Origin of the sequence: Streptomyces sp. NPDC005799, from assembly GCF_040630525.1 — a bacterium.
Lineage (GTDB): Bacteria > Actinomycetota > Actinomycetes > Streptomycetales > Streptomycetaceae > Streptomyces > Streptomyces griseorubiginosus_B.
Genome location: NZ_JBEXXQ010000006.1, coordinates 115343 through 230685, shown reverse-complemented (window position 1 = coordinate 230685; position 115343 = coordinate 115343). Strand labels below are relative to the sequence as shown.

At 70.3% G+C, this 115343-nt stretch carries 83 protein-coding genes, 1 tRNA gene and 4 pseudogenes (2 of these 88 running past the window's edge); 47 read left to right on the top strand and 41 right to left on the bottom strand.

Annotated elements, in window-relative coordinates:
- The 5 genes from ABZ453_RS08625 to ABZ453_RS08605 form a co-directional block, all read left to right on the top strand.
- On the top strand, positions 1-1229 hold the 3' portion of the coding sequence (locus ABZ453_RS08625) for an extracellular solute-binding protein (RefSeq protein ID WP_359012940.1). Its footprint begins 124 nt before the window's first position; only the last 1229 of its 1353 coding nucleotides appear in the window; its start codon lies off the left edge, out of view; its stop codon occupies positions 1227-1229.
- A gap of 5 nt (positions 1230-1234) precedes the next feature.
- Positions 1235-2191, top strand: a complete 957-nt coding sequence (locus tag ABZ453_RS08620) for a sugar ABC transporter permease (RefSeq protein WP_359012938.1) — start codon at positions 1235-1237, stop codon at positions 2189-2191.
- Positions 2188-3048, top strand: coding sequence for a carbohydrate ABC transporter permease (locus ABZ453_RS08615; RefSeq protein WP_359012936.1), 861 nt, complete (start codon positions 2188-2190; stop codon positions 3046-3048). The genes ABZ453_RS08620 and ABZ453_RS08615 overlap by 4 nt, the downstream gene beginning before the upstream one ends.
- A 30-nt stretch (positions 3049-3078) precedes the next feature.
- The gene (locus tag ABZ453_RS08610) at positions 3079-4674 is read left to right on the top strand and encodes a glycoside hydrolase family 13 protein (protein ID WP_359012934.1); all 1596 of its coding nucleotides are present in this window, start codon (positions 3079-3081) and stop codon (positions 4672-4674) included.
- Between the two features lie 74 nt (positions 4675-4748).
- Positions 4749-6893 (top strand): discoidin domain-containing protein, encoded by a 2145-nt coding sequence (locus ABZ453_RS08605; protein WP_359012932.1) that lies wholly within the window; start codon positions 4749-4751, stop codon positions 6891-6893.
- Between the two features lie 106 nt (positions 6894-6999).
- On the opposite strand, the gene ABZ453_RS08600 is transcribed toward ABZ453_RS08605, so the two are convergent.
- The 3 genes from ABZ453_RS08600 to ABZ453_RS08590 are packed head-to-tail and all read right to left on the bottom strand — an operon-like array spanning position 7000 to position 9178.
- Positions 7000-7935: a PDR/VanB family oxidoreductase gene (locus tag ABZ453_RS08600; RefSeq protein ID WP_359012930.1), complete on the bottom strand. Its 936-nt coding sequence runs from the start codon at positions 7933-7935 to the stop codon at positions 7000-7002.
- Positions 7932-8108, bottom strand: a complete 177-nt coding sequence (locus tag ABZ453_RS08595; protein ID WP_356760498.1) for a hypothetical protein — start codon at positions 8106-8108, stop codon at positions 7932-7934. The genes ABZ453_RS08600 and ABZ453_RS08595 overlap by 4 nt, the downstream gene beginning before the upstream one ends.
- The gene (locus ABZ453_RS08590; RefSeq protein WP_359012928.1) at positions 8105-9178 is read right to left on the bottom strand and encodes an aromatic ring-hydroxylating dioxygenase subunit alpha; all 1074 of its coding nucleotides are present in this window, start codon (positions 9176-9178) and stop codon (positions 8105-8107) included. Before ABZ453_RS08590 ends, ABZ453_RS08595 begins: the two co-directional genes overlap by 4 nt.
- 639 nt (positions 9179-9817) lie before the next feature.
- Between ABZ453_RS08590 and ABZ453_RS08585 the strand changes: the two genes are divergently transcribed.
- Positions 9818-9897 (top strand) — tRNA-Met (locus tag ABZ453_RS08585).
- Positions 9898-10513: 616 nt separating this feature from the next.
- On the opposite strand, the pseudogene ABZ453_RS08580 reads toward ABZ453_RS08585, so the two are convergent.
- A pseudogene (locus tag ABZ453_RS08580) lies at positions 10514-10663 on the bottom strand (IS256 family transposase); the annotation flags it as partial.
- Between the two features lie 281 nt (positions 10664-10944).
- Between ABZ453_RS08580 and ABZ453_RS08575 the strand changes: the two are divergent.
- From ABZ453_RS08575 to ABZ453_RS08535, 9 genes and pseudogenes are all read left to right on the top strand, one after another.
- Positions 10945-13716: a LuxR family transcriptional regulator gene (locus ABZ453_RS08575; RefSeq protein ID WP_359012926.1), complete on the top strand. Its 2772-nt coding sequence runs from the start codon at positions 10945-10947 to the stop codon at positions 13714-13716.
- 46 nt (positions 13717-13762) lie between these two features.
- Positions 13763-14056, top strand: coding sequence for a hypothetical protein (locus ABZ453_RS08570; RefSeq protein ID WP_359012924.1), 294 nt, complete (start codon positions 13763-13765; stop codon positions 14054-14056).
- Between the two features lie 342 nt (positions 14057-14398).
- Positions 14399-16393 (top strand): S8 family serine peptidase, encoded by a 1995-nt coding sequence (locus ABZ453_RS08565; protein WP_359012922.1) that lies wholly within the window; start codon positions 14399-14401, stop codon positions 16391-16393.
- A gap of 10 nt (positions 16394-16403) precedes the next feature.
- Positions 16404-16622 carry a hypothetical protein gene (locus ABZ453_RS08560; protein WP_359012920.1) on the top strand — a complete coding sequence of 73 codons (219 nt, stop codon included), beginning with the start codon at positions 16404-16406 and terminating at the stop codon, positions 16620-16622.
- A 21-nt stretch (positions 16623-16643) separates the two neighbouring features.
- Positions 16644-16931: a hypothetical protein gene (locus tag ABZ453_RS08555; RefSeq protein WP_359012918.1), complete on the top strand. Its 288-nt coding sequence runs from the start codon at positions 16644-16646 to the stop codon at positions 16929-16931.
- A 524-nt stretch (positions 16932-17455) separates the two neighbouring features.
- Positions 17456-18460, top strand: a complete 1005-nt coding sequence (locus tag ABZ453_RS08550; RefSeq protein ID WP_359012916.1) for a hypothetical protein — start codon at positions 17456-17458, stop codon at positions 18458-18460.
- A gap of 1253 nt (positions 18461-19713) precedes the next feature.
- Positions 19714-21221: pseudogene (locus ABZ453_RS08545) on the top strand (amidohydrolase).
- An 838-nt stretch (positions 21222-22059) separates the two neighbouring features.
- A pseudogene (locus ABZ453_RS08540) lies at positions 22060-22314 on the top strand (helix-turn-helix domain-containing protein); the annotation flags it as partial.
- Positions 22314-23018: a cation transporter gene (locus ABZ453_RS08535; protein WP_359012914.1), complete on the top strand. Its 705-nt coding sequence runs from the start codon at positions 22314-22316 to the stop codon at positions 23016-23018. The pseudogene ABZ453_RS08540 and the gene ABZ453_RS08535, both read left to right, overlap by 1 nt.
- Positions 23019-23167: 149 nt before the next feature.
- On the opposite strand, the gene ABZ453_RS08530 is transcribed toward ABZ453_RS08535, so the two are convergent.
- The 4 genes from ABZ453_RS08530 to ABZ453_RS08515 all read right to left on the bottom strand — a co-directional run bounded on the left by ABZ453_RS08530 (position 23168) and on the right by ABZ453_RS08515 (position 27201).
- The gene (locus ABZ453_RS08530; protein WP_359012912.1) at positions 23168-23650 is read right to left on the bottom strand and encodes a DUF5990 family protein; all 483 of its coding nucleotides are present in this window, start codon (positions 23648-23650) and stop codon (positions 23168-23170) included.
- A gap of 236 nt (positions 23651-23886) precedes the next feature.
- Positions 23887-24426 (bottom strand): DinB family protein, encoded by a 540-nt coding sequence (locus ABZ453_RS08525; protein WP_359012910.1) that lies wholly within the window; start codon positions 24424-24426, stop codon positions 23887-23889.
- A 115-nt stretch (positions 24427-24541) separates the two neighbouring features.
- On the bottom strand, positions 24542-25825 hold the full coding sequence (locus ABZ453_RS08520; RefSeq protein ID WP_359012908.1) for an MFS transporter: 1284 nt from the start codon (positions 25823-25825) through the stop codon (positions 24542-24544).
- The gene (locus tag ABZ453_RS08515; RefSeq protein WP_359012906.1) at positions 25822-27201 is read right to left on the bottom strand and encodes a rhodanese-like domain-containing protein; all 1380 of its coding nucleotides are present in this window, start codon (positions 27199-27201) and stop codon (positions 25822-25824) included. The genes ABZ453_RS08520 and ABZ453_RS08515 overlap by 4 nt, the downstream gene beginning before the upstream one ends.
- An 86-nt stretch (positions 27202-27287) precedes the next feature.
- On the opposite strand from ABZ453_RS08515, the gene ABZ453_RS08510 reads away from it, so the two are divergent.
- From ABZ453_RS08510 to ABZ453_RS08500, 3 genes are all read left to right on the top strand, one after another.
- The gene (locus ABZ453_RS08510; protein ID WP_359012904.1) at positions 27288-27965 is read left to right on the top strand and encodes a metalloregulator ArsR/SmtB family transcription factor; all 678 of its coding nucleotides are present in this window, start codon (positions 27288-27290) and stop codon (positions 27963-27965) included.
- Positions 27962-29065, top strand: a complete 1104-nt coding sequence (locus tag ABZ453_RS08505) for a cysteine desulfurase family protein (RefSeq protein WP_359012902.1) — start codon at positions 27962-27964, stop codon at positions 29063-29065. Before ABZ453_RS08510 ends, ABZ453_RS08505 begins: the two co-directional genes overlap by 4 nt.
- Before the next feature lie 509 nt (positions 29066-29574).
- Positions 29575-29943 carry a hypothetical protein gene (locus ABZ453_RS08500; protein WP_359012900.1) on the top strand — a complete coding sequence of 123 codons (369 nt, stop codon included), beginning with the start codon at positions 29575-29577 and terminating at the stop codon, positions 29941-29943.
- 462 nt (positions 29944-30405) lie between these two features.
- Here ABZ453_RS08500 and ABZ453_RS08495 read toward each other — a convergent pair whose 3' ends face one another.
- Positions 30406-31323: an alpha/beta hydrolase gene (locus tag ABZ453_RS08495; protein ID WP_359012899.1), complete on the bottom strand. Its 918-nt coding sequence runs from the start codon at positions 31321-31323 to the stop codon at positions 30406-30408.
- Between the two features lie 87 nt (positions 31324-31410).
- On the bottom strand, positions 31411-32418 hold the full coding sequence (locus ABZ453_RS08490; protein WP_359012898.1) for a sigma-70 family RNA polymerase sigma factor: 1008 nt from the start codon (positions 32416-32418) through the stop codon (positions 31411-31413).
- Positions 32419-33013: 595 nt separating this feature from the next.
- Here ABZ453_RS08490 and ABZ453_RS08485 point away from each other — a divergent pair.
- Positions 33014-33700 (top strand): hemerythrin domain-containing protein, encoded by a 687-nt coding sequence (locus tag ABZ453_RS08485; RefSeq protein WP_359012896.1) that lies wholly within the window; start codon positions 33014-33016, stop codon positions 33698-33700.
- A 43-nt stretch (positions 33701-33743) separates the two neighbouring features.
- On the opposite strand, the gene ABZ453_RS08480 is transcribed toward ABZ453_RS08485, so the two are convergent.
- From ABZ453_RS08480 to abc-f, 3 genes are all read right to left on the bottom strand, one after another.
- Positions 33744-34307 carry a CGNR zinc finger domain-containing protein gene (locus ABZ453_RS08480; protein ID WP_359012894.1) on the bottom strand — a complete coding sequence of 188 codons (564 nt, stop codon included), beginning with the start codon at positions 34305-34307 and terminating at the stop codon, positions 33744-33746.
- A gap of 111 nt (positions 34308-34418) precedes the next feature.
- Entirely contained in the window at positions 34419-36047 is a 1629-nt protein-coding gene (locus ABZ453_RS08475; protein ID WP_359012892.1) for an ABC-F family ATP-binding cassette domain-containing protein, read from the bottom strand.
- Between the two features lie 79 nt (positions 36048-36126).
- Positions 36127-37761, bottom strand: a complete 1635-nt coding sequence (gene abc-f / locus ABZ453_RS08470) for a ribosomal protection-like ABC-F family protein (RefSeq protein ID WP_359012890.1) — start codon at positions 37759-37761, stop codon at positions 36127-36129.
- 418 nt (positions 37762-38179) lie between these two features.
- Here abc-f and ABZ453_RS08465 point away from each other — a divergent pair, with 418 nt between their 5' ends.
- The 4 genes from ABZ453_RS08465 (at position 38180) to ABZ453_RS08450 (ending at position 42085) form a co-directional block, all read left to right on the top strand.
- Entirely contained in the window at positions 38180-38902 is a 723-nt protein-coding gene (locus ABZ453_RS08465) for a molybdopterin-dependent oxidoreductase (protein ID WP_359012888.1), read from the top strand.
- Entirely contained in the window at positions 38850-39518 is a 669-nt protein-coding gene (locus ABZ453_RS08460) for a cytochrome b/b6 domain-containing protein (RefSeq protein ID WP_359012886.1), read from the top strand. Before ABZ453_RS08465 ends, ABZ453_RS08460 begins: the two co-directional genes overlap by 53 nt.
- Positions 39519-39830: 312 nt before the next feature.
- Entirely contained in the window at positions 39831-41447 is a 1617-nt protein-coding gene (locus ABZ453_RS08455) for a tannase/feruloyl esterase family alpha/beta hydrolase (RefSeq protein WP_359012884.1), read from the top strand.
- A 44-nt stretch (positions 41448-41491) separates the two neighbouring features.
- Positions 41492-42085 (top strand): DUF308 domain-containing protein, encoded by a 594-nt coding sequence (locus ABZ453_RS08450; protein ID WP_359012882.1) that lies wholly within the window; start codon positions 41492-41494, stop codon positions 42083-42085.
- 80 nt (positions 42086-42165) lie between these two features.
- Here the strand turns inward: ABZ453_RS08450 and ABZ453_RS08445 are convergent, their stop codons facing one another.
- The 4 genes from ABZ453_RS08445 to ABZ453_RS08430 all read right to left on the bottom strand — a co-directional run bounded on the left by ABZ453_RS08445 (position 42166) and on the right by ABZ453_RS08430 (position 44932).
- Positions 42166-43011 carry a cytochrome P450 gene (locus ABZ453_RS08445; RefSeq protein ID WP_359012881.1) on the bottom strand — a complete coding sequence of 282 codons (846 nt, stop codon included), beginning with the start codon at positions 43009-43011 and terminating at the stop codon, positions 42166-42168.
- A gap of 143 nt (positions 43012-43154) precedes the next feature.
- Positions 43155-43292 carry a hypothetical protein gene (locus ABZ453_RS08440; protein WP_359012878.1) on the bottom strand — a complete coding sequence of 46 codons (138 nt, stop codon included), beginning with the start codon at positions 43290-43292 and terminating at the stop codon, positions 43155-43157.
- Between the two features lie 138 nt (positions 43293-43430).
- Positions 43431-44285, bottom strand: a complete 855-nt coding sequence (locus ABZ453_RS08435; RefSeq protein WP_359012876.1) for a Bax inhibitor-1/YccA family protein — start codon at positions 44283-44285, stop codon at positions 43431-43433.
- 179 nt (positions 44286-44464) lie between these two features.
- Positions 44465-44932: an SsgA family sporulation/cell division regulator gene (locus ABZ453_RS08430; RefSeq protein ID WP_359012874.1), complete on the bottom strand. Its 468-nt coding sequence runs from the start codon at positions 44930-44932 to the stop codon at positions 44465-44467.
- Positions 44933-45232: 300 nt separating this feature from the next.
- Between ABZ453_RS08430 and ABZ453_RS08425 the strand changes: the two genes are divergently transcribed.
- Positions 45233-46120 carry a hypothetical protein gene (locus ABZ453_RS08425; protein ID WP_359012872.1) on the top strand — a complete coding sequence of 296 codons (888 nt, stop codon included), beginning with the start codon at positions 45233-45235 and terminating at the stop codon, positions 46118-46120.
- 65 nt (positions 46121-46185) lie between these two features.
- Here the strand turns inward: ABZ453_RS08425 and ABZ453_RS08420 are convergent, their stop codons facing one another.
- Positions 46186-47883, bottom strand: coding sequence for an amidohydrolase (locus tag ABZ453_RS08420; protein WP_359012871.1), 1698 nt, complete (start codon positions 47881-47883; stop codon positions 46186-46188).
- 323 nt (positions 47884-48206) lie between these two features.
- On the opposite strand from ABZ453_RS08420, the gene ABZ453_RS08415 reads away from it, so the two are divergent.
- Positions 48207-49616: a DUF6461 domain-containing protein gene (locus ABZ453_RS08415; RefSeq protein ID WP_359012869.1), complete on the top strand. Its 1410-nt coding sequence runs from the start codon at positions 48207-48209 to the stop codon at positions 49614-49616.
- 103 nt (positions 49617-49719) lie between these two features.
- On the opposite strand, the gene ABZ453_RS08410 is transcribed toward ABZ453_RS08415, so the two are convergent.
- Together ABZ453_RS08410 and ABZ453_RS08405 are read right to left on the bottom strand one after the other, a co-directional pair.
- Positions 49720-50388: a type VII secretion system-associated protein gene (locus ABZ453_RS08410; protein WP_359012867.1), complete on the bottom strand. Its 669-nt coding sequence runs from the start codon at positions 50386-50388 to the stop codon at positions 49720-49722.
- A gap of 28 nt (positions 50389-50416) precedes the next feature.
- Entirely contained in the window at positions 50417-58111 is a 7695-nt protein-coding gene (locus tag ABZ453_RS08405) for a hypothetical protein (protein WP_359012865.1), read from the bottom strand.
- A 717-nt stretch (positions 58112-58828) separates the two neighbouring features.
- On the opposite strand from ABZ453_RS08405, the gene ABZ453_RS08400 reads away from it, so the two are divergent.
- Positions 58829-59647 carry an RICIN domain-containing protein gene (locus tag ABZ453_RS08400; RefSeq protein ID WP_359012863.1) on the top strand — a complete coding sequence of 273 codons (819 nt, stop codon included), beginning with the start codon at positions 58829-58831 and terminating at the stop codon, positions 59645-59647.
- A 95-nt stretch (positions 59648-59742) separates the two neighbouring features.
- Here the strand turns inward: ABZ453_RS08400 and ABZ453_RS08395 are convergent, their stop codons facing one another.
- From ABZ453_RS08395 to eccD, 8 genes are all read right to left on the bottom strand, one after another.
- On the bottom strand, positions 59743-60093 hold the full coding sequence (locus tag ABZ453_RS08395) for a hypothetical protein (RefSeq protein ID WP_359012861.1): 351 nt from the start codon (positions 60091-60093) through the stop codon (positions 59743-59745).
- Positions 60086-60508 (bottom strand): YbaB/EbfC family nucleoid-associated protein, encoded by a 423-nt coding sequence (locus ABZ453_RS08390; RefSeq protein WP_359012859.1) that lies wholly within the window; start codon positions 60506-60508, stop codon positions 60086-60088. Before ABZ453_RS08390 ends, ABZ453_RS08395 begins: the two co-directional genes overlap by 8 nt.
- A 64-nt stretch (positions 60509-60572) precedes the next feature.
- On the bottom strand, positions 60573-63479 hold the full coding sequence (locus ABZ453_RS08385) for an AAWKG family protein (RefSeq protein ID WP_359012857.1): 2907 nt from the start codon (positions 63477-63479) through the stop codon (positions 60573-60575).
- A gap of 30 nt (positions 63480-63509) precedes the next feature.
- Entirely contained in the window at positions 63510-63977 is a 468-nt protein-coding gene (locus ABZ453_RS08380) for a type VII secretion system-associated protein (protein ID WP_359012855.1), read from the bottom strand.
- A 38-nt stretch (positions 63978-64015) separates the two neighbouring features.
- Entirely contained in the window at positions 64016-64315 is a 300-nt protein-coding gene (locus ABZ453_RS08375) for a WXG100 family type VII secretion target (RefSeq protein ID WP_359012853.1), read from the bottom strand.
- A 66-nt stretch (positions 64316-64381) separates the two neighbouring features.
- Positions 64382-64747, bottom strand: coding sequence for a hypothetical protein (locus ABZ453_RS08370; protein WP_359012851.1), 366 nt, complete (start codon positions 64745-64747; stop codon positions 64382-64384).
- 154 nt (positions 64748-64901) lie between these two features.
- Complete coding sequence (gene eccB / locus ABZ453_RS08365; protein ID WP_359012849.1) at positions 64902-66407, bottom strand: type VII secretion protein EccB; 1506 nt, start codon at positions 66405-66407, stop codon at positions 64902-64904.
- 18 nt (positions 66408-66425) lie between these two features.
- Positions 66426-67826, bottom strand: a complete 1401-nt coding sequence (gene eccD / locus ABZ453_RS08360) for a type VII secretion integral membrane protein EccD (RefSeq protein WP_359012847.1) — start codon at positions 67824-67826, stop codon at positions 66426-66428.
- Between the two features lie 397 nt (positions 67827-68223).
- Between eccD and eccCa the strand changes: the two genes are divergently transcribed.
- On the top strand, positions 68224-72285 hold the full coding sequence (gene eccCa / locus ABZ453_RS08355; protein WP_359012999.1) for a type VII secretion protein EccCa: 4062 nt from the start codon (positions 68224-68226) through the stop codon (positions 72283-72285).
- 252 nt (positions 72286-72537) lie between these two features.
- Here eccCa and ABZ453_RS08350 read toward each other — a convergent pair whose 3' ends face one another.
- Positions 72538-73779 carry a S8 family serine peptidase gene (locus ABZ453_RS08350; protein ID WP_359012844.1) on the bottom strand — a complete coding sequence of 414 codons (1242 nt, stop codon included), beginning with the start codon at positions 73777-73779 and terminating at the stop codon, positions 72538-72540.
- A gap of 1595 nt (positions 73780-75374) precedes the next feature.
- Between ABZ453_RS08350 and ABZ453_RS08345 the strand changes: the two genes are divergently transcribed.
- From ABZ453_RS08345 to ABZ453_RS08330, 4 genes are all read left to right on the top strand, one after another.
- Positions 75375-77045 (top strand): hypothetical protein, encoded by a 1671-nt coding sequence (locus tag ABZ453_RS08345; protein ID WP_359012842.1) that lies wholly within the window; start codon positions 75375-75377, stop codon positions 77043-77045.
- A gap of 72 nt (positions 77046-77117) precedes the next feature.
- Positions 77118-78755: a hypothetical protein gene (locus ABZ453_RS08340; RefSeq protein WP_359012840.1), complete on the top strand. Its 1638-nt coding sequence runs from the start codon at positions 77118-77120 to the stop codon at positions 78753-78755.
- 36 nt (positions 78756-78791) lie between these two features.
- On the top strand, positions 78792-82133 hold the full coding sequence (locus tag ABZ453_RS08335) for a right-handed parallel beta-helix repeat-containing protein (RefSeq protein WP_359012838.1): 3342 nt from the start codon (positions 78792-78794) through the stop codon (positions 82131-82133).
- Positions 82134-82196: 63 nt separating this feature from the next.
- Complete coding sequence (locus ABZ453_RS08330) at positions 82197-83156, top strand: zinc-binding dehydrogenase (RefSeq protein ID WP_359012836.1); 960 nt, start codon at positions 82197-82199, stop codon at positions 83154-83156.
- A 32-nt stretch (positions 83157-83188) separates the two neighbouring features.
- Here ABZ453_RS08330 and ABZ453_RS08325 read toward each other — a convergent pair whose 3' ends face one another.
- From ABZ453_RS08325 to ABZ453_RS08315, 3 genes are all read right to left on the bottom strand, one after another.
- Positions 83189-85414: a tetratricopeptide repeat protein gene (locus ABZ453_RS08325; RefSeq protein WP_359012834.1), complete on the bottom strand. Its 2226-nt coding sequence runs from the start codon at positions 85412-85414 to the stop codon at positions 83189-83191.
- Between the two features lie 564 nt (positions 85415-85978).
- On the bottom strand, positions 85979-86287 hold the full coding sequence (locus ABZ453_RS08320; protein WP_359012832.1) for a DUF2255 family protein: 309 nt from the start codon (positions 86285-86287) through the stop codon (positions 85979-85981).
- Between the two features lie 69 nt (positions 86288-86356).
- Positions 86357-87232, bottom strand: a complete 876-nt coding sequence (locus ABZ453_RS08315) for a helix-turn-helix domain-containing protein (RefSeq protein ID WP_359012830.1) — start codon at positions 87230-87232, stop codon at positions 86357-86359.
- A gap of 202 nt (positions 87233-87434) precedes the next feature.
- On the opposite strand from ABZ453_RS08315, the gene ABZ453_RS08310 reads away from it, so the two are divergent.
- Positions 87435-88361, top strand: coding sequence for an alpha/beta hydrolase (locus ABZ453_RS08310; RefSeq protein WP_359012828.1), 927 nt, complete (start codon positions 87435-87437; stop codon positions 88359-88361).
- Positions 88362-88424: 63 nt separating this feature from the next.
- Here ABZ453_RS08310 and ABZ453_RS08305 read toward each other — a convergent pair whose 3' ends face one another.
- Positions 88425-88853, bottom strand: a complete 429-nt coding sequence (locus ABZ453_RS08305) for a hypothetical protein (RefSeq protein ID WP_359012826.1) — start codon at positions 88851-88853, stop codon at positions 88425-88427.
- A 480-nt stretch (positions 88854-89333) separates the two neighbouring features.
- Positions 89334-89909 (bottom strand): TetR/AcrR family transcriptional regulator, encoded by a 576-nt coding sequence (locus tag ABZ453_RS08300; RefSeq protein WP_359012824.1) that lies wholly within the window; start codon positions 89907-89909, stop codon positions 89334-89336.
- Between the two features lie 318 nt (positions 89910-90227).
- Here ABZ453_RS08300 and ABZ453_RS08295 point away from each other — a divergent pair, with 318 nt between their 5' ends.
- The gene (locus ABZ453_RS08295) at positions 90228-90659 is read left to right on the top strand and encodes a hypothetical protein (protein WP_359012822.1); all 432 of its coding nucleotides are present in this window, start codon (positions 90228-90230) and stop codon (positions 90657-90659) included.
- A gap of 131 nt (positions 90660-90790) precedes the next feature.
- Entirely contained in the window at positions 90791-93970 is a 3180-nt protein-coding gene (locus tag ABZ453_RS08290) for a LuxR family transcriptional regulator (protein WP_359012821.1), read from the top strand.
- 23 nt (positions 93971-93993) lie between these two features.
- Here ABZ453_RS08290 and ABZ453_RS08285 read toward each other — a convergent pair whose 3' ends face one another.
- Complete coding sequence (locus tag ABZ453_RS08285) at positions 93994-96780, bottom strand: AAA family ATPase (protein WP_359012819.1); 2787 nt, start codon at positions 96778-96780, stop codon at positions 93994-93996.
- A gap of 83 nt (positions 96781-96863) precedes the next feature.
- On the bottom strand, positions 96864-97076 hold the full coding sequence (locus ABZ453_RS08280) for a hypothetical protein (protein WP_359012817.1): 213 nt from the start codon (positions 97074-97076) through the stop codon (positions 96864-96866).
- Between the two features lie 377 nt (positions 97077-97453).
- On the opposite strand from ABZ453_RS08280, the gene ABZ453_RS08275 reads away from it, so the two are divergent.
- The 10 genes and pseudogenes from ABZ453_RS08275 (at position 97454) to ABZ453_RS08230 (ending at position 106312) form a co-directional block, all read left to right on the top strand.
- Positions 97454-98470 carry a hypothetical protein gene (locus ABZ453_RS08275; protein ID WP_359012815.1) on the top strand — a complete coding sequence of 339 codons (1017 nt, stop codon included), beginning with the start codon at positions 97454-97456 and terminating at the stop codon, positions 98468-98470.
- A 272-nt stretch (positions 98471-98742) separates the two neighbouring features.
- A complete protein-coding gene (locus tag ABZ453_RS08270; protein ID WP_359012813.1) occupies positions 98743-99492 on the top strand; it encodes a TetR/AcrR family transcriptional regulator in 750 nt (249 codons plus the stop codon).
- 638 nt (positions 99493-100130) lie between these two features.
- A complete protein-coding gene (locus ABZ453_RS08265; RefSeq protein WP_359012811.1) occupies positions 100131-100748 on the top strand; it encodes a helix-turn-helix domain-containing protein in 618 nt (205 codons plus the stop codon).
- 47 nt (positions 100749-100795) lie between these two features.
- Positions 100796-101929, top strand: a complete 1134-nt coding sequence (locus tag ABZ453_RS08260) for a glycosyltransferase (protein ID WP_359012809.1) — start codon at positions 100796-100798, stop codon at positions 101927-101929.
- Positions 101930-102098: 169 nt separating this feature from the next.
- Positions 102099-102566: a nuclear transport factor 2 family protein gene (locus tag ABZ453_RS08255; RefSeq protein WP_359012807.1), complete on the top strand. Its 468-nt coding sequence runs from the start codon at positions 102099-102101 to the stop codon at positions 102564-102566.
- Between the two features lie 318 nt (positions 102567-102884).
- Positions 102885-103856 (top strand): NAD(P)-dependent oxidoreductase, encoded by a 972-nt coding sequence (locus ABZ453_RS08250; RefSeq protein ID WP_359012805.1) that lies wholly within the window; start codon positions 102885-102887, stop codon positions 103854-103856.
- Between the two features lie 238 nt (positions 103857-104094).
- Positions 104095-104640, top strand: a pseudogene (locus ABZ453_RS08245) (prephenate dehydratase domain-containing protein); the annotation flags it as partial.
- Positions 104641-104805: 165 nt separating this feature from the next.
- A complete protein-coding gene (locus ABZ453_RS08240; protein ID WP_359012803.1) occupies positions 104806-105456 on the top strand; it encodes an HAD-IA family hydrolase in 651 nt (216 codons plus the stop codon).
- Positions 105457-105587: 131 nt separating this feature from the next.
- The gene (locus ABZ453_RS08235) at positions 105588-106031 is read left to right on the top strand and encodes an LLM class flavin-dependent oxidoreductase (protein WP_359012801.1); all 444 of its coding nucleotides are present in this window, start codon (positions 105588-105590) and stop codon (positions 106029-106031) included.
- A gap of 5 nt (positions 106032-106036) precedes the next feature.
- The gene (locus ABZ453_RS08230) at positions 106037-106312 is read left to right on the top strand and encodes a hypothetical protein (protein ID WP_359012799.1); all 276 of its coding nucleotides are present in this window, start codon (positions 106037-106039) and stop codon (positions 106310-106312) included.
- A gap of 87 nt (positions 106313-106399) precedes the next feature.
- On the opposite strand, the gene ABZ453_RS08225 is transcribed toward ABZ453_RS08230, so the two are convergent.
- From ABZ453_RS08225 to ABZ453_RS08215, 3 genes are all read right to left on the bottom strand, one after another.
- Positions 106400-106888, bottom strand: coding sequence for an SRPBCC family protein (locus ABZ453_RS08225; RefSeq protein WP_359012797.1), 489 nt, complete (start codon positions 106886-106888; stop codon positions 106400-106402).
- Positions 106889-107030: 142 nt separating this feature from the next.
- Positions 107031-109823: an AAA family ATPase gene (locus ABZ453_RS08220; RefSeq protein WP_359012795.1), complete on the bottom strand. Its 2793-nt coding sequence runs from the start codon at positions 109821-109823 to the stop codon at positions 107031-107033.
- Between the two features lie 271 nt (positions 109824-110094).
- Positions 110095-111609 (bottom strand): GMC family oxidoreductase N-terminal domain-containing protein, encoded by a 1515-nt coding sequence (locus tag ABZ453_RS08215; RefSeq protein WP_359012793.1) that lies wholly within the window; start codon positions 111607-111609, stop codon positions 110095-110097.
- A gap of 244 nt (positions 111610-111853) precedes the next feature.
- Between ABZ453_RS08215 and ABZ453_RS08210 the strand changes: the two genes are divergently transcribed.
- Both ABZ453_RS08210 and ABZ453_RS08205 read left to right on the top strand, forming a co-directional pair.
- A complete protein-coding gene (locus ABZ453_RS08210) occupies positions 111854-113248 on the top strand; it encodes an FAD-binding oxidoreductase (protein WP_359012791.1) in 1395 nt (464 codons plus the stop codon).
- 243 nt (positions 113249-113491) lie between these two features.
- Positions 113492-114385, top strand: coding sequence for a Bax inhibitor-1/YccA family protein (locus tag ABZ453_RS08205; protein ID WP_359012789.1), 894 nt, complete (start codon positions 113492-113494; stop codon positions 114383-114385).
- Between the two features lie 78 nt (positions 114386-114463).
- Here the strand turns inward: ABZ453_RS08205 and ABZ453_RS08200 are convergent, their stop codons facing one another.
- Positions 114464-114658 (bottom strand): hypothetical protein, encoded by a 195-nt coding sequence (locus ABZ453_RS08200; protein WP_359012787.1) that lies wholly within the window; start codon positions 114656-114658, stop codon positions 114464-114466.
- Positions 114659-114696: 38 nt separating this feature from the next.
- Here ABZ453_RS08200 and ABZ453_RS08195 point away from each other — a divergent pair, with 38 nt between their 5' ends.
- On the top strand, positions 114697-114837 hold the full coding sequence (locus tag ABZ453_RS08195) for a hypothetical protein (RefSeq protein WP_359012786.1): 141 nt from the start codon (positions 114697-114699) through the stop codon (positions 114835-114837).
- Positions 114838-114877: 40 nt separating this feature from the next.
- On the opposite strand, the gene ABZ453_RS08190 is transcribed toward ABZ453_RS08195, so the two are convergent.
- Positions 114878-115343, bottom strand: the 3' portion of a protein-coding gene (locus ABZ453_RS08190; protein ID WP_359012784.1) for a TetR/AcrR family transcriptional regulator. Its footprint extends 89 nt past the window's final position; 466 of the gene's 555 nt are visible here — the last part of the coding sequence; the start codon falls outside the window, past its right edge; it ends in the stop codon at positions 114878-114880.

Sequence of the window (115343 nt, the reverse complement as noted above, 5' to 3'; positions counted from 1 at the left end):
TCAACTGCGAGCCGCCCAGGAGCGCCAAGGTCGACCGTGGCTTCTTCGAGCAGGACGTCGCGTCCTTCGAGAAACAGCACCCGGACATCGACGTCGTCGCGCACGACGCGTTCCCCTGCCAGGATCCCAAGACCTTCGACGCCAAACTCGCCGGCGGGCAGATGGAGGACGTCTTCTACACCTACTTCACCGACGCCAGGCACGTCGTCGACATCCGTCAGGCGGCCGATCTCACGCCGTACATCAAGGAGTTGAAGAGCTACGACGCCATCCAGAAGCAGCTGCGCGACATCTACACCGTCGACGGCAAGATCTACGGCGTCCCCCGCACCGGCTACTCGATGGGCCTGATCTACAACCGGAAGCTCTTCCAGAAGGCCGGCCTGGACCCCGACCGGCCGCCCGCGACCTGGGACGAGGTCCGCGCCGACGCCAAGAAGATCGCGGCCCTCGGCGACGGCACCGTCGGATACGCCGACTACAGCGCCCAGAACCAGGGCGGCTGGCACTTCACCGCCGAGCTCTACTCCCAGGGCGGCGATGTCGTCAGCGCCGACGGCAAGAAGGCCACCATCGACACTCCCGAGGGACACGCCGTCCTGCAGAACCTGCACGACATGCGCTGGACCGACGACTCGATGGGCACCAAGCAGCTCCTGGTCATCAACGACGTGCAGCAGATGATGGGTTCGGGCAAGCTCGGCATGTACCTCTCCGCCCCGGACAACATCCCGATCCTCGTCAAGGAGAAGGGCGGCAACTACAAGGACCTCGCGCTCGGTCCGATGCCCGGCGGCAAGGGCACGCTCATCGGCGGCGACGGCTACATGTTCAACAAGCACGACACGCCCGCCCAGATCCGCGCAGGCCTGAAGTGGCTCGACCACATGTTCCTCACCCCGGGCACCGGCTTCCTCGGCGACTACGCCCGCGCCAAGAAGGCGAACGCCCCGGTCGGACTGCCCGAGCCGCGCCTGTTCACCGGCGCCGCCGACGCCAAGGACCAGCAGGTCAAGAAGGCCAACGCCAATGTCCCGGTGGCGAACTACCAGTCCTTCCTCGACGGCAACCACAGCCTTCAGCTGAAGATCGAGCCGCCGGACGCCCAGCAGATCTACTCCGTCCTCGACTCCGCCGTCTCCGCCGTCCTCACCAAGAAGGACGTGGACATCGACCAGCTCCTCAAGGACTCCTCCGGCAAGATCGACGGCATCCTGGCCCGGGGCTGACGGCCATGACGAAGACGGCCGAGCGGCAGCGGACCAGGACGGCCGCCGCCCCCACGGTCCCGGCGCCGTCCCCGGCAGGGGACCGGGGACGGCGCCGCCTCGCCGACCAGGCCCGCGCCTACGCCTTCCTCCTCGGCGGCTTGATCTGCTTCGCCCTGTTCTCCTGGTACCCGGCGATCCGTGCCGTCGTGATCGCCTTCCAGAAATACACGCCGGGCTCCTCGCCGCAGTGGGTCGGCACCGCCAACTTCACCCGCGTCTGGCACGACCCCGAGTTCTCCGCGGCCTGGCGCAACACCCTGACCTTCACGCTCCTCGCCCTGCTGATCGGCTTCGCGATCCCCTTCGTGATGGCACTCGTCCTCAACGAACTCCGGCACGCGAGGGCCTTCTTCAGGATCGTGGTCTATCTGCCGGTGATGATCCCGCCCGTGGTCAGCGCCCTGCTGTGGAAGTGGTTCTACGACCCCGGGGCGGGCCTCGCCAACGAGGCGCTGCGCTTGCTGCACCTGCCCACCTCGAACTGGTCCAACGGGGCCGACACCGCGCTGGTCTCCCTGGTCCTCGTCGCCACCTGGGCCAACATGGGCGGCACGGTCCTGATCTACCTCGCCGCCCTGCAGTCCATCCCCGGCGAGCTGTACGAGGCGGCCGAGCTGGACGGAGCCAACCTGCTGCAGCGCGTACGGCACGTGACGATCCCTCAGACACGCTTCGTGATCCTGATGCTGATGCTCCTTCAGATCATCGCCACCATGCAGGTCTTCACCGAGCCGTTCGTGATCACGGGTGGCGGCCCCGAGAACGCCACCGTCACCGTGCTCTACCTGATCTACAAGTACGCCTTCCTCTACAACGACTTCGGCGGTGCCTGCGCCCTCAGCGTCATGCTTGTGGCGCTGCTCGGCGCCTTCTCCGCCGTCTATCTGCGCCTGACCCGCTCCGGGGAGGAGGACGCGTGAGCACCCGGACCCTGATCTCCCCGGCGACCCTGGCCCGCCCCCGCGGCAAGGCCCTCTACTGGACGGTCTTCACCGCCGTCGTCCTGCTCTTCGCCCTCGCCTTCCTCTTCCCCGTCTACTGGATGGTGACGGGCGCGATGAAGTCGCCGGACGAGATCGCGCGGACCCCACCGACCCTGGTTCCCGACCACTGGCACCTCGGCGGCTACACCGACGCCTGGGACCTGATGCAGCTCCCGCGGCACCTGTGGAACACGGTCGTCCAGGCGGCGGGCGCCTGGGCCTGCCAGCTGGTGTTCTGCACCGCGGCCGCCTACGCCCTCTCCCGGCTCCGGCCCGCCTTCGGCAGGCTGATCCTCGGCGGCATCCTCGCCACCCTCATGGTCCCGGCGCAGGCCCTGGTCGTACCGAAGTACCTCACCGTGGCGGACCTGGGACTGCTCAACAAACCCCTCGCCATCTGGCTGCCGGCCGTCGCCAACGCCTTCAACCTCTATCTGCTCAAGCGGTTCTTCGACCAGCTTCCCCGCGATGTGCTGGAGGCCGCCGAGATGGACGGCGCCGGAAAACTGCGCACGCTCTGGTCGATCGTGCTGCCCATGTCGCGGCCGGTGCTGGGGGTGGTCTCGATCTTCGCCCTCGTCGCCGTCTGGCAGGACTTCCTCTGGCCGCTGATGGTCTTCTCCGACACCGACAAGCAGCCCATCAGTGTGGCCCTCGTCCAGCTGTCGCAGAACATCCAGCTCACCGTGCTCATCGCCGCGATGGTCATCGCCAGCATCCCGATGGTCGCGCTCTTCCTGGTCTTCCAGCGGCACATCATCGCCGGGATCAGCGCGGGCGGCACCAAGGGCTGACGCCCTCCCTCCGACAGAAAGGCACGCACAGTGGGACCGTCCCGCCATGCCCGCAAGGAGTGGTGGCGCTCCGCCGTCATCTACCAGGTCTACATCCGCAGCTTCGCCGACGGCGACGGCGACGGCACCGGCGACCTCGCGGGTGTCCGCGCCAGGCTGCCGTACCTCGCCGAACTCGGCGTGGACGCCCTGTGGTTCAACCCCTGGTATCTGTCGCCGATGAAGGACGGCGGCTACGACGTCGCCGACTACCGCGCCGTCGACCCGGCCTTCGGCACCCTCGCCGAGGCCGAGAAGCTGATAGCCGAGGCCCGGGAACTCGGCATCCGCACCATCGTCGACATCGTGCCCAACCACGTCTCCGACCAGCACCCGTGGTTCCGGGCCGCGCTCGCCGCCGGACCCGGCAGCCCCGAACGCGAGCTGTTCCACTTCCGACGCGGACGCGGCGAGCACGGCGAACTGCCGCCCAACGACTGGCCGTCGCAGTTCGTCGGCTCCACCGAGCCGGTGTGGAAGCGGCTGACCGACGGCGACTGGTACCTGCACCTGTTCACACCCGAGCAGCCCGACCTCAACTGGGCTCATCCGGCCGTCCGCCAGGAGCACGAGGACATCCTGCGCTTCTGGTTCGAGCGGGGTGTCGCGGGCGTCCGCATCGACTCGGCCGCCCTGCTCGCCAAGGACCCCGACCTCCCCGACCTCGCGGAGGCCCCCGACCCCCACCCTTTCGTCGACCGCGACGACCTCCATGACATCTACCGCTCCTGGCGGGCGGTCGCCGACGAGTACGACGGCATGTTCGTCGGCGAGGTGTGGCTCCCGGACGCCGAACGGTTCGCCCGCTACCTCCGCCCCGACGAACTGCACACGGCCTTCAACTTCTCCTTCCTGTCCTGCCCTTGGGACGCCGGGCGGCTGCGCACGGCCATCGACACGACCCTCGCCGAGCACGCCCCCGTCGGCGCCCCCGCCACCTGGGTGCTCTGCAACCACGACGTCACCCGCACGGTCACCCGCTACGGCCGTGCTGACACCGGCTTCGACTTCGCCACGAAGGCCTTCGGGACCCCCACCGACCTCGCCCTCGGCACCCGGCGCGCCCGCGCGGCGGCCCTGCTCTCGCTCGCCCTCCCCGGCTCCGTCTACCTCTACCAGGGCGAGGAACTGGGGCTGCCCGAGGCCGACATCCCCCGCGACCGCGTCGAGGACCCGATGTACTTCCGCTCCGGCGGCACGGACCCGGGGCGCGACGGGTGCCGGGTGCCGCTGCCGTGGGCGGCCGAAGCGCCGTACGCCGGATTCGGCGGGGAGCCCTGGCTGCCGCAACCTGCCGACTGGCCCGCCTACGCGGCCGACCGCCAGGCCGCCGACCCCGCCTCGATACTGAGCCTCTACCGGGCCGCGATCGGGCTCCGGCCGGCGTTCGGCGACGGTCCGCTCACCTGGCTGCCCGCGCCCGAGGACGTTCTCGCCTTCGCCCGCGCGGAGGGCGCCCTGTGCGTCGTGAACCTCGCCGGCGAAAGCGCCCGCCTCCCGCCCCACACCGAACTCCTGTTGAGCAGCGGTCCGTTGGACGCGGACGGCCGGCTGCCCACGGACACGGCGGTCTGGCTGCGCGGCTGAGACCGCACCCCGCTGTCCCCGCACCCCCACCCCGAAGGGATCGGCACATGTCCAGGTCCAGATCTGTCAGGCGCATGCCAGCGATCGGGGCGGTCGTCGCCCTCGCGGCCGGCACGCTCGTCACCCTCGCTCCGGCCGCCCACGCGGCCGCCGGCGCCACCCTGCCCTTCACCTCCGTCGAGGCCGAGTCCGCGACGACCACGGGTTCGAGGATCGGCCCCGACTACACCCAGGGCACCCTCGCCTCCGAGGCCTCGGGGCGCCAGGCCGTACGTCTCACCTCCGGCCAGCGCGTCGAGTTCACCGTGCCGCGCGCGGCCAACGCCGTGAACCTCGCCTACAGCGTCCCCGACGGCCAGTCCGGTTCGCTCGACGTGTACGTCAACGGCACCAAGCTCGCCAAGACGCTCCCCGTGACCGCCAAGTACTCGTACATCGACACGGGTTGGATCCCGGGCGCCAAGACGCACCACTTCTTCGACAACGCCCGACTGCTGCTCGGCCAGAACCTCCAGCCGGGTGACCGGGTCGCCTTCCAGTCGACCGGCACACAGGTCACCGTGGACGTGGCCGACTTCGAGCAGGTCGGTGCCGCCGCCACCCAGCCCGCGGGCTCGGTGTCGGTCACCTCCAAGGGTGCCGACCCCAGCGGCAACGGCGACTCCACCCAGGCATTCCGGGACGCGATCGCTGCCGCCCAGGGGGGAGTGGTCTGGATCCCGCCCGGCGACTACAGGCTGACGTCCTCGCTCGGCGGCGTCCAGAACGTCGCCCTGCAGGGCGCCGGCAGCTGGTACTCCGTGGTCCACACCTCGCGCTTCATCGACCAGTCCAGCTCCTCCGGCAACGTACGCATCAAGGACTTCGCCGTCATGGGCGAGGTGACCGAGCGGGTCGACTCCAACCCGGACAACTTCGTCAACGGCTCGCTGGGGCCTAACAGTTCGGTCTCCGGGATGTGGATCCAGCACATGAAGGTCGGCCTGTGGCTGACGGGGAACAACGACAACCTCGTCATCGACAACAGCCGCATCCTCGACACCACCGCCGACGGCATCAACCTCAACGGCACCGCGAAGGGCGTCCGCGTCCGGAACAACTTCCTGCGCAACCAGGGCGACGACGCGCTCGCCATGTGGTCGCTGTACTCGCCCGACACCGACTCCAGCTTCGAGAACAACACCGTCTCGCAGCCGAACCTCGCCAACGGCATCGCGATCTACGGCGGCACCGACATCGCCGTCAGGAACAACCTGGTCTCCGACACCAACGCGCTCGGCAGCGGCATCGCGATCTCCAACCAGAAGTTCCTCGACCCGTTCTCCCCGCTCGCCGGCACGATCACGGTCGAGGGCAACACCCTCGTCCGCACCGGCGCGATGAACCCCAACTGGAACCACCCCATGGGCGCGTTGCGCGTCGACTCCTACGACAGCGCCGTCAACGCCACGGTGAACATCACCAACACCACCGTCACCGACAGCCCGTACAGCGCCTTCGAGTTCGTGTCGGGCGGCGGACAGGGCTACCCGGTCAGGAACGTCACCGTGGACGGGGCGACCGTGCGGGGCACCGGTACGGTCGTCGTCCAGGCGGAGGCCCAGGGCGCGGCCACCTTCCGCAACGTCACGGCGTCGGGCGTCGGCGCCGCGGGAATCTACAACTGCCCCTACCCGGCCAACTCCGGCACCTTCGTCCTCACCGACGGCGGCGGCAACTCCGGCTGGAGCAGCACCTGGGCGGACTGCTCGACCTGGCCGCAGCCCGGTCAGGGCAACCCCGACCCCGACCCGAACCGCAACCTCGCCAAGGGCCGTCCGGCCACCGCGACCGGCTCACAGGACGTCTACACACCCGGCAAGGCGGTCGACGGTGACGCGAACAGCTACTGGGAGTCGACCAACAACGCCTTCCCGCAGTCCTGGACGGTCGACCTGGGCTCCTCCTACGCGGTCCGCCGACTGGTGCTGAAGCTGCCGCCCTCCTCGGCCTGGGGCGCGCGCACGCAGACCATCACCGTGCTCGGCAGCACCGACGGTTCGGCCTACTCGACCGTCCTCGGCGCCGCCGGCTACCGCTTCGACCCGGCGACCGGCAACACGGCGACCGTCGCCCTGCCGAGCGGTACGAATCTGCGCTATCTCAGGCTGTCGGTGAGCGCCAACACCGGCTGGCCCGCCGGGCAGTTCAGTGAGGTGGAGGCGTATCTGACCTCGTGAGCACGTCGTTCGCACCCCCGCGCTCCGCCGCGTGGACCCGCTCCTGCACATGGGTCCGCGGCTCGGCGAAGCGCGGGGCGGCGCCGCTTCCTTTCGGCGGTGGCGGTCAGAGGTCGAGCACCAGCCGCCTGCCCCGGCAGCGCGAGACGCAGATCATCATGGTCTCCCCGCTCTCCCGCTCCTCCTCCGTGAGCACGGAGTCCCGGTGGTCCGGGGTGCCCTCCAGCACGTCGGTCTCGCAGGTGCCGCACGTGCCCTCGGTACAGGAGAACAGCACCTCGACCCCGGCGGCCCGGACGGCGTCCAGCACGGAGACGTCCGGGGCGACGGTCACCGTACGCCCGCTCTGCGCCAGCTCCACCTCGAACTCGCTGTTCTCGCCGGCCGGTTGGTCCTTCGGCGAGAACCGCTCCACCCGCAGCCGATCGGCCGGGCAGCGCTCCTCGACCGCGTCCAGCAGCGGCCCGGGACCACAGCAGTACACGAGCGTGTCCTCGGGCAGGTCCGCCAGCACTGAGGCGAGATCCAGCAGCCCGGTCTCGTCCTGCGGGGCGACGGTCACCCGGTCGCCGTACCGCGCCAACTCCTCGGTGAACGCGATGGAGTCACGGGTCCGTCCGCCGTACAACAGGCTCCACTCGGCGCCCGCCGCCTCCGCCGCGGCCAGCATCGGCAGGATCGGGGTGATGCCGATCCCTCCCGCGACGAAGCGGTAGCGGGCTGCCGGCTCCAGCCAGAAGTGGTTGCGCGGGCCGCGCACCCGGACCTTGTCGCCCTGCCCCACCTGATCGTGCACATGGGCGGATCCGCCACGTCCGTCCGGCTCCCGGAGCACGGCGATCCGCCACGCCGAACGGTCCGCGGGATCCCCGCACAGCGAGTACTGCCGCTCCAGCCCGGGGCCGAGCACCACGTCGACATGGGCGCCCGCCTCCCAGGCCGGCAGATCCTCGCCGAGCGGGTGGCGCAGGGTGAGGGCGAGCACGCCGTCGGCCGCGAACTCCCTGCGGTCGACGACGAGTTCGGCTTCGTACACGGTCATGAGTCGCTGCTCTCCTGGGGCCGGTGACCTTCGGGATGGGCGAGCATCCACTCCCACATCTCGACCGGGTCCTGTGCGGTGTGCTCGGCGCCGCAGTGACAGGTGCCGTGCAGCACGTCGGTGCCCGGCATCCAGTCGATGCGGTAGATCTCCCCGGTGGCGCCGGTGCTCACAGGACCTTCTCCACGGGCTTGTCGCCCTCCTCGACCAGGCGGGCGAGGATGCGGCGGGCGGCGAGACCGCCGGTGTCGATGTTGATGCTCAGCTCCTGGTAGCCGGTGCGCTCGGTGCCGAGCGTCCTCTGCAGCAGGTTGAGCGCGTCGACGTCCTGCATCACCACGGTGTGGTTGTTGCCCCGCAGGAACTCGGTGACCTCGGCGTCCTCGGTCGCCCAGTCCCGCGAGACCATCCAGAAGTCGTACACGTGCCCGTCGGAGGACGGGGTGATGGCGTACGTGATCTCGGTGTGGAAGCCGTTCGGGTCACTGCCGTCGGCCTCGGGCAGCACGCCGACCGGGGCGATCCGGCTGTGCAGCAGGTACAGACAGGGCGCGTGGTACTCGATGTCCTGCCACCGCGTGATCCGCCCCTCGATACCCGTCGACTTCGCGTAGAACGGCGGGCACGCGGCGTCGTCCATGTGCCGGCTCACCCGCACGATGCCGGCGCCCTCGTCGACCTCGGTGGTGATCGGGGTCTCGGCGACCTCGGGGGTGCCGATGTAACCGCCGTGCAGATACGTCTCGTGGGAGAGGTCGAGGAGGTTGTCGACCAGCAGGCCGTAGTCGGCGTCGATGGGCTCCATACCGCGGACGGTGACCCAGCCGGGGGAGTCGAGGTGCCTGGCGCGCGGGATGGTCTGCGGGTCGGCGAGCTGCGGGTCGCCGATCCACACCCACACCAGCGAGTCCTGCTCGACGACCGGGTAGGAGGCGACGCGGGCGGTGCGCGGTATCCGCTTCTGCCCCGGCACGTACACACAGGTGCCGGTGGTGTCGTACGTGAACCCGTGGTACCCGCACACGATCCGGTCACCGTCCAGCCGGCTCGGCTTCTCGTGCAACGGGAACCGGCGGTGCACACAGCGGTCCGCGAGCGCGACGGGCGCCCCTTCCTCCTCGGTCCGGTAGAAGACGAGCGGCTCCCCGAGAACGGTCCGCCCGAGCAGCTCCTCCCGCCCGACCTCATGACTGTAGGCGGCGACGTACCACTGGTTCCTGGCGAAAGCGGTGATGTGCGGCATGGCGTTCGGCTCCCGTCGTTGGGTCGTGGCGACATCGTCGGGACGGGCCGCACGGGAACGCAATACGGCTTCCGTGTCACGGAAGGGTGCTGGGAAAGTCCCTGGTGAGAGCAGTGATGCGAGGCGTCGTCCCGCTGCCGCCGACAATGGGGACAGCAGTCATGGCCTGTGCCTGCTCTGTCGGGCAGTGTTGATCCTTGACCATTGAATTGCGGGATATGTCCTTATCGTTGCTTCTCTGGCGCTTCTCTGGCGGCATACTGGTGGTACATGAGCAGAATTTGCATCGTTGCAGATCAAGTCTGTTCGTCGGAGTGTGTGAGGGCTTCGGGGTCGAATCCGGGTCGAATCCGCCTGCATTTCGGCTCTTCAGCGTGTTGTCGCAGGTCAGGCAGGTAGCGCGCGGGATCTGGGCGAGCATCGCGAGGAAAATGCAAGCTGATGGATGCAGAGAGGCGGTCGTCGACTGGCCGTTCGTCTCCCGGCGGCACACGTGGGATGCCTGCTCCGGCTAGCGCAAATAGGGCTGTTGCCGGATAGTGGCTCAGCCCAGGGGCGGCCCGGTTGGTTTCGGGGCGCGTGGCCAGGAAGGTTCCGGGTCTGGCGGCTATCAGTCCTATGGCGGGAACGAGGAAGTCGGTGGCGGAGCGATTTTCGTCGTAGCGCAGAGCAGCGGACTCATAATCCGTCGGCCGTGGGTTCGAGTCCCACCCGCCCCACTTGTGCAGGGCTGTGACCTGCGGAAACGTTCATTTTTGGGTGTCAGATCGTCAACATCGCCTGAACGGAATGAATCCGCTGCTCGTGAGTTCAGCCTCGTTGCCGGTGTCGGTAGTGCGAATGCCCCTGACCTGCACGGATGTTCCAGTTCGCAGCGGTTGAACTTGCGGTACATGGCTCCTGTGGCTGGTTGGACGCTGGCTGGACGCGGGGAAACCGGAAGTGGTCGCTCCGGTGCCGAGTCATCCACTCTGCCAAGGGTGTAGCGGAGTAGGCGCGGTGTGGTGGCAACTAGGCTCGCTTGGATCGTGACATTGCCGACGTGGCGGGTCGGCGTGGGGGAGAAACGGCCCGTGCTGAAAACGGCCCCAGATCGCACCACGGAGTCGCCCCCCCCGTGCCTCACGGTTTCGGCGGGGCATGTAAGCCGAGGGTTGCCGACGTACCCCGTTCGGCTGCTCGGACTCCGGACTGCCGGTAGCTGACCTTGTTCCGACGCCCGTTCACCGCCCGCGGGAGGCGTGTTCGGTCATGTCCCGCTGGGTGGTGTAGGCACGGCAGCTGCCTAGATTCCGGTTGTGGCGTGATCTGTCTCGGCGACGCCTGAATTCTGGTTCAGCCGCCGCCGACAATCTGCGGTTCGGGCGGGGTTGGCTGGCTGGTGAAGAGCTCGGCCATGGAGGCTTCGGAGAGGGAGCGGCGGTCGAAGTCCTGCCATTCGTCGTGGAGTTCAGCCAGGACGGCGGTGAGCCGATCGAGAGCGGCATGGACCCGGCATGATGACGTCCCCCCCGGCCGTTGGTACTCGCAAGGTACGTCCGTTCCACAGCTCGACTTTCACCTCTGGGGTGTGCGGCGCTCGTCGGGTATTTCGCTTCGCGTTCGCTGCGCGTCGGATATTCCTCACGTCCCGGTGGGCGATGTCTGTCGACTTCCTCGGTCGCATCAGCCGTCGTGGCCACGGCCAAGCCGCAAATCGGCCATGCACGGTCTGTGCCTGTGGTTGTCCACTAGCCACAATCCGGTCAGGAGAGCAGAATCAGGGCGTGACGGGGGCGATTTTCGGTCGGGAGCGCGAGCTGGCGGCACTCGCCAAGCTGCTCGATGACGTGGTGGACGGTCCGGCGGTGCTGGCGTTGTGGGGCGAAGCCGGGATCGGGAAAACGACAGTGTGGGCGGCCGGTCTCGCGGATGCGGAGGCTCGGGGGTACGCCGTGCTGGCGTGCCGTGCGGCGGCTGCCGAGGTGCGTCTGAGCTATGCGGGGCTTGCTGACCTGTTCGCCGATGTCGGTGGGGATGACGTGGCGTTGTTGCCGTGGCCGCAGCGGCGGGCGTTGGACGCGGCGTTGTTGCGGGGGATCGATGATGACAGCCGTTCCCCTGAGGCCCGAGCGGTGGCGACCGGGTTCCTGTCGGCGCTCGACCGCCTGGCTGTCCGGATGCCGGTGTTGGTCGCGGTTGATGACGTCCAGTGGTTGGACGAGCCGACCCGCCGGGCGCTCGCGTTCGCGGTCCGGAGGTGTCGCGGACCGGTCGCAGTCCTCACAGCCGGTCGTGACGGCGGGCGGCCGGATCAGCGGGGTGAGATCCGTCCCCGTGATCGGGCGCGGCTGCGTCGTGTCTTTGTGGGTCCGCTCAGTCTGGGCGCCTTGCATCACGTCCTGATGGGAAATTTGGGGCGATCGTTCCCGCGGCCGGTGTTGCTACGGATCGCGCAAGCCTCGGGCGGCAACCCGTTCTACGCGTTGGAGATCGCCCGATCACTCGACATCCGGAAGACGGCCCGCACCACCTTCCCGGACAGCCTCCGGGCAGTGGTGCGGGACCACATCGGTGCCCTGGAACCCAAGGTGCAGGAGGCGCTGCTGGTAGCGAGCGCACTTGCCGCGCCAGCCCTCGACCTGATCGGACGGGCCTGCGGGGGCGTGGATGCCGCCGAGGTGCTCGGTGCTGCCGAGGATGCGGGCGTGGTCGAGTTGTCCGGTGGCTGCGCGCGGTTCACCCACCCGCTGCTGGCCAATGGTGTCTATACCGAAGCATCGCCAACGACGCGGCGTGCGCTGCACCGGCAGTTGAGTGGGCTGGTCGACGACGTCGAGGAGCGGGCGCGTCACCTGGCGCTCGCTGTGACCGGCCCGGAAACCGAGGCGCTGGCCGCGCTCGACGCGGCGGCCGCCCAGGCGCGGCGGCGCGGCGCAGCGGGGGCAGCAGCCGAGCTACTGGAGCTGGCCATCGGCCTGGGGGCCGACGACCCATTGCGGCGGGTCCAGGCCGCCCATGACCACTTCCACGCGGATGATCCGTTGCGAGCCCGGGACCTGCTGGAGCGGGCCATCACCGATCTCGGCCCGGGTCCGGGGCGGGCTGGGGCGCTCGCCCTGTTGGGCACAATCCTTTACGAGGTCGACGACTACGCCCAGGCCATCGACACCTTGGAGCGGGCGTTCGACGACGCGGGCGACGACCCCCGGCTTCGGGCCGAGATCGCCTTGGAGCTCAGCGTCGCGCTCAACAACGGCGGGCGCATGGGCGACGGGATCCCGTATGTGATGCTGGCGGTGCAGGAGTCTGAGCGGGTCGGGGACGACGGCCTGCTCGCCGAGGCGCTGGCCGCCTCGGCGATGAGCCGTTTTCTCGCGGGTCAAGGCGTCGACGAGGCGGCGTTGGGCAGGGCGTTGGCGCTGGAGGACCCGGATCGGCGCAGCCACGCGGTCCTCCGGCCGTCGCTGAACGCGGCCCTGATGCACCTGTGGACCCACCGGGTCGATGAGGCCCGGGCCGGACTGGCGGGCCTGCGCGAGTGGTGCCTGCAGCGGGGTGAGGAGAGCGACCTCTGGTTCATGTCGTATCACGCCATCACGGCCGCGCTGTGGTCCGGTGATGTCGAGACCGCGCAGGGGCTGGCCGCCGATATGACCGAGCGGGCGCTCATGGCGGGGACCGAGCGCCTGCGGGCGAACGCGCTGGGTGCGCAGGCGCTCGTCGCGGCCTGGGTGGGGCGGTTCGAGGAGGCGCGGGCCGTCGGCGAAGAGGCGGTGGCGATCCTTACCAAGGCTGGTATGGCCTCCGGCTTGCTGTTCATGGCGAGCACGTTGGGCATGCTTGCGCTGTCGATTGGCGACCCTGGCGGCGCGGCTCGGTGGCTGGCCCCCGCCGCGGCGGCGATGGTTGAGATGGGCCTCGGTGAGCCGGCATGTGTGCCATTTCTCCCGGACGCCGCCGAGGCACTCATCGCGCTTGGCCGCCTGGCTGAGGCCGAACTCCTGGTGGAGCGGCTCGAAACGAGCGGCCGCGGCCCCGACCGAGCCTGGGCCGAAGCGGTCGGGGCCCGGACCCGCGGCCTGCTGGCGGCAGCAGCGGCCGACCTTGACGCCGCACGGTCAGCGTACGAACGGGCGCTCGTCGCCCACGACCGTCTGCCCCTGCCCTATGAAAAGGCCCGGACCCTCCTGTTGCTGGGGCAGCTCCAGCGCCGCCGCAACGAGCGCCTGGCGGCCCGGGCGACGCTTGAGGAGGCGGCAGGAGCCTTCGACATGGTCGGCGCGGCGCTCTGGGCCCACAATGCCCGCACCGAGCTGGACAGACTGGGCTCACGCTCCGGCCCGGTCGATGCGCTGACCCCGACCGAGCAACGTATCGCCGAGCTGGCCGCGAGCGGGTTAACCAACCGCGAAGTGGCCACGGCCCTGGTCATCAGCCCCAAGACCGTCGAGGCCAACCTGTCTCGGGCGTACCGCAAGCTCGGGATCCGGTCCCGGGCCCAGCTCGGGGCATGGCTGGCGCAGCGACGGACCGAGGACCACCCGCCGGACGGGTAGGGAAACACCTGACGCACGCCGGACACCCGGCGGTGAAAGTCGACCCGTGGATACCGCGGAAAGGACTTACCTGGTCGAGTGCTACTGGCCCGGGGTGACGGCATCAGCCCTGGCCGATGCCGGGATCCGGGCGGCCGCCGCGGCTCGCGAGTTGAGCACCCTGGGCCGGAACGTCCGGTTCCTCGGCAGCTTGCTGGTACCGGCCGACGAGACTGCGTTCTGTCGCTTCGCCGGCGGCTGCGCCGCCGACGTGGAACGAGTCAGCACCCTGGCCCGACTCCCCTTCGCACGCATCCTCGAATCCGTCGAGCTACCCGGCGACAACGACTTCTTGCCATGACCAGTCAATGGTCGACGTCGACGCCGTCCCGCCAGCACCATGAGCAGACCAAACAGTCGGACCGGCTGGGAGCGCGTCGATGGCCTGCTCGGACGCGCCCTGCCGGATCAGCCGGGGATTCGTTATCCGCCATTGCCTTGTGGAGCATGACCAGGGCAGCCGACCACCCATTGCCGAGGGTTCGCCGGGAGTAAGCGTAGGGAAACACCCGACGCACAGCGAAGGCGGGCGCGCCACCGTTGGCACGTGGCGCTGCAAGTCCGGCCGGTCATCGCCGAGTTGTCAACAACGGCCCGAAGCTCGGGATACAGCGGGAGGTTAGCGGCAGTGGACCTGGGAACAATGGCCGACGAGATCGCGAGCCTGTCCGCCGGGCCGCTGGGCGACGTGTGCATTGCGGTTCTCGACGGGCCAGTCGACGTGTCACACCCGTGCTTCGCCGGTGCCGACCTGCGGGTGATCGATACTCTCGTGCCGAGTGCGCCAGGCCCCGGCCCGATGTCGTTGCACGGCACCCACGTGGCCAGCATGATCTTCGGCCGACCAGGCTCGCCAGTGTCCGGAGTCGCGCCGCGCAGCCGCGGCCTGATCCTGCCTGTTTTCCGCGACGCCGGTGGGCCGCTGTCCCAGGTTGAACTGGCACGGGCGATCGAGATCGCGGTCCGCGAGGGCACGGACGTGATCAACATCAGCGGTGGCGAGCGCGCCCCGACCGGCGAACCGGACGACGTGCTGGCGGCAGCCCTGCGGCTGTGTGAGACAAACGGCGTGCTCGTCGTCGCGGCCGTGGGCAACGACGGCTGCGACTGCGTCCAAGTGCCCGCGGCCGTCCCGTCCGTGCTCGCCGTCGGCGCCTGCACGGTCGACGGCCAGCCGCTGGCCACGAACGACTGGGGCGCGCCGTACCGGGTCAACGGAGTCCTGGCGCCGGGATACGAGCTCGAGGGCGCCCGGCCGGGCGGCGGCACGGCCGCGCTGTCCGGCAGCAGCTTCGCCGCGCCGATCGTCTCCGGAGCCGCCGCGCTGCTGATTGCCGCAGTGCGTGGCGCCGACTCGAATCTGTCTCCGGCCGCGATCCGCGACGCCGTCCTGCACACCGCGTCCGCATGCGACCCGGAGCTCGGCGCGAACTGCGAGCGGTACCTCGGCGGACTTCTCAACCTCCCGGCAGCACACAAGGCAGTCAGCGGCAACGTCGTCCCCCATGTCGACAGAAATGAGGACCCTATGGAGACAATGGACACCGTCCCGCCGTCGGCCCTGGCGCAAGAATCGGAACCGGAACCGAGCGGGGGCGTGATGGCGGCGTGCGCCGACAGCCCGGCGCCGGCCGGGCAGCAGCCAGCCTGCGGCTGCGCGACGACGACGCCCAACTACGTGTTCGCCATCGGCACGATCGGATGGGACTTCGGCACGGAGGCCCGGCGGGACGCCTTCATCCAGCAGATGGACACCAAACCTGGCCAGGGTGGCCACGATGTGCCGGCGAACCCGTACAACCCGATGGAGTTGGCGAGGTACCTGCGGGAGAACCCTTGGGTCTCGGACAAGGTCATCTGGACCTGCAACCTGGAGGGGCGGACGCCGATCTATGCACTGGAAGCCGAAATCCCGTTCGGCATGGACTGGGGCGGTATGCGACCGCCGAAGAAGGACCCCGGTCCTGAGGAGGTGCCTTACTTTCCCCCGGTCTCCGTGATCCACAAGACATTCCGGCAAGCGATCGTCGGGCAGACCCTTCGCCCCGACGACCCGCTGTACGTGGCGCGCGTATCCATACCCGGGACCCTGACCAACCGCACGGTCCGGCTGTTCTCTGGACAGGTCATACCGGTGGTCGTCGTGCATGCACACGGCCTTTACACCTGGAACGAAGCCATACTCGTCAACAGCCTGATCGAGCAGATCAGCACTGACCGAGAGGCCCGGAACCTCCCACACATCGACGAGATAATGGTGCGGTCGCTGGTCCACGCCTTCCTCGACAAGGTCTACTACCAGTTCCGCAATCTCGGCCAGAGCGGGCCGGACCGGGCGCTGAACTATGCCGCGACCAATGCGTTCGAGCTGACCCAGGCGCTGGCCAACGGGTTCCTGTCCGGCCGTCTCGTACCGCGATCGTCGGACGATCCGGAAACGCTTTACGCCCTCGACGACATCACCGTGGTCAAGAGCCGCTACCAACGGCCCGACTCGGAGTCCTACGACGTGACGCTCACGTTCATGGACCCGGAGAATGACCGCCAGTCTCGCGTCGCCTATCTGATCACCATCGACGTCAGCGGCGAGATGCCGGTCAGCCTCCATTCGCCCCGCCAATTCCTTATCGGCCGTTAGGAGGCCCACGATGGACACCTTCCCGAGCCCGAAGCTGCCCGTGTTTGCGCACGGGATCAACCGTGACGGAAATTCCGCAACGGCGGCGTGGCGAAACGGTGGCGGTGTCGAGCCAGCCGCCGTGGACTGCAGCAAGCTGCACGGGCCGGCCCGAGCAATCTGCTACCAGGCGCAGGCAACCGTTGCGCCGCCACTGATCCCCGCGGACCCGCTGAGCATCGGCTTCTGACGAAACGAAAGGAAAGCTGTCATGGACACAAACGTCGGGCTGTACGCCGACACACCGGTGGCAAGCCTGCGCTTGCCGCGACAGGCCCCAGGCGTCCACCGCGGAACGGGTGCAAGCGCAGCCGTCGCCGCGGCCGGCGGCGTCGAAGCGGCGGGACTGTTCAGCTGGCTCGGCAACCTGCTCGGCAGCATCGGCATCGACATCGACCCAGACGTGACACAGACGTTGGACGACCTCGGCAACGCCGTCGTGCCCTTCATCCCCGGCGTCGGCCAGGTTGCCCAGGTTGTCAGCCCGTACATCCCCTGAACCAATTTTCGCGGTGACCACCAGGGCTGAGAGAGGACCGGGACGATGTCACTGAGGTTGCCTGTGCTGCGATCGGTCGATCGGTCGAAGCCGATCGAGCCGTTCACGATCACCGACTTCAACGTGCAGGGCGGGGTCGTCGTCGTCGACAAACTCGAGGTCCTCTACGGCCCCACCCCTGGGGACCCCGCGCCCCTGCTCCGCCCCATCTGCGCCGGACGGGCTTGTGTCGCCCGGCCGGCGCCGGCCATCAGATTGCGAGGCTAGCCATGCCTTTCACCGATATCGAGGAGCGGGGATGTTGACCTCATCGCTCTTCAGCGGCACCGAGGATCTGGAGGATGTCGCGGCCGGACGGCGCAAGATCCGCGTGCGAGTCATCATTCGTCGAACTGGTACAGCAAGCACTGTTCACCCTGGGGGCCGCGTTGCCGGTGAGCGGCGTGGACGGAGCCTTGGGCGGCGAGACCGCACCATGCCGGTCATGGAATCCGCCCGCATGCGCCGGGAGGGGGAGCGCGCGGATGACAGCCATTGATGACAAGCATCAATTGCTCCGGGACACCGTTCTTGACCTCGGCGAGCCGGTGGGCCCCGAGATCGATCTGGCCGACGGCGGCTCAATGCGAGAGTACGAGTTCGGAACGATCTGCTTCCACCCGGAGGTCGGCGCTTTCGAGGTCCACGGGTTGATTCGGGAAACCTACCTCAACGAAATGGGAGGTCCGGTGGGCCGGCTCGGCTACCCGACCTCGGACGAGACGGGGTTGGGAGTAGGCCGTCTCAGCACCTTCGAACTGGGCGAGAGCGGCCTCTTCTTCGATCCGGTGAGCGGCATCAACCTGATCGACGATCTCAGCCTCCGCCAGCTGGAGAGCACGTTCTCCGACGACATCCTCGCCCCCGAGCCCGTGGCCGCAGGACCGACCCAAACCTTGTGCTTCCCGCCAGGTTCCGTGGCCGGTTCCCTGCGCGGGATGCAATTCGGGCTCATTGCCGAGCGGCTGATCCACGATGACTACTGCAGGCTGATGGGCTGTCACCCAGCCAACGACTACTTCGACCGGACCGGATCGTCGGTCGAGTACCTGACTTTCCTCCAGAGCCACAACCCCGGCCTTCGACCTCGCTACAGGGAGATTCGGACGTGGCGGCGGCCGGACATCCTGTCCCACCGGCCACCCCGTTTCGAGTGGTACGAGATCAAGCCGTTGTCGGTCTGGGGGATGGCCGACTTCGCGGACAAGTTCGTGAAGATCACGAATTACATGATGAAGCACAGCCTCCCGTACGTCCCCGGGGTCACGTACAGTCCCACGCCGTTCCTACCAATCGGAACCTTCAACATCGTCGGCGTCGACATAGAAGTAAGCCTGGGTGTCGCCCGGCGCACCGCGGGGCTCATCGACTACCAGCTGTGCATCAGGGGTAATCTCGTCGAACTCTTCGCGCGCATCGCCCTCGCCGCTCTCGTCGCCGCCATCATCGCCCAGATCGTCACGAAATTCGCGCCGCTGCTGGCACTGTGATCCCGGCGAGCTTGACTGCGACAGCGGGACGGAAAGGGTAGGGGAGGGGGTCACATGGGTATCACCTTTGAGTTGTTGTGGCTGGCCGATCCGCTATACCGGATGACGATGACCGGGCCGTCGGTTCGCCCTGTTGTTCCGCGTGATGGTGGGCGGGGCCTTCGCGTGTCGCTGCGGCTGCGCCGGGGTTCCACGGCACCCGAACGTCGTGCGGGTTAGCACCTTTCCTTAGGTGACGGCGACAGCCCGCAGGGGGTGGTGGTGTCCCCGGACGGGCGCCGGGCCTACGTGACCAACTGGCGCCCAGGCTGAGGAACCCCTGTTCGCCAGCCTGACCCAGGACGAGCGGGACGCGCTGGAGGGTCTGCTCAAGCGGGCCCTGTCCCGCGCTGAAATCCCCCGGGCCTGACGGCGTCGGACAGCAGACACGCACAGACAGGTGGGCGAGGAGGAGTAGCAGCCCCCGGCCAGCCACGCCACCGCGCGGTTGTGGCCCTTCCGTCGACGGTCCCACCCGCGCCGCCACGAACGCTCGCACCTCGTCCTCCGCCGTGGAGAACTCCCGGTATCCGTACGCCTCATGGATGTCACCAACCCCGTCGGCGTCACCGATCCCTGCCCGCCGGCCCTTGCCTGGCTCATGCTCCGCCGGAACAGGGGAGTCCAGGCCCTCCGCGTGGTCTTCCCTGAGCCGCAGCGATGAGGGGGCGACGGATCCGGTTGCGGTCGGGCCGATGACCGTGGATACCTCGTCACCGCAGGCGAGGACTGATCCGACACTGCCGGTGCTGCGGACCGGCGCGTGGGCGACCTGACAGGTCTCGTCGGGTGGCAGGGCACGCTGTGTCGTGCACCTCATCGTGCGCAGGCCCGGTCGGCGTACAGGGGAACGCGACGTACGCCGGTGCGTTCGAACAGCCCCGAGACGGCGAGCCACCCCGTATCGGGAGGCGTGCGGCGACGCGAGCGGGCGGCTGCGATCCGGTGGCCTGGGTCGCATCTGGCGCATGATCTGCATGCAAGGGTGGCCACGTGACGTGCTTTCTGCTCTCTGGATCTAAATATGGCGGCGAATCGCAGGACGACTTCTACAACTGTCTTGTCAGCGACACCTGCGAAACGCTTCGAGCTCAGGGAGAAGACGATGACCGACCACGGAGCCGACCTGCTGATCCGCGCCGGCGCGGTGCACACCCTGGTACCGGGCCAGGCGCCGCAGCGGGCGTTGGCGGTGCCCGGCGACCGGATCTGCGGTGTCCGCGGACCCGAACGGCCTCGACCGCCTGGTGACCGAGAAGACCGTGGTCCACGACCTGCCCGGCGCCACCGTGCTGCCCGCCTGCGACGTCACCCACACCCACCTGATCCTCGCCGGGCTCGGCGCCCACGACGTCCCCGTCCACCGGGCCCGCACCATTCCCGAGTTCCTGGACCTGATCCGGCAGCGGGCAGCGGTCACCCCTGAGGGCGAGTGGATCCGCACCACCACCAACTGGCAGGAACTCAACCTGGCCGAGCGACACATGCCCACCGCGGCCGAACTCGACACGGCCACCGACAAACACCCGGTCCTGGTCAAGCGCGGCGCCACAACGACGTCGTCAACAGTTACGCCCTGCGCCTGGCCGGCATCACCGAGGACACCCCCGTGCCGCCCGGCGGCACCATCGGCCGCGACGCCGACGGCCTGCTGGACGGCAGGCTCATCGACAACGCCATGGGCCTGGTGGAACGCCTGGTACCGGCCCAGGACCGAGCCCAGCGCATCGACGGACTGCGCCTGGCCAGTGCCCAGTACGCGGCCACCGGCATCGGCACCGTCCGCGACTGCATGGTCTCCCCGGCCGACCACGAACTCCTGCGCGCCGCCCACGAGGAAGGGGTGCTCGGCGTCCGGGTCCGGGCCCTGATCTCGGCGCTCGGCATGACCAGCGCCGCCCAGGTCGAGGACCTGCTCGACACCATGGAGCAGTGGCGTTACGACTCCGACCCATGGCTGCGGGTGTGGGGCGTGAAGTTCGGCCTCGACGGCGGCCTGGAGGCCGGGGCCACCGAGGAGCCGTACGCCTGCGACCACTCCTTCTCCGGAACGCTGATCTGGGACCCCGACGCGCTCGTCGAGGCGGTCGAGGCGGTGGTCCGGCGCGGCTGGCGGGTCGGCACCCACGCCTACGGCGACCGCGCTGTGCGCACCCTCCTCGACGTCTACGAACGCGTCCTTCGGCGCAACCCCGGCCTGCCCGCCGGCACGCTCGTGATGGAGCACGGCGGCCTCGCCGACCCCGAACAACGCGCCCGCGCCGTCGCCCTCGGCATCCCCGTCACCATCCAGCAGCCCCTGCTGCACGACACCGCCGAGGTGGAGGAGGGCTTCTGGGGCCCGGAACGCGTGGCCCGCCTCTTCCCGGCCCGCGGCTAGGTCGACCTGGGCGCCCAGGTCAGCGCCGGATCCGACTTCCCCGTCGGCCAGTTCGGCGCCATGCGCTCCGTCTGGGGCATGACCACCCGCCAGACCGTCATCGGAGTCAAGGGCCCCGAACACGCCCTCACCTACGACGAAGCCCTCACCCTGCACACCCTCAACGCCGCCCGCCTGAGCGGCGAAGAGAGTCTGCGCGGCACCCTCACCCCCGGCCGCCTCGCCGACCTCACCATCTGGGACCAGGACCCCGCCCACTGTCCGAGCGACACCCTGCGCAACCTCAACCCCACCTACACCTTCGTCGGCGGCCTCCTGATCACACCCGCCAGCGCGCGATAAGTGGGCCCCCAAGGGACGTGCGGGCCGGGGCACCGGTTATCCGTTCCAAACGCCGCAACCTCCAGTCGACGCAACCTCCGCCGAGCAATCCGCCAACGAAGCCCGGGTTGCCGCATGCGGTTCGCCAGGAGCCCTGATGCGCTCAAGCTGCATGTAGAGGCTCCGCCCCGACCGCCGGGGCGGAGCCTTAGCGCGTTGGAAGCGAAATCCGCTGCTCTCGTTTTTGAGCCCGTTTCTCAGCTGCAAGGACGGACGCTGCGGCAGCTGAAATCATCCATCCGGGACGCGTTCGGGACGCAGGTTGGACACAAGGATCGGAAAGGACTGACAAGGGCCGAGAAGAGCTGAGGTGCCAAACTGCGTCTGACCTGGGAAAACGGCCAAGATGAGCATTGATCGACAAGGGTCGCCAAGATCCTCAAAGGACTCATAATCCGTCGGCCGTGGGTTCGAGTCCCACCCGCCCCACCAGTACAGGCCTCTGACCTGCGGAAACGTTCATTTTGTCCTGTCGGATCGTCAACTTTGCCTGAACGGACTAAATCCGCTGCTCGTGGGTTTGGAGTCGGGTGGTGGCCGGGGAGTTGCAGCCCTTCTGACCTGCGGTGGAGTAGATGATCGAGGTTGTCGCTCGGGGTCCGGGCGGCTGCCTTGAGGCCGACGACGAAACCCAGGGGCCGTACAGGGGCCGGGGCGGCGCAGCCGGGTCCTGGCCGACCGTGTCTCCGAGGTGATCGACCGCATGGTCCAGGAGGGACCGTGCCGGAGAAGGAGCCCTGGCGTGTCCTTGATGTTCTTGCCGGTAACTCGGCTTCACTCAACTCGGTGCGGTCCACGGGTGGCCTTGCGCGAGGCCCCGGCGCACCCATCCGACCTGGCGGACCGGCTGGGGATCTCCCGCACCCGTCTCTCCAACCATCTGGCCTGCCTGCGCGACTGCGGTCTCGTGGTCGCCGTGCCGGTCGGCCGGCGTACCCGCTACGAACTCGCCGACGCGCGCCTGGGCCACGCCCTCGACGACCTGCGTACGGCCGTGCTGGCGGTGGAAGCCGACCGCACCTGCCCGGATGCCGACGAGAAGGGCTGCTGCTGATGGTCTCGATATCACTCGGCCCGTCCCCGGCCCGCCGGGACGCGCTTACCCGGCGGATACGGTTGCTGGTGGCCGCCACCATCACCTACAACGTCATCGAGGCGATCGTCGCGATCACGGCCGGGACGCTCGCCTCCTCCACTGCGCTGGTCGGCTTCGGGCTCGACTCGGTCATCGAGGTCTCCTCTGCGGCGGCCGTGGCCTGGCAGTTCTCCGCCCGCGAGCACGCCGTGCGCGAGGCCCGGGAGAAGACCACGCTGCGGATCATCGCCGTGTCGTTCTTCGCGCTGGCCGCGTACGTAATCCTCGACTCCGTACGGGCTCTGACCGGCACTGGCGAGGCCGAGACCTCGATCCCCGGCATCGTGCTCGCCGCCCTCTCCCTCGCGATCATGCCGTTCCTGTCGGCGGCGCAGCGCCGGGCCGGCCGGGAGCTGGGTTCCGCCTCGGCCGTGGCCGACTCGAAGCAGACCCTGCTGTGCACCTACCTCTCGGCGGTGCTCCTGGTGGGCCTGGTCGCCAATGCCGCTCTCGGCTGGTCATGGGCCGACCCGATCGCCGCTCTCGCCATCGCCGCGGTCGCGGTGAAGGAGGGACGGGATGCGTGGCGCGGCGATGCCTGCTGCGCCGTACCCGCTGCCACGGCGGCAGTCGAGGAGACGGACGGCTGCGGCTGCGCGCCGGGCTGCGCCTGCTGCTCCTGACCGGCGGCGGACTCCTACATCACGTCGTCCGCGTCCAGCTCCTCGAAGAGCTCCAGTCCATCCTTGGGCCGGGCAGCCACCCGAGCACATCGCGCAATAGTGAGCGGCGCGTGTTACCCAGACGACATCCATGAGCCCCGGGGCTGTCCCTAGTCGGCAGGTTCGGCGGTCCAGGCGATGGCCGGAGGGACGACACGTGCGCACAGGGGGCAGCTGTGCGCGTCGGTCAGGCCGAGGCGTCCGACGAGCAGGCCGGTGTGTACTGCGGAGGCGAGTACGTCGTCGGGGACGGCGCCGAGCAGGAGCTTGGCGCGGCGGAACATGGTGAAGGTGCCGGGCTCGTCGACGGTGCCCCACGACAGGTAGATGAATCGTTCGCCCGGACGTCCCTGGACATAGGGGCCTTTGATGTCCGTGCCGGTGGGCATGGCGGCTGTGGTGCTCGACAGCGTCCAGGTCGCGGAAGCGGCATCGCCGGGCTGGATGTCGAGGAGTTCTTTGGGGCGGGCGCGGCGTTGTACGGCGACGTGGACGTTGCGGTACGTCTGGACGCTTCCGCCGCCGGATACTCGGGGCGAGCAGGTGAGGCCGGGCAGGTCGACGGCGTCGATGCGGATACGCAGGTCGCTCATCGATTCCACCCTCCCAGCCGGGGTTCACACGGGTTCCGAGTCTGCCAGCAGGGAGGCGAAGGTGGAGCGGCCCAGGGCCTCGGCCCGGTCCTAGGGGATGACCTTGCCGGTGAAGTCGGGGTGCCGGTAGGCGGATCTGCGTCGACTGCATCGCCCTGTGCCAGGAGATCCTGCGCCAGCTCTCCGGCGCAGGTCGCGCCCAGGGCTAGGGGGAGTGGACGGTGGAGCACCGCACGTCACCGTTCGCCGGTCAGGGTGAGCTGCCGGTGGTGGAAGTCGAAGTGCTGCGTTGGGTACCGGTAGAGGTCCGCGATGGTCATGACGTCTTGGAAGTACGGGTCCCAGCGGGTCGGGTAGTGCATGGCGAGTGCGAAGTCGGCCTCCCGCTCGGCGTCGAGACGGCGGTGCAGCCAGGCGATCACCCGGTCGAACGTCACTGCCATCCGGCGCCGGCCGACGATCCTGGTGCCGCCGACCGGGCCCAGGTAATTGACGACGTGGAAGGGCTTGGTCGCGGCGTTCAGCATCCGGGCGAAGGCGCGGCTCGCCCCCGGCGGCAGCCGTCCGAACACCCGCAGCAGTGCCAGCAGGGGGCGGATGAGGATGTAGCCGAAGAGCATGTGGAACAGCAGCTGCTCGTTGGTCCACCGGGTTCCCTCGGTACGCCGGCGCAGGTTGGTGTCGGTGGCCCCGTCGAGCAGTTGGTGGAACGTCGTACGGGCCCGCTCCAGTTCCTCGTGGATCGCCCGACGGTCCACCGACGCCGTGTCTTCCACAAGACCCACCTGCCTTCCGGCTGCCGACACCCCCTCCATGATGGCTGCACACCGGGCAGGGTGTCTCAGCTGATGGGCGGCGCGAGATGCGACCTGTCGCGCCGCCCGTGGCGGGTCACCCAGCTGCTGTCCGGTGCTCGGTGATCCAGCGGGCGGCGAGTAGGCCGGAGGCGGCGGTGAGGACGGCGGCGGCGATGACGGTGGCGTTGAGGCCGAGGGTGTCGGCGAGGAGGCCCGCCACGAGGGCGCCGGCGGCGTAGCCGATGTCGCGCCAGAACCGGTACGTGCCGAGGGCGTTGGCGCGCCAGGCGGGGTGGGCGTGGTCGGGGATGGAAGCGATCAGGGCCGGGTACACCATGGCGGTGCCCAGGCCGAGGAAGACCGCGGAGAGGACCCCGGCGAGCAGGGGGCGGCCGAGCAGGGCGAGGGCGAGGACGAAGCCGACCGCCTGGACGAGCATGCCGTAGACGATGAGGGGTTTGCGGCCGATGCGGTCGGCGAGGTGGCCGGTGGCGATCTGGCCGAGGCCCCACAGGATCGGGTAGAGCCCCTTGATCAGGCCGACGGCCGCCAGACCGAGGCCGTGGTCGGTGAACAGGAGCGGGAAGACTCCCCAGGTCAGGCCGTCGTTGAGGTTGTTGACCAGGCCGGCCTGGCTGGCGCCGCGCAGGGAGCGGTTGCGCCAGGAGGTACGGGCGAAGGTGGCCTTGAGGCCGGTGTCCTCGTCGGTGGGCAACGGCTCGGTGTGGTGGGCGAGTTCGAGGGCGACGTGGGCGGCGGTGTCGCGGACGACGAGGGAGAGGGCGAGTCCGGCGGCGACGAAGACGACGCCGATGAGTTCGGGGGTGGGGCGCAGCCCGTGGGTGGTGGCCAGGTAGCCGGTGAGCAGGGCCGTGACGCCCACCGCCGTGTAACCGGCGGCTTCGTTGAGGCCGGTGGCCAGACCCCGGCGGGCGGGTCCGACCAGGTCGATCTTCATGTTGACCGTCATCGACCAGGTCAGGCCCTGGTTGAGGCCGAGCAGCACGTTGGCGGCGATGATCCAGCCCCAGGAGGGTGCCCAGGCGAGGGCGAAGGGGACGGGGATGCCGATCAGCCAGCCGGTGACCAGGAGTTGTTTGCGGCGGAAGCGGGCGGTCAGGGCGCCGGCGGCGAGGTTGGTGAGGGCCTTGGTGACGCCGAAGGCGATGATGAAGGAGAAGACCGCCAGGTCACTGGTCAGGCCGAAGGTCTCGGCGCCGATCAGTGGGACGGTGGTGCGTTCGAGGCCGACCAGTCCGCCCACGCAGATGTTGACGAGGACCAGCAGGGTGAACTGGAGCCAGTTCTCCCGCAGACCGAGGCGGACGGGCCTGCCGTGCGCCTCGGTCGGTGTGGTGGCGGGTGTGGTGGCGTTCACGAGGTGGTGTCCTCGGCGCCCTGGGCGAGCTGGTGGCGGTGAGCGGCCGCGTAGTCGGCCGGTCCGCCGTCGAGGACTGCGATGTCGGTGTGACCGGCGCGTTCGAGGAGGCTGGCGGCGGTCATGGCCCGCTCGCCGTGGCCGCAGGCGACGACCGGCCGAGTGGGGGCTTCGACGGCCTGGGTGGCAAGGCCGCCGAGCTCGATGCTGAGGGCGCCGGGGACATGGCCGGTGGCGAACTCGGCCTTCTGTCGTACGTCGAGGTAGGGGCGGTTTCCGGCGCGGTCGGCCGTGAGGAAGGCGGTGGTGGCCTGGGTGTTGCCGTCGGCGAGCCAGGCGGGCATGCCACCGGTCAGCCGGCCCGCGAGGCGTTCGTAGCCGATCTTGTACGACTGCCAGACCAGCTCGCTCAGATCCTGGTCGTCGTTCGAGACGAAGGCGAGCGGGGCGGTGTCGGGCAGGAGCCAGCCCAGCCAGGTGGCGAACTGGCCGCGCAACGGGATGGAGAGGGAGCCGGGGATGTGGCCGGCCGCGTAGTCGGACGCCGGGCGCACGTCGATGACGTGACCGCCATCGGCGAGCAGGGCCTTGACCCGTCCGGCGTCGAAGGCGGGCAGGAGCGGTTCCCCGCTCAGGACCGCGGGGCCGCGGCGGTTGGCCTCGGCGAGCCGGTCGAAGTAGGCCGGGTAGCTGCCCAGACTGCCCATCAGCTGTCGTACGAAGGCGTCCTCGTCCGGGGCCGCCAGCAGCGGGTTGGTCTGCTTCTGCGCGCCGATCGTGGAGGTGCGCTCGCTGCCGGGCGGGGCCGAGCAGAAGGATCCGGCTCCGTGGGTGGGCCATACCGAGGTCTCGTCCGCGAGTGCGGCCAGCCGCCGCAGCGAGCGGTACTGGGCGCGGGCCAGTTCCTCGGTGCGGTGGGTGCCGAGGAGGTCGGTGCGGGCGGCGGCGTTCACGATCAGCGAGCCGCCGGTGAAGACGCCGAGCTCGCGATCGCCGTCGAGCAGCAGGAAGGAGAGGTGCTCGTCGGTGTGGCCGGGGGTGGCCAGCGCGCGCAGGGTCAGGCCGCCGAGGTCGGTCTCGTCGCCGTCCGCCAGGGGCGCGTGGGGGAAAGCCCGCTGTCCTGCGGCGGACGCCAGCACGCGGGCGCCGTCGTCGTGGGCGAGCTGGACGGCGCCGGAGAGGAAGTCCGCGTGCAGGTGGGTGTCGGCGGCGAACGAGATGCGCAGTCCGCGCTGGGCCGCGGCCGCTTTCAGTGCCCGCAGATCCCGGCTCGCGTCCACGGCGAGGGCACGTCCGTCGCCGAGGTCGACGAGGTAGGCGCTGTTGCCCAGCCCCTGGTCGACCAGCGGTATCAGGTGGTCGTCGGCGAAGCCCATCGTGCGTCCTTCCGGAGGGGGAACCAGGAGGGCGGCACTGCCACCCTCCTTCAGTTACAATAATCCATAGATTTTTGGAGGAAGCAATGCGGGATGCCACCACCAGCGGCACCAAGGCCGCCCTCTACGACGCGTTCGCAGCCAGCGGCAAGGCGCTGGCCAGCGGAAAGCGGCTGGAGCTGCTCGATCTGCTGGCCCAGGGCGAGCGCACGGTCGATGCACTGGCGAAGGCGGCGGGGCTGAACCTGACGACCGCCTCGGCGCATCTGCAGACCCTCAAGCAGGCCGGGTTCGTGGCCACCCGACGGGAGGGCGTGCGCATCCACTACCGGCTCGCAGGCGACGACGTGGCCCAGCTGTTCGCGCTGCTGCGCAAGGTCGCCGAGACCCACCAGGCGGCCGTCCCCGTCGCCCGTGACGCCTACCTCGGCGAGGACGGCGCGGCAGAGGTCACCCGCGAGGAACTGCAAACCCGGGTCGAGGCCGGAGAGGCGCTGCTGCTGGACGTGCGGCCGGTGGAGGAGTACCGCGCCGGGCACATCCCCGGCGCACTGTCCATCCCGGTCGAGGAACTGGCCGAGCGGATCAGCGAGCTGCCCGAGCAGACGGAGATAGTCGTCTACTGCCGCGGCGAATACTGCGTCCTCGCCTACGACGCCGTACGCCTGCTGACCGACCGCGGACGGCGGGCGATCCGCCTCAACGACGGCATGCTGGAGTGGCGCCTTGCCGAACTCCCCGTCGACGCGGGGGACTTGGCGTGACGGGCGGGCATCCGGGGCTGGTGGGCGGGCCGGTCTACCTCGACTACAACGCCACCACCCCGGTGGACCCCCGGGTGGCCGAGGCGATGCTGCCGCACCTGACGGACCTTTTCGGAAATCCCTCCAGCAGCCACCCTTACAGCGCCGAACCAAGGGCGGCCTTGGCGGGCGCCCGAGCCGAGGTCGCCGCCCTGATCGGCGCCCGCGCCGACGAGATCGTGTTCACTGGGTCCGGCTCCGAGGCCGACCTGCTCGCCGTACGAGGCGCGGTCCTCGCCTCCGGTGGCTCGCACGTGATCACGCAGGTCACCGAGCACTCGGCTGTCCTGGAGACCTGCCGCGCCCTGGAGCGTCTGCACGGCGTGCGGGTCACCGTGCTGCCGGTGGACGGAGACGGACTGGTCGACCCGGCCGCGCTCGCCGAGGGGCTGGACGAGGAGACGGCCCTGGTGTCGGTGATGGCGGCGAACAACGAGACGGGCGCCTTGCAGCGGATTGCCGAACTCGCCGCCCTCGCCCGCAAGTTCGGGGCACTGTTCCACTGCGACGCCGCCCAGGCCATCGGGAAGATCCTCCTCCAGGTCCAAGAGCTGGGCGTGGACCTGCTCACCGTCGTGGGGCACAAGATGTACGCCCCGAAGGGCGCCGCCGCGCTGTACGTTCGCAACGGCGTGCGGCTGGAGCCGGTCGTCTACGGCGGTGGTCAGGAGCGCGGGCTGCGGGCCGGGACGGAGAACGTCGCCCTGGCCGTCGCCCTCGGCGCCGCGGCCCGAATCGCCGCCGACGAACTCGCGGACGGTGCTCCCGCCCGGATCGCGGCCCTGCGCGACGACCTCCACCAGCGGCTCACCGCCGCCCTGCCTGGCCGCGTCCATCTCAACGGCCCGGAGAAGAACCGCCTGCCCAACACCCTGAACGTCAGCATCGACGGCGCACTCGGCCACGAACTCCTCGCCGCCACACCCGAGATCGCCGCCTCCACCGGCTCGGCCTGCCACAGCGGCACCCACACTCCCTCCCCGGTCCTGACCGCCATGGGCCTGGATTCGGCCGTGCTCTGCGCGGACGTTCGAGGGCTGCCCGCCCGAGTCCGCGGGTAGACCGCACGAGGCCAGCGGCAACGTTGGCCCTAGATGGATGGCCGTCTCCCCGGCCGCCGCGAGGCGACCGGGTGACAAAATCCGGCGTACAGCCCGACTCGTCTGCCATCAGGGATTTGACCTGACCATTTGACCTGATCAGGGGCCTTCCCGCGCTGGGGCACTTCCCACTTCTACCTGGGAGTTCCCGCGAGTTCCCGTCGAAGTGTGCACGCGTTATGCACTGGGGCGGCCCGTCGGATCCTCGGTCGCGTGGTGCCGCTGCAGGCGCGTGAGGCGAACGTCGAGGGCCAGGGCGAAGTCGTCCAGGCCGAGCTGGTGCGGTGGGTGCTGCGCATGTCCTCGGACCGGGTGATCGTCGGCGAGGTTCGCGAGCCCGAGGTCATTCCGAGTGCAATGCGATGTCCCAGGGCAACGACGGTTCCTTGGGCATCTTGCACTCCTCCACGAGCCGTGGAGCGTTCACCAAGCTGGCCGCCCACGCCGTCCGGAGCCAAGAGCGGCTTCCGGTGGAGGCCACCAACCTGCTGGTCGCCACCCGCGGCCGTGACGACCAGCGCGTGGTGTCCTCCATCCGGGAGGTCGTCGACGCCGACGACAAGCAGATCGTCTCCAGCGAAGTCTTTCGGCCCGGTCTCGACCTGCGCGCGGTACCTGGTGTGCCGCTGCGCACCGAAACCATGCAGGAGCTTGAAGCGGCGGGGTTCCAGCCGGATACAGTCGGCCGCCCGAGTGGATGTGGCGCCAGCCATGACGGGGTACGTGCCACTGATGGGGCTACTGGGTTTCGGTGCCAGTTGCTGGCTGGTGCTCCTTATCCGTGCGTGGCGGCCTCCTGCCTCCACTGCTGGTCTGGCTCGCCCCCTGTGGCGACGTGAGCCGTGTCCGGCCGGTGGCTTGGTGGTCGCGGCCGGGGCCGGGCTGTTGGTCGGCGCCATGACCGGGTGGGTGGTCGGCGGGCTCTTGGCGGCCATGGGCGGCTGGTGTCTGCCTCGAATCCTCGGCCCCGGCAACGCTGAGCGAGAGCAGACCGTCCGGATCGAAGGGATCGCCGGATGGACGGAGATGCTGCGCGACACCCTTGCTGCCGCGGCCGGGCTGGAACAGACGATCCGCGTCATTCGGGCTCTGTCATCGATCACGGGGAGCCGTCACGGCGTGTCAGGATCAGCCTTCGGACACTGTCTCGCCAGATCGTCGGGAACGATCACCGGATCTTTGACGCCACCGCCGCTGCGGCGACAGGTCGGCAGTTCTCCGCTACTACGACGAGTGGTTTCCCACATCGGGTTCACGTGCGCGTGCTAGCCCGCACACGTGAACCTGATGACGGTGACCGCCTACGCGGCGCCGCCCGCGGGGGCAGTCTCCCGGACGAAGTCGCGGACAGCGGCCGTGAACCTCTCGGGCTCCTCGATGTGCCCCATGTGACCGCTGTTCTCCAGCACCAGCAGCCGTGAGTCGGGGATCAGCTCGGCGAGTTCGCGCCCCCACCGGATTCCGCAGATCACGTCGTGGCGGCCCACGATCACCAGGGCCGGTACCGTCAGCCCCTTCAGCGTGGCGCGGTCGTCGATGACATCGGGGGTGAGGTCCTCGTCCAGGCCCGAGATGTACACGGCCCGGACCGCGTCCCGCACCGGGGCGAGCCACTCCTCGTTGCCCCAGTAGTCCGCGAAGTAGGAGGGCAGTACGCCCCGTGCGACGGCCACGGTGTCCTCGTCGCTGGAGATGTTGGACATCGCTCCGAACGCAGCCAGCACGTCGGGCAGTCCGGGGTGGCCGGTGTGCTTCGCCACGAACGCCTCCACCATGCGGCCCGCCTCCTCTCCGTGCTCGGGGCCGGTGACGGGAGCGCCCTCGTAGAGCACCACGCCAGCCAGCTGCCCGGAGCGGTGCAGGGCGTGGTAGGCGGCCACGAAGGCGCCGTGCGAGTGCCCCAGCAGATGCACCCGGCCGACGCCCAGGCGGTCGATCAGCGTCTCCAGGAAGCCGCTGTAGCGCTCCCGGGTGTATCCGTGCGGGTGTGAGGCCAGACGGCTGTCCTCGGCGGTGCCCACGGGCTCGACGTAGACCATGGTCAGGTGCTCTTCGAGGGCCGGCGTCCGCATGTACTCCCAGAAGATGCCGGGGCCGCCCGAGTGGGCCAGGCACACCGGGCCGGTGCCGTGCACGTGATAGCTCTGTACGACGCCGTCCGTGCGGTAGGTGTGGGTTCCGGGGGCGAGCGGGTCGGTGTGCGCGGCGGATGTCGTCATCGGGTCCTCCATGGGTCCGCGGGTGTCTCGAACACCGACAAGACGCTTCGGGAGGAGGGAAGTTGGATCGAGTTGGTGTGAGTCAGGTCACATGGCGAGAGGGGGTGTCCGGTGGCGCGGGCGCACGTCGACCCCAGCCCCCCACGCCACCGCTGCGGGCCGTGGTGTGTGGTACAGCGAGACCCGGTCGAAGCGGCCGGCGTCCAGGGTGATGATCCACGCGACCCCGGGCGGGCAGTGGTCCGGATCGTCGGGCGGGCTGATCAGCTCCATCTCCCAGACGACCAGGGACCGGCCGGCGACCACGTGCGTCGGGCGCTGGCGCACTCCCGCCGCGAGGTCGGCGTCCATCCCGGCGAGCAGCAGATCGGCCCCGCCGAGCCGTTGTCCGTTCGCCGAGAGGGAGACCCCGGGCGTGTAGCGGTCCCTGACCACCTTGCCGAACTCGCCGCGTTCGGCGGCCGCGAGCGTCTCGTGCGCCTCGAACCAGCTGTTCTCGGTCCTGCGTACGGCGTTCTCGTGTGGCGTGTCCGCGGTGTCGGTGAGGGAACGGGAGAGGGCACCGCGGGCCTGGTTCAGTCGGCTGCGCACCGTGCGCACCGGAATCGCACAGGCCTCGGCGATCTGCTGGTACGAGGTGATCCCGGTGGAGAAGTAGCGCAGGACCAGCGGCAGGCGCAGAGTCGGGGACAGTGCCTCGACGGCCTCCCAGATCCAGTCCCGCAGCGCGTGGCTCTCCAGGACCTGCTCGGGTGTGCCACCGTCCGACGGCAGCGGTACCCATTCCCTGGGCTCGACCCGCCGGGAGGCGCGCAGCAGGTTCCGGCAGTTGTTGCGTACGACCATGCGGAGCCAGGGGCCCACGGCCTCCGGGCCCCGGACGTCCACGATCCGGCGCAGCGCCACCAGTGCCGTCTCCTGCATGACGTCGTCCACGTCCGGGCCGGGCCCCAGCATGCTGAGCGCCACGGCGCGCATCCCGGGCCGGTGACGTTCCAGCAGTGAGGCGAGGGCCGACACGTCGCCCGTCTGCGCGGCTCGGACCAGTGCCGCGTCCTCGACCGGCCCAGTGTCCCCAGGTGTTGTCCCGCTCATACCTCGTCCTCCCGGCCGTATGACACCTTTCCGCGATCGAGCCTAACCGCTCGGGGTTGGGCGGTCAGGTGTGAGCGGGCTGCCGGGCGGGATGAGGTGTGTGTCTGCGGAGGGCAGGAGCAGTGGCAGGGCCGGGGCGGCCTGTCTGGCACTCACGTCCGCTTGGACGGCCGCGGTGTCTCCCTGCCCGGGGCGCCGACGCGCTCGGCAACCGGGCCTCATGAGCTGCGGGGATGTCTTAGACGAAGGTGGTGTCGGAGGCCACTGCGGCTCCCCGTATCGACATCGGGTTCACATGTCCTTCCTTCCGTTTCGGTTGCCGCACCCGGGCCGCGCCGGGACCGACGGAGTGGTCCTGAAGAACGTATGAATACGCGCACTCGATGTCCGCGTTTTCAGACGTCAGGTTTCTAATAGGTCGGCAAACCTCGAACGGTCGCCCGGAGTGGAAACGGCGATGACATGTTGACACGTATGTTCTGTGATACGTTCCGTGACCGATCGTCCCGATGAGGCTGTTCGGCGAGTTCGACCTGAGTGTGTCCATCTCTCGCAGGTGTGGCACGGCACGGATACAGACATGGAGAGTCCGCGGATGTCCGCGACGCAGGTGCCGGTCGAGGAAGGCACCCGTTTTCTGGAGGAACTGCTCGCCGTCCATGCCGTCACGGCCCGGGGCGCCGAGCTGGTCGCCGGATCCTTCACCCGCTTGGCGGGCGGCGCTGCCGTCGACACGAAGACGCTGGTGACGACCGTACGGTGGTTGACCGGCCTGGTCCGCCACCACCTCGATCACGAGCACGAGGTGCTGTACCCGATGTCGGAGCTCAGGTCTCCCGAAAGGGCCCACAGCCTCGACTGGCTGATGGGGGAGCGGGACTGGCTGGCCGGGCGACTCGACGACCTGGAGGGTGCCGTTGTACGGATCGCCGAAGAGTGCCGTGCAGGCGGATCGGCGGACTTGGCGCGTGCGATGAAGGACGGCACGGTCGCCTCGCACGGGATCCGGGACGAGCTGGCCCGGCACTTCAGCACCGAGGAACCGCGGCTGCGGGACCGGTTCGCCGGCACCCCGGACGAGGACGTCGCGAGGTTGCGGCAGGCGGTCACCGACCGTCTTCCGTGCGGCGCGCCGCACCTGGTCTTCGGCTTCCTGGAGCATCCCAGACCGCTGCCCGGCCGGGACCAGGTGTACGTCCACTTCTCCGCGTCGGTGCGCCTGGCCCGGGGCATGCTGCTGTCCCGGTTCCGCAGGACCCTCAGGGACCTCGCCGCCGGCTGAGCCCCGGACTCGTCGGAAACGCGCACCACCCTGGTCGGGTGGGTCAGTGCGCGGCCCCGGCGGGCACGGTCTTCTTGCGCGCGCGATAGGCGGCGGCCTTGATCTTGTTGCCGCAGGACTCCATGCCGCACCACTGCCGGCGCATGCCCCGGGAGCGGTCGATGTAGACGCGCGTGCACTCGGGGTTGCCGCACTCCTTCATCAGAGGGACGTCCGGGCCGCTGAGCAGTTCCACGGCCTGGCGGGCGACGGTGGCCAGCGCCTGCTCGGGGCTCGCCTCGGTATGCCGCCCGGTCTGGGTGAGCTGCGGCGTCACAGGGGTCTTGCGCGCGGCCGCGTTGACCGCCTCAAGTGCCTTCGGGTCGAAGTCCTCGCCGAGGCGGCGGTCGGTGACGAGTTGGTAGACGGCCTCGCGTACGGCCGTAGCCTTCCGTACGTCGTCCTCCCCGCCCGGCGTGATCGTGTCAACGAGCCCGGACTCCAGGTACCAGGCGTCCAGCCGCTCGGGCGTCACGAACATCTCGAACCGGGTCGAGCGCCGGGCCCGGAGTGTGGCCGCGAAGTCGAGGACCGGATGGCCGCATACGAATACATGGTCAAGATTCACATCACCATCTTGACAGGTGACTGTAGTCGTCCGCAAGAGTTCGTCACCACTTCAGGTGGTGCCCGGACTGGTGTGCGCGGCCGGACCGGACCCAGGTGCCGGGCACCGCCGTCACCCCCGATCCGACTCCAGACGCAGTTCACGGCCCTGCCACCGGCCGCGCAGCCAGCGGTCGTGGCTGGCCACGACGATCGCTCCGGGGCCGGGTCCCAACGCTGCCTCCAGATCGTCGCACAGGGTGGGGGAGAGGTGGTTGGTGGGCTCGTCGAGGAGCAGCAGCTGGGGTGGCCGGGCCACCAGCAGCGCCAGCGCCAGGCGCCGGCGCTGCCCTACGGACAGCTCTCCGACCGGCTTGCCCAGATCCGCCTCGTGCAGCAGGCCCAGCGAGTGCAACGGCACCTTCGCGGCCCGGGGTGATCCCACCGACAGCCCGTACGTGTCCCGGACGCTGCGGTCCGGCCGCTCGAAGCGGGTGTCCTGGGTGAGCAACCCCACCGTCAGTCCGGGCCGCCGCCGCGTCTCGCCCTCGGCGGTGAGGCGTCCCGCGAGCACCGCGAGCAGTGTGGACTTGCCCGCTCCGTTGCCGCCGGTGAGCAGCAGCCGGTCCGTCGCCGACACGGCCAGGTCGATCGGCGCGAGCCGACCGGGCACCCGTGCCTCCAGCAGCGACACGAGCGGTCGCAGCCCCTCCCCCGTGTGTGCCGTCAGCTCGCCGGCCGCGAACCGCAGCGGGCGCGGCGGCTCGGCGACCTGGGCGCGCTCCAGCTCCTCCAGCCGCCGGGTGGCGTTGCGGACCCGGCGGGAGATCTGCTGCTGCACCCGCCCGGCCCGGTGGCCGTAGCCCATCTTCTCGTTGTCGGTGCGGCCCCGGTCCGGTGCGAGCCGGTGCGCGGTCACGCCTGCCGACTCGCGCAGGGCGGCCAACTCCTCCTGCTCCTCGGCGAACCGCCGTTCCCAGCGCTCCCGTTCGGCGTGTTTCGCGGACAGGTAGGCGCTGTAGTCGCCGCCGTGGCGGACCGGGCCGTCCACCGCCGGGTCGAGGTCGACGACATCCGTGCAGACGGCGTCGAGGAAGGCCCGGTCGTGACTGGCGGCGACCACGGTCCCGGGCAGGTCGCGGACCTGTTCCTCCAGGAAGGCGGCGGCCCCGTCGTCCAGGTGGTTGGTGGGCTCGTCGAGGAGCAGTGCGGAGGGCCGCCGTACCAACAGCGCGGCCAGGGCCAGTCGGCCGCGCTGCCCGCCGGAGAGCGAACCGAGCGTGCGGTCATGCCCGAACGCACCGAGGCCGAGGCCGTCCAGGACCAGTGCGGCGCGGCGGTGCGCGTCCCAGGCCTCCCGGTGCTGGGCCCGTTCGAGGCACCTGCCGTAGGCGTCGAGGAGGTCCTGGTGGGCGGGGTCGTCCTCGGGGACGGCGCTCAGGGCCTCGCCGAGGCGGTCCAGTTCCGCGAGGTCCTCGCGGGACTCGCGCAGGGCCTCGGCCAGGACCGCGGCGATGGTGGAGCCTGCGTCGAACGGCATCTCCTGGTGCAGGAAGCCCAGGTCGGCGGGGCGGGTGACGTTTCCGGCGTCGGGTTCCTCCACACCGGCCAGCAGCCGCAGCAGGGTGGACTTGCCTACGCCGTTCTCCCCGATCAGGCCGATGCGGTGGCCGGGGGAGGCGGTCAGACTGACGCCGTCGAGGACGCGGCGACCGCCCAGGGAGCGGACAAGGTTGTGGGCGAGCAGGGCGGGCTGGGGCATGGGTACCGTCCGACGTGAGGAGTGGGTCGGCCCGCCGGGCACAAGGCCTCGGGCGTGGGCCGTGTCACACGTCGGCGGCTCACACCGCGGGCGCTCCCGTCTCCCGCAGTGTCCCTTCGGCCAGCCGCAGCCAGCGGTTCACTCCGATCCGGGCCAGGAACCGCTCGTCGTGGCTGATCACCATGAAGGCGCCCTGGTAGGAGTTGAGGGCGCTCTCCAGCTGTCCCGCGCCAACCAGGTCGAGGTTGTTCGTCGGCTCGTCGAGCAGCAGCAGGTGCGGGGCCGGCTCGGCGCACAGCACACAGGCCAGGGTGGCGCGCAGCCGCTCGCCGCCGGAGAGCACCCCGACCGGCAGGTGGGCGCGGGCACCCCGGAAGAGGAACCGGGCGAGCAGGTTCATTCGCTCCGCCTCGGGCCGTTCGGGGGCGAACACGGCGAAGTTCTCCGCGACTGTGCGGTCCAGGTCGAGCAGGTCGAGGCGCTGCGAGAGGTAGGCGATCCGGCCTTCGTTGCGCCTGATCTCCCCACTGTCCGGGGCGAGTTCACCGGTGATCAGTCGCAACAGGGTGGTCTTCCCGGCGCCGTTGGGCCCGGTCAGCGCGATGCGCTCGGGGCCCCGGACGGTCAGGTGCACTCCGCCCGCCGCGAACACGTCCCGCTCTCCGAGGCGGACCTGCAGTCCCTCGCCGAGGAAGAGGTTGCGTCCCGCGGGCACCTGGGTGTCGGGCAGCTCCAGGGTGAGGCGCTGCTCGTCGCGGAGGGCGCGGCCGGCCTCGTCGAGGCGGGTCTTGGCCTCGCTGACCCGGGAGGCGTGCATCGCGCCGGACTTGCCCGCGGCCTCCTGGGCGCCGCGCTTCATGTTGCCCGCGAAGATCTTCGGCAGACCGGCGTTCTTGAGGTTCTTGGCGGCGTTGCCGGCTCTGCGCTCGGCGCGTTCCCGGGCCTGCTGCAACTCCCGCTTCTCCCGCTTCAGTTCGGCCTCGGCATTGCGGACGTTCTTCTCGGCGACCTCCTGCTCGGCGTGCACGGCCTCCTCGTACTCGGTGAAGTTGCCTCCGTACAGGCGCAGTTCGTCGCTTCCCAGCTCGGCGATGCGCTCCATGCGGTCGAGCAGCGCGCGGTCGTGGCTGACCAGCAGCAGGCAGCCGGTGAAGTCGGAGAGCACGGCGTAGAGCTTGTGCCGGGTTTCGAGGTCGAGGTTGTTGGTGGGCTCGTCGAGCAGCAGGACATCGGGGCGCCTGAGCAACTGGGCGGCGAGGCCGAGGGAGACGACCTGGCCGCCGCTGAGCGTGCTCAGGCTGCGGTCGAGCGTGAGGTCCGCCAGGCCGAGGCGGTCGAGCTGGACGCGGGTGCGCTCCTCGATGTCCCAGTCGTCGCCGATGGTGGCGAAGTGCGCCTCGTCGGCGTCCCCCGATTCGACGGCGTCCAGGGCGCGGATCACCGCGGCGACACCGAGCACGTCGGCGACGGTGAGGTTCCCGGTCAGGGGCAGGTTCTGCGGGAGGTAGCCGAGGGTGCCGCGGACAGACACCGAGCCTGTGGCGGGCTTCAGCTCACCGGCGATCAGCTTGAGCAGGGTGCTCTTGCCGGAGCCGTTGGGGGCGACCAGCCCGGTGCGTCCGGGAGCAGCGGTGAAGGACAGGTCGTGGAAGACGGGGGTGTCGTCGGGCCAGGAGAAGGCGACGTTCGAGCAGACGACGGAGGCGTCGGACATGGAATTGCCTCGGGGCGGTCACGGACAGAGAGACCTCTGCCCTGAACAGATGTGGGAAAAGGGGTACGACGGGACGGGCCACGTCAGCGGCGATCGTGCGCGCCTGCCAGTGGCCGTCAGCTCCGGATCTCATCCGGAGATGTCGTCTTCACCCACCACGTCTGCGACTCCTCGATGCACGGTCAACGGCCTATGAGCCTAGCATCCGGCGCCCCTCGCCCGGGTTCCGTCCGGGTCCGGACGGAACCGGTACACGTGTGCCGTGATCCGCAGGTCGTGTAGTTGACAGGCCTAGGGCGCACATGTCACGATCGTCACCTGTTAAGCAGGTGACGATGATGGGAGTGCTGTCCGTGTTCACACGTGTGGACTCGCGCGGGACTGTCCGGGATCGTCGCCGCGAAGGAGCGCACTGACCATGGCAGAAAAGCCGAAACGGGGGAGCGGGGGCCCGCCGGTGGGCCGGCGGGCGATGCTTGGAATGCTCGGCGCGGGCGCGGCGGGCCTCGCCACGGCGCCCTACCTCCAGCGCGGCTGGGAGAACTTCCTGGCCGCCGCGTCACAGGTCGACGCCACCGGCCTGACCGGACTGCTGCCCAATCCCGGCGGCTTCCGGTACTACAGCGTCGTCGGCTCGGTGCCGCACAAGGACGAGACGAACTATGCGCTGCGGGTCACCGGCCTGGTGGAGCGGTCCAGGAGCTACACCCTGGACCAGCTGCGCGCGATGCCGCAGACCCGGGTCGTCCACGACGTGGTGTGCACCGATGGATGGCGGGTGGCGAAGACACCCTTCGACGGTGTGCGGCTGGCGGACATCCTCGACGACGTCGGGGTGTCCTCCCTGGGTGCGGCGATCCGGTTCACCTGCTTCGACGGCGCCTACAGCGAGAGCCTCACTCTGGAACAGGCCCGTCGGTCGGACGTCCTGGTGGCGCTGAACATGCAGGACAAACCCATCACGCACGAGCACGGCGGTCCCGTCCGCCTCTACGTGGCACCCATGTACTTCTACAAGTCGGCCAAGTGGCTGTCCGGTATCTCGGTCACCGACAAGGTCGTCCCCGGCTACTGGGAGGAGCGCGGCTATGCGGTCGACGGCTGGCTCGACGACGCCGACCGGCACGGCGAGGGGATCTGAGGCGGCCGACCGGGTCCGCCGCTTCAGTCCCGCCGAACGCTGGATCCACCGCACCACCGGCCTGTTGATGCTGGTGTGCCTGGTCACCGCGGCCTGTCTGTACCTGGGACCGCTGGCCCAGCTCGTCGGACGGCGGCACCTGATGGTCACGCTTCACGAGTGGTCGGGCATCTCGCTGCCGTTGCCCTTCCTGCTGGGCCTCCTCTCCTCCGCCTTCCGTGCGGACCTGCGCCGGATCAACCGCTTCGCGGTGTACGACCGGCAGTGGCTGCGGGCCGTCCGCAGGCGCTGGCGCGGACCCGGGGCGCGCCCGGCCGGCAAGTTCAACGCGGGCCAGAAGCTCTACGCGGGCTGGATCGCCGGTGCCGTGCTGGTGATGATGTTCACCGGCCTGCTGATGTGGTTCATGGGGCTGCTGCCCTTCATCTCCCGCACCAGCGCGATCTTCGTTCACGACATCCTGGCCTGGGCGATCACCGGCGTCGTGCTCGGGCACATGCGCATGGCCTACGACGACCCCGAGGCGAGGCTCGGCATGCGCACCGGCTATGTCAGCCGGTCCTGGGCCGAGCGGCACCATGCGCGGTGGTTGGGGGAGGAGCACCGGGCTGAGTGACCGATGAAGCGGACAAGATACGTCGTATGACCTAACACGTTCATTACCGCGGCCGGTCCGGGTCGGTGGTGTGCCGACCGTCAACTGACTGATGTGCCGGCACACAGGATGCTGCCAGAGTGGGGACAGGTCGAGGTGCGGACGATCCGCACACATGAATTCGACACACCCTCTTTCGTCACCTCTTTAACAGGTGATAGTGTCTGGCTTGGTCTTCGACGGTGAGCCCGTCGGCCCGCTCACCGTTTCTGGTGTGATGCGCACATGTGTCGTCGCAGCCAGGCGCACACCTACTTCTTGGATGGGAAAGCAATGAAGAGAGTCCTGACTGTTCTCGCGGCGAGTGTGTCGCTGGCTGCCGCGGTGTATCTGCCGACCGCCTCGGCGGAGACCCGGACCACCGCCGTCTCCACACCCCCGGCCTGTGCGGCGCCGGTCGTCAAGGCCCCGTCCGGCACCAAGGTGGAGTCGGTGACCGCGGTGAGTCAGACCGGCGGCACCATCAAGGGCACCGGCCTCCTCGGCGGCGAGGTCTCCGGCGTCCCGGCCTTCTGCGAGGTGACGGTCGCCCTCACCCACCCGGGCGAGGGCGACCACGCCAAGGTGCAGACCTGGCTGCCCCTGACCAAGTGGAACGGCCGTTTCCAGGCCATCGGCGGCAGTGCCTACGGCGCCGGGGACAACGGGGTCGGTCTTGGCACCGCGGTCAAGAGCGGCTACGCGGCGACCACCACGGACGCCGGCATCGGCGACGTCCTCGACACGAGCTGGGTCCTGAACAGCAAGCACCAGGTCAACACCGCGTTGTTGAAGAACTTCGCCTCCCGCTCGCAGCACGAGGCCGCTGTCGTCGGCAAGGACGTCGTGAACGGGGTCTACGGCAAGCGTGCCGCCTTCTCCTACTTCACCGGCTGCTCCACGGGCGGCCGCGAGGGCTACGCGGAAGCTCAGCAGTACCCCGACGACTACGACGGCATCCTCGCGGACGCTCCCGCCATCAACTGGGACGAGTTCGAGGTCGCCACCCTGTGGCCGCAGGTGGTCATGAGCAACGAGAAGACCTACCCGACCGACTGCGAGTTCAAGGCGTTCACCAACGCCGCCGTCAAGGCCTGCGACGCGCTCGACGGTGCCAAGGACGGCCTGGTCAACGACATCTCCCGCTGCGACTACGACCCGCGCCGGCTGATCGGCACCAAGGTCGTGTGCGACGGCAAGGAGCTGACCATCACGGCCGCCGACGCCAACGTTGTCCGCAAGATCTGGGGCGGCCCGCGCACCACCTCCGGCAAGAAGCTGTGGTCCGGCGTTCCGATCGGCGCCGACCTCAGTGGCCTCGCCGGCAGCACGACGGGCACCGACGGCCAGACCGTCGGCGCGCCCTTCCCGGTGCCCGCCCTCTGGGTGCAGCTCTTCCTCAAGAAGGACCCGTCCTTCGACCTCTCGAAGATCACCTACGGTGACTTCACCAAGCTGTTCAAGCAGTCCGAGGTCGAGTACGACAAGGTCATCGGCACCGACGACCCGAACCTCTCCGCCTTCCACAAGTCAGGCGGCAAGCTGATCACCTGGCACGGCAGCGCCGACCAGTTCATCCCCGCGGCCGGCACCACGCAGTACCACGACCGGGTCGCGCGGGCGATCGGCAGCGCCAAGAAGACCGACGACTTCTACCGGGTCTTCCTCGCCCCCAACACAGCCCACTGCGGTCTCAACGGCGCCGACGGCTCGACCGACGGTCTGGCCGCGCTGACCTCCTGGGTCGAGCACGGCAAGGCGCCCAGGACTCTGCCCGCCACCCTCATCAACGCCAACGGCGAGCAGGTCGACCGTGACCTGTGTGCCTACCCCGCAGTGTCCCGCTACAAGGGCCACGGAGACACGGCCCAGGCCTCCAGCTTCCGCTGCGTCTCCCCGTCCCGGCACTGACCGGTCCGGCGACCGCCCCCTGACCTGAGAAAGGCCGAACGAACATGAGCACGCAGACATCGGCGGCGCCGGTGAACACCACGGGCGCAGGCGAACGCTCTTCCCTGCTGAGGCTGTACCTGGGCCGCGGTATCGTGGCCGTGATGTGGGCCCTGGTGTTCGCCAAGTCCCACGAGGATGTCGATGCCCTGGCCGTCACCATGCTGGTCGCTTACCCGCTGATCGACGCGGTGTCCTCGGTGATCGACCACCGGGCGACTCCCGACGGCTCCGAGCGCCGTGTCATCGCGTTCAACGGAGTGCTCAGCACGCTGGCCGCCATCGCGCTCGGCATCGCGGGCGCCGGCGGTGTCGTACCGGTGCTGCATGTGTTCGGTGCCTGGGCGTTCGTCTCAGGCGCTGCCCAGGTGGTCGTGGGGGTGCGGCGGCGCGGTCCCGAGCTGGGCAAGCAGTGGCCGACCCTGGTCTCGGGCACGCTGTCCTTCCTGGTCGGCATCACGTACAACATCCAGGCCGCAGGCGACAATCCCTCGCTCGACGTGCTGGCGGTTTACGCCACGGGTGGCGGGGTGTGGTTCATCCTCCAGGCCCTGCTGCTGGGCTGGAAGTCCCGCCAGCTGCGCACCCGCACCGCCTGACAGTCGTATCGTCCCTGACACCTCCCGGCCCGCGTCTCCACGGCGCGGGCCGGGACGTTTTCATGCGGTGAGCGCCGTTGTCAGGCGAGGCGGTAGCGCACCGGCAGGGACAGCACGCCACGGATGATGCCGGAGCCGATCCACTCCAACGAGCCGACGGACACCGTGAGTTCGAGTTCGGGGACGCGGGAGAGCAGGACCCGCAGGGCGATCGTCGCCTCCAGCCGGGTCAGCGGGGCACCCAGGCAGTGGTGGATGCCGTGTCCGAAGGCGAGGTGACGGGCGCCCGGCCGGGTGACGCCGAGCGCGGCGGGGTCGCCGCCTCCGGGCTGCGGTGCGTCATGGCCCGCCGAGCCGAGCGCGACGACGATCATGCCGCCCCGGGGCACGCGCACTCCGCCCAGCTCGATGTCCTCGGCCGCGTAACGGCTGGTGGAGCGCTCCACGGAGGTGTCGTGGCGCAGGAACCCCTCGACCGCGCCCGGAACCAGATCGGGCCGCTCGCGCAGCAGGGCGAGCCGGCCCGGGTGCCGCAGCAGGGAGAGCACGGCGTTGCCAAGCAGGTGCACGGTGCTCTCGTGCCCGGCGACGACCAGCATCATGGCTGTCCCGACGAGTTCCTCCTCGGTCAGCCGGCCGTCCTCCTCGTCGCGCACGGCGACCAGGGCGGACAGCAGGTCGTCCCGGGGAGCGTGCCGCCTTGCCCGCGACCAGGCCGGCCGGCATCCCGTGGAGACCGGCGAGCGCCGCGCGGTGCATGGGCGAGGCCACCTGGAGCGCTTGCCCGACCAGCGGCGGAAGTCGAGGTGGTGTTCCTCGGGGATGCCGAGGAGCTCGGCGATGACCGTGGCGGGCAGCGGGGCGTTGAAGGCCGACGAGGTCAGACGGCGCCGCCGGGTGTGGTCGGGAGGGTCGGCCTCCATCATCTGCGCGCCCAGTCCGACCGAGGGCTTGTGCAGGACGTATCCGGCGGTGGGCAGCGCCTCGGCGGCGGGCGTGGCGTCCTTGAGCAGGGCGGGGTGGGTCAGCGCCTACCGGGCCAGTTCGTGGCCGACGACCACCCAGCCCTTCAGTCCGAGGTGGAACTCGGCGGGATGGATGAGCCCAACTCCCGCAGCCGGGCATAGCGGGCGGGGGCGTCGGCCTTGAAGGCGGGGTCGATGACCACCCGACCGTCCCGGTACGGGCACTCCTCGTCGGGGCACATGACACGTTTCTCCCGTCCTCGCCGTCATGGTGAGAACGAACCGGGTGCCGGTGAGGCTCAGTCACCGGCCGGCGCACCGGAACGCCGAAGGGGCACGCACGGTGCGCGCCCCTTCGGCGTCGAGGAATCCGGGGGAACTCAGTTGTCGCTGTTGAAGAGGGTCAGCACGCGCAGCACCTCCAGGTAGATCCACACCAGGGTCGTGGTGAGACCGAAGGCGGCCAGCCACGCCTCCTCGCGCGGGGCGCCGTAGGCGATGGCGTCCTCGACCTGCTTGAAGTCCAGGGCCAGGAAGCCCGCGCCGAGCACGATGCCTATGACAGCGAAGAGGATGCCGAGGCCGCCGCTGTGGAAGCCCAGGCCGTTGCCCGCGCCGAAGGCGGAGAAGAGGAGGTCGGCGGCGAGAAGCAGCAGAAAGCCGGTCGCGGCGGAGGCCACGAACCCGGCGAACCGCCGGTCGACACGTATCCAGCGCATCCGGTACGCGAGGAGCACCGCGGCGGAGACGGCGAAGGTGCCGAGCACCGCCTGCACGACGACACCGGGGGAGAGGTATGTCGAGACCGTGCTGGAGAGCACACCGAGGAACACCCCTTCGAACGCCGCGTAGCCGAGGATCAGAGCTGGGGACGGCGTCTGCTTGTAGGCCTGGATCATCGACAGGACGAACGCGACGAGGGCCGCGCCCAGGGCGAGGCCGTAGGACCGGCCGAGGTTCGCCTCGTCGACCGGCAGCAGCAGCCAGGAGATCACGGCCGTCAGGGCCACGGTGCCGAGCGTCGTTCCGGTGCGGACGAGGACGTCGTCCATGGTGACGGCTTTGCCGGCGCCGCCCGCCAAGGTGCCGGCGCCGGGGGCGTAGGGGTTCGAGCGGTAGTCGTCCGCCGGGCCGGCGCCGACCGTGGCACCCACCGGGCGGCGCGTGGGGGAGTCGGCCGGGGCGGCACCCCGGGTGGCGCTCCAACGGGAAAGGTTCGGGTTGCTGGTCCTCATGTTCTCCTCCTCGTCCGCCGCACACTCGCGGCCTGCGGCAGAGCGTCGGCATCGGGTGCCCGGGTGGCATACGTGTGACGTAACCATGCACCGGGTCGACGACGGCAACCCTGTTCGTCACCACTCTGACAGGTGACGACCGGGGAGGCAAGTCATTCCGCTGCCTGATCCAGCGGCGCTTACTCGGAGGCTGTCGCCGGACCGCTGAGCAGCTCCATCAGGAAACCGTCCCAGTTCAGACCGGCCATCTCCGTCTCCGCCGGAGTGACCCGGTAGGTCGCCTCAAGCCACTCCACGAGGGCTGCGGTGGGCACCTCGAACAGCGCCTCCACCTCCTCCGATTCCAGGAGCAGCCAGGACGCCGGCCGCCCTCCGGGCAGCGTCGGCCACATCCGTACGTCACCGGAGCCGCTCATCGCCGTGGTGCCCAGGAGTAGCAGCTCACGCCCGATGAGCCAGACCAGACTCGGCCCGCGTTCGGCCAGGAACTCCACCGTGATCACGGCGGGCATGGCCGGGTCGAAGCGGAACTTCGCCCGCATCGGCAGCCGGGTGAACTCGTCGAGCATCTGGTCCAGTTCCAGGAAGAGCGACGGCACGAGGTCGGGCGCCGAACGCGCCCGCAAGGGTGACTGATCACGGTGCATCACGGGAGTTCCCCTCCAAGGGAAGAAGTCTGTGCCCATCACTCTTCGCCGCCCACGACGCCCGCACATCGGTCAGTTGACGGTCAGCGTCGGATGCGCGACCCGGCCCGACCACGGGGTGCGCCGGGGCATGAGGGGCCCCGGGACGGATCCCGCGGGCTGAACGGAGCCTGACGTAAGTCAAATGTCTGCGCGTGTATCTTCAACGCATACGTATCTCATTCGGCGCTGTGTCGGACGTGCCCGGACGGCTTCTCCGCCCCGGCCCTGCACCGCCGTGACTTGGGGGGACATCCGGACATGGCTTCACCCGACAAGAGCGCCCGCCAAGGCCGTCACCGCGCGGCCCCGGTCACCACCGGCCGCACCCGTGTGCTTCCCGCCGGGGCCTGGCTGGCGTTACCCGCGGCCGTGCTGGCCACCGCGGTGTCCGTCGGAGTCTGCGGCGCGACCGGAGCCCTCACAGGTGCGAAAAGCAGGCACACCGCCCGGCCGGCCGTCAGCGAGGAGGGCGGCAGGGGAGCCGCCCTGCCCGCGCGGCCCTCCGCGCCCGGCGCCACGTATTCCACCGCGCCGGGCGCCGGGGCGACCACTGCGAGCCCCGCCGGGATCCCCGGTCTGGGCCCGGCCATGTCGGCACGTGTCCCCGCGAACGCCCGCCAACTGGTCCTGGTCACCGGGCAGGACAAGAACTCCTTCCGCTCACAGGTGGTGCTCTACCGGAAGACGGACTCCGGGTGGCAGGGCGGCACCGCCTGGCCAGCCCACAACGCCCTCAAGGGCTGGACCGCCGACCACCACCTCGACGACCTCCGCTCGCCCGTCGGGGTGTTCACCCTCAGCGACGCGGGCGGTCTGCTGCCCGACCCCGGTTCCAAACTGCCGTACAGCCACTCCGGAGGATTCTCTGTCGGCGGCACCGGATTCGAGGGCGAAGCACTCGCCGGGTCCTTCGACTACGTCATCGCCATCGACTACAACCACGTCAAGGGCACGTCCCCGCTCGACTGGGGCCGCCCGCTGGGCGCGGCCAAGGGCGGCGGCATATGGCTGCATGTCGACCACGGCGGACCCACCCACGCCTGCGTCAGCCTGGCGAAGACACATATGAAGGACCTGCTGCGCACCCTCGACCCAGGGCTGCACCCGGTGATCGTGATGGGCGACGCGGCCTCGCTGGCGGAGTGACGCAGCACGGACCGCGCCCGTGACCGCGGAGAGACCGGTCACGGGCGGGGGAGTCCTCGGACCCGTCAGGTCACCGGCGGGAGTGCGGGGCCCGTCGTGCCCAACTGCTCGGTGGACACCACCGGCGGCACCGGCCAGGTCACGCCCTTCGGCGGCCAGCTCTGCCCGGTCGCCTTCAGGAACTCGGTCGGCGGCTCGTACAGCGGCGGCTGGTTCCCGTCCGGGATCATCGAGGCCCACGCGACGCCCTCGGTACGGTCCTTGAACTCCTGCTTCATCGCGTCCAGCAGGTCCGGCTGTTCGATCAGGTCGATCGCGCCCGCCGCGAGATAGCGTGCGGCCGACAGCAGGGCCTGATGGCCGATGGTGGTGGCCGCCGTCGCGGTGACACCCCAGTTGTGGTTCGGGATGCCGGGCGGGTAGGCCGCGGACAGCAGCACCGCCGTGGGCGTCTGCCAGCTGATGTCGGCGGTGTCGGTGGCCAGCCCGCCGGTGTACGCGGCGGCCGGGGGAGCGAGCGGGGTCAGCGCGGTCGGCATGCCCACCTCGGGCTTGCCCAGCGACTTCTGCACGGCCTTCGCCAGTGTGTGGTCGGCGTCCGTGAACTGCGGGGCGCCGATCTGCTGCATGTTGTCGTTGAGCAGCTCCGCGCCGGCCTTGTTCGCCAGCAGGTTCCAGGTCGCGGAGTGGAACTTGTGCACCAGTCGGGTCTGGCTGGCCTGCGCGGCGGCCTTCCCACACTCAACGATCTTGTCATACAGCACCTGAGCGCGCGCCGGGCTGCCCTCGCGGACGAAGAACCAGATGGAGCACATGTCGGGGGTCACGTTCGGCGCGCCACCGCCGTTGATGATCGCGTAGTGGAAGCGGCCCGAAGGGGCCACGTTCTTCTCCCGCAGGTACTCCGACATCGTCGCCATCAGCAGCGCGCCGTCCAGGCCGCTCTTGTTGCCAAGCGGGGTGCCGCCGTGCCCGGACGCGCCGAGGAAGGTGAAGGTGGCCGAGACCAGCGCGCTGGTGGTGTTCCAGAACGGCACCGTGATGTTGAAGGGGTGCCAGTCCAGGAACGCGTCGAGGCCGTCGTAGACGCCCTGCTTCACCGCATACGCCTTGCCGACGAGCTGTTCCTCGCCGGCGCTGCCGAACAGCCTGACCCGGGCCTTCAGCCCGTTCGCGCGGATCGCCCGCGCGACCGCGATGGCGGCGGCGGTGCCGCCCGCGCCCAGGGCGTTGTGGGCATCGCCGTGACCGGCGCCGTAGGTGGGGCCGTAGGCGTCGTAGTTGTAGACCAGGGGGTCATGGACGCCCACGCCCTTCTTCTGGGACAGGCCGGGCAGGGCGTCGTACTCGGCGTTGAAACCGATGACGGGGCCCTCGGTGCCGCAGGTGGCGACGAACGCGGTCGGGAAACCGGCCGAGCCCCACTCGACGGTGAAGCCGTTGTCCTTCAGCAGCTTGGCATGGGCGAGGGAGGACTTCCACTCGCGCAGCGACAGCTCCGCGTGCTGCCACACGTCGTCGCTGAGCCTCGTGATCGCGCCCTCGTTGGCCGAGATCCAGTCCAGCGCGGTCTGCTTGGCTGCGGTGTTCTTCGCCAGTCCTTCGGGGGCTCGGTACGAGGCGGGGGAGACCCCGGTCTTCTCGTCGTAGCCGAGGGTCGCGGCGAGCACGGGGTCGGCCTGGAGGATGGCCGCGGTGGTCGCCGTCGCGCCGAGGCCGAACATCTTCAGCAGGCGCCTGCGACCGGGTTGGAAGTCGTTCACGTCAGTCTCGTCCTCGAAGTGTGAGGGCAGAGCCGTACGACCGGCTCCGTGACATGTGGGTGTGACATGCCGCCAGTGATCATATGTGTCTGCGTCGGGTGTCACGTGGTCGCATGTCGACTCGGCCACCGGAGCAACATGTGAGTGGGAGCGTCCAAAAGAGGTGTGTGAACCATACGAGGCCGGAACTCGTTTCTAGAGTGGAGACCGCCGTGCCGTCGAGGCGCGCGGGACCAGGTGGCCGTCCCATCTCCCCCGACGGGACGGCCATCCTCTCCGGGCGCAGCACCGCGTCGCCGGACCCCCGCTCGCTGGAGGCATCGATGAGCAGCGCCGATTCGACCGTCCTGAGGACGGGGGAGTCACTGAGCCTGCGGTCCCTCGTCTCGCCCGATGGGGCCTACGCCCTGGAACACCGCCCGGACGGAACGGCCGTGCTGCGCGACCGCGCACATGGCCGCGACCTGTGGCACATCGGCACGCCCGGCACGGCTCCGGGGCAGCTCACCCTGGACGAGGAAGGGCGTCTGGTCCTGGAGGCCTGGCCCAGGACGCCGGTCTGGGTCTCGGGCGGAGTCGATCGCAGGGCCGTCGAGGCCACCGTCACCGACCAGGGACGCCTCGTGCTCACCGATCCCGACGGGGGCCTGCGCTGGAGCAGGGATCCGCTCAGCGACGCCGAACTGGCGGCCCACCGGCCCGCGAGCGGCGACCGGCTGTTGCCCGGGCAGGTCCTGTCCGAGCCGATCTTCTCCCTGAACGGCCAGTACCGGTTCAGCCACGACCCGGCCGGCCGGACCAGCCTCGACTCCCCGGGCGGGCGCATGGACCGCGGAATCTGGTCGAGTCCAGTGCAGGCAGCCGGCCCGCTCACCCTAGGCACCGACGGCATCCTGCGTGTGGGCACCAACTCCATGGTCCTGCTGCGCTGGACCGGCCGCTACCGGCTGGATCCCACGCGGGTCAGGATCTCCGCGGTGGTGGTACGCGACCAGGGAGACATCGTGCTGCTCGACGAGAACGGCGACGAATTCCACACCAGCGGCACGGCCCCCGAGGAGGCCCGGCTCGCCAAGCTCCGCCGCGCGGAGGCCCGCCGCCGGGCCAAGGAGGACGCCAAGCCCCCGCGCCCGGCCGGAACCGGGCTGCCCCGGGACTGGTTCGACCTGCTGGACCTGTCCGAGGGCCCGTGCACCCTCACCTTCGTGGAGCACTCCGACGAGCGGGAGATCCTGCGCCGGCTCGGCGCCCCGGACGAGAGTGTCCGGGCCATCACCTTCCGGAACCTTCTCAAGGCGACGTTCGCAGACCTGGACAGCCAGCCCAGGAGCGCGCTGGCCGTGCGGGTGGACCAGCATGTCGTGCTCTTCGAACCGTGCGGCTTCGGGGGCGTGGAACGGGCGAAGGAGCTGTCCCGGGGCACCGACGCGATCGTCTACTACGTGGACTTCGACGGCTGGGAGTCCCTCGCCTGGTACCGGGACGGCAAGGTCCTCGCCAAGTACGGGGAGGCGGATTCCGAGCGGCTGGAGCGCGGCAGGGCGGCGGCCAGGGGCACGGAGCCGGACGTCTTCGTCCCCTTCATGGACCAGATCGGCATGGGCGTGTACCGGGAGGACGAGAGTGGCGGCATCCTGCCGCCGGCCGTCGAGGTGGCGTGTCTGGTGGCGGGGCTGCGGTTGCGGAGTGCGGACTTCGCGGGTGTCCATCCTGGAGCCGTGTACGAAGAGTGACGAAATACGAGTGACGAACGAAGTGTGATGGACGAAGGGTGATGACCCACGACGAGGGGCCGGCGGCATCAGCCGCCGGCCCCTTCCTCGTTGTCCCGCGTGCTCAGGTCGCCGCGGTGACCCCCACGTCGACACCTTCCGGTCCGCCGTCCCGCGCGCTCTGTGTGGGCACCGGGGTGAACGGCGGCTCGGTGGCCGGTGCCGTCGGCCGGGTGGACAACCGGTCCAACGTCTCCCGCAACGCTTCCGTCCGCACCCGCATGGCGACCGGGCCTGCCGGGTTGAGATAGAACTCGTGCCCTTCCTGAAGCCCCTCCAGCAGCTCGGCGATGCGCGCGGTACGCGCGGTCAGCCGGCCGACGCCCAGCATCTGCTCCCCGGCGGTGTAGACGGGCACCACCGGGGCGCCGTCCTGGGACAGCGCCACGACGAACGCGCCGTCCAGGGTGGTCAGTACGGCGACCTGCTCGGCCTCGACGAGCGCCTCCAGCACCGCTTCGACGGCCCCGTGCCCGGTGGCCGCCCACTGCATCGCCTCGTCCACGCGATCGGTGGGGGCGGGCCAGTCCAACGCGCGGGGTGAGGGCAGGTACGTCTCGTTGTCCCGCCGGTCGACGATGAGACCCCTGGCGTCGCTCCGCCACTCGGCGACGACCGCCGAGGCGGGCACGTCCTCCTCGTCCGTCCACGCGGGGTCGATCTCGACCAGCCACTGATCACGCGCGAACCGTGCGGCGCTGACGATCTCCGGCGGCGGGGGTTGTCCGGGCAAAACACTCTCCTGTTTCTTTTTGTCGTGCTCAGCGTCGGGGCGCCGGGCCATCGAAGGCTTTGTACATTCTTGCGACATCGGAAGGCAGCCGATGGCCCATCACCATTGCCCGGAATGCTTCGGCCACGAATTCCATCGGATTCGTTCCGGCGTACCCTTCAACGGCTATTTGGTCGTTCCCTGGCGTACGCAGGGCGCGCTTCTTGTATTCCTCATCCATCCACTGTGACCGCCAGAGCTTGTGAAAGAGAATCGGGTTTTTGTGATACGCGATCCAGTGTCCGAGTTCATGGATTATGTGTTCGGCCTGCAAGCGAGGACCGAGCAGCACATAGAACCTGCTCTTGAGCATATAGAGAGCCGCTGAGCCTTCCTGGAGCCCTTTTATTCCACCCGTCTTGGTCATTTTTCCGTCGACGTCGATCGTGTAGTTGACGTTTCCGTAGGGACTGATGACGATCTCTATGTGGCGGTCGGGCAGGTCGAATCTCTTCTGCACGGTATCGATCGCTGATATGAACGCGTTCACGACGCTGTGGTAGTACGGGTCATTCGCATAGTAAGAGACCCTGGCGGTCATTCTATGACCCAGCTGCACGGTTTTTTCTTCCAGTTTGTGGGGCCCGTGCGGTTGGTCTGCCGGGTGTATACCCATCTTGGCTTCGTGAAAGAATGTGGCCAGATTCGGATTGGTGAAGAGGTATTCCTGCTCGGCCTTCCTCAGGTTCGCGCCCCGTGCGGCTCTGACGCCACCCATGCCCGCGTATGTGAGCCATTTATCATCGCTGGCGATGACATTGTTGTCCAAGTTCGTGAGCACCGTGCCGGGATCGCCCGCGAAGTTCTTCCCGTCGTAGTGGCTGCCTGCGGCGGTCGATAGCCGGGTCACCTTGTGCTGAGGGGTCCACACATACCTGAGATGCGCGTTGTCGCTCCTCGCGGGGTGCTGGGGTGCAGGCTGTGGGACGGGGACCTGCATGGACGGCGCGCCGTGCGGGTCGGGACCCATGTTCAGGTTCTGGAACGACCCGGCCAGGGTGTGCACATCGACATGGCTACCGGTCTGCACGTCGTAGGGGCCGGCGTGCTGAGGATGGTGGCGCGTGCCCGGATGTGACCGCGACGAGGATCGTTGCCGGGGCGGGTCGGCCAAGTACTGGCCGGCCGCCGACGCCGGCCGTTCCGGGACATGGCTGTTCCAGCTTGGGTGGGGACCGGTGGACTGGCCGGTGGGCTGGGGATGCAGCATGCCCTGCGGGTGGTCGACACTTACTCGACGGCTGCTCTCGCGGGAGACCGACCGCCTCACCGCGTCTCCGATACGTGCGAAGAAACTCCGGCTCGAAGAGCGGCCCCGGCCGGCGTCGCCGGCGACCGAGACACCGCTCATACGGGAATCCTGGCTACCGGTCCGTTCGAGAGAACGTCCCCAGTCCAACTGGCCTGCCGGCGTGGACTGTTGCCCCACGGTGCGCCCGGCGTCCTCGAGTAGTTCCTCCTGCAGATCTCTGACAGCGGTCCGCCGGGAACTCCTGGTCTGCGCGGAGGAGGAGTTCATCCACTTGTCGATGGAGACATGCACCGCGTCAAGGCTTCCCGTGCCGTGCAGCCATTCGTTGAGGCTGGTGGAGATGGCCTGGAACCTCCGGCTGCTCGACCCGTCGGTCGACTGGGTGTGCAACCAGTTCGCGTAGTAGGTGTTGCCCGTCACCGGAGAGAGATGGGCCGGGGCGGCGCCCCAGCTGTGCTCGGCGAACACCGGTTGGCGTGGCTGTGGGGCGAACAAGGGCTGGGCCGGTTGCGGAGCGAACACGGGCTGGCCGGGCGGAGGCGGAGCTCCGATTCTCTTGGAGGACCGCTTCAGGGTGGGCATGCCGCCGCCGAGCCCCTGCCCCTCGTACGGCTGCACCTCCGGGAGCGGCTCGTCGTCGGTCACCTCGTGCCAGTGCGCTTCCGCGTCGGAGACCGTCTGACCCGCCGACACGAAGTCGTCGTAGGCCCGCGCGAGCGAAGTGTCGTCGGCTTCGGCAGAACCGCCCACGCCCTGCTCGTACCGTTCGCGGGTCTCCTGCAGAACGGACTCTGCTCGGGCCAGCGCGCGCCTGGCGTCCGTGAGCGCCGCTCCCGCGTCGATCACCACGCCTTCGTCCCGCTGGACGTCGGCGGCGGCACCTGCATCCACCGCACGTTCCTTGCCCTTGCCGGTTGTCTGCGGCGGTGCCACAGGTTCCGTCTCCAGACCACCCACATGGTGTGCCTCGTCACGTACGGGTGGCGCCGAGACCGGTTCCCGCATCTCGTGCGAGGCCGGAGGCCCGGCACCGACGCCGTTAAGAGCGACATCCGGACCGGCATCGGCAGCGTCACCATCCGAGGACATGAGGATGGAGAACACGGAGTCTTCGATGGTCGCGCTGGTGGGGGTGTCGTCGTCGAAGAGGCTGCCGATGGTGGTGGGGGTGTCGTGGTCTTCTGGGGTGGGGGTGTCGTCGTCGAAGAGGCTGCCGATGGTGGTGGGGGTGTCGTCGTCCTCGACGGTCGAGGTGTCGTCGTCGAGGGAGCTGTCGGCGGTGGTGGTGTCGTTGGCGTTGGAGAAGTCGACCGTGGGGCCGTCGTCCTCGGCGGTGGAGGTGTCGTTGTCGGGGGCTGTGGTGTTGTCGTCGGGTTCGGTGGTGGGGGCTGCGTTCCTGGGCTCGGAGCGGGTGCTTCCGGGGTGCTGGATTCGGGCGATCGCCTGGAGGACCTGGTCGTTGTCGGGGTGATGCGCCTGGTGGGTGAGACGTTGGAAGTAGCTGCCGAGGACTGTGCTGGGGTCGACGGCGTCGGTGATCGCGTTGGTGATGGTGGTGATCTGGTCGGGGGTGGGCGCGATGGAGAAGTGGGCGGTTTCCTGGCGGATCTGTTCCAGGTAGGCGTCCTGGTGGCGTTGCATCTCGGCGACGAGCAGGTCCCGTTCCCCGGGTGTGAGAGTGACTTCGAGGTGGCCCAGCCGCCTGACGCGCCGATAGTCGTTCTGGTCGGCCGGAGCCAGGAACTTCTCGAGGGTGTTCCAGCCGTCGAGCCCGGTGCCCAGGAGACGTTCGGCGGTCTGGACGGCGTCGTGGTGTGTTTCGAGGGACGAGTGCTCGATGACGACGCGGAAGCGGTCCGCGTCGTCGACGGTCAGGACAGGAGCCTCGGGGGGCTGAAGAGCCCGGAGGGTGCTGATCGCCGTTTCGGTCTCCCGCCGCAGTTCGGCGATGGGGTGCTCGGAGATCTCCTGCCCCCACTCGCTCATCTGGGAGAGCGCTTCGGTGACCTCGGTGAGCGTGGCCACGGCGGCCTGGTCCTGCGCTGTCCCGGCGATGAGGTCGTAGGGAGTCCACGCGGTGCGGGTGGAGAAGTAGGGACGGCCCTGGAGCTGAAGGGCGGCGGTGGTGTTGGCGCCTTCGGTGAGGGCCGGCAAGGTGCCCAACTGGTAGGCCTGCTGGAACAGTTCCGTCTTGAGCCCTCCCGCCATGACGACCAGGACGTCGCCGGGTCCGGCCTCGGCCAGCGCACGAGGCAGGCCGGGGTCGCCGAGCTCGTGATGGTGCAGCCACTCGGCCTCGTGGCGGGGGGCGTAGGCGACCCCGGCATCACCCACCGCCAGGATGACGACAGGGGTGGGCAGGGCCGCGGCGTGCAGGCCTTCGGCGAGGACGGGCAGCACCGTGGCCCGTTCGGAGGGATGCAGGGCGTGGGCGCCGTAGACGGGCATGAGGTCCGCCCGGCCGTCGTGGACGGCACGGGTTATGGCGATGAGGTCGGCGGCGTGCTCGGGAGAGGCGGCCTGCGCGTTGATCAGTTCCTCAAGAGCGGGCCCGGTCAGGTGGGGGATCGCGTAGTGGAACAGAGCGCTGCCGGATATGCCGTTTTTATCCTGAAGGTCCGTCACGGTCGCCGTGCCGTCGGGATCGCGCGTGTAGAGCATGCGCCGGCCTTCGCCCCAGGCGTACGGCTTGAGGATCACCGCCCGGTCGGCGCCGGTGAAGTTGAGGAAGTCCAGTGCGGTCCCCGGGTCGTCGGACAGCGTGTCGATGGCGGCGACGAACACCGGATGGCCCGGGTTCTCGCGGTATCCGGCCTCGTAGCCGCTGCCGAACTCGTCCGCGATCCAGTCGACCCGCTCCCGCATCGCCGGTGGCAGCAGCAGATCCATCCGCTGTCCCATCGAGCCGGGAGCGATGATCCTGAACCGCCCGGTGTAACCGAGTTCCGTCAGGGATGTCAGCATGTTCACCGCCGCCGCCTGATGGCCGTACCCGGCGCCCTCGCCGACCAGCACCGTCAGTCCCGGCAGCGTCGTCAGCAGATCCCGTGCTTCGCGCCGCAGCTGCACCTCCGCCGGGGATGGCTCCGCACCGCGCGACGCGGTGACGTCGGCCAGCGCGCGCTCACCGTCGCCGCCGTCGAACAACCGATGCCACAGCACGTGCTTTGCGACGCCCGTCTCCCCGACGCCGTCCCGGGGCGGCGCCCCGGCGGACGACGGCACGGGCGCGTCTGGGGCCTCGGGCCTGTCGGCGAGTCCGAGCTGGTCGAAACGGAACTGGATGTCATTCAGGAACTCCTCAAGGGTCGGTTCCTCCCTGCTCGGTCCGGCCGTCGGGAACTCGGTGGGCGACGGGGGAAGCACCGGCTGTTCCGGGTCGGCGCCGCCGACCAGGCCCGTGGTCCGTCGCGTGCCGTAACGCCCGGCCAGTTGCAGCGAGAGCGCGCGGGTCGCCTCCACTCCGTCCGTGAGGCGGCTGTGGCTCAGCAACGTGACGAAGGCGTCGATCAACTCGCGGCGCCCGGCTGCGTCCGGGTGGTGGGCGTCGATGAACCAGGTGTGATCGGCGGACACCTGGATGCGGGCCCAGTGTTCGGCCTGCGCCAACTCCCGTGGCGGCACGGCCTCCAGGAACCGCTCCGCCGTGTCCAGCGCTGTCCGGTCCGCGTCCGTGAGCGCCGGGCCCGAGTGGCCGGTGGTCGTGCCCGGCGGCGGGACAGGGCCCTCCTGTTCGGAGACGGTGACGCCGGCGGACCGCGCCAGTTTCACCGCGGCGTCCACGTCCTGCGGGGTCCCCCGCAGCAGCTTCTGGGCGACGATCGCCACGTGCCGGTCCGCCGCGGACAAGCCGCCGAAGTCGTCGACATGCCTGTTGAGCCGGGTGAGCAGATGGTCCGCGTGCTCCGAGGAACCGCCCAGTCGTACGTACGCCTCCGTCACCGCCGCGCGCAGCGGAGCGGGGAGTCCGTGGTCGGCGGACGTCTTTCCCCATTGCCGCTGGAACGACCGCAGGGCGTCGGTGTCCTCGCGGCCGTCGTCGCCCAGGCCGGTCCCGGAACGTCCCCCACGCTGCGGCCCGTTGACGTTCGGAGAGGGACTGTCGTGGGAGGCCGGGGTGTGGGTTCCGGCTCCGCCGAGCGAGTCGAAGGAGCCGGCCGAGGCGTCGTGGCCGTGTGTCGGGGCCGTGTCCGATGCCGTCGTGAGATGAGGTGTCTCGGATCCGGGTGTGGAGGCGTCTCGGACCGGCGCCGAAACGTCCGCTCGCTCCGACGGTTCCTCGCGATGCCCCGTGGACTCGTGGGTGGTGGTCACGGTCCCGTGCGTGGCGACACGAGCCTCGTGCGTGATGGCTGGAGCCTCGGACACGGTTGTCGAGGTCTCGTGCGTGGGGGATGTCGTCTGGGCCCCCGGATTCTCCGCTTCCTGACGTCCGGGCCTGCTGCCGCCGGAGGATTCGGTGGACAGACGGTCGGGTTGGGGCGAGCCTGGCTGCGACGTGCGGGTCTCCGGGCGCGACGCACCGGAGGCCGCCTTCTGGGCGTCCCCCTGCGGCTGCGGGCGGGACGGAGCGCCGCCGGCCGCACTCGTGGTGGTGATGCGAGTCGGGCCGGACGCCGGTGTGACGCCCGTCGGGGGTGTTCCGGCCGCCGTGCCCCGCCCCTGGGCACCCGTACCCGCGCCGGTCGTCGGCGTGCCGGATCCGGAAGCCGTGGCGGAACCGGCGTTCGAACTCGTGGGCTCGGGCGCACCTGTTGACGCCGGCTGCACTGTGGGGCCGTTGAGGGACGTGGTGTTGAAGGACGAGAGGTTGACGGACGGCTCGTCGAAGCTCGGTGTCGTGAGCGGGTTTCCGGCCGCCGCGCTGTACGTGTGCGGCGGGACGAACGCGTCGCCGTCCGTTCCCCCGCGACTGGTCTCGCCCGCTGACGGGGACGAGGCGTACTGAGGCGGTGGCGCGCCGAGGTCGTCGGCCGCAGCGGTGTTGACGTGCTCCTGGACCAGGAACTGGGGCATCTTGAAGTCCAGGTGGAGCGCGCCCTTGAGGGCGCTGGGCACACCGGCCAGGACAGGATGCTTGGCGCGGCCGAGGATGTCGCCGCCCATCGCGCCGAACGTGGTCTCCTTGCTGGTGCTGAACTTCCCCTGCTCGATGTAGTTGACGACACCCTCGGACAGGTTCTGATACCCGGCGCTGAACGCCGTGTCCACCAGCAGGTGGGCCGGCTTCTCCTTCCAGAACGACGGCATCGCCTTGGTCACACCGTCCGACAGGGCCGCGCGCAGGGGGGCGTAGGTCGTGCCCAGCTTCTCCATCGGGCCCAGCGCCGACTTGAGGGCTGCCGACAGGTCCTTGCCGCCGGCGTGTGCCATGAAGGCCGCCGCCCAGTCGGTGCCCATCTCGCGTGCCAGGTCCGACCCCAGCTGTTTCCCGAATGCGGTCTCGAACTCCTTGCCCACCGCGTCGCGGAACTCGCCCTGAACCCTCTTGGAGACGACGTCGTGCGTGAGAGCGACCCGCATCGGGACGGTCAGCGCGGCCAGCTTGGGGCCGAACGAGCCGCCGATGTCGGAGAGTTCCTTGTCCAGCGGAGTCTCGGGCAGGTCGCCCCCGCTCTTCGACCCGGCCTTCGCGGCACCGGCCAGGTCGGAGCCGGCGGTCTTGGCGGGTGCCGAGGAAGCGGGGTGTTGCAGGGCGTTCTCGATCGTCTCCTGCATCGACTTGATCGCCGTGGGCGAGAACCCCTTGGAGATCAGCTTCTTGATCGGGCCCGTCAGCAACGGCACAGCGGCACCGAACGCGCCCTGGACGGCACCGGAGAGCACCGCGCTCTTCCTGTACTGGTTTCCCTGGGAGGTGTGCTCGCCATGCAGGGCGAGAATCCACCGGGCCAGCCCGTCCAGCGCGGTCGACAGCGCGACGTTGGTCACCATCGTCATTGCTGCGTGAGTGAGGAAACGCCGCAGGGTGTTGCCGAAGAGGATCTTGAACAGCTCCTTCAGGAAGGCCTGTTCGATGGCCGCCCCGATCGGGTTCCACTCCCACATGGTCAGGGTGATCGCCCACTCCACCAGGAACGCCAGCACCTGAAGGACGATCATCAGGTTGGTGTAGTCCAGCTGGTAGGCGAACTCATGGGCGCCGTCCGCGAGTTGGGCCGCCGTGTCCCGCAGGCCGGAGAGGTAGTCCTCACCGCCGCCGGACAGGAACGTCTTCATCGCCTCGACGTAGGCCTCGGGCCAGTCACCGCTCGCCCCTTGAGCTGTGCCCCCCGCGACCTGCGCCACGAGGTTCTCGAACCCGTCCAGGAACTTCACCAGTTCCTCGTGAGGGACCTGCACCTCGTTGTGCATCCGTTGCGGCGACCCCAGCGGAACGGACATACCCGAGATGAAGACCACGATCGGGTTGTACCAGGGTTCCTCAGTCACCACGTCTCCACCTGTTGCACACTCGTCGGTCGGCGACATCAATCACGACCGCAGGCCCGTCGTGCCTTGACACCTCATACAGGACGGAACCCTCGTGCAGTTATACGCGTTGACATGTGTCCAAAGTTCACATGTGTCGGGCCGTTCCGGTCGATGAGTCAAAACTCACACGTGCTGTACCCTGTGGTATTCGGATCCGTTGTGCAGTTGTGGGAGTAGGCACGTGTGCTGAATCCTGGCGCACCGGACCCCGATCTGCGCTCCCTCGGAAGGAAGCACATGAAATCTCCAGATCCGCCGCGGCCCGCCCGTGCGGCTCCGGCAAGTACACCGGTCAGTGCGGGCGCGGCGACCGGCGCGAAGCCCGCCGCGGAACGAAATCCCCCGATACCCACGGAGTCGGTGACCAGGCCGACGGATTCGGGGGGCGCTTCGGCGGCACGGAAGGAGCCGCCCGCACAGAAACCCACGACCGCGCCCGAGGGTACGGCGGCCCTGCCCGCCCGGGGAACCGCGGCGCGGTCCGGGGACAGCGGGATCCCTCCGACCTCGCTCGCCGCCCTCTCGTCGCGCACGCGGCCGGGCTCCCTGCGGTCCGAGGCGACCGGCACAGCCGCCATCGGGACCACTGGCGGAACCGCAGCCGCATCGGCCGAGGCACGGGCGGAGACGGGACGTCGCGGCGCCCGTGCTCTCCTGCGCGGTACCCACCGCACCGTGCTGACCGTCGCGGCGGTCACCGGTGTCGTCCTGGTGGCCGGTGTCCTCCTAGGACTGCGGGGTGGCGGAACCGGCCAGGGCAAGGCCACTCCGGATGCCGCCGCCACGCTTCTCGATTCCGGCCGGGACGGCGGTGCTCTGGCGGGTGTGCCGGGGGCGCTGCTCCCCTCGCACGGGCACAAGTCCGGCGCTGTGTCGGACGCGGCCACCGCCGGACACGATGGAGCCGTCGGCACGGGCGACGGGAAGCATGCCGGGTCCGGCACGGCCAAGGGCGGTACACACGACTCCTCCTCGGGGTCCTCTACGCACGCCGGTGGTACGTCGGGGAGCCACAGCACGTCGTCCTCCGCGGCGCAGCCCGCCGCCCAGGCACCCGGGACACAGACGACGGCTCCGGCCTCCTCCGGGGGGACGAGCGGGTCGAGCGGTTCGGGCGTGATGGTGTTCAGCCACGCCTCCGGTCGCTGCCTCAGCGTGGCGGGAGGCGCGGGCAAGGACGGCTCACCACTGGAGATCCGTGACTGCTCGGGATCGTCCGCGCAGAAGTGGACCTTCGCCTCCGACGGCACGATCCGGGCCTTCGGCCTGTGCATGGATGCGGCGGGCGCGTCGACCGCCAACGGTACGGTCGTCCAGCTGGCGACCTGCAACGGCGGCCCCGCGCAGCAGTTCCGGCTCAATGTCCGGCAGGACCTGACCAGCGTGCTCGCCGACAAGTGCGTGGACGTGAAGAACAACGGCACCACCAACGGCACCAGGCTTCAGCTGTGGTCGTGCGCCGGTACCGACAACCAGAAGTGGTCCAAGAAGTAGGTCCGAGCGACAACGGGACCTCGGCATCGCGAACGGACCTCACCGCACACCGGCGCCCGGCCGTGCGGTGAGGTCTTTTCTCACGCGGAATGCTCTTACTTGCGGATGCCGGTGTGCGGGTCGGGCATGTTGTTGATCGCCTCCGTGTTGCTGTTCTGGGCGTTGTCCAAGCTCCTCCCCGCTTGGGTCGTGAGGGCGCCCGCGGCGGCCACGGCCTTCGCCAGACTCTTGATCCCTTCGAGCATCTGGCGGTGGGCCGGAAGATAGTTCTGGACGTACGCGCTGCCGTACGGGTCATTGCCCCACGCCGGGTCCTGCACGTCGTACGCGGTGGCGTTCTGGTACTCCTCGGCGGCGTGGTCCGTCAGGTCCGCCACCTGGTCGGTGGCTGCGCCGCCGGCCTTGATACGGCTGGGGTCGGCGACCAGCAGGTTTTCGTCAGCCACGGCTGTCGCCTCCGGTGGGCCGCGGGGCAAGCACTTCCTCCAGCGAACCGCCGTCGAGGAGCTTGTCCAGGTCGACACGGTCGAGGACTCCACCGTCCAGACCCGTGGGGGCGGTGGTGCCCGCGGCGTGGATGATGGTCATGGCGCGCGAGGTCATCTGGGTCCGGCAGGTGGTCATGGCCTCAAGCACGCTCGCGGCCAGCGCCTGACCGGTCATCTCCTTGAACCTGTTGTTGGGGAAACGCAGGCCCGACGGCGCTCCGTCGTGGCCCACGGTGACCTCCACGACACCGTCCCTGGACCGTGCGGTCACGGAGATCGACTGGATCTCCGTGCGGGCGTCCATCAACGCCTTGCGCTGCTTCTTGAACTGCTCAAGTGCCTGGTGCTGCTGTTCCTGAAGTGATGAACCCATGACTTTTCTCCTGTGCCGTTCCGCCCCTTGTAGGACAGTGGTGGACGAGTGGTTCGCGCCGAGGTCAGTGACCGATCGAAGCCGGCAGCCCGCCCTCTTCGGTGCCCCAGACGTCCTTGTCCTTGCCGGACCAGGCGGCACTTTGGGTCGACTGCCGCGCACCGCCGCCGACTCCGTAGCCGGACTCGGTGGACGGGCGTCGCGGGCCGAGGAGTTCGTCCGAGTCGGTCTCCTCCTCTTCCCACTCCTCCGGATCCTCCGGAGCGGCCCGGCCGCCGAAGGAGGGCATGCCGTGCTGGATGACGGCGCCGTCCATGTCGTTGCCGTCGTAGAGATTGCGCTCCCGGTCCCCGCCGCCTTGGCCGCCCTGCTGGCCGCCCATGCGGTTCATGCCGGCCATCATCATCATCGGGGAGAGCAGCCCCATGGCACTCTGGCCGTCGGTGTTCGCCGCCCCGGTCAGCGCGCTCGCGCCGACACCGGCCGTCGCGCCGGTACCGGTGCCCGCCCCGGCGCCCGCCGTTTCCGCGGCTACCTGGTTGGCCGCCGCGACCTGCGGGCTCGGGATCGACTGGTACCGGCCGTCCGAGGTGGTGACCAGTCCGCTGCCGTCGGTGTGTGTGTACTGGGTGACGCCGCCGGGATGGCTGGTGATGGTGGTGCCGTCGGGTGTGTACTTGACCGTCCCGCCGCCGCTGTAGGTGGGGATGTCGATGTGCGGCGTCGTGAGGTTCGTGTTGCCGTTGGTACCCGTGTAGGTGGGCGTGGCCTGGGTGGTGGTGACCGTGCCGTCCCGGTGCAGTGTCGTGGTGCTTCCGTCCGGGTTGTGCGTGACGATGTTGCCCTTGCTGTCGACGGTGACGGTGCTGCCGTCGGGGTTGGTGATGCTCTTGCCGGCGTCGAGGTGGGTGGTGGTGGAGTGGCCCTGGGCGTCGACGGTGGTGACGTCGCCGTTGGGATGCACCGTGACCTTCGCCCCGTTGAGGCCGTCCGTGGTCAGGCTGCCGTCGGCGTTGAGATGCGAGACGGTGCCGTCGGGCGAGGTCAGCTGGGTCGCGCCGTCCGCCGTGGTGATCTCCGTCGTGCCGTTGGAGAACGTCGTCGTCTTCGTGCCGTCGGCGGCGGTCTGGGTCAGGCTGCCGTCCGCGTTGCGCGTGATGGACGTGCCGTCCGGATTGCTGAGCGACTCACCCACGCCGAGATGGCTGGTGGTGGAGTCGCCCTGGGCGTCGACGGTCGTCACCGTGCCGTCCGGTGCGACGGTACGGCTGGTGCCGTCGGCGAACGTCGAGGTGATGCTGCCGTCGGAGTTGCGGGTGACCGTGTTGCCGTTGGGGTACGTCGTCGTCACACCGGTGCCGTTGGCGACCGTCGTGCTGCCGTCGATGTTGCTGATGGGCAGGCCGCTGCCGAAGGCGGGGGTCGTCGTACTGCCGTCACCCACCAGGGAGTTGCCGGTCAGGGTGTCCCCGAAGGCGCCGCCGGTCGGGATGACCGTCGAGTCGCCCGAGGCGGAAGTGGTGTTGCCGCCCAGCCCGTCGGCCGCCAGGTCCGTGATCGCACTGCCCGAGGGAGTGTCCGCGAACGCGCCGCCTGTCGGGATGACGGTTGGCGGGTTGTTGCCGAGTCCGCCGCCGATGTCGCTGAGTCCGTTGAAGCTGGTGGTGAGGCCGTTCCCGAGGTCGTTGAGCCCGCCTCCGAGGTCGTTGATGCCACCCCCCAGGTCGTTGATGCCACCTCCCAGGTCGTCCAGCCCCTTACCCAGGTTGTTCAGGGTGTCGTTGAGGCTGTTGCCGCTCTTGTCCGATGTCTCCTGCTGCACGTTTGAGGTGAGCGTGGAGGGTGTGTCGGTGAAGGAGAAGGCGGAGTTCCAGCTCGGGTCCAGAACCCGCGACCAGTCCTTCTTCAGCTCGGCCAGGACCTGACGGGCGTTGGCGTCCAGGTTGGTGTGCACGTTGTTGGACCAGCGGTTCACCGCCTCGGTGATCATCGCGTGCCAGGTGCCCGTGTCGGTGAGGGCGCCGAACGCGGTCACTTCACTGAACCCCGGCCTGGTCTCGACCACGGAGTCCGACCCCTTCACGAATCCGAAGTGGCTCGAATTGTTGTCGATGATCCAGCGCCCGACCTCCACCATGACCTGGTTCAGCACGTCGAGCGGGTCGGCCGGGATCTGCTGCTGGGAGGTCGAGCCGTCCGGCTGGGTGGTCGTGATCGACTGCGCCTGCTGCCACACGAAGTTGCTGTAGACGTTGTGCAGATCGCTGTACGACTTGTACAGCGACTGCTCGGCACCGATCAGGTCGTCCCCGTGGAGCGTCGAGCTGATGTATCCCGTGGACGGCGAGCGGTGCTGAGGGCTGAAACCCGGCGGCTGGAGTTCCGACGTGTAGTTCTCGTACTTCGTGTGCAGATCGTCCACCAGGTGCCAGAAGGCGCCCGCCGCGTTGCCCTTCCACGACGCCTGTTCGCTGCCGAGTTGTGCCCGCCAGTTGTCCAGGACCGCGGTCTGGCGCTTGAAGAACTCCCCGGCCGCGTCGAAGGACCAGGCCAGCTCCGCGAACGACTTGAGCTGCACCCCCTCGGTCTCACTGGTCGGGGCGCCGTCGCCGCGGACGCTGATGTCGCCCTTGACCGAGGAGTACTGCGAGAGCAGACCGGTGAGCGCGCCGTCGGAGTCGCCCCAGAAGCGGTGGAAGGCCGGGCTGTCGATGTACGTCACCTCGACGCGCCACTTGCGGATCTTGTCGCTCTTGCTGAAGAACTCGAAGTGGAATCCCTTGTTCGGATTCCTGGGCAGGACCCACGCGACGGCGTCGTTGGCATCGTCGAAGGTATGACCTCCCTTCTGGATGCTGATGTTCACCCAGGGGATTCCGCTGTCACCGGAGACATCCGTGACGTCGGACTGTCTGACCAGCGACCAGCCGGTCAACAGGTGCAGGATGTCTTCCCAGCTCTCAGTGGCCATGGTCCTACCGCTCCGGGTGTTTCGTTCTGGTCAGAGGTTCAGGGAGTTCTGGCTGCTGCCCGTGCCTGAGCCCGTGTTCGTACTCGTGCCGCCGCCGATGAGAGAGACATATCCGCTGATCTCGGTCATGAATTTCTGCGACTCGACTGCCGAGAGGTTCTTCGCTTCGGCGTCCTTCATGTTCTTGATGACGTTCCCCAGTTCCGTCTGGATCTTGGTGAACGCCTCCTTGTGGGACCTGAACACGTTGTCGATGGCGCCGGCGGCCTTCTTGGCGTTCTCGACGATGCTCTTCCCGCCGGTCTCGTCATCGTTCTCCATCGGACCGATGGTCAGCGGCTGGGCCTTGTTCTGGACGTCGTAGAGCGCCGTGGGGTGTGCGTCGGGCGACCGCATGGTGTCGAGATCGCGCAGGAAGCCGCTGACATCGGTGTCGATGAAGTTCTGCAGGGCTGGATAGTCCAGCTGATCCAGATTGGGTTGCTCGCTACCGGGCATGTGCGCCTTCCTGGCGATTCTAGGGCTCGGTCAAATTCTTAGATGCCGTGGAAGGCGTCAGCGCTCTGGAGCGAAGCGTTCCTGAGGGTCGCCGAGTTGTCCTGCAGAACCAGGATCAGGTTGCCGAGGGCGATGTTGCACTTCCCCATGTCCTCGTTCCACTGGGGAATGATCTGGTTGTAGTAGGTGTCCCGGTCCGTGCCGACCCACTCGTCGACCAGCGTTCCGAGCTGCTGCTTGAGGTGGTCCACGATCTTGCCGATGTTTGCGTTCAGACTGTTCAGCTCATGGGCGATTGCGATCGCCTGGGTGTGATCGATGTAGATGCCGTCGGACATGACTGCTCCTGGTCGGTCTGGGTGGTTGCCCTGAAGGTGGCTGCCTCACTGCTGACGCGGGTGACGTCAGCTGGGGTTGGTCAGCGCCTGGAAGGTGCTTTGCGAGGTGGACACATCGCCGCCGATGCTGACGTTGTGGACGGCGCTGAGGTTCTGCTGCTTCGCGTTGTTGGAACGCTGCCGGTTCTCGTGCAGCACGTTCTCCAGCCGCGAGCAGGTGTTGGAGACGCTCTGTATCGCGTCCAGCCATTCCACGAACTTCTGCTGCATGGCGGTACCGTCCTCGCCCGCGTAGCTGCGGGAGAGGGTCACCCGCTCGTTGTCGACCTGGCCCTTGAGCCGGGTGATGCTGTCCCGGGCTTCCGTCAGGAACTGGATGGACCGGATGTAGGTCTGGTCCGTGGACGCTTGCCGGTTGGAGGAATCAACCATGGGAGCTCCTTGCTCTGGTGATGTGCTCGGCCCGCCACCGACACGGCGGCGGGCCCGGGCAGGTCAGGGGACGGAGGGTTGTCATACCTGTGCCACCCCATCATTGGCGAACACGAGATACGTGTTCACATGGTTCACTCTAGCCACCCGGCCGTCAACGCGTGTCGGCACCCGCCGAGTTGCCTTGCCCACATGTGGGTGTGCCGGTGACCGTGGCCCGGCCGCTCGCCGCCGACTCGGGGGAGAGGTCGGGACCAGTGGGAAGCATGTTCAGCAGCGCGGCCGGCAGTCCGTCCGCGGCCGACAGGTCGTATCCCAGGTCCGAGGAGGCGGCCGCCGTCGGCACCCGGTACTTCACCCCGTTGTCGGTGACGAGATACGTGGTGGTCCCGGTACCGCTGCCCGAACTGCTCAGCGCGCGCACCAGGCTTCCACTGCCCGGGGCCACCGCGATGCCGTCGACAGGCAGACAGGCGGGCGCCGACGCCTTCAGCGGCGGCAAGGCGTCGTCGACGACCGTCCTGCCGGGCACCACCGTGAGTGTCACCCGGATGCTCTTGGCGCCCTGCGCGTCGAGACCGACGCAGACACCCGCCGAGTCGGACACCCCCAGCAGGGCCGGCGGCTGCGGCGGAAGCTGCGCCCCGGCCTGCCGTACGGCCGTGCCGACCGCCGAACCGGAGGGCGCCAGCGCGCCGCTGAGCGCCTGTGCCGAGAGGACCACTTCCTTCGGTACGGCTCCCTGGTAGGCCTTCTGCCTGGTCCCGGGGTCGCCCAGGGCGAGAGCGGCCTGGGTCGGGGTGATGGGGATGAGACCGTCCCCGCCGAGCACGTAGTAGCGCTTGGCGGAACCGGGAGTCTCCACGCTGAACACCTCGCCCACCCGGGTGGCCTGGCCGTCCAGCGCTGGGCCGCTGCCGCCGAGTCCCGTCACCGGCGGGGCCGCGAGGTCGGGGCCGGCGGGCACCGCGTCGAGGAACGCCGCGGACACGGTGGTCGCGCCGACCCCGCCGTAGCCGAGTGCGGCCAGCGCCGCCTGACCGCCGGCCACCCTGAAGCGGTTGTCCTGCCACAGGAGATAGGTGTCGCCGTCCGGCCCCTTCACCAGGACCGCCTGGTCCTCGCGCACACCCCTGCCCTCCTGCGCGCTGTCCACGGCGAGCACCGTCAGCGGCTTGCGGGCCCCGGAGCCCGTGGTCGTGGTGGCGGCGCACACCTGCCAGGGATGGGCGTTGAGACTGCCCGTCGTGGGCAGCGAGTCCGGGGCGCCGGGAATACCGACCTCCGTGCCGTGCCGGGCCGTGCTCAGGGAGTTCGCGGACACCGATACCGTCGACATGTCGGCGCCCAGCAGCAGCCGCGCGGAAGGGTAGTTGACGACCGTGTGCAGTCGGCCGTCGTAGACGTACCGGGTCCCGGTCTCCTTCTCCACGATGAGCGCCTTGCCGCTCTCCCACGTCGTGTTGCCGCCCGGTTTGACCAGGCCGAACACCAGGGATCCGGCCGAGACGACGGCCGCGATGACCATGCCGTAGGTCATGCCGCGGTTGGTGCGCCGGTTGGGCGGTTCCGTCACGTCGGGGTCGGCGCGCAGCAAACCCGAGGTCAGCCTGGAAACCAGGAACTGGTGGGCGATGACCTGGTCGCGTCGGGACTGCATGATGACACCTCCTCAGTCTCAGCCGAACAGACCGCGCAGGCGCTGGTACACGTCCAGGACCCACAGGGCGAGGGGAAGCAGGGCAAGGGCGGCGCCGGACTGGAGCAGGTCGCCGGCCCGCCCCCAGTACGGCAGCAGCCGCCGTCCGGGCACCGTCCAGGAGACGACCGCGGCGAGGGCGGCGCTCAGCAACAGGGCCGCGATACCGAGGAGTTCCCCCCGCCGGCCGTGCTGTGCGGCCAGGTCCACGATCAGCAGTACGGTGCCGACACCGGCCGGCACACTCAGCGCGATCCGCTGCCAGGACGTGCCCAGCGTTCGCGCGTGCAGGCCGAGCAGAACCGCCAGGACCAGGGCCGTGACCGTCTCCGGCAGACCGGGGTGGCGGGCCAGCTCGACGAAGGTGGCCAGGCAGACCACGCCCACCGCGCCGTACAGACCGGTCATCCAGCGGTCGACCGCGGCGCCACCGCTCGCGACGTCGTTCTCGGACCGCGGTTCGATGCCTTCCTGGAGCTGGCCGGGGTTGGTGGGCAGCGGGGGCAGGCGCAGTCCGGAGAGCGAGAAGGACATCATCGGGATGAAGGCGCCGAGCAGGACGGCGGCGGCGGCGACCGCGGCGGCGGCCCGGTGCGCGGAGACGTTCAGGCCCACCATGAGGGCCCCGCAGAGCACGGCCGACAGCGTCAGCACCCCGCAGGACGCGAACACCACGGGATAGCCGGTCACCACCCCGGTGGCCAGGACCAGTCCCACGCTGCCCGCGGCGCCCGCCGCGAGCAGATGGGCGCCGACCATGCGGGGGGAACCGTCACCGGCCTGCCCGCCGCCGATCAGCAGCAGCCCGGCCACCGCCAGGAAGGCCGCGCCGAACAGGCCCAGCACCACCCCGCCCTGCGGATCGTCCAGCACCCGGGCCGCGGAGCCCGCCCCGGACAGGGTGAGCAGGGCCGCACCGGCCGCCAGGGCCACCCGGTCGCTCGTGGCGCCCTTGGACGTGACGAGCAGGACGAGACAGCCGAGCAGGGCCGAGGCCATCAGCACCCGCAGCACCCAGCGGCTGATCTGCGGGCTCCACGCGTGCGGCAGCTGCTGGACCACGGCCGAGACGGCTTCGAGCAGGCTGTCGTAGCGCACCGGGGGCAGGGCCTCGGTCCCCGGGCGCAGGACCAGGGTCTCGCCCTCCCGCAGTTCCAGCGACTCCGGGGTGCCCTCCAGGTCCAGCGGATGCCCGCCGATGCGCTGGAGCACCCAGCCGCCGTGTTGGAGACCCTGCTCGGCCAGGTCCTCGCCCGCGTGCCCCGCGATCACGGGCAGCAGGTCCGCGATCGGCACATCGGTTGGAACGGCGAGATCCAGCGTTTTCTCAGGGGCGCGCACCGTGAGCCGGCACAGCCCGTTCAGTGAGCGTTCGCTCATAGGGGGCAACAGCCTTCCGAGGGGAGATACACGGCCGTGTGGCAACCTGGTCCGCGGAACACGTTGCTACCGGGCGATGTGGTTTGGGGACACTGCTCCGCCACGGCGTGGGGCATCGCTGTGCCGGGTGGAGCGTGGGACGGTCGGGGCCGCCGATACCATCGTCGGAGATACCTGACAGTCAGATACTCTCATGGCCGGAAGCGTCTCCTCACCCGAGCCCCGGGGCACACGTGTCCATCGGTGGTCCCGATGCCACCGCGGCCCGGCGTCAGCGCCGTCCACCGGCGCGACACCCGTGTTCCTCCTGCGGTGAGCCGCTCTCCAGGCCCCTCAACTCCCTTGCCCGGGGCCCTGTTGACCGCCCGTGCACAGTTGAAGGAGAGCCCAGTTGAGTGTGGTTTTCTTCCGCAGGCCGGCCCGCCGCCGCGGACCGGAACTGCCCGACGGCGAGCTGACGCTCCAGGAGCCGCCGACGCTCGCCGAGGTGACACCGTCGTCCGCGGCCAACATGCTCACCTACCTGCCGATGGCGGGCATGTCCGTCGGCATGGTGCTGCTGTACACACGTATCGGCAGCGGAACGGGCCCGATCATCTATCTGGTGGTCGGCCTGATGCTGCTGTCGATGATCACGATGCTGGTCGGACAGCTGGTGAAGTCCGGCTCCGAGCGTAAGCAGAAGATGCAGGGCGTACGCCGTGACTACCTGCGCTATCTCGGCGGGGTGCGGCGCCGGGTGCGCTCCGCGGTCGCCGAGCAGCAACGGGCGCTGGCCTGGAGGCATCCCGAACCCGCCGCCCTGTGGTCGCTCGCGCGGACCTCCCGGCTCTGGGAACGGCGCACCTCCGATCAGGACTTCGCCGAGGTGCGCATCGCCGTCGGCGAGCAGCGGCTCGCGATGCAACTGGTCAACAAGACGGCGAAGCCGGTCGAGGACCTCGACCCGCTCTCCGCGCAGGCGCTGCGCGCCTTCATCAACGCCTATTCCACCGTGCCCGAGCAGCCCATCGCCATCTTCCTGCGGGCGTGGTCGCGGGTCCTGTTCCGGGGTGAGCGGGAGAAGATCCTCGATACCGTCCGCGCACTGCTCGCCCAACTCGCCGTGCTGCACACCCCGCAGGACCTGATGATCGTCTTCTGCGTGGCGCCGGAGAACCGGGTGGAGTGGGAGTGGGGGAAGTGGCTGCCCCACGCCCTGCACCCGAAGGAGTCCGACGGCGCGGGACCGGCCCGGCTGATCACCTCGACGCTCGCCGAGCTGGAGGACCTGCTGGGCGAGGAGCTGGCCGACCGCGGGGTGTTCGAGGCGGGGGTGTCGCCGAGCAAGGACGAACCGTACGTGGTCGTGGTCCTCGACGGCGGCCAAGTGCCCTCCGGACACCGGTTCGAGCGCGCAGGCTTCCGCAACACGGTGGTGCTGGACGTCTCCGACGGACTGGCCTGGAAGCCTGGCCGCACCGTCCTGCGGCTGCTCGTCGAGGAGTCCGGGCAGCCGGCGGAGGCTGGCACCGCGGGAGCCGCAGGCAGCACGGGGGCCATCGGGATGTACGACGAGGTGAAGATCGTACGGACCGACAGCAATCGCAAGGAGACTTCGATCGCGCTCGGCCGCGCCGACCGGCTCGGCCCGGCCGCCGCCCGGTCCCTCGCCGCCCACCTCGCATCGATGCGCACAGGCGTGACCGCCGAGGCTGCTCAGCCACTGGCCACCGACATCCAGCTCACCAGCCTGCTCGGGATCCCCGACCTGCACCGGTATGTCCCGCAGGAGTACTGGGACCGCCGCGCTTCCCAGAACAGGCGCCTGCGCGTGCCCATCGCCGTCGGGGCCGACGGCCGGCCGGTGGAACTCGACATCAAGGAGTCCGCTCAGGACGGCATGGGCCCGCACGGCATGCTCATCGGCGCCACCGGCTCCGGCAAGAGCGAACTGCTGCGCACCCTGGTCCTCGGACTGGCCCTCGGCCACTCGTCCGAGACGCTCAACTTCGTCCTCGTCGACTTCAAGGGCGGCGCCACCTTCCTCGGCTTCGACGCCCTTCCGCACACCTCCGCGGTGATCACCAACCTGGCCGACGAGGCCGCGCTGGTGGACCGTATGCAGGACGCGCTGCGCGGCGAGATGCAGCGCCGTCAGGAACTGCTGCGCAGCGCCGGCAACTACACCTCCGCGCTGGACTACGAGAAGGCGCGCGCCGCCGGAGCGGACCTGGAGCCGCTGCCCAGCCTGCTCGTGGTCGTCGACGAGTTCAGCGAACTGCTGTCCGCGCACCGCGAGTTCATGGACCTGTTCGTGGCCATCGGCCGCCTGGGCCGCTCCCTCGGCGTCCATCTACTGCTCGCCTCGCAGCGCCTGGACGAGGGCCGTATGCACCAGTTGGAGAGCCATCTGTCGTACCGCATCGGTCTGCGGACGTTCTCCGCGATGGAGAGCCGGGGTGTGCTGGGGGTGCCCGACGCCTACGAACTGCCCTCCCAGCCGGGGGCCGGCTACCTCAAGAGCGGTGTGGAACCCCTCACCCGCTTCCGCGCCGCCTATGTGTCGGGCGCCTACCGGCAGCGGGTCGGCGCGCTCGCCCAGGAGAAGATCGCCGGTCAGGTGGTGCCCTGGACCGGGGACTGGGTCAACACCCGCGAGGAGCCGAAGCCCGAGGAACCGGAGCGGACCGCCGCGACCGGGAAGGACGAGGAGGACGACACCAGCCTGATGGCGGTGGCCATCGACAAACTGCGTGACGCGGGACCGCCCGCCTACCAGGTGTGGCTGCCGCCGCTGGGCGCACCGCCGACCCTCGACGCGCTGCTGCCGCTGCTCGTCCCCGACGCCGAGTTCGGTCTCACCACCCTCGACTGGGAGGGACGCGGCAAGCTGAGTGTGCCGCTCGGCATCGTGGACAAACCCTTCGAGCAGATACGTGATCTGCTGATGGTGGATCTCGGCGGGGCCGGCGGACATGTGACCATCGGCGGTGGCCCGCAGAGCGGCAAGTCCACCCTCGCCCGCAACCTGATCACCTCCCTCGCCCTCACCCACACCCCGCGCGAAGTGCAGTTCTACTGCCTCGACTTCGGCGGCGGCTCACTCGCCGCGCTGGCGGGCCTGCCGCACGTCGGCGGCGTCGCCGGCCGGCTGGAGGGCGAACGGGTCGCGCGCACGGTGGCCGAGATGCAGTCACTGCTCGCCCACCGCGAGCGGCTCTTCCTGGAGCACGGCATCGACTCGATGGCCACACTCCGGCGGCGCCGGGCGGCGGGCGAGTTCCCCGAGGAGCGGCACGGTGACGTGTTCCTGGTGATCGACGGTTGGCAGACCCTCCGTCAGGACTTCCAGGACTACGTGCAGACGATTGGTCAACTCGCCACGAGCGGTCTGAACTACGGCATCCACGTGGTGACCACCACCACCCGCTGGGTCGAACTGTCCGCCGCCGTCCGCGACCAGTCGGCGACCAAGCTGGAACTGCGGATGGGCGACCCACTGGACTCCATGATCGACATTCGGATGGCCCGGAACGTCCCGCGCCTCCCCGGCCGCGGCCTGACGGTCGACTCCAAACTGCACTTTCTCACCGCGCTGCCGCGCATCGACGGCGTCGGCGACGCCGCCGACCTCGGCGACGGCGTCACGGACCTGGTGCGGGCCGTGGCGGACGCCTGGCAAGGGCCGCTCGCCCCGCCCGTACGGATGCTGCCGGCCGTGCTCGACGCCCGCGAACTGGCCCCCTCGCCCGAGGGACGCCGTTTCCACATCCCGCTGGGAGTCGAGGAGAAGGAACTGGCGCCCGCCTGGCACAACTTCGCCGACACCCCGCACCTGGTGGCCTTCGGCGACACCGAGTCGGGCAAGACCAACCTGCTGCGCCTGGTCACGAAGGCGGTCACGGATCGGTTCACCCCGTCCGAGGCACGTATCCTCGCCGTCGATTTCCGCCGCGAACTCGTCGGGTCGGTGCCCGAGGCGTACCGGCTGGGGCACGCGGTGTCGGTGGACCAGCTCGACGAGTACGTCCAGGGCGTGGCCCGCGCCTTGAAGACACGTACCCCCGGCCCGGAGATCACCCCCGCCCGGATGCGGCAGGCCGACTGGTGGGTGGGGCCGCGACTGTTCGTCCTCGTCGATGACTACGACCTCGTCGCCACCCCCTTGCGGACAGCCTTCGAGCCCTTGCTCGAATACCTGCCACTGGGCTACGAAGTGGGCCTGCACATGGTCGTCACCCGCTCGGCGGCCAACGCGATGCGCGGCCTCAACGACCCGCTCGTACGGCGCCTGCTGGAGGTGAACGCGCCGGGTCTGCTGCTGTCCTGCCCGCCCAGCGAGGGATACGTGTTCGGCAGCGTCAAGCCACGGATCCTGCCACCCGGCCGCGGCAACTACATCACACGCCGCAGCGTCACCCAGATCCAGACGGCGTTCCTGGAGGACGAGAACACGGAGGTGCCGGTGGGGCGGTGAGGCCGGTCCCGGGGTCTGCGTGAGGTGGGCTCGGCCAAGTCACTGGCACCAGCGGGTGGGGGACTGCTGGAATTTCGTCCGTGGCTGGGGCCGGGCGCCCCAGGTGAGTGAGTGTTCGGGCGGGGGAGGTGTCGGCGCCGACAGTCGGTGCGGGCCTTCGGCGGGTGGGGAGCTGGCCCACCCGGCCGACCCGGCCCGACGACGGTGCCCGCCGCCCGTGTGTGGTTCGGGTCTCGGCGAGGTGTGGGCGTGTCAGGCCCGGCCGCCGCGCTGCGCGCGGCGGGACGTGCGGAGGCGGGTCACGGCCATGGCGGCGGCTGCCAGGACGCCCAGCAGCAGGCTTGCTCCGGCCAACGCCCAGGCACGGGGCACGATGTGGCTCGTCGGCGCGGCCTCGGGCAGACGCAGCGGTGCGTCGGGGGCGGCGGACGGCACCGTCGTGGGCAGGACCGTGCTGAGCGCGCCGGAGGGATCGAGCAGCGGCACCGACGCGTGCGCGGCGGTTGCCTTGAGCCGGGCGGCGGTCTGGGCGGCCGTGAGCTTCGGCATGTGCGCCCGTACCAGGGCGGCCGTCCCCGCCACGAAGGCCGCGGCCACGGAAGCGCCGTTCGCGACATAGTTGCCCGTGCCCTTCGGCCCGATCCCGGTGATGCCCTCGCCGGGCGCCGCCAGGTCGGCGCGCGCCGGCTGAGGGACGTCGTCGGGCCGTTCGCCGTCGATGTCGACGTCCACGACCGAGAGCACACCGTTCGCCGAGCCCGGCCAGTAGGAGGCGGGCGGCGGAGCGGACGCCTGCGTGGAGGTCCCCTCCGGCGCGGTGTCGGGCGCCGCCGGGGCCACCACCAGCACATCCTCGGCCGTCGCGTGCTCGATCGCGGCCCGTAGCTGGGCGGTCTCCTTGGGCAGGGCCGCCGAGACGTCCACCACCTTCGCCCCGGCGCCGACGGCCGCCTCGATCCCCTGGGCGACCAGGTCGGCGCTCGGCCGCCCCCACTGGTCCGTGCCCCGTTCGGCGACGATACGGGCCTTGGGCGCCACACCGGCGAACCCGCTCCCGGGCACGGCCGAAGCGGCGATCACCCCGGCCAGGAACGTGCCGTGCCCCACACAGTCCTGCGCGGCAACGCCGCTCGCCCGCACGCGCCCGGCGATCCCGGTGGCCTGCGGCGCGACACCGGTGTCCACCACGCCGACCAGGACGCCGGCGCCCTGGGTGTACCCGTTGGCCTGTGCCACGTCCAGGCTCAGCTGCGCCCAGGGAGCGCTGCCCACCTGCGTCTTCGAGGCCTTGGTGCAGGCGTCGGAGTCGGGGTCCAACGAGGAGGGGATCAACCGCAGTTGGGGGCCGGTCGAGGCTGACGCGGACGGTGTCGCCGCCGGGGCCGCGGCCGAGGCGCTCACCGCCGGAGCCATCGCGAGTACCGCCCCGAGCAGCGGCGCCAGCACCGACAGACGGGACGCGCCGGACTCGTACGCCGGTCGGAACCCTGACACACCTGCCTTCCGGGGGGCGCGAGGTGGACGGCGGAGAAAGGGGCTGTCGTCGGTCATATCATCCAAATCCCTGGCCGTGGCGAGCAGTTGACGTGCGGAGGTGCAGACGGAGTCCGCGCGGGAGACTGAGGCATCGACGGAGGACCTACCAGCATCCGATCGCGTGTCCCCGGTGAGCGGGGGACATGAGCACATGTTAGTCAGCTCGCGACGGCCGCCCGGCGCCACATGTGACGATCGTGTTCCGAGCGGGACACCCAGACTCGCTCGCTGCCGTCAGCGGGTAAGCTCAGTACATGAGATACGTGTGAGGATGGGCCGTTCCGTCCGAACCGCATGTGACCTCATGAGACATGTAACCGCAGGACGCCTGTTTTCCGTCCGGTCTCGGCTGGGCACCGGCCCGCCGTCACCGACAGGACACTTCCCGAGCCGGGGCGCACGCCGATGCCCTTCCCGGCCGGATGTGACCGCAAGTTGTGAGGATCGCATGACCACGGTCCTCGTGAGGAGTATGCGATGATCCGGCGCGGCACCGCCCGGCGCGGCGGACCCACCGACCGCAGCGCGGCCACCCGCCTGACGATCTCGCGCGCCCGTGAACACGTTCACTTGGTGCACACCGGCGGCACACCACCGCGACGGCTCGCGGACCTCGCCGACCGGCTCGGACCCGTCCGCCCCGACGAGGCGATCGTCCTCGTCGGCGCCTCCCTCGGGGAGGAGGGCGTCGAGGGCCTGTGCGAACGACTCGCCCCCGTACTGCAGGAGTTCAAGGACGAGAACGTTCGACTGCTACGGCTGGTGATGTCCGCCGGAGCCAACGAGGCCGAAGGCCGGCCCTCCACGGCCAGGCTCATCTGCGAGCGCTGGGAACTCGACGTCCTGGCCACCGCCGGACCCGCGGTCGTCGTCCCGGACGGCACCCTCTTCTCGCCAGGTCTCCCCGACGCGCCCGGCGGCTGGTGGCACTTCTCCGTCGGCGAGGTGCCACGGGCCGTGGGCAGCCGACTGCCGATCCCCGACTGGGAGTCGGCGTTGCGGCGGATGGACCACGACGCGGTCCCCGACCACGTCGTCGAGCCGGTACCGGCCGGCCTGATGATCCGTCCCACCGGTACGGCCTCCGCAGCTGTGCACACCCTGCCCTATGCCGTTCCGCCCGACCCGGACCGGCCGCACCTGCTCGTCGAAACGGCGAGCGTGCCCGCCGCAGGACTGGCGACGGTGATCGCCGCCCTGCCCGGGCGCGTGCGCAAGGACATCCGCCTGCTGTCCCTGGACGGGAGTTCCCTGCTGGAGACCGGGCAGCAGGTGGCGGACCTGCTCGGGACCGATGTGCACGTGGCCAACGGCGTACCGGTGGTGGTCGACGACGTGAACGCAGACGGCGACGAGACGGGCGAGGTGTCGACGGAGCTGTACCTGGTCGATGCCGAGGGGAAACCTGCCTGGCGGCCGTTCGCGCAGACGCTAACCTGCGCGCCCGTCACGGATGGCCGTATGGAACGCGCGCGTGTCACCGCGTGGCGTACGCCCGTCGAACTGCTCCAGGGGACGGAGCCCGGGGCTCTGCCGTTCGACCGGACCTGTAGATGGCGCTCACGCCCGCCGGCCTGTGGGCCGGACCGCGCAGCACCGAGCCTCCGTCGGCCACCTGGACCCGCACGGCCGGCGCGGACACCGTCGCCATCGAACTCGGGGCCCCGCGCCGGGCTCTCGACGACGCGCTCTGGCCGAGCCTGGACCGTCTCTTCGGCGAACTCGAACCCGAGGTGCGCGAACGGGCCGTCGTCCATGTCCACGGCGTGCTCGGCAGCAAGGGCGTGCAGAGACTGCGGCGGCTCACCGTCCGGCACAACTTCTCCCTCATGCCCCTGACGCCGGACGAGACCGGCGCGGCGGCCGAGACCGAGGGCGGGGCGGCGCGGTCCGTAGTTTCCGCGCCGTCGGCCGAGGAGTCCTTCCCGTCCCTGGGCCGGGCGTCCGCGGTGCGTACACCGCAGGCCCAGGGCCCGCGGACGGACGAGGACGCGGACGTAGACGGAACGGAAGGGGCGGCAGAGGTGGAGAAGACACCTGATACATCAGCGACCGGCGGGCCGACGTACCCGGATCTCGCGACGATCGCGCAAACACCCGCACCCGCACGGGAACTGCCCACGCAGACCCGGGCGGAGCCGGTTCCGACCCCGTCGGAGACAGTGGTGGAAGCTGGTGTGGGAGTGCGGTCGGAGGAGCAGGTGTCTCCGCTCGCCGGGCACCTGTCGTCCGCCACCGCTTCGAAGCTCGCGCCGGGCACGGCCTCGAGCCAGCCGGGCACGGCCTCCACGCCTGTGCCCCCTGCCTCCGAGGCAACCGCGAGTGAGATCCCCGATCCGACTCCTGAGCAGGGAATACCGGCACCGGCGACCGCAACCGCGGAGACGTCCCCGCCCTCACCCACGGGCACCGGCGCCCTCTCCGGGCCGCTTGGTCGCGGAACCGCCCGCCCTCGTGGCGCGGACACGTCCCCCGGGGCCGGGGCCGGGGCCGGAGCCGGAACCGGGAGCGGTGCCTCGGGTCCAGACCATGTGACATTGCGCGGCCTGCTTGGCCCGTACTGGGAGCAGCACCGCGCGGCCGTCCCGGAGATCATGGAGTGTCTGTTCTCGGGCGAGGAGCGCGAGCTGTCCGACGCCATGACGGCGGAACTGGTCGCGGTGCACGTCTACATGACGGCGGTGGACGAGGCGCAACTGCGGGTCAGCCTCGCGGAGGGCCACGACCAGGGCCGGACACTGCTGCGCTGTCTGCGGTCCGGCATGCGCCGACTGCCCACTTACCGGGGTGCCGCGATGAGCACCGCCCAGGAACTCGTCTCGCGTCTCGCGCCGGATGCGGTGGGGGAGGAGTGGGAGGCGACCGTGCCGGTGCGTGCGGTGTCGACGGCCCAGCCCTACCCGGGAGCGTCCGTCGACCACGTCCTCATCTGGTCCGTTACCGGCCGTCGTACTGGAACCGGTGCCGACGAGGTCGGCCAGGACATCCTGTTCGCGCGGGAGTCCAGGTTCCGGGTCCTGGGTGTGGTCCGCCACGGTGCGGCCACCGTGGGCCTCCTCCAGGAGATGCCACCACAGGCGCACAACCCTTCCGCGCAGCTCGACGCGGCTCTCCTCAAACGCCTGCGGAGCATGCTCGACCTGCCCTCCGCCGAGCCCGGAGCGGGCGCGGACCCACCGGCCCCGCGCCCCGGAACGGCTCAGTTCCCGAACCCGGTCGCCTAGGCGGCCGGTCCCTCCCGACAGCAGTCGGCCCTCAGCAACACCCACGTCCAGCGTCCCCCCACGAGGAGCGTCATGTCCCCCAGAACGCCGAGGTCCACCGCCGAACCGATCGCGCCGAGCGGCGGGGCGCGCGCCGAGCGGCGCATCCGCCGCGCCGCAGCGCTACCCATGCCCGACGGAGTGAGTATGTCCCCCCTCGCTCCGGCGGATCCGCTGGGAGCCGCGAACGACGAGAGCACGCTCCGGTCGCTCTCCTCGGTCCTGGCCGCGTCCCGCACCGCGGAGAGCGAGCCGGAGGCCGACCCGGCCGCCTGGCGCCCGCGCGGTACGGACGAGGCGGGCCAGACGGCGGAGTCCACCGGCGCCGAGGGCGTGGCGGCCCCGCCGCAGCGCCATTCGGGCAGATGGCTGACCTCGAAGGTGACCGAACTACCATTCCTGGTCGCCGCCGCCGTGGCCGGCGCGGTCGTCGCGGCCACTCCGTTCCTGGCGTCCAACGCCAAGGACCACACGACGACGTACGAGGGTCTCGGCAAGGCGGATCCGGTGGCGGTGGAGGGCGGGGGTGCTGCCGACCGGCACCCCGACGCCTACCCCGGCCAGCTGCCGGTGCAGGGTTCCGTGACCGGCGGCGCCACGACGTCCGCCGACAACCTGCTGGACCCCGACGCCGGGTCCTGGCACGGTTCGGGCGGCGCCGCCGCGGCCGGTGACACCCAGACGGCGGCGGACTCCCCCCTGGTGCCCGGGGTGCTGGCGGCCGACGCCTCCGGGTCGGGATCAGGGTCGGGGGCGGGGGCCGATTCTGGCGCCCAGGCGCCCGACGCCTACACGCCGGAGCAGACGGTGGCCGCCGCGGCCTCCCAGGACACCCCTGCCAAGGAGGCCGCCGCCGCGTCCCGGCCCGTAGCGACGACCGCCCGGGCTACGGGGGCGACGGGTGCCGAGACCCCCGTGAAGGCGACGCCCGTGAAGGCGACCGCTGTAACCGCCGCCAAGCCGTCCGGTGCCACCACAGCCGTGTCGTCCGACGCCGTCGCCGACCCCGTTGCCGCGCGCGTGGGCGCGACGGCGTCCACCGGCGCCGACACGGCCGCCACGACGAAGCCCACGGCGTCCGGTTCCGCCCTGACGCCGGTGGACGACGCCGGCACGGCCACAGGCGGTACGAACGACACGCCCGGCACATCTGGTACGTCCGGTGCGTCCAACGCGCTGTCCGAGGACCGCACGCAGGCGGTCTCGTCCTCGTCGACGGAGGACACCCCGACGGACACCTCCGCCACGGCGTCCGACACCACTTCGGACACCTCTGCCGACACCTCGTCCGACACACCTGCCGGTCAGAGCGTCGCCGCGGATCCCGCCCCCGCCTGGAGCACCGAGGTCTTCGCCTCCACGTTCACTCTGCGCTCGGGGGAGTCCGTGCACTCCGACCGGATGCGGATCACGATGCGCGCCGACGGCGACCTCGTCATCTCCGACGAGAACGGCACGGTCCGCTGGTCGTCGCACACCTCCGGGCAGAGCAACTACGCCACGTTCAAGGCGGACGGCGAACTCGTCGTCCGCTCCGCCTACCAGCAGACCCTGTGGTCCTCCCGGACGGGCGGCCACACGGCGGCCAAGCTGGTCATCCAGAACGACGGCAACGTCACGATCCTGAGCGCCGACGATCAGACGCTCTGGGCCGCCGGCACCCAGCACTGAACCCATCGCCAACACCGCGAACATGAAGGAGCAGGCGTGGCCCGCCATCTGATCACCGTCGGCCGGGAGAACGGGTGCGACCACACCACCATCGGCGCGGCGCTCGCCAACGCCCGGTCGGGGGCCGTCATCAGCGTCCGGCCGGGCAGCTACCGGGAGACCCTGGTGGTGAACACCCGGGTGACCATCGTCGCCGACGGTCCGCCCGGCAGTGTGGAGATCGCCCCCGACCGGGGCGCCGCCGTCACGCTCGCCGCCGACGCGGTGATGCTCACCGACCTGGTGCTGCGGGCGGGCGAGGGCGAACTGCCGGTGATCGACGCGGTCCGCGGCCAGGTCGCCCTCGACGGCTGCGAGGTCCTCGGTGCGGGCTGGACGGCCCTGCTCAGCCGGGGCAGTGGCTCCCTCGCCGTGCGTTCCTGCCGGATCACCAACCCGGTCGGCGCGGGTGTGGTGGAGGCCGGCGCCATCGGCAGCGTCATCGAGGACTGCCTGATCGAGAACCTGGGAACCTCCGCCGTGGTGATCAGCGAGCAGGGCCGCGCCGACGTGCGCAACTGCCGTATCCGCGACGCGCGTGGCAACGGCGTGCTGGCCAACGGCCAGTCACGGGGCGTCCTGGAGGACTGCGAGATCACCTCCGTGGAGAAGCCCGGACTCGCCCTGGAAGGCGATACGTCGCTGCGGGTGACACGCGCGACGCTGCGCGACTGCTCGGTGGGTGTCCATCTCGCCAGCTCCGCCCGCACCGAGTTGTCCCATGTCCAGGTCTTCGACTCCGCGGGCCACGGCTTCGTGGTGGCGGAGCGCTCCGATCCGCAGCTGTCCTACTGCGAGACCTCCCGCACCAAGGGCAGCGGCCTGTACGTCACCGGCCGCTCCCGGGGCTACTTCGTGAACTGCGCGTTCGACTCCGCCGAGGAGGCCGCGGTGTACGTCGACGAGTCCAGCACCCCGTCACTGACCGGCACCCGGGTGACGAACAGCAAGGCCGTCGGAGTGCTGCTGGAGGGCGAATCAGTCGCGGAGTTCGACCAGTTGGACGTCGTACGGCCCGGCGGGCACGGTGTGTCGCTCTCTTCCGGGGCCAATCCGTTGCTGCGCCGGGCGCGGATCACGGAGGCGCGTGGCGCGGGCATCCTGGTCGGTGGGAACAGCCGTGGCCGGTTCGAGGACTGCGAGGTCGGCGACTGCGCGGGCCATGCCCTGCGGGTGGAGGGCGGCGGTAATCCGCATGTCGGGACCTCGGCCCTGCGCGGCGCGGGCCGATCCGGTGTGTGCGTCGGCGGCGACGGCCGGGTGACCCTGCGGGACTGCGAGATCTCGGGCTGTTCCGCCTCGGGCGCGGCGGTCGAGACGGACGGCGACCTGACCCTCGTCCGCACCCGGGTGCTCGGCAGCGGCGGGCACGGCGCCCTCGTCGGCACGGGCGGCCGGGCCGCGCTGAAGTCCTGCGAGTTCGGCGGGAACGCCGGAGACGGGATCCGAATCGACACCGACTGCTCGGTCGAGGTCACCGACTGCACGGTGCGCTCCAACCGCGGCTCCGGGATCAAACGCGCGCCGTCCCGGGGCGAGTTCACGCTCTCGGGTCTCACCAGCGTCGACAACAAGTCCCCCGACGAGGGCACCGACCCGGCCACCGATCCCGTCTTGCCCGAGAATGGCGGGTCCGGCTCCACGGGAGGCGGGGTGTCGGAGAACGCCCTGGTCGCCGAGTTGAACGACCTCGTCGGCCTCACCAACGTCAAGGAACAGGTCAACATGCTCGTCAGCCTGGGCAAGCTCGCCCAGCGACGGGCCCAACTGGGCATCCCCGCCCCGCCGATGAGCCGCCATCTGGTCTTCGCGGGTCCCCCCGGCACCGGCAAGACCACGGTCGCCCGGCTCTACGGCGGAATCCTGGCGAGCCTCGGGATGCTGTCGTCCGGCCACATCGTCGAGGTGGCCCGCGCCGACCTGGTCGCCCAGGTGATCGGCGGCACCGCGATCAAGACCACCGAGGTGTTCGAACAGGCGCAGGGTGGTGTGCTTTTCATCGACGAGGCGTACACCCTGCTGTCGGACAGCAAGGGCTCCAGCGTCGACTTCGGCCAGGAGGCCATCGACACCCTGGTGAAGCTGATCGAGGACCACCGGGACGACACCGTCGTCATCGTCGCGGGCTATCCGAAGGAAATGGAGGACTTCCTCGCCGCCAACCCGGGCCTGGCCTCTCGCTTCACCCGGACCATCGAGTTCGAGAACTACGCGGTGGACGAGCTCGTCACCATCACCGAGTCCATGTGCGCGGGCCACCGCTATGTGCTCGGCCCGCTCGCCAGGGAGGCCCTGGACCTGCGGTTCTCCCGGATGCGGCGGGACGCGACCTTCGGCAACGGCCGGGCCGCCCGCCAGGTCTTCGAGGAGATGGTCGACCGGCAGTCCCTGCGGCTGGCCACCCTGCCCGAGGCCAGCGAGGCGGATCTGATGCAGATGCTGCCCGAGGACGTCGGCGCCGACTTGGCCGAGGAACTGCGCACGGAGGTCAAGAAGGACAAGCCCGGCGACTCAGACGTGCTCGCCCGGCTGCAGGCCATGACCGGACTGGCGTCCGTCAAGCGGGAGGTCGGCGGCATCGTCGATCTGCTCACCAACTACCAGCAACGGGCCGCGCTGGGTCTGCCGACCCCGTCGGTCAGCCACCACGCCGTATTCTCCGGCCCGCCCGGCACCGGCAAGACCACAGTGGCCCGGCTCTACGCCGACCTGCTGAAGTCCTTCGGGGTGCTCCCTCAGGGGCAGCTTGTCGAGGTTGCTCGCGCCGACCTGGTCGGACGCTACATCGGACACACGGCGCAGTTGACCACCGAGAAGTTCGAGGAGGCCGTCGGCGGTGTCCTCTTCATCGACGAGGCGTACACGCTGACGCCGGAGAACTCGCCGCAGGACTTCGGCCGCGAGGCCGTGGACACCCTGCTGAAGCTGATGGAGGACCGGCGCGACGAGGTCGTGGTGATCGTCGCCGGCTACCCCGTGGAGATGGATCGGTTCCTGGCCTCCAACCCGGGCCTGGCCTCGCGTTTCTCCCGGTACGTCACCTTCGAGGACTACTCCACCGACGAACTGTTGTCGATCATGGAGGAGCAGGCGACGACCGCGGGATACGTGTGCGCGCCGCCGACCTTGGAGGCGTTGCGATCGCACCTCGACGCCCTGCCGCGCACCAGGAGTTTCGGCAACGCGCGGCTGGCCCGGCAGCTGCTGGAGACCATGATGACCCGGCAGGCCGGCCGGCTGGCGTCGCTGGCCGCACCCGACCTGGAGGCGCTCACCACCCTCCGCCCGGAGGACCTGCCCGAGGCGGCCCTCACCGGCCCGCGCGGCCTGCCGGGCTGAACAGCCTCCGGGGTATCTCTGACCCGCGGACCGTCCGCGCCGATCGCACACTGGAGTCGACCGATGAAGGCATTCCGATACGTGTCCAAGGACGAGCCCCTGCGGCTGGAGGACGTCCCGGACCCGGTGCCGGAGCCCGGCTGGGTCGTCGTGGACGTCGAGGCGGCCGGGCTGTGCCACTCGGACGTCCATGTCCTCGACGGCACCATAGAGCCCTCCCGGCGACCGCCCTTCACCCTCGGACACGAAGTCGCGGGGCGGGTGTCCGCCCTCGGTGAGGGGGTCAAGAGGTACGCGGTGGGCGACCGTGTCGCCGTCGCGATCATCGCGCACCCCGAGGTCCGGGCGGACCTCGCGCCGGGCATCGGTGTCGACGGCGGCTACGCCGAACGCCTGGCGGTCCACGCTTCCACCCTTGTGCCCGTCCCCGACGGTCTCTCCATCCTCCACGCGGCCGTCGCCACGGACTCGGTCGTCACTGCCTATCACGCCGTGCGCACCGAAGCCCGCGCCCGGCCCGGCGATGTGATCGCCGTCATCGGCCTCGGCGGCCTCGGCCTGAACGGGGTCCGTACCGCGGCGCTCGCCGGTGCCACCGTCCACGGCGTCGACATCAACCCGGACACCTTCGACGCGGCCCACGCGGCGGGCGCGAGTGAATGCTTCACCGACATCACCGCGCTCGCCGCCCACAGGCCCGACGCCGTCATCGACTTCGCGGGCGTGGGGTCCACCACCTCCGACGCGATCGACGTCGTACGGCGGCAGGGCCGGGTGGTCCTGGTCGGTCTGGGCACGAGGACCACGAACTTCTCCAACGGCACCCTGGTCCGCAAGAGCGTGGAACTACGCGGCTCGTACGGCGCGGGCAAGGACGAGCTGCGGCAGGTGCTCGACTTCATCGCGAGGGGCCGTATCGAACCGGTGGTGGAGGAGATTCCGTTCGCGGACCTGAACAAGGGCCTGGACCGGATCCGGCGCGGCGACGTCCGTGGCCGGCTTGTCGTGCGACCGTCGGACTGACACCGGGCCCGCTGGAACACCGGTGTGACCTTCTAGCCGACGGCCTCCGCCTTCGCCCGCAGTGTTTCGGCGCGGGGTACCCGCAGGCCGGTGAGCAGCTCGGCCGCGCGCAGCCAGTGGGTGCGCGCCTGCGCGCGGTCACCCAGTTGCAGCAGGGCGGACGCGAGGTGGTCCAGGGTCTCGGCCCGCATGTAGTCGTCATGGACCTCCTCGGCGAGCCGAAGCGACTCGCCGTAGCTGGCGACGGCGTCCCGGAGGCGACCGAGCCGTTGCTGGGCGAGACCGATGGAGTCCCACACGGATGCCTCTCCACCGCGGTCCTCCAGCTTCCGCAGCATGGGTACGGCCTCCTCGCCCGTGGCGATGGCCTCCTCGTGCCTGCCGACCATGGCGAGGCAGAAGCCCACACCGATCAGGGAGCGAGCCACCTCGTCGTCCCGGGAGTGGGCGCGGGCGATGGCCAGGCTGCGGCGGGCATGCTCCAGCGCCTCCTCGTGGCGCTGTTGCCGGCCGCGCAGGAAGCTGACGTTCCGTTCGACCCGGACCCGGTGTTCCGTGGGTAGCCGGGGCAGTTGGCCGAGCATGGCGTCGACGGGCTCGTCGGCCTCGTCCGCCCGGCCCGTCTCGACCAGGGCGCGGGCCAGGTGTGCGCTGGTGCGGGCGACGGCGACCGGGTCGTCGAGGAGGAGAGCCGCGTCGAGGCCCTCGCGCGCGGCCGAGGCCTCCTCGGCCCAGCGGCCCGCGGCCGTGTTGTAGCCCACCCACTCCAGCGCCAGGTCCACCCGGTGCCGGAGCAGACGCGGGTTCCGTACCGCTCGCAATACGGCGGCGACGGCTGATTCCTCACGGCGGAACCAGTCCAGTGCCTCCTCGCGGTCGTCGACAGTGACGCGTACGAGGCCGGGTGCCGGTGCGTCGGCTGCCTCCGAGGGGAAGCGCGACACGAACCGGCCGGCGGAGCGCGCGTTGTGGCGCAGGTAGTCCAGCAACCGGATCTCGGCGCCGACCCGGTCGTCCCGCTCCCGCTCCATGAGTTCGCCGCCGTAGGCCCTGATCAGGTCGTGCATCACATAACGGCCCTCGGCATCCCGGGACAGCAGGCTGGCCGTGGTCAGTTCGCGCAGCCGCCTCCTCCCCTCCGGCATCTCCACGCCGGCCAGCGAGGCGGCGGCCTGGGCGGTCACGGCCGGCCCGGGATGTGCGGCCAGACTCCGGAAGAACCGTGCCGTCTGCGGGCCGAGTGCCCGGTAGGACCAGGAGAAGACGGCCCTGACGTCACCCTGGTGGTGGCCGGTGGCGAGGGCGTCCAGACGGGGGAGGGCCGCGCGCAGATCCCGGACGGCCGAGTGCAGCGACAGCCCGGGTCCGGCGCTGAGCTGCGCGCCGACGACGGCGACCGCCAGTGGCAGACACCCGCACAGGGCGACCAGGTCGGCCGCCGCGTCCGGCTCGGACCGGCACCGGTCCTCGCCGATCCGGGCTTCGAGCGCGGCGAGCGCCTCCCGCCGCGTCCACATGTCCAGGCTGAGCAGGGCGGCACCTTCTGTGGCGGCCAGTGCGAACAACTGGTTGCGGGAGGTGATGAGGGTCAGACAGCCGGCGGCGGCCAGCAACGGCGCGACCTGCTCGGTGTCCCGTGCGTTGTCCAGTAGGACGATCAGCCGCCGGGAGGCCGTCCGCTCCCGGAAGAGGAGCCCCCGCTCGTGCACACCGGGAGGTATGTCGCCGCTGGGGACCCCGAGGGCCCGCAGAAACCCGCCGAGTGCCTCGCCCGGTTCCAGCGGTTGCGCGGACTCGTCGAACCCGCGCAGGTTCACATACAGCTGGCCGTCAGGGAAACGTTCGGCCATCCGGTGGGCCCAGTGAACCGCCAGCGTGGTCTTGCCCACTCCGGCCATGCCGCCCACCGCGGCGATCACGACGTGCCGGCCCTGCCCGTCGGCCTGTTCCGTGATCTCCCGCAGGGTCTTCAGCGCCTCCTCGTGGCCGCGGAACACGGCCAGGTCGGGAGGCAGTTGCCGGGGAACCTGGTGGGTGCGCGGGGTGGCCGCCTGCACCAGGCGCCGCCGTTCGGTCTCGTCGAGTTCGAGGGCGTCCATCAGCTCGCTCAGGGTCGAGCGGCGCGGCAGGCTCCGGCCCCGTTCCATGTCGCTGATGGCCCGGACACTCACACCCGACGTGTCCGCGAGACCTTCCAGTGTCAGCACGGACCGCTGGCGTGCCGCACGCAACATGGTGCCGAAGGTGTTGTCGCGCATTCCACTCCCTGCCACATGTGTCTGGGCACCTCGTCCGGGGCCGGCATCGTGTCTCGCCACGTCGCGGAACGTAGCAGTTCTGGAGCGGGTGTTCCGTGCCGGTCTCACATGGTGGGTCCGGTCCGCACGGACGCTCACGCGAGGGCGTCGATCGCACGGATCTCCCCCGCCGGCAGCACCAGGTCCTGAGCCGCGACGCTGTCCCGCAGATGCCCGGGTGTCGTGGTCGCCAGAATCGGTGGCCCCATGCGTCTCGGCGAGGGACGCCGGGACCGCCGCGATGGCCGCAGGTTCCTCGGTGTCGGTGGGATCACCGGAGGTGGTGAGCGAGACGGGCTGCCAGGGCACGAACACGGCGCGCGGCGACGTTGTAGTAGGCGGTCACGGCGGCGATGCCGGTGATCCCGCGCCTCGCGTCCGCTCGGCCAGCGTGCCCATCTGGCGGGCGGAGGAGGCACGTGTTCCGGGTAGCGGTGCAGGGCCTCGCGGATCAGTGTCTCGGCGGTGCGGGGTCCGTAGACGTCGGCGTCAGGCCGGAGCCGAGTGCGATCTTCGTCCATCCGGTCATGATGTCTGCTTCCGGGTGTGCGGTGCCGGGTCGATGCGTATGGTCGCGGCCCGCGCCTCCGGGCTCGTCACGAGGGCGTCGGCGAGTGTGCCGTACTTGGCGCGGAAGGCGTCGTCCAGCACGGGGGTGAGGGCCAGGTCGCGGGTTCTCAGGAGGACGTCGTGGGTGACACCGGCCACCTCGATCCGTCCGTGGCCCTCGTCCCGGGCCGCCCGGTACCAGCGGGAGCGGACGGCCCCGGTAGGCGCGGACGTACAGGTTGCCGTCGACGACCACCATGCCGATTTCCACACTGCCGTGGACACCGTCGCCTGCGGTCAGGACGAGCGCGTATGTGTCGGTGAGGAGAGTCTGGTCCTCGGGTGTCCAGGCGGTCATCGGGTCAGGTCCTCGGGGTGGTCGGCGACGGGCTCCCGCGCGGTCCAGGAAGCGAGGATGCGCAGGGCGTCGTGGGAAGGGGTGCCTGTCTCGGCGGTCAGGACCATGAGCCGTTGTCCGGAGCCGTCCGGGCTGGTCCAGGTGTCGCAGCCGAGGGTGAGCTCGCCGACCAGAGGGTGGCGCAACCGCTTGGTGCCGTACCCGGCGCCGTTGACGCGGTGCTCGGCCCACCAGGTGTGGAAGTCCGGCTCCCGGATCGTCAAGGCGCCCACGAGACGGGCGAGTTCGGGGTCGTCGGGGTCGGCGGCGGCCTCCATGCGCAGCGCGCCGACGGCGTCCCGCGCGTCGTGCTCCCAGGCCTGGTGCAGTTCCCGGACCGCCGGATCGTTGAACAGCAGGTGCACATAGTTACGCCGGTCGGCCGGGATCGCGGCGAAGTCGGTGTAGAGGGCCGCGGCGGCCGGGTTCCAGGCCAGGATGTCCAGGCGCCTGCCGAGGACGAGCGCGGGTGCCTCGGTGAGCTGGTCCAGCAGCCTCCGTATGGCGGGCCGGACCCGCTGGGCGGACCGGCGGCGACGCGGGTGTGCGCCGCTCCGGCCCGCAAGTTCGAACAGGTGGCTCTGTTGGTCGTCGTCCAGGCGCAGGGCGCGGACGAGGGTGGCGAGGACGGGGGCGGAGGCGCGGACGCGGCCCTGTTCGAGCCGGGTGTAGTAGTCGACGCTGATCGCGGCGAGGTGGGCGACCTCCTCGCGGCGTAGTCCGGCGACCTTGCGTGTGGTGTCGGTGTCGGGCAGACCGCACTCCTGCGGTGTGAGCTGCCCCCGACGGGCCCGGAGAAAGGCACCGAGATGGGACTGAGGTGTGTGTTTCATGCTCTCCAGTGTCATGCGGTCACGACGGACACGACACAGGTGTGAGGGGGCAGGTTCTTTCCCGGGCAGAAACCTGCCTCTCCCGGACGAGGACGGGAGGACGCATGGTGGATCTGTGCCCGCCGCTGACGGCGCGGACACCGAGCCCACCGATCGGTGTGGCGGTCACGGATTTCACGTCATCCTCAGGAGAGTGCCCCTCATGACCAGGACCAGTGTCACGTTCGACAGCGCCGGCATCGACATCGCCGGTCACCTATACCTCCCCGACGCGCCGACGGCCGGCCCGCGGCCCGCGATCGTCGTCGGTCACCCCGGCACCGGGGTCAAGGAGCAGGCGGCCGGCCTGTACGCCGCCCGACTGGCCGAGCAGGGCTTCGTCACCATCGCCTTCGACGCCGCCTTCCAGGGCGAGTCCGGAGGTCTGCCGCGCGGTCTGGAGGACCCCGCCCATAGGGTCGAGGACATCAAGGCCGCCGTCTCCTTCCTCAGTACCCGCGAGGAGGTCGACCCCCAGCGCATCGGTGTGCTGGGCATCTGTGCCTCGGGCGGCTACGCCCTGAGCGCCACCGGCGGTGACCACCGGGTCAAGGCAGTGGCCACGGTCAGCGGCGTCGACGTCGCCCGGCAGTTCCGTTTCGGCGCGGACGGCACCCAGGACCCCGCCGTCTTCCAGGGCATGCTGGACGCCGCCGCCCAGGCCCGTACGGCCACCGCCCGCGGTGCGGAGCCCCCGGCGTTGCCGGTCTTCCCGGAGTCGGCCGAGCAGGCCGGCGCGCTCGGCGGGGAGCACGGTGTCGAGGGTTTCGAGTACTACTGCACGCCCCGTGGCGCGCACGAGCGCTCCGCGAAGTTCTTCGTCTGGGAGAGCGTCGACAGGATGGCCTCCTTCGATGCCTTCCACGCCGTCCCGCTGATCGGTGACCGCCCGCTGCTCCAGATCATCGGCGCCCGCGCCGTCACCTCGTGGATGGCCGTCGACATCCACCAGCGGGCCACCGGTCCCAAGGAGCTGCACTGGGTCCAGGACGCGAGCCACGTCGACCTCTACGACAAGAAGGAGTACGTCGACCCCGCCGTCGCCAAGTTGACCGACTTCTACACCGCCAACCTGGGCGCCGCGAACTGACCCTGCTCCACGGTGACATGACGAAGGGCCGGCAGCCTCGGCTGCCGGCCCTTCGTGGTGGGGTCACTTGGCCTGAAGAGGACCCGCGAAGGATTTGCGCAGCGAGCCGGGAGCGACCAGCGGGAGCAGGGAGGCGAGCATCTTGCCCTTGACGGTGGTGGGCCGGCGGGTCAGCTCGACGTCGACGCGGGTGCCGTCGCCCTCCGGGGTCATCTTGAAGACCCAGCCGCCGCCCGCGCCGAAGAGCTTGGAGTCGAGGGTGGTGATGGTGACCGTGTCGCCGCCGGGCTGCCACTCGTAGCGGGCCCGCTCCCAGGCGGCGGCGGTGCCCTCGGTGACCTCAGCCCAGGTGTCGCCGAGGTCGTGGACCTCGAAGTGGTCGGCGTCGATGGTGGGCCAGGACTCGGCACGGGAGGGACCGAAGTCGGTCAGCACTCCCAGGACGTCCTTGGGGGCGAGCTTGGAGACGAGGTGGATGCGTATGACTGCCATGGGTTGCCCTCACCGAGAAGTAACTGTTCTGACCGGTGACGGAAGGCTCGCACGCATCCCCGTCACCCGTCAAGCTGGTTACTCTTGAAAGGTGCACACCCGCTCCCATCGAGCAGATCACCACCCCGGCACTCCTCGACTCCTGGTTCGTCGAGTCCGGACTGCTCGACCGCGGACCCGGCTCTCCGGCCAGGCTGACCTGTGTGCCGCAGTCACGCTGCGCGAAGCGATCTACGTACTTCTCGGGGCCCGTCTCGCCGACCGGCCCCTGCCCGCCGCGGCGATCCAGGGGCCGCCGAAGCGAGTAGTGCGCCATGCGGACCTGTGGCAACCGCGCCAAGGCGGACGCGTCGCGGGCCCGCCGCCGAGGATGAACGGAAAGCCCGTAACAGAAAGATATGTCAGTGTTCTGGCTACGAATCAGGGATCGAAGGGACTCACACCTCAGTTCCCGCCCCAAAGACCGGAGGGCGGGTGTACTCAGTCCAGCGCCCGCAGCGCCCCGCTGACGGCCGATTCCAGGAAAGCACGGTCTGCACGTGCCTGGCCCATGACACGTATCCCCTGGATGAACGTAGTGAGAAAACGGGCGAGTTCCACCGGACTGTGCTCGCCGCTCAGCTCACCGCGGGCCCGCGCCCGGCGCAGTGCCTCGGTCAGCACCGACTCCATCGCGGTCACCGTCAGCCGCACCCGCTCCACCGTGTCGGCGTGCCCCGCGCGCTCGGTGACCGCGCTGACCAGCAGACAGCCCCGCTCGGGATCGGCCACGTCGGCCGTGGTCATCGTGATCAGCAACCCGCGCAGTGCCGTACGGATGTCGGTGCCGGCCCGCATGTCCCGGTCGAGGGCCGCGACCAGACCGTCGCAGTAGCGTTCCAGCGCGCGGGCGTAGAGGCCGTCCTTCGAACCGAACGCCGCGTACAGACTGCCGCTGCCGATGCCCAGCAGCGCTGTCAGTCGCGGCATCGCCGTGGCCTGGTAGCCCAGCTGCCAGAACAGGCCCATGGCCCGCTCCACCGCCACATCGGTGTCGAACTCACGTGGGCGCGCCACCAGAGGATCCCTTCGTCGGAGAGGTCCCCACGCGGGAGCGAGGAGGACATGGGCCGAGGTGTGGCGGGGCTGCCCGGTCCGGGGCCCTGGATGCGGAGAAACAGAACACGGCGCCGACTCTGACACGACGAACACCCCACGGCATGAGTCGATCGACTGCACACATGGAGTCGTGGAGTCCTTTGTGGTGTTTGTGGCGATCCATGTTGTTCGGACTCTCGTCGACCGGGTTCCATATCGATACCGGTGGGGGCATGCTCCGTCCGGCGTAGTGCGATTAGCCTCGTCCACATTGACGGCAACAGCCCGAGGACCAACATGCAGGTGCACCTGAACCCCCCACTTGAGCCCGGAAACGCGGCCCGGCACGCCGCTGCCATCGTCGCGACCGCGGCCGACATCAGTGGTGCGGAACTGGACTACAGTCCGGAGAGCATCCTGCTGGTGGAGGACATCGTCGACGGTTTCAGGGCGGAGGGTGTCACCGGTGAGGACATGGCCGAATCGCTCGTCGCCTTCGGTTGCTACATCGGTGAGATCCTCACCCGGCATGCCGGCGGGGTCTGGCGGCGCGCACTGACCGTGCAGGTCACGGACCTGCCACTGCCTCTCGTGGTGGAGTTGCCCGACGCACGGGAGTGCCATCCGATCGACTGGGTCTTCCGACGTCTCCGATGGGGTACGGCTGTCAGCATCCGCGACCTTTGTCTCTCGGCCGGCATGGAACACGGGCCCTCGGACGGGCGTTAGGGACACATATCAGTGTTGAACACATGCATGCGAGTGCGTATGCGGACGGAAGCCGCCGAGAACGGGTACTGGACACATCTTCGGGCCGGCTGGGAGAGGCTGGAGGGCGGGGAGTGAGGACGACCATCGGCTTGAACGACATCGACTCCAACGACATCAGTCCGGGCGACAACGGACTTGTGGGCCGTGAGCACGAGAAGGATCAGGTCAACGCGGTGCTGGCCGCCCTGCCCCGAGGCGGACAGGTGCTCCGTGTCCGTGGTGTCGCGGGCACGGGCAGGTCGGCGCTCGTCCACTTCGCGGCGGTGACTGCCCGACGCCAGGGCATACGTGTGTTGTCTGCGGCCTGGGCACCCGCCGAGCGTGCTCTTCCGTACGCTGCGCTGCACGGTCTCCTCCGCCCCGAACTGGCCCGCCTCAGTGACCTTCCGGCCGCGGAGCGCGCCGTACTCGACACCGCGTTCGGCGGCGATTCGACGGCGGCGAACGCCGCGGACCTGGCGACCGCCACACTGCGGTTGCTGGCCACGGTGCCGGAGCCGGTCCTGCTGTGCGTCGACGACCTCGACCGGCTCGACGCCGCGAGCCGCGACGTCCTGAACGCGCTGGCCCGAATCTGCGGCGACGATACACGTGTGGGCATGGTGATGGCCGAGCGCGCGGCCCCCGGCACCCGGCGGGCAGCCCCGGCCCCGTGCCCGTTGACCGTCACACTCGAAGAGCTGCCCGCCCCGCAGGCCCGCGCACTGCTCGCCCGCGCCGGACGGGTCACCGGATACACCGAGGAGCAACTCGTCCTCGCCGTGGCCCGCGGTAACCCGCTCGCGCTCACCGAACTCTCGCTGGGCCCCGGTCCGCTCGGCGACACGGCGGGCTTCGGCATGCTCCCGGCGACACCACGCCTGGCCGAGGCGTACACGGAAGACCTCAGCGAGCTGTCGCCCGCGGCCCGCACCGTCCTGCTCGTCGCGGCCCTGAGTGCCTCCCCCTCCGCACACGGCATTCTGGCCGCGAGCACCCTGCTCCTGGGCAGCCCCGATACGGCCCGCACTGGCCTCACCGAGACGATGACGCGCGGACTCCTCACCGAGGTTTCCGGAAGCAACGAGGTCGAGTTGGCTACCGAGGTCAGCCAGGTCCGCGAGGTCGAGGACGTCAGGGAGATCCTCGGAGTTCCGGAGGCCACGGGGGTCGCTGAGGTCAGCGAAGCCCCCGTGTCCGCTCAGACTCCCGAAACCCCTGGCCCGACCGGACTCTCGGATGCCGCGCAGACAGCCGGTGTTGTCGCCGGGGTGGTAGATGCCGATGGTGGTGAGGGGCGCGGGCTGCTGCTGTTTCCCCTGCCGTTGGTCCGTTCCGCGGTGGTGCATCTGGAGTCGGCGGCACGGCGGATGGCCGCGCACGCCGCGCTGGGGCAGAGCCTCGCCAGCCCGCCGCACGCGGCCTGGCACGCGGCCCGGTGCGCCGCGGGTCCGGACGAGGAACTGGCCCGGAAGCTGGAGATCCTGGCCAACGGTCCCCGTTCCGGCACCGGTGTGCTCGTGGCCCTGGCCGCTCTGGAAGACGCGGCCCGGTTCTCCCCCGATCCCGGACACCGGGCGGCCCGGCTGCTGCGCGCCGCCGAACTCGCCTGCGACCACGGCCTGGTGGAACAGGCGCTGCGCCACGCCCGCCGGATCGACCCGGCCCAACTCGGCCCGTACGGCCGTGCCCTGCTGCTGTGGATACATGACCTGCTGCCCGGCAACGGCATAGTCGGGAAGGAGCGGATCACGGACCTGTGCGAGGCGGCACGCGCCGTGGCCCACCAGGACCCGGCGCTCACCCAGAAACTGCTGCACGCGGCGGCCCGCCGGTGCTGGTGGCAGCAGGCCGGCCCCGACGAACGCCGCATGGTCCGACGGGCGTTCGAGGACCTGCGGTCCGCGCCCCGGGACGCGCGTGACCTCGTCATCATGGCGTTGACCGACCCTGTTCCGGTGCCCCGTCCGACGTACCCACGCCCCACTCCCGAAATGCCGGACGGCGACGAAGCGGTCTCGCCGGGTCAGATCGCCCACCTCGGCGCCGACTGCGTGCCGGTGTGCCGGCCGACGTGCCCGCACCCTGCCTCCGAAGCCCCGGACGGCGAAGGCGCGACCTTGCGCGGGCAGGTTGAGCACCTCAGCGCCGACCGTGTGCCGGTGTCCCGGTCGACGTGCCCGCAGCCCACCGATCCCGAAGCCCCGGACGGGGAGGAAGCGGTCCTGCTCGGGCAGGTCGCCCACCTAATTGCCGATCTCGACCGGGCGGCACCGCTTTTCGAGCAGGCGGAGGCGGCGGTTCGCGCTGAAGGGCGCTACGGACGGTTGCCGCAAATCCTCGTCTCGCGGGCGATGGGGCAGATCTGGCTCGGCACCCGGTGGCACACCGCCCGGGTCCTCGCCGAGGAGGGGCGGACGATCGCCGACCGGACCGGGCAGCCCGACTGGGCGGCCAGGGCCACCGCGACGCTGGGCCTAGTCGACGCCCTGCGGGGGCGACACGAACGGGCGCTGGCGCGCGCCGCGGAGGTCGAGGAGGCCGCCCTGCGCCTGGGCCAGAGCCGGCAGTCGGGCATGGCCGCGCTGGCTCGGGCGCTCACCGCGTCCGGCACCGGCCGGTACGCAGAGGCCTACGCCCGACTGCGCTCCCTGTTCGCCGAACCTGCGACGCCGTACGCCTACGAGGAATTCTGGGGCCTCGCCTTCCTGGCCGAGGCCGCGCCGCACGCCGGGGAGACCGCCGACGCCAGGGCCGTCGTCGCACACATCACGTCCCTGAACCGGGACGGGCGCGCGCCACTGCTGGACCGCATCCTGGCCTACGCCGACGCCGTCCTCGCTCCCGACAAGGAGGCGGAGGACCGCTACCGCCGGGCACTGGAGCCGGGGGCTGAGGCGTGGCCGTTGCTGCACGCCATGACCCAGTTCGGCTACGGCGCCTGGCTCCGGCGGCGGCGCCGTGTCACCGTGTCGCGCACCCCGCTGGCCACGGCCGAGTCGCTGTTCCGGGCCCTGGGCGCGCGGACCCGCGCGGAGCAGGCGGCGTCCGAGCTGAGGGCGACGGGCCGGGCGGCTGCCGGACCGCCCGCTACGGACGATGTCTCCCAGGTGCTGTCACCCCAGCAGTTGACCATCGCCCGCCTGGCCGCCCGGGGACTGACCAACCGTGCCATCGGTGAGCAGCTCCGCCTGTCCCCCCGTACGGTCGCCTCGCACCTGTACCAGATCTTCCCGAAACTGGACGTCACCTCCCGCGCCCAACTCGCGGCGAGATTCGGTGCAGAGTAGGGGGAGGAGGGCGGGCCGGTCGGTCAGGCCACCGCGTGCTCCTTCAGGACCGCTGCGAGTTGTGACCGTGCCGTCACGCCCAGCCGGGGGAAGATGCGGTAGAGATACGCCCCGATGGTGCGCGGCGAGAGGTCGAGCAACTCGCCGATCTCCCGGTTCGAGAGCCCCCGGCCGGCGAGTTCGGCGATCCGCAGCTCCTGGGCGGATAGGAGGCATTGGGGCGTCTGCCGACGGGGCAGGCCCGGCGTGCCGCTGTCCGTCCGCTCGCCGGACGCCCGCAGCTCGGCGGTGATCCGTACCGCCCGCGCCTCGGCGCCCATCATCGCGAAGTCGGCCCCCGCCTGCCGCAGGGTGGTACGGGACTCGGCGAACTGTCGCCTGCGCCTCAGCCGTCGCCCGTGCGCCAGCCGCAGCGTCGCCCCCAGGCAGGGCCGCCCGGAGAGATCCTCAGCGAAGGCCCGCTCGAACAGCGTGTCTGCGTCCTTGCCGTCGGCGAGGACGGCCCGCGCCACCGCGAACTGGACCGCGATCCCCGGCGCGCACTCCCCGCCCAGCCGCTCCTCCAGCGGATCGAGCAGTAAGAGCGCCTCCTGAGCGGCGTTCACGGCCTCCGCGGCCTCCGCGAAGGGCACCAGCGCGAACAGGACCGCCGCGCTGACCCGCGGGGCGGACAGGAGGGACGACAGAGCGGCGAAGGCGGCCTCGAAGTCGCTCCCTTCCGCCAGGGCGCAGGCCGTGCCGACGGCGAGGATCGTGTCGATCGAACGGACCGAGCGCCGGGCGGACGCCAGCTCACTGGCGCTGCCCGGACGGACCGTCCCGCCGGTGCGCAGTCGTTGTACCAGTTCCGACAGCAGGCGGGCCGCGGCCGTGTCGTCGTCCTGACCGTGGTCCTCGGCGATCTCCGCACACCGCGCGAACGCGTGACCGGCCTGTCCCCAAGCGCTCATCGCCAGATGTGCGAGGCCCTGCCGCAGGAGGACCCGGGGGAGCTGGTCGGGTACGTCGTGGAAGCGGTGGCGGCGCTCGGCCTGCCGGTACAGGTCCAGCGCCCTGAGCGGGTCACCGGCCAGCAGAGCCGCCTCACCGAGACGTTCGAGGTCACCTACCGGCACATCCGCGAGGCGCCGTACCGCGGACACGCCCGCGAGGACCGTTGCGGCCCGGCGGACCGGGTCGGCAGTGGCCACGGCCAGCAGCAGCCGAGGGTCGTCCGCCCGGTCCGGCATGCCGTCCAGGAAAGCGAGCAGCGCCCTGGCGCGCGCGTCGTCGCCCGCGACCTCGGGCGCCGTGATACGGGCCAGTTCCAGCGCGTTCTCCTGCTCGGCCGGGCCGACCGGCGCGGGCCAGGAGGCCGGGTCCGCGGGCGGGTGCTCGTCGCCGGTGCGTGCCAGGACCTCGGCGCACAGCGTGCCCAGCGGGCCCGACGGCAGGTGCAGCGCGCGGTGCGCCATCGTCCGGGTCATGCGCTCCAGCCCGAGGACATGGGCGAGCTGGGCCGCCCGCAGGGCACAGCGGCCCCGCTCCTCGGGCGCGCGGTGCAACTCGGCCGCCCGGCGCAGCAGTCGTACCGCCGTCAGCGGCTCGCACTGCTCCAGGGCGTGGCCGTGCACCGCTTCGAGCCGGCCGGCGAGTTCCGGGTCGGGGCCCTCGGCCGCCTGCGACAGGTGCCACAGCATGCGCACCGAGCCCTCCGCCAGTACGGCGGCCAAGGCGGCGTGCGCGGCACGGCGGCGCTGCGTGGGGACGCCATGCACCACCGCCCCCGCGGTTGCGGGGTGGGCGAAGTTCAGCCGCATCCCATCGAACGCCACCAGGCCCTCGCGCTCGGCGGGTTCCAGGTCCGCGAAGCCCCGTTCCGTATCGCCGACCCGGGAGGCGGCCGACAGCAGCAGCGGGAGGTCACCCGTCGGGTGCAGTGCCGCCACGAGCAGCAGGTCCCGGGTCCCCGCGGGCAGACGCGCGGCGCCGGGCGCCATGGCGGCGGCCAGCCGGTCGGACGAGGCGGGCACGCAGGGCAGGGCGTCCTCGCGGCGGGCGGGCAGTTCGAGCAGCGCCAGCGGATTGCCGACCGCGGTCGCCAGCAGCTCGCGCACGGCCTGCGCGTCCAGACCCGGACGCCTGGTCGCCAGTAGTTGGGCCGACTGGGCCGAGCTCAGCGGACCGAGCGGCAGTTCGGGTACGCCGGCCAGGGGCGCCAGGCGGGTGCGTTTCGGACGCGAGGTCATCAGCAGGGCCAGCGCGTGGCCACCGGTACGCCGGGCGACGAAGGACAGCACGTCCCTGCTGCACTCGTCCAGCGCGTCCCAGTCGTCCACGGCCACCAACAGGGGCTGCCCGGCGCTCACCGACTCCAGGACCTCCAGGACGGCGAACGACAGCCGCGACCGTTGGCCCGGGGCGGGCGTACCGTCGACCAGCAGCAGGTCCAGCGCGTTCAGCCCCTCGGCCGGGGTCGGGCCCGGCGCGCTCAGCAGCAGCCGTACCATCTGGCGCAGACCCGACAGGTCGGCCTGGCCGCCGCCCCGGATGCCCGCACAGCGCAGCACCCGCGTCCCGGCGGCCGTCGCCGCACGGACCGTGGCTTCCAGCAGCGCCGACTTGCCCGAACCGGCGTGCCCGGACAGAACACGGGCCGCGCCGTGGGTCGTCGCCTCGCGCAGGAAGTCGCCGAGCGCCCGCAGTTCGCCGTCGCGGCCGACGAGCCCCGTGTCCTCCGGCGGTGCCGCAGGCGGAGGGGTGACCGGAGACGACGTCCCAGGCCCCTCCTGACCTGCGGTGAGCGAGGAGACCCTGGTCTGCGCGTTCATCGATGACCCCTGTTCTGCGGCGAGGCTTCCCGGCGGACCGTGGGAAGGCTCTCTTGCCTCCTCCCATCTCAGTGGAATGAGACTTACAGAACCAGGCAGTTCACATGCAGCTTGCCCGCTGCCGGGAGGAAACCGCAGGTGCTCGCTTCGGGACCGGCTACTGACGCCGCCTTCCAGGCCGGCGGGTGCTGCTCCCTCTGGAGCAGGGCAGGGGACATCAGGGCGTCCATCAGCTCGCTGAGCGTCGCCTGCCGCGGCAGGCTCTGGCCCCGCCCCATGTCGCTGATCGCCCGCAACAGCCCGCCGAACTCCGTCCTGTCCGCAGCCGCCCCAGCCCCTCGGTTCTGGAACGGTCGTTAGACCGAGGGGTGACGCACGGTCCGAGGCGCAGCAGAGGTTGGTGTGTGTGGGGCCCTCCGGTAGTTGCGGGTCCACTGGCGTCCTGGTCCGCATACGGCGGGCGCTGACCCTTCCATGGACTGACCGCAGGTCCATGGGTTGAGTCCGCCCGACCCGCCTCCATGAGCGAAGGGGGTCCTGCTGGCGGGCCGGGCTCGACACGTCGACACCGTCCGCCGTTGGGGCCGTTCGACCATCCGCAGCAGGACATGTGTCCTCGTGTCCACCCGACGATGGTTCGTCACACGTGTGCGGCGGCCCTATCATTCCCCGCATGATGGAACCCAATGCCTCGGAGCGGACCGCTCCCGGGATCGTCGCCTGGTCCGACGCGGCACAGGACGCCATGGCCGGCGACCTAGTGACCGCCCTCGCCTATGGCACCCCGGCCGGCGGCTGCGTGGTCATCCCGGTCTCGCCGACCGGTCTCGTCGACCGGGACGCCGGTTCGATAGGTGTGACCACCTCGTTGGCCTTCAACGGCAAGCTTTTCCACATCCTGCGGGACTCCCGTGTCGCCATGGCCTACCACACGCGGGAGCACGGCTTCGGGAAGGCAGGGGACTTCGTCCTCGCGCAGGGTGTCGCCGCTGTGCCGCTGAGTCCGTCGCCCGACGTCCTCGACACTCTCGCGCCGCGCATCGAACACTTCCTGGGCGCCATGCCCCGGGGACGTTTCTGGGACTGGGTTCTGCGGGACTACCTCGACAACCGGATCGTCATCGACATCGCCGTACGGCGGGTTGTCTCCTGGTCCGACGAGCAGGGGCGCGGCGAGCGGGCCGTCTCCGGCGCGGTCTGGCCGGACTCTCCGGAGGTGCAGTCGGCACCCGCCAACGGCACGGGCCCCCGCGTGGCGTCCGGAAAGCTGCACGGCCAGGTGGGCAAGCTGCCGCACCAACTGGTCGGCTACCAGGGCGCGGACGGCTATCCGGTGGTCGTGCCGGTCCGCGTCACCGGGCATGACGAACGCGGGCTGCTGCTTGAGGCCGCCCCCGGCCTGCTGCCCGAGGGCACCCGCCGGGCCGGTCTGACCGCGCACTCCTTCGGCCCGCAGGCCGTCGGACTGGCCAACCGTGTCTGCACCGGTTGGCTGGAGGTGTCCGGGCCCGAGATCGTGTACGCCCCGCACACGTCGTCCGGTTTCGCCGCGCCCCCGGTCAAGAGCGTCCAGTTGTTCTTCAACGGCATGTTCGCCAAGAGGGGCTGGCGGGCGGCCCGACGCGAGAACACACTGGCAAAGTTGGCGGACCTGAAGGAGAAACACCTCGCGGACGGGCCGGCCCGCTGATTCGACAGGCGGGTCTGTCGCACCGGTATCTGGTTGGTTGCGGGTCCCGGCTGTGAGTAGTTCCGGGCGGGGACCGCGAGCCCGCCCGGAGCCGCCGCTGGCTGGTCCGGTGTCCGGTTTCGCGACTGGCGACCCGTCACAGCGACCGGCGACCTGTAGCCGGAATGGGCATGAACACATATGCCGATGTGTCGGTGGCGTGCGCCGTACTCAGGGTGTGGCCCGGTCCCGTCATCCGAATCACTGATTCGTGTAAATGGTATCGTCGATCCGTGGTCGAAACGGAGACGGCACCAGCACAGGCGGGCCCCACGCTGCGGCAGAAGATCGTGCTGGCAGCCGCGAGCCTGCTGGAGGAAGGGGGCCTGGACGCCGTGTCGACCCGTGCTGTCGCAGCCCGGGCCGGCGTACCGACGCCGTCGATCTTCCGGCTCTTCGGTGACAAGGACGGACTCCTCGAAGCGGTGGCCGAGCACGGCTTCCGGCGCTACCTGGAGGTCAAGTCCGCGCTGTTCACCGGCGACGACCCGGTGCAGGCACTCAGGGACGCGTGGGACCTCCACATCAGCTTCGGCCTCGAGCACCCCGCGTACTACTCGCTCGTCTACGGCCAGGTCCGCCCCGGCCGCATCCCCCAGGCCGGCCGGCGGGCCGCGGACGACCTGCGCCGCCTGATCACCAAGGTCGCCGCCGCCGGGCGGCTGCGGATGAGCGTCGAGCGGGCGACCGAGGTCATGCACTCCACTGGAGTGGGGACGATCCTCACCCTGATCAGCCACCCTGAACCGGCCCGCGATCTGCGCAACGCCCGTGAGGCCCGGGACATGGTGATCAACACCCTCACGATCCCGCTCCCGGAGACAGCCCCGGCCGCCGCCTCGGGCACGTCGGTGGCGAGCAGCGCGATGGCTCTGCTCGCCGCCCTGGGCCCGGACGGGACCGTGCCCCTCAGCACCGGCGAACGAATCCTCCTCCGAGAATGGCTCAATCGACTGGCGGACGGGCCTGACAGGGACGGCTGACCGTCCGGCAGCGGGCGCTGACCCTGCTGGGCCTCGGTGTCGGCATGGCGCTCCGGAACCTGGTGCTGTGCACCGAGAACCAGGTCTCCCCGAGCGACCTGGGCGCCGCGTCTTCCACACCAACCTTCTTCCGGTTCCTCGGCGGCGCGGCGGTATCTCGGGCCTCCGCTCCGTCCTCACCACCCGGATCGGCCACTACGCCCGCGAGACCATCACCGTGCTCGGTCCGAGCGACTGGGCGGTGGCCCCGGAGACCTCCGGCAGCGGCGAAACTCCCTCCCCGACCTGGCGACCCTGCCCACCCTCGTGCGCACCTGCCTTGAGAGCGCCTGCTGCGACGCCGACGGCGACATCTTCATGCACGTCGCCTCGGTCACCCCGGTCGTCTTCCTGACGCCCGGGACCCCGTCCTGGTCGTGGACCGCGGCCCGATCAGCGCCGTTGAGGACGCGTCCGTGCCGCAGAGCGCGATCACCCTGGCCACCCTGAAGGGGCACGAGCTGACCGGACCGCGGCGCCGGTGCCGTTCTCGCCCGGGAACAGCACCGTCATCGGTCGTGGAACCACGAACCGGGGAAGGACGGTTCCCCCGTCGGCCGGAACGATCACTCTGCTGGGGTCGTTCCTACACTGGGCTCATGACGTCCCGCACTTACCGTTCGACCGTGCGTGACCGCGCAGCCGCGGCGACTCGGACGGCCATCCTGGACACCGCCGAGGCACTGTTCGCGGAGCACGGGTATGCCCGGATCACCATCAAACGTATTGCCGAGGAGGCGGACGTCGCCCAGGGCACCGTCTACGCGGCCTTCGGCAGCAAGCCGGCGCTGGTCACCGCGCTGACCGAGCGCGCTGCCGATGACTCCGGCATCGGCGAGGTCCTGACGGCCATTGAGGCCGCCGCGACCGGTGACGAGGTGGTGCGGCTGGTGGTGCGCAGCATCAACGACCTGGTGCGCCGACGCAGGCACACCATGACCGCGCTCTTCGACGCCGCGACGGTGGACCAGGGTGTGGCCGCCCTGCTGGACCGGATCCGGCAACTGGAGCGGGAGCGCTTCGGGCTGGTGGCCGCCCGTCTGGAACAGCTTGGCGCCCTGCGCCCGGGTGTCACCGCGGGGAATACCGTCCGGGTTCTGGAGTACTTCGTGACGCCGCCGTCCTGGTTCAGGATGCTGGAGATCGGCTGGGACTGGGAGGAAGCATGTGTCTTTCTCACGGATGCCGTGTGTGCCGCCGTGCTGCTCAAGGTGTGACGAGATTTGATGAAGTGTTACTTCATCCAAAGCCCTACACTGCCCCCATGCGTATCCTTTTCTCCGGCACTCCGGCCCACGGTCACCTGATGCCGTTGCTCCCTCTCGCCCGTGCGTTCCGGGACCGCGGTGACGACGTGGCCGTGCTCACCTCGGCCGCCTTCGGGCCCATGCTCGACGCGGAGCGCCTGACGCTGCTGGCCGTCGGGCCCGAGATGCCGGAACTACTCGCGGAGGGCGCCCGCAGGGCCGACGCGCCCGATCCGACCGCGCCCGACCCGGCCGTCGCCGCCGAGGTGTTCGCCGGGGCGCGCATCGCCCTCACCGCGGACGAGGCGATCGCCGCGGCGCGTGAGTTCCGGCCCGACGTGATCGTCGCCGAGGCCACCGACTACGTGGGCCCGTTCGTCGCCTCCGTACTCGAAGTCCCCTACGCCAAGCATGCGTTCGGGCCTCTCATACCCGCAGAGTTCACCGATGTCTTCGACGCGGTCGCCGAGCGTGCTTACAAGGAGCGCGGTCTGGCCGTGCCCACCCCCGCCTGGTACGTGGACCCGTGCCCCGAGATCCTCCAGGGACCCGGCTGGCAGCCTCCGCAGGGCCATCTGCGGCTGCGGGCCGAGGCCTACCGCGGTCCCGGCACGACGGACGGGACCGCCCCCGCGTCGTCCCTCGCCGTGCGCGCCCGACCCAAGGTGCTCCTCTCCTTCGGCACCCACTTCGGACAGCCGGCCCTGCTGCGCCCGATCGTCGAGGCCCTCGCGCCGACGGCCGACCTCGTCGTCACCCTCGGCCTGACCGCGACGGCAGCGGACTACGGCGACGGGCTCGACCACGTCGAGTTCGTCGGGTTCACACCGCTCGCCGAACTGCTCGACGGCATCGACCTCGTCGTCACCCACGGCGGCGCAGGCACGACGCTGGGAACCCTCGCCCGGGCGCTGCCCATGGTGGTCGTCCCACAGGGCGCCGACCAGTTCCTCCAGGCCGGAGCCGTCGCGGGCGCGCGCCTCGGCGTTGCGGTGATGCCACCGGCCGGTCCCCAGGCCGTGGCGGAGGCCGTGACCCAGGTGCTCGGCGACATCGCGTTCCGCAACAACGCCCGCCGCGCCGCCGGCCAGATCGCCGCGATGCCCTCCGCCCGCGAGGTGGCGGACCAGCTGACCGCCGCGCTGGCCTGACACCCGCACGGCACACATGTGGCGGGCGTCGGACCCGGCGGAAGCCATCGGGAGTTCCGCCCGGTTGCCACTCGGCATGGCAAGATATGTGTCAGAACCGGTGTGTTCGCCGCGGTCACAGCACCGCGGGCGCCCACCGGCACATCGCGTGCCCCGCCCGGAGGAGACCATGTCCACGCCCGACCGCACCCCCGGTGACCCGCTGCCGAGCCACCGGGCCGTCGAGAACCTGATCGCCCGGTACGCGGAGCTGGTGGATGACGGGGACTTCGCGGGACTCGGCGCCCTTCTCGCCGACGCCACCTTCACGGGCAGCGGCGAGCCGGTGAGCGGCCGCGACGCGATCGAGAAGATGTTCCACGACACGCTGATCGTGTACGCCGACGGCACGCCACGAACCCAGCACGTCACCACCAACATCGCCGTCGAGGTCGACGAACAGGCGGGCACCGCGGTCTCGCGTGCCTATGTCACCGTCCTCCAGGCTCTGCCCGACCTGCCACTGGGGCCCATCGCCGGCGGCCGGTACCACGACCGCTTCGAGCGTCGTGACGGACAGTGGCGCTTCGTGGAACGCCGCGTCCGCATCAACCTGATCGGCGACGTGAGCCGTCATCTGCGTGCCGCACAGGCCTAGCTAGCCTCCGCCGGGGGCGCCGGCCCGAGTGCCGACCGGCGCGGTTCGTGAGGTGGCGGAACGCCCGACCCGCCGAACCATCACATCCCCTGGGCCAGGTGTGAATCATGCGGTGACTCCCGGAGCCGTAGCGCGAACGATTCGTGACTGGGCGCCCCCGTGATACACATGTCAAATCAAGTGGGTTCACAAACACATGTCGGCCGGTACGGCCCGGCACACCATCGATCGCGAACAGTGCGGTGGGTTTCTCACGCGGAGCCGGGCATGCAGGCGTCGGGCTGCGCGGCACCAGAGCGGGAAAGAAGCTGATGCACCATGAAGGACGGTAGGACCGTCTGGCTCCCCTTTCACCGTGACCGGATACCCGGGCTGCCCGACGGGTTCTCCTACTCCCACTGGGACGGCTCGGGCCCGCTGCCAGGCGACCCCGCAGACGTCCGTTTCCTCATTGCCCCGCCCAGGCCTGGCGCGGAACGGGTCCTGCGCCCCGTATTGCCGTTCATGCCCGACCTGGACGTGCTCCAGCTGCTCAGTTCCGGCTACGCCCACATGACGCCGCTGCTGGGCGACCTGCCCGCCGGATGCCGACTGGCCACCGGCCGCGGAGTGCACCGCGAGGCCACCGCCGAACTCGCGGTCACCCTGCTGCTGGCGCTGTGCCGGGGGCTGGACCAGTTCGCCGCTCACCAGGCCGAGGGGACCTGGCGGCCCGAGTTCCGGTCCTCGCTGCTGGGCAAGCGCGTCCTGGTCGTCGGCTACGGCGCGGTCGGCGCGGCCGTCGCCGCCCGGCTCAGCGCGTTCCGGTGCGAGCCGGTCCTGGTCGCCCGGACGGCGCGCACCACACCGGCCGGGCGGGTGCACGGCGTGGAGGACCTGCACGCGTTGCTGCCCACGGCGGACGCCGTGGTGGTGTGCGCCCCACTGACCGGCCGGACCCGCGGCATGTTCGGCGCGGACGCGCTGGACCTGCTGAAGGACGGCACGCTGCTGGTGAACGTCGCTCGTGGAGAACTCGTGGACACCTCGGCGCTGGTCCGTCAGGTACGGGCGGGGCGGCTGCGGGTCGGCCTCGACGTCACCGACCCGGAGCCGCTGCCGGCCGACCACCCCCTGTGGCAGCTGCCCGGCGCACTGATCACACCGCACGTGGCAGCCTTCACCGACACGTTCTCCACGATGAACACGGACTTCGTCGCCCGGCAGCTGCACCGCTACGCGCGGGGAGCAGACCTGGAGAACGTCGTGCTGACCTCCCCCGGCGCCGAAGCCGGCGAACGAGCCGCCTGACCATGACACCACCGACGCACGCGCACTTTCTACGGCTGCTCGGACCCGACACCCCTCTCGCGAAGGTGTTCGCGTTCTTCGAGACCGACGGCCACGCGGACCCGGCCGCAGCCTGGCAGGCCTTCACCGGTACCTGGAACTGGGCGGCGGCGCTCACCACCGCCGTATCCCGGGCGGGCGTCCCGGGCCCGGTGGCGCGCCCGGTCCCCGGCGGCCACGCGCTCTCGGGACAGTGGTGGTGGAGTGCGTGCGCAGCCATGTGCACGCCCTGGGGCAGTGCCGCAAGGTGCTGCGGGAGGGCGGCTGGCGCACCCTCGTCAGCGACGACACCGCAGGGGCGGCGCGCGAGGTGGCGGAGCTGGGTGACCCGCGGCACGCGGCCCTCGCCCCGCCCGCCGCCACACTCTACGGCCTGGAGATGTTGCGGCCCGAGGTCGAGGACGATCCGGACAACACCACCAGGTTCGTGGTCCTGTCCCGGGACGCCATGTCCGCCCCCGAACAGTGCGAGCCGACCATGACGAGCGTGTTCTTCAGTGTGCGCAACATCCCGAGCGCGCTGTACAAGACGCTCGGCGGGTTCGCGACCAGCGGGGTCAACCTTACGAAGATCGAGAGCTACCAGATGGGCGCCGGGCTCAACGCCAGCCGCTTCTACGTCGAGATAGAGGGCCACCCCGACGACCCCCGCGTCGCTCTCGCCCTGAACGAACTGGCCTTCTTCTCCACCGAGGTGCGCGTGCTGGGTGTGTACCCCGCACATCCGTACCGGCTGAAGGGCTGACCGCCTGTGCTCCGGCACCCGAGACAGGGGTGTGCGGAGCGGTCCGGAAAGGGCGGACCCCTTCCGGCACCACGCCGCCCGCGCCCGCGGCACGTGTGCGCGCTGGCCGACACACCTGTCGACCCTGGTGGAACACCGGTCCGGGCGGCCTTCTAGGGTGTGAGTATGACCCAGCACCGCAAGGGCCTCGTGCTCGACTTCGGTGGTGTGCTGACGACACCCCTACTCCCTGCTGCACTCGCCTTCGAGAAGCGCGCCGGACTGCCCGAGGGGGCGTTGCTCACCGGCATCTACCTGAACCCCGAGGGCATCCGGCTCACCGAGGAACTGGAGCGCGGCGCGCTCACCCAGACGCAGTGGAACGAGGCAGCCGGACGGCTCGTCGGCGTCGAGCCCGAGGGACTGATGGGACGTGTCTTCGCCGACCTGCGTCCCGAGCCCTCCGTGATCGCCGCGGCCGCCACCGCGCGCCGGGCCGGGATCAGGGTGGGCATCGTCTCCAACACCGTCGGCATGGAGCCGTGGAACCTGTACGACGGCTACGACATCCACCGTCGCTACGACGCCGTCGTGCTGTCGGGGGAGCACGGGACGCGTAAGCCCGAACCGGAGATCTTCCGCCTCGTGCTGCGTGAACTCGGCCTGACCGCCGAGGAGTGCGTGTTCGTGGACGACACCGAGCAGTACCTGGCGCCCGCCGCGGACCTGGGATTCGCCACCGTGCACGCGATCAACCCCGCCCGGACGGTCGCCGCCCTGGAGACGCTGCTGGGCATCCCGCTCACCGGCACGGACCCAGACCGGGTCACTCTGTGAGGACACCCATGAAACTGGGTCTGGCCCTCCGACCTTCGGTCCCGACGCGACACCCGAAGGCATCCTCCGGATCTGCCGCACCGCGCAGGACGCCGGATACGACTCCCTGTGGACGGATCTACGAGAACCACATGGATCCCCTGGTGGCGCTGACCTTCGCCGCGTCCCACACGACCCGCGTGAGGCTGGGCACCAGCACGCTGAACGGCCTGTGGCAGTCGCCGATCATGCCGGCCCGTTCGCTGACCCCCCTCGACGTCCTCAGCGAGGGGCGGCCGGTCGCCGGCCTGGGCCTGGGCTGGATGCCCGACGAGTACACCGCGGTCTCGGTGCCCTGGAAGGGGCGCGGCGCGCGGTTGGACGAGACCCTGTACATCCTGGAGAAGTACTGGACCAGTGACGTCTTCTCGCACCGGGGACCGCTGTTCACCATTCCGGAGACCGTGGTGGGTCTCAAGGCGCACCAGCGGCCCGCACCGCAGGTGCTGCTGGCCGCGTTCACGCCGGAGGCCTACGGCGGATCGGACGGCGGCTGGACGGCTGGCTGCCCGTGGCGATGCCGTTGCCCCATTTGATGGGCATGTGGGACGTCATCCAGAAGGCGGTGGTCGAGGCGGAGCGCGACCCGGCCGCCCTGCGGATGGCGCTGCGCGTCAACCCGCAGCTGACCGGGAGCAGGACCGACCCCGACCGGATGCCCGGGGCGGGCACGCTCGACCGGTACATCGACTACGCGCGTGCCGCCGCCGAGGCGGGTGTGCATGAACTGTTCATGGACTTCGGCCAGACGCACGCCCCCCTCGCCGAACGCGTCGACCTGGCCGGTCGTTTTATGGAGGGAGTCCGCCGCGGCTGATGGTCACCGAGGTGTCGACCGCGGCCCCGTCGTCGTAGCGGAAAAGAGGGTCGGCCGGCGGTGCCGATCGCGCGGGTGGGATGTCCGCTACGGGGCGTCGGGTGCCGAGGCGTTCTCCGAGAGTCTCTTCAACTGGGCCAGCCACAGGGCGTTGAGGCGCTGCGTCCACAAGGGGGTCAGCGCGTCGATGGAGCGGGCGACGGGACCGCGGACCACGTTCTCGGTCACCACGTGGGTGCCGTCCGCGAGCGGGGTGAGCAACCAGGCCTGGTACAACTGCACACCCGTGCCGATGCCCGACCAGCCGAGCCGGGTGTGCGGCACGCGTTCGCCGAGACTGATCTCGAAGCGATGCCCGTGGAACCACAAGTCGAAGGTGTGCTCGACCCTCCCGGGGCCCACCTCGGTCACACCCGGCACCCAGTCCGGCCACCGGGCCACATCCGCGAGCAGGGCGAAGGTCGTGCTGGGCGGCGCGTGCACGACCGCCTGGGCCTGACAGAAACCGTGAGCTTGGTCAGGCGAGAAACCCGACGGCCAGTGGATGTCCGGATGACTGCCGGAGGCGCCGAACATCACGTTCCCCTCTCGTGTGCCGGGTGGCACCCCACGCGGCCACTCCCGTCGTCCACAGTGCGCGCAAGCCCGGGACCCGACATACGTCGAATGACTGAGCGGCGTCGAAGCCGTCGCCCTGTCCGCCGAGATCAGTCCGCGGTCAGCCGGCGTCGTGCCCGTCGAGCCGCGAGAGCGCGTCCCGCAGCGCGGCGCGCGAAGTGATGCCCAGCTTGGGATAGATCTGGTAGAGATGCGTGCCGATGGTCCGGTGGGACAGGAACAGCCGTTCGGCGATCTGCTTGTTGGTCAGTCCGGTCGCCGCGAGCGTGGCGATCTGCAGCTCCTGGGCCGTCAGCGCCACGGTCCCGGGGTGGGCGGCGGCGGGCGCCGACTGGCCGCTGGCCCGGAGCTCGGCCGTGGCGCGCGTCACCCAGGGCTTGGCCCCCAGCCGCTGGAACACCTCCAGCGCCAGAGTCAGCTGCTCCCGGGCCTCCGCCGTGGCCCGCAGCCGCCGCAGCCGTTCGCCGTGGAAGAGCCGCACCCGCGCTACGTCGAAGGGCCGCCGCTCGGGGCCCGGCAGGGACAGCGCCCGCTCAAAGACCGGAACGGCCGCCTCGCCGGGCGTGGTCAGCGCCTCGCAGGCCAGCACCAGCAGTTCCAGCCGGGGCGAGAGCCCGGCCATCTCGGACTCGCGCACGGCGGTGGCGTGGGCCGCGGCTTCCTTGTCCCGGCCGGTCCGGACGGCCGCCTCGACCAGATCCATCGTGCCCCACATGGCGATCGGGACGTAGGGGGCAACGGTTCCCGGCGTGCTGAGCGCGCTGCCGTGCCGGTAGGCGGTCTCGAAGTCGCCGCTGCCGAGGGCGGCCAGCGTCCGGGCGTGGCAGGCGAAGAAGCGTGCGCCGTGGGTCCCGCGCGGGGTCGCCCAGCGGACGATCTCCTCGGTCAGCGCGGCGCTGGTCTCCTCATCGCCCCGCACACCGGCCACGGCCGCCTGGATGTACTGGAAGTACCAGGCGAAGAACCGGTAGTCGTGGTCCACGCACAGCCTGAGCCCCTCGGCCGCCAGCTCGGCGGCGTCGTCCCACCGGCCCAGGTGGAAGTAGTCCAGGCCGAGGTGCATCAGCGCGCCCAGATGCCGGCGGACGGGTGCGGTGCCCGCGCGGCCCTGCTCGACCAGCCGACGGGTGGCCCACCGGAAGTCCCCGAGCCGGTCCGGGAAGACAGCGGCGGTGCCGACGCGCACCACCTGGGTGGGGTCGTCGCCCAGGGCGTCGATCAGCTTCGTCAGCCGCGGCAGAGCCCCGGGACCGGTGCGGGCCGGGTCGCCGAAGGTCTTGATGATCACCCAGAGCAGTTCGGGCGGTTCGGGGGTGAGCCGGTCCACGAACGCGATCAGCGGCCGCCACAGCTTCGCGTCGCCGCCGTACCAGCACAGCAGCACCAGCAGATGCAGCGCCTCGATGAGAGCCGCGTCCGAGGCGTCGTAGCCGTGCTGCCCGGCCTCGATCGCCCCGACCAGGAGCCGGTAGGCGGTGTCGATGTCGCCGTCCCTGTTGATCAGCAGGAACGCGGACGCGGCCGCCGCGTGCAGCGACTCGTGCCCAGTGGCGGGGTGGACCATGCGGGCACCGGCGAGCAGCCGTGTGGCGTCCTCCAGCTCGCCGGTGGAGTCCACGCCCACGTAGGCCGCCTCGGCCAGTCGGCGGCTCTCGTCGGCCGCCGCGGGACTGAGCCCCGCGGCCCGGGTGAGCGCAGCCACTGCGCCGAGGGCGTCGCCGCGCCGCAGTCGGCGTCGCGCGGCTTCCTCCAGCAGTGCGGCGACGGTTTCGTCGGGGCCCGCGGCGGCCTCGCCGAGGTGCCAGGCCTGGCGCTCCAACTGGTCGCCGAGCACGCCGGCGAGTGCCTGGTGGGCCCTTCGGCGCTCCGAGGCGGTCGCCAGATCCACCACCGCGGAACCGATCAGCGGATGCCGGAAGAGCAGCCGCCGGTTGTCGGCGGAGACCGTCACCAGCCGGTTCTGCTCAGCCGGGACCAGGTCGTCCACGGAGGCACGGCCGTCCGTCGCGGCCTCGACGGCGGCCAGGTCGCCGGTCCCGTCGAGGGCGGCGATCAGCAGCATCTCCCGGCTGGGGCCGGGCAGTCCTGCCACCCGCGAGGCGAACATGGCCTGGAGCCGTTCGCTCAGGGGCAGCACGGCGGGCACCGCCGCCAGGGTCGTGCGCTGTTCGCTGGACAGCGCCATCGGCAGCTCCACCAGGGCGAGCGGGTTGCCGCGCGCCTCGGCCACGATGCGGCGCCGTACGGCGGGGGAGACGTCGGGGTGCGCGAGGGAGACCAACTCGGCCGAGGAGGTGTCGTCCAGCGGCTCCAGTCGGCGCGTGGTCAGGCCACTGGGCTCGAAGAAGCTGTCGGAGCCCGCGCGGGAGGCGCCGAGGAAGCCGATCCGGCTGCCGATGAGCCGCCGGGCCACGAAACCGAGAACGGCGTTGGTCGCCCGGTCCAGCCACGGTAGGTCGTCGACCACGATCAGCAGCGGGGTACGGACGGAGGTCAGCCGTAGCAGCAGCAGCGCCGCGGTGGAGGTGAGCAGGCGGTCGGGCGCCGGCCCGCTTCCGATGCCGACCGCAACCCGCAGGGCGTCGCGGTGCACGTCGTCCAGGATGTCGAAGTCGTCGAAGAGCGGGACGAGCAGTTGGTTGAGTCCGGCGTAGCTGATGTCGGCCTCGAACTGCACGCCAGCAGCGCGTAGGACCCGTACGCCGTCGCGCGCGGCGCCAGTCGCCACGGCATCGAGTACGGCGGTCTTACCCACGCCGGCTTCGCCGGAGAGCAGCAGGGCCGCTCCCTGGACCTCGGAGTTGCCGAAGAAGGAGTCGATGAACGCGAGGTCCCTGTCCCGTCCGACAAGCCCTGTGGACGGCAGGCGGACGGCCGAGTCCAGGTCGTTCATCGGGCTGCCTCCAACGGCCGGAACATGGCGGCCGGCCCGGTGCCGACCCGACCGGGCCGGCACCGGGTCCCGTCCGCCGCTGCGATCACTGGATTCTAGAGGACGTCCGGATTTCGCCCTTCTTGCGTTCCCGGCCGCGCTCGGTGGGAGCCCGGCTCGGCCCGGCCAGCCCCGGCGCTGAGCGGGTTTCGCCGGCTCCCGGCCGGACTGCCGTCCGGCCGGGAGAGGATTCCGGCCACCCGCGCCGCGAGCGGGGCCGGATGCGGCCGGATCAGGAACGGCGCAGCAGATCGGCGGCCCGCTCGGCGATGGCGTACACGGTGGCGTTGGTGTTGTTGGAGGGGATGGCGGGGATGACGGAGCCGTCGGCGACACGCAGGCCGTCCAGTCCGTGCACCCGCAGTTCGGAGTCGACGACGGACATCTCGTCCTCGCCCATGAGGCAGGTGCCCACAGGGTGGCAGTAGGAGCCGAAGTACCGGCGGGCGTGCTCGGCCAGCGACTTCTCGTCCACCGCGGAGAGCCCGGGGCTGATCTCCTCGATCCCCCATTCGGCGAGCGCGCTGGACCAGGCGATCCGGCGGGCCGTGGTGATGCCGGACAGCACCGCGCGTACGTCCTCCTCCGCGGTGAAGTACCGGGGATCGATCACCGGCGGCGCGTACGGGTCGGCCGAGCCGATCCGGAGGGAGCCGCGGCTGACCGGACGCATCGGCGAGATGCCGATGGTGAAGCCGTTTTGCACGGGGGCGACCGCGTTGGGCAGCGGGATGTCGATGAAGATGATCTGTACGTCCGGCCCGTCCGTGTCCGGAGTGCTGCGCAGGAGCCCGAGGATCTCGCCGTGGTTGTTGCGCGGTGTGGGCACCGGGCGCTGGACCTGGTAGACGAGGTTGGCGCGCGGGTGGTCGTGCAGGTTGCGGCCCACGCCGGGCAGCCGGTGGAAGACGTCGACCCCGGCAGCCCCCAGGTCGTCCTCGGAGCCGATCCCGGAACGCTGGAGGATCGACGCGGATCCGATGGTCCCCGCCGTGAGGACCACCTCCGTCGCCGCCCTCGCGGTCTGGGTCCGGCCGTCGATGCCGTACTCCACGCCCACGCAGCGCGTGCCCTCGAAGATCAGCCGGTGGGCGGTCGCCCCGGTGACCACGTCGAGGTTGGGGCGGTCGAGGGCGGGGGCGAGGTAGGCGTCGGCCGCGCTCTGGCGGCGTCCGGCGACGACGTTGAGGTCGACCGGGGCGAAGCCCTCCTCCAGGCCGCCGCTGATGTCGACGGCCCGGCGGTGCCCGGTCTCGACCGCGCCGTCGAGGCAGGCGAGCAGGACCTCGTTGGGCTGGGCGGCCGGGCCGACGGTGAGCGGTCCTGCGGTGCCGCGGCCGGGGGCGCCGCTGGTGGCGGTCTCGGTGCGCTGGAAGTAGGGGAGCAGGTCGTCGTAGGTCCAGCCCTTGGCGCCGTGGACGCTCCAGGCGTCGTAGCTGGTGCGGTGGCCGCGGGCGAAGACCATGGCGTTGATGGCGGACGAGCCGCCCAGGCCCTTGCCGCGGGGGAGCGGCACCGGGGCGCCGGAGGCCTCCTGGACCACGGTCCTGTCACCCCAGCCGGCTTCCGAGGCCGCGAGCGAGGGCCAGGCCGGCGGGTAGGCCACGGCTTCCGGCAGCGTGGCCGAACCGGCCTCCAGCAGCAGCACGCGGGTGGTGCCGTCCTCGGTGAGACGCGCGGCGAGCACACAGCCGGCCGAGCCGCCACCGACGATGACGATGTCGTGGTCGGGATGCTGAGAAGACATAGTGATCCGTTCTTCGTGTTCCAAGGTGAATCATCGGTTCGGAATCAACCGTATCAACGATTCGAGTAGCACACGTGTGTGTGATACCTATCTTCATGAAAGACGGAATGGCTGATTCAAGAAACATGTGACGTTCGACATGTCGATGTGAACGTGGGCGGCGTCCGTCTCGTGTCAGTGACGTCAGGTTTCGGCGCCGTGTGCGAGTGAGGTTGTGATCAGGATGAGTGCGAACGTACCCAACGTGACAGGTGTGAACCTGCGGCCGGAGGACATCGCCGTGTTGCGGCACGCCGTGCAGGGACCCGTCCTGGAGCCGGGAGCGGCGGGCTACGCGGCGGAGTGCGCCACGTTCAACCTGGTCTGCGGACTGCGCCCGGCTGTCGTGGTCGGCGCGGCTCGCCAGGAGGACGTCCGCGAGGCGGTCAGGTTCGCCGCGGCCCACGGGCTGCCGGTCGCGGTGAAGTCCGCTGCCCACCAGGTGGTGTCCGGGGCCGAGGACGGGTTGCTGATCACGACTCAGCGGATGAAGGGCATATCCGTCGACGCGCAGAATCGCACCGTGCGGGTCGAGGCGGGCGTGCGCTGGAGCGAGGTGCTGCCGCGCGCGGCGGAGTTCGGCCTCGCCCCGGTGGCCGGCTCCGCGCCGGAGGTCGGCGTCGTCGGCTACACACTGGGCGGCGGGCAGAGCCCCCTGCTGGGCCGTACCCACGGCTACGCCGCCGACCACGTCCGGTGGCTGGACGTGGTCATGGCGGACGGTGAACCGCGCCGGGTGACGCCGCATGGCGACCCGGACCTGTTCTGGGCGCTGCTCGGCTGCAAGGGCAACTTCGCCGTGGTGACCGGCATGGAGTTCGCGGTGTTCCCGGTCTCGCGCTTCTACGGCGGCGGCGTCTACTTCGCCGGTGAGCACCTGGAGCGGGTGCTGGACGCCTGGCGCGCGTGGCTGCCGACGGTGGGGGAGGACACGACCTCGTCCCTGGGCATCCAGCGGCTGCCCGACATACCCGCGCTGCCCGAGCCGCTGCGCGGTGCCTTCGTCGTCCACCTGCGGGTCGGTCACCTCGGGTCGGCGGCAGACGGCGCCGAACTCGTTGCCCCGCTGCGGGCCGCCGCACCGGCCCTGCTCGACCTGGTAGGGGAGAAGCCCTTCACCGCCATCGGGGAGATCCACATGGACCCGGTCGACCCGATGCCCTACTTCGACCGCAGCGTCTGCCTGGAGGAGTTCTCCGCGAAGACGGCCCGCACGCTGGTGGAGTTGACCGGCGCCGACTCGGGCTGCACCCTGGCGAACGTCGAGATCCGGGCACTCGGCGGCGCTCTCGACCGGGCACCCGAGTTCCCCAACTCCGTCTCCAGCCGGGGACTTCCGTACGTCGTCTTCGCGTTCGCGGCGGGCGACCCGGCCGACGCCGAACGGCTCAGGACCGGGCTGGACCGGGTCGTGGACGGACTGATGCCCTGGGCGGCCGGGCGGGGCATGGCGAACTTCCTCTCACCCGACGAGGCGACCGACGCCGCGGGTATGCGCGCCGTGTACGGCCCGCAAGCCTACGACCGGCTCGCCGAGGTGAAGAGGCGTCACGACCCGGACAACGTCTTCCGCTTCAACCACAACGTCATGCCCGCCTGATCCCGCTCCTGGAGACACATGTGCCCGGGAGCTCGGCTTCGAACTGCCGTGACTGTCCGTCGCGGGCCACACACCCCTGCGGACAGCGCCGTCGAATGACTGATGCGCGCAGTTTGTCCGGTGGTGGAGGCTGGCAGCGGCCGACACCCGGAACCACGCACACGCACACCGGGGACGCCACTTCGCGGGTGCTGGTAAGGGCCCCGGACGACGGTACGTCCGACATGGAGAAGAGGAACTGGCGTGACACCGGTCGAGCAGCAGCATTCGCTGACGAGCAGCAACCCGGTACTCTCCCGGCCGCAGTTCAGGCGCCGGGGCGGACAGAAGACGGTGGTCATGGATCAGGGGGCGGGGATCGTCGTCCCGTGGGGCCGGACCGGCCCAGGTCAGGACACCGATCCGCTGTACGGCGACGGTCCCGCGCCGCTGCCCCTGCTCGTCGCCGACCTGATGACGATGGACGACGTGGTGCACCGCGCGGCAGCGGGGCTCACGGCGACGGCATTGGCCGCGGCACTGTCGTGGGCCCTGCTGGCCGCCGTCCCCCTCGCCACGGGAGCGGCCTGCGGCGCCGTCGCGGGCGCCGCACTCGTCGCGGCCACGCTGCTGGTGCTCCAGTGCCGGAGGAACCGGCCCTCGCCGGCCCTGAGCCTGACGTTCGCCGCGTTCCAGGGCGTGTTCCTGGGCGTGTTCTCCGGCACGGTCGCCCACCACGCCGCCCCGGGCCTGCTCGTCCAGACCGTGCTCGGGTCCATGGCCGCCTCCGCCGGCTCCCTCCTCGCCCACAGGCTGCACTGGATCCGGGCCGGCCGTCGGTTCCGGCCCTTGGTCGGCGCCGGGCTGCTGGCCCTGAGCCACCTCGCTCTCGCGGACTGGCTCCTGCTGCCTGACCTGGGCGCCGACGGTCTGGGCCTGCGCCCTGTGGGACTCGGTGTCTTCATGGGGCTCGTGGGTGTCGTCCTCGCGACGCCCATGCTGTCCCTGCACTTCCGCAAGGTCGAAGACGCTATCGACTTCGGAGCCTCCCGGGGGCAGGCCTGGGTGGCCGCGTTCGGTGTCACCCTGACCCTGACCTGGCTCTACGTGGAGATCGTACGGCTGCTTACGCTCTTCCCCGCCGAGGACGTCTACTGAGGCGAGGGTGTGGCCACCGGGCTTTCACCACGACAGTGGACAGCATCCCGGCGCCGTACGCGACGGCGTGGCAGCGGATCATCGGTTGGCGAACGGTTCGAACTCCGCCTTTCCGAAAGGCAGGTCGGCCGTGGTGGCCGCACCGACGAACAGCGCGTTCACCGCGATCAGCACGGTGTCCCAGGGACGCAGTGCCCGGTCGGTGGGGGACAGGAACTGGGTCACCATGACGGCGGGAACAGAAGCGCCCGTGCAGGTAGTTGGTGATCTCATGATCGCCGAGGCTCAGGCCGTACAGGTACACACCGGCCGTGAACCATGTTGCCGACTTCGACCCGGCCCAGGAACTGGTTGTCCGCGACGTACGCCGGGGTTGCGGCAGCCTGCTGTGCCCGAGACGTCCCGGCATGACCGGGGGCGAGGTGTCCGGCGTCCGCGACAGAGGCGGATGACTGACCACACCGGCACAACGTCCCGGACACCCGGCGGAGTTCACCCCAAGGGGCACAACCCCCGCATGAGCACGTCGAAGAGCCTTGCGCGCCGGGCACGTTCCTCCTCGTCGCCCTCGTCCGTGCCGACCCGCCACAAGGGGCCGACCAGCAGGAGTATGTCGGTCGCGGTGGTACCCGCCGCGATGGTCCCGGCCGCCTCGTTGGCGTCCACCAGCGCCGTCAGGGCGTCCAGCAGCGGCTGATGGGCCTGACGGCACAGCTCTGTCGGTGTTCCCGTGGCTCCGTGCACGGCGCTCGCGAACTCCGGTGTGCACCTGCCGAGTTCCACGAGGCGCCCCAGCCAGGCCCGCAGAGCGAGCGACGGGCACAAGGTGCTCAGAAGGGCGGGCACGGCGGTCGTCAGCTCCTCCACCTCCTCGCCGTACACCTGGAGCACCAGGGACTCGCGGCTGGGGAAGTGGCGGTAGAGCGTGCCCTGCCCCACACCCGCTCTGCGCGCTATG

Bases quoted from the DNA above. Each gene is read 5' to 3' on its own strand.
- ABZ453_RS08430 (WP_359012874.1), bottom strand. From the start codon at position 44,932: ATGCACCGTGATCAGTCACCCTTGCGGGCGCGTTCGGCGCCCGACCTC.
- ABZ453_RS08460 (WP_359012886.1), top strand. From the start codon at position 38,850: ATGCGGTCGACGGCTGGCTCGACGACGCCGACCGGCACGGCGAGGGGA.
- ABZ453_RS08345 (WP_359012842.1), top strand. From the start codon at position 75,375: ATGGCGCTCACGCCCGCCGGCCTGTGGGCCGGACCGCGCAGCACCGAG.
- ABZ453_RS08550 (WP_359012916.1), top strand. From the start codon at position 17,456: ATGACAGCCATTGATGACAAGCATCAATTGCTCCGGGACACCGTTCTT.
- eccD (WP_359012847.1), bottom strand. From the start codon at position 67,826: ATGAGCGAACGCTCACTGAACGGGCTGTGCCGGCTCACGGTGCGCGCC.
- ABZ453_RS08455 (WP_359012884.1), top strand. From the start codon at position 39,831: ATGAAGAGAGTCCTGACTGTTCTCGCGGCGAGTGTGTCGCTGGCTGCC.
- ABZ453_RS08555 (WP_359012918.1), top strand. From the start codon at position 16,644: ATGGACACAAACGTCGGGCTGTACGCCGACACACCGGTGGCAAGCCTG.
- ABZ453_RS08325 (WP_359012834.1), bottom strand. From the start codon at position 85,414: ATGCGCGACAACACCTTCGGCACCATGTTGCGTGCGGCACGCCAGCGG.
- ABZ453_RS08425 (WP_359012872.1), top strand. From the start codon at position 45,233: ATGGCTTCACCCGACAAGAGCGCCCGCCAAGGCCGTCACCGCGCGGCC.
- ABZ453_RS08450 (WP_359012882.1), top strand. From the start codon at position 41,492: ATGAGCACGCAGACATCGGCGGCGCCGGTGAACACCACGGGCGCAGGC.
- ABZ453_RS08295 (WP_359012822.1), top strand. From the start codon at position 90,228: ATGCAGGTGCACCTGAACCCCCCACTTGAGCCCGGAAACGCGGCCCGG.
- ABZ453_RS08515 (WP_359012906.1), bottom strand. From the start codon at position 27,201: ATGGGCTTCGCCGACGACCACCTGATACCGCTGGTCGACCAGGGGCTG.
- ABZ453_RS08275 (WP_359012815.1), top strand. From the start codon at position 97,454: ATGATGGAACCCAATGCCTCGGAGCGGACCGCTCCCGGGATCGTCGCC.
- ABZ453_RS08590 (WP_359012928.1), bottom strand. From the start codon at position 9,178: ATGCCGCACATCACCGCTTTCGCCAGGAACCAGTGGTACGTCGCCGCC.
- ABZ453_RS08225 (WP_359012797.1), bottom strand. From the start codon at position 106,888: ATGTTCGGCGCCTCCGGCAGTCATCCGGACATCCACTGGCCGTCGGGT.
- ABZ453_RS08465 (WP_359012888.1), top strand. From the start codon at position 38,180: ATGGCAGAAAAGCCGAAACGGGGGAGCGGGGGCCCGCCGGTGGGCCGG.
- ABZ453_RS08330 (WP_359012836.1), top strand. From the start codon at position 82,197: ATGAAGGCATTCCGATACGTGTCCAAGGACGAGCCCCTGCGGCTGGAG.
- ABZ453_RS08265 (WP_359012811.1), top strand. From the start codon at position 100,131: ATGACGTCCCGCACTTACCGTTCGACCGTGCGTGACCGCGCAGCCGCG.
- ABZ453_RS08390 (WP_359012859.1), bottom strand. From the start codon at position 60,508: ATGGGTTCATCACTTCAGGAACAGCAGCACCAGGCACTTGAGCAGTTC.
- ABZ453_RS08530 (WP_359012912.1), bottom strand. From the start codon at position 23,650: ATGAGCGACCTGCGTATCCGCATCGACGCCGTCGACCTGCCCGGCCTC.
- ABZ453_RS08380 (WP_359012855.1), bottom strand. From the start codon at position 63,977: ATGCCCGGTAGCGAGCAACCCAATCTGGATCAGCTGGACTATCCAGCC.
- ABZ453_RS08600 (WP_359012930.1), bottom strand. From the start codon at position 7,935: ATGACCGTGTACGAAGCCGAACTCGTCGTCGACCGCAGGGAGTTCGCG.
- ABZ453_RS08375 (WP_359012853.1), bottom strand. From the start codon at position 64,315: ATGTCCGACGGCATCTACATCGATCACACCCAGGCGATCGCAATCGCC.
- ABZ453_RS08315 (WP_359012830.1), bottom strand. From the start codon at position 87,232: ATGAAACACACACCTCAGTCCCATCTCGGTGCCTTTCTCCGGGCCCGT.
- ABZ453_RS08250 (WP_359012805.1), top strand. From the start codon at position 102,885: ATGAAGGACGGTAGGACCGTCTGGCTCCCCTTTCACCGTGACCGGATA.
- ABZ453_RS08200 (WP_359012787.1), bottom strand. From the start codon at position 114,658: ATGAGATCACCAACTACCTGCACGGGCGCTTCTGTTCCCGCCGTCATG.
- ABZ453_RS08220 (WP_359012795.1), bottom strand. From the start codon at position 109,823: ATGAACGACCTGGACTCGGCCGTCCGCCTGCCGTCCACAGGGCTTGTC.
- ABZ453_RS08385 (WP_359012857.1), bottom strand. From the start codon at position 63,479: ATGGCCACTGAGAGCTGGGAAGACATCCTGCACCTGTTGACCGGCTGG.
- ABZ453_RS08490 (WP_359012898.1), bottom strand. From the start codon at position 32,418: ATGAGCGGGACAACACCTGGGGACACTGGGCCGGTCGAGGACGCGGCA.
- ABZ453_RS08305 (WP_359012826.1), bottom strand. From the start codon at position 88,853: ATGGCAGTCATACGCATCCACCTCGTCTCCAAGCTCGCCCCCAAGGAC.
- ABZ453_RS08535 (WP_359012914.1), top strand. From the start codon at position 22,314: ATGGTCTCGATATCACTCGGCCCGTCCCCGGCCCGCCGGGACGCGCTT.
- ABZ453_RS08285 (WP_359012819.1), bottom strand. From the start codon at position 96,780: ATGAACGCGCAGACCAGGGTCTCCTCGCTCACCGCAGGTCAGGAGGGG.
- ABZ453_RS08495 (WP_359012899.1), bottom strand. From the start codon at position 31,323: ATGACGACATCCGCCGCGCACACCGACCCGCTCGCCCCCGGAACCCAC.
- ABZ453_RS08240 (WP_359012803.1), top strand. From the start codon at position 104,806: ATGACCCAGCACCGCAAGGGCCTCGTGCTCGACTTCGGTGGTGTGCTG.
- ABZ453_RS08435 (WP_359012876.1), bottom strand. From the start codon at position 44,285: ATGAGGACCAGCAACCCGAACCTTTCCCGTTGGAGCGCCACCCGGGGT.
- eccB (WP_359012849.1), bottom strand. From the start codon at position 66,407: ATGCAGTCCCGACGCGACCAGGTCATCGCCCACCAGTTCCTGGTTTCC.
- ABZ453_RS08235 (WP_359012801.1), top strand. From the start codon at position 105,588: ATGGATCCCCTGGTGGCGCTGACCTTCGCCGCGTCCCACACGACCCGC.
- ABZ453_RS08340 (WP_359012840.1), top strand. From the start codon at position 77,118: ATGTCCCCCAGAACGCCGAGGTCCACCGCCGAACCGATCGCGCCGAGC.
- ABZ453_RS08370 (WP_359012851.1), bottom strand. From the start codon at position 64,747: ATGGTTGATTCCTCCAACCGGCAAGCGTCCACGGACCAGACCTACATC.
- ABZ453_RS08215 (WP_359012793.1), bottom strand. From the start codon at position 111,609: ATGTCTTCTCAGCATCCCGACCACGACATCGTCATCGTCGGTGGCGGC.
- ABZ453_RS08560 (WP_359012920.1), top strand. From the start codon at position 16,404: ATGGACACCTTCCCGAGCCCGAAGCTGCCCGTGTTTGCGCACGGGATC.
- ABZ453_RS08605 (WP_359012932.1), top strand. From the start codon at position 4,749: ATGCCAGCGATCGGGGCGGTCGTCGCCCTCGCGGCCGGCACGCTCGTC.
- ABZ453_RS08260 (WP_359012809.1), top strand. From the start codon at position 100,796: ATGCGTATCCTTTTCTCCGGCACTCCGGCCCACGGTCACCTGATGCCG.
- ABZ453_RS08230 (WP_359012799.1), top strand. From the start codon at position 106,037: ATGTGGGACGTCATCCAGAAGGCGGTGGTCGAGGCGGAGCGCGACCCG.
- ABZ453_RS08445 (WP_359012881.1), bottom strand. From the start codon at position 43,011: ATGATGGAGGCCGACCCTCCCGACCACACCCGGCGGCGCCGTCTGACC.
- ABZ453_RS08620 (WP_359012938.1), top strand. From the start codon at position 1,235: ATGACGAAGACGGCCGAGCGGCAGCGGACCAGGACGGCCGCCGCCCCC.
- ABZ453_RS08310 (WP_359012828.1), top strand. From the start codon at position 87,435: ATGACCAGGACCAGTGTCACGTTCGACAGCGCCGGCATCGACATCGCC.
- abc-f (WP_359012890.1), bottom strand. From the start codon at position 37,761: ATGTCCGACGCCTCCGTCGTCTGCTCGAACGTCGCCTTCTCCTGGCCC.
- ABZ453_RS08565 (WP_359012922.1), top strand. From the start codon at position 14,399: ATGGCCGACGAGATCGCGAGCCTGTCCGCCGGGCCGCTGGGCGACGTG.
- ABZ453_RS08415 (WP_359012869.1), top strand. From the start codon at position 48,207: ATGAGCAGCGCCGATTCGACCGTCCTGAGGACGGGGGAGTCACTGAGC.
- ABZ453_RS08255 (WP_359012807.1), top strand. From the start codon at position 102,099: ATGTCCACGCCCGACCGCACCCCCGGTGACCCGCTGCCGAGCCACCGG.
- ABZ453_RS08440 (WP_359012878.1), bottom strand. From the start codon at position 43,292: ATGTGCCCCGACGAGGAGTGCCCGTACCGGGACGGTCGGGTGGTCATC.
- ABZ453_RS08475 (WP_359012892.1), bottom strand. From the start codon at position 36,047: ATGCCCCAGCCCGCCCTGCTCGCCCACAACCTTGTCCGCTCCCTGGGC.
- ABZ453_RS08510 (WP_359012904.1), top strand. From the start codon at position 27,288: ATGCGGGATGCCACCACCAGCGGCACCAAGGCCGCCCTCTACGACGCG.
- ABZ453_RS08485 (WP_359012896.1), top strand. From the start codon at position 33,014: ATGTCCGCGACGCAGGTGCCGGTCGAGGAAGGCACCCGTTTTCTGGAG.